This window comes from Pseudomonas sp. 22189 (genome assembly GCF_052045635.1).
GTDB lineage: Bacteria > Pseudomonadota > Gammaproteobacteria > Pseudomonadales > Pseudomonadaceae > Aquipseudomonas > Aquipseudomonas parakoreensis.
On the sequence record NZ_JBQEPG010000013.1, the window covers coordinates 55053 to 164045 of the forward strand.

The 108993-nt window shown below is 58.9% G+C and carries 111 protein-coding genes and 2 tRNA genes (2 of these 113 running past the window's edge); 64 read left to right on the top strand and 49 right to left on the bottom strand.

All coding sequences use genetic code 11. From position 1 onward, the window contains the following. The 3 genes from ACTJKS_RS15880 to ACTJKS_RS15890 form a co-directional block, all read left to right on the top strand. Positions 1-670, top strand: partial view of a sensor domain-containing protein gene (locus tag ACTJKS_RS15880; RefSeq protein WP_108181930.1) — the end only. The gene continues 680 nt to the left of window position 1, outside the view; only the last 670 of its 1350 coding nucleotides appear in the window; its start codon lies off the left edge, out of view; the stop codon is at positions 668-670. A gap of 118 nt (positions 671-788) precedes the next feature. Beyond that, the gene (locus ACTJKS_RS15885) at positions 789-947 is read left to right on the top strand and encodes a KGG domain-containing protein (RefSeq protein WP_080963245.1); all 159 of its coding nucleotides are present in this window, start codon (positions 789-791) and stop codon (positions 945-947) included. A 75-nt stretch (positions 948-1022) separates the two neighbouring features. Further along, a complete protein-coding gene (locus tag ACTJKS_RS15890; protein ID WP_047292232.1) occupies positions 1023-1526 on the top strand; it encodes a DUF4142 domain-containing protein in 504 nt (167 codons plus the stop codon). Between the two features lie 117 nt (positions 1527-1643). Here ACTJKS_RS15890 and ACTJKS_RS15895 read toward each other — a convergent pair whose 3' ends face one another. Next, the gene (locus tag ACTJKS_RS15895) at positions 1644-2054 is read right to left on the bottom strand and encodes a low affinity iron permease family protein (RefSeq protein ID WP_027614440.1); all 411 of its coding nucleotides are present in this window, start codon (positions 2052-2054) and stop codon (positions 1644-1646) included. A 187-nt stretch (positions 2055-2241) separates the two neighbouring features. Between ACTJKS_RS15895 and tam the strand changes: the two genes are divergently transcribed. Further along, the gene (gene tam, locus ACTJKS_RS15900; protein WP_108181931.1) at positions 2242-3012 is read left to right on the top strand and encodes a trans-aconitate 2-methyltransferase; all 771 of its coding nucleotides are present in this window, start codon (positions 2242-2244) and stop codon (positions 3010-3012) included. Between the two features lie 128 nt (positions 3013-3140). Here tam and ACTJKS_RS15905 read toward each other — a convergent pair whose 3' ends face one another. From ACTJKS_RS15905 to ACTJKS_RS15935, 7 genes are all read right to left on the bottom strand, one after another. Beyond that, positions 3141-3869 carry a class I SAM-dependent methyltransferase gene (locus ACTJKS_RS15905; protein ID WP_108181932.1) on the bottom strand — a complete coding sequence of 243 codons (729 nt, stop codon included), beginning with the start codon at positions 3867-3869 and terminating at the stop codon, positions 3141-3143. Positions 3870-4096: 227 nt separating this feature from the next. Further along, complete coding sequence (locus ACTJKS_RS15910) at positions 4097-5356, bottom strand: type II toxin-antitoxin system HipA family toxin (protein ID WP_108181933.1); 1260 nt, start codon at positions 5354-5356, stop codon at positions 4097-4099. Next, entirely contained in the window at positions 5349-5666 is a 318-nt protein-coding gene (locus tag ACTJKS_RS15915; protein WP_027614444.1) for a helix-turn-helix domain-containing protein, read from the bottom strand. The genes ACTJKS_RS15910 and ACTJKS_RS15915 overlap by 8 nt, the downstream gene beginning before the upstream one ends. Before the next feature lie 289 nt (positions 5667-5955). Beyond that, positions 5956-6029: transfer RNA gene (locus ACTJKS_RS15920), tRNA-Gly, on the bottom strand. Between the two features lie 159 nt (positions 6030-6188). Next, positions 6189-7073, bottom strand: a complete 885-nt coding sequence (locus tag ACTJKS_RS15925) for an alpha/beta fold hydrolase (RefSeq protein ID WP_108181934.1) — start codon at positions 7071-7073, stop codon at positions 6189-6191. A 316-nt stretch (positions 7074-7389) separates the two neighbouring features. After that, entirely contained in the window at positions 7390-8082 is a 693-nt protein-coding gene (locus tag ACTJKS_RS15930; RefSeq protein ID WP_262948915.1) for a pseudouridine synthase, read from the bottom strand. A gap of 33 nt (positions 8083-8115) precedes the next feature. Next, positions 8116-8346 (bottom strand): cysteine-rich CWC family protein, encoded by a 231-nt coding sequence (locus ACTJKS_RS15935; protein WP_041070414.1) that lies wholly within the window; start codon positions 8344-8346, stop codon positions 8116-8118. Positions 8347-8723: 377 nt separating this feature from the next. Here ACTJKS_RS15935 and ACTJKS_RS15940 point away from each other — a divergent pair, with 377 nt between their 5' ends. The 5 genes from ACTJKS_RS15940 to ACTJKS_RS15960 all read left to right on the top strand — a co-directional run bounded on the left by ACTJKS_RS15940 (position 8724) and on the right by ACTJKS_RS15960 (position 17392). Next, positions 8724-8987 carry a hypothetical protein gene (locus ACTJKS_RS15940; RefSeq protein ID WP_041070412.1) on the top strand — a complete coding sequence of 88 codons (264 nt, stop codon included), beginning with the start codon at positions 8724-8726 and terminating at the stop codon, positions 8985-8987. Positions 8988-9166: 179 nt separating this feature from the next. Next, complete coding sequence (locus ACTJKS_RS15945) at positions 9167-9562, top strand: hypothetical protein (RefSeq protein ID WP_108181936.1); 396 nt, start codon at positions 9167-9169, stop codon at positions 9560-9562. Positions 9563-9764: 202 nt separating this feature from the next. After that, positions 9765-10973, top strand: a complete 1209-nt coding sequence (locus tag ACTJKS_RS15950) for a glycosyltransferase family 4 protein (protein ID WP_108181937.1) — start codon at positions 9765-9767, stop codon at positions 10971-10973. Between the two features lie 36 nt (positions 10974-11009). After that, complete coding sequence (locus tag ACTJKS_RS15955; RefSeq protein WP_262948911.1) at positions 11010-11870, top strand: hypothetical protein; 861 nt, start codon at positions 11010-11012, stop codon at positions 11868-11870. Between the two features lie 2 nt (positions 11871-11872). Beyond that, positions 11873-17392 carry a calcium-binding protein gene (locus ACTJKS_RS15960; RefSeq protein ID WP_262948909.1) on the top strand — a complete coding sequence of 1840 codons (5520 nt, stop codon included), beginning with the start codon at positions 11873-11875 and terminating at the stop codon, positions 17390-17392. Between the two features lie 68 nt (positions 17393-17460). On the opposite strand, the gene ACTJKS_RS15965 is transcribed toward ACTJKS_RS15960, so the two are convergent. Continuing rightward, positions 17461-18573 carry an enoyl-CoA hydratase/isomerase family protein gene (locus ACTJKS_RS15965; protein WP_198758608.1) on the bottom strand — a complete coding sequence of 371 codons (1113 nt, stop codon included), beginning with the start codon at positions 18571-18573 and terminating at the stop codon, positions 17461-17463. Positions 18574-18705: 132 nt separating this feature from the next. Between ACTJKS_RS15965 and ung the strand changes: the two genes are divergently transcribed. Beyond that, positions 18706-19398, top strand: a complete 693-nt coding sequence (ung, locus tag ACTJKS_RS15970) for a uracil-DNA glycosylase (protein ID WP_108184367.1) — start codon at positions 18706-18708, stop codon at positions 19396-19398. A 126-nt stretch (positions 19399-19524) separates the two neighbouring features. Here the strand turns inward: ung and ACTJKS_RS15975 are convergent, their stop codons facing one another. The 5 genes from ACTJKS_RS15975 to ACTJKS_RS15995 all read right to left on the bottom strand — a co-directional run bounded on the left by ACTJKS_RS15975 (position 19525) and on the right by ACTJKS_RS15995 (position 24949). Then, positions 19525-20559: an AbrB family transcriptional regulator gene (locus ACTJKS_RS15975; RefSeq protein ID WP_108181941.1), complete on the bottom strand. Its 1035-nt coding sequence runs from the start codon at positions 20557-20559 to the stop codon at positions 19525-19527. Next, positions 20552-22066: a tripartite tricarboxylate transporter permease gene (locus ACTJKS_RS15980; protein WP_041070400.1), complete on the bottom strand. Its 1515-nt coding sequence runs from the start codon at positions 22064-22066 to the stop codon at positions 20552-20554. Before ACTJKS_RS15980 ends, ACTJKS_RS15975 begins: the two co-directional genes overlap by 8 nt. Before the next feature lies 1 nt (position 22067). Beyond that, the gene (locus ACTJKS_RS15985) at positions 22068-22526 is read right to left on the bottom strand and encodes a tripartite tricarboxylate transporter TctB family protein (protein ID WP_041070398.1); all 459 of its coding nucleotides are present in this window, start codon (positions 22524-22526) and stop codon (positions 22068-22070) included. Positions 22527-22584: 58 nt separating this feature from the next. Next, positions 22585-23562 (bottom strand): Bug family tripartite tricarboxylate transporter substrate binding protein, encoded by a 978-nt coding sequence (locus ACTJKS_RS15990; RefSeq protein ID WP_041070529.1) that lies wholly within the window; start codon positions 23560-23562, stop codon positions 22585-22587. A gap of 94 nt (positions 23563-23656) precedes the next feature. After that, the gene (locus ACTJKS_RS15995) at positions 23657-24949 is read right to left on the bottom strand and encodes an OprD family porin (protein ID WP_108181942.1); all 1293 of its coding nucleotides are present in this window, start codon (positions 24947-24949) and stop codon (positions 23657-23659) included. A gap of 237 nt (positions 24950-25186) precedes the next feature. Here ACTJKS_RS15995 and ACTJKS_RS16000 point away from each other — a divergent pair, with 237 nt between their 5' ends. Next, positions 25187-25858, top strand: coding sequence for a response regulator (locus tag ACTJKS_RS16000; RefSeq protein ID WP_041070394.1), 672 nt, complete (start codon positions 25187-25189; stop codon positions 25856-25858). Further along, complete coding sequence (locus ACTJKS_RS16005) at positions 25851-27236, top strand: sensor histidine kinase (RefSeq protein WP_086792025.1); 1386 nt, start codon at positions 25851-25853, stop codon at positions 27234-27236. The genes ACTJKS_RS16000 and ACTJKS_RS16005 overlap by 8 nt, the downstream gene beginning before the upstream one ends. Before the next feature lie 50 nt (positions 27237-27286). Here ACTJKS_RS16005 and ACTJKS_RS16010 read toward each other — a convergent pair whose 3' ends face one another. Continuing rightward, positions 27287-28108 carry an HDOD domain-containing protein gene (locus tag ACTJKS_RS16010; protein ID WP_262948902.1) on the bottom strand — a complete coding sequence of 274 codons (822 nt, stop codon included), beginning with the start codon at positions 28106-28108 and terminating at the stop codon, positions 27287-27289. 35 nt (positions 28109-28143) lie between these two features. Further along, positions 28144-29085 (bottom strand): CAF17-like 4Fe-4S cluster assembly/insertion protein YgfZ, encoded by a 942-nt coding sequence (gene ygfZ / locus ACTJKS_RS16015; protein ID WP_262948900.1) that lies wholly within the window; start codon positions 29083-29085, stop codon positions 28144-28146. Positions 29086-29234: 149 nt separating this feature from the next. Here ygfZ and ACTJKS_RS16020 point away from each other — a divergent pair, with 149 nt between their 5' ends. Next, a complete protein-coding gene (locus ACTJKS_RS16020; protein WP_007963266.1) occupies positions 29235-29489 on the top strand; it encodes an FAD assembly factor SdhE in 255 nt (84 codons plus the stop codon). Beyond that, positions 29473-29925, top strand: coding sequence for a protein YgfX (locus ACTJKS_RS16025; RefSeq protein WP_108181944.1), 453 nt, complete (start codon positions 29473-29475; stop codon positions 29923-29925). Before ACTJKS_RS16020 ends, ACTJKS_RS16025 begins: the two co-directional genes overlap by 17 nt. On the opposite strand, the gene nadB is transcribed toward ACTJKS_RS16025, so the two are convergent. Next, positions 29894-31510: an L-aspartate oxidase gene (nadB, locus tag ACTJKS_RS16030; protein WP_086792017.1), complete on the bottom strand. Its 1617-nt coding sequence runs from the start codon at positions 31508-31510 to the stop codon at positions 29894-29896. The genes ACTJKS_RS16025 and nadB overlap by 32 nt on opposite strands. Before the next feature lie 558 nt (positions 31511-32068). On the opposite strand from nadB, the gene rpoE reads away from it, so the two are divergent. From rpoE to ACTJKS_RS16050, 4 genes are all read left to right on the top strand, one after another. Continuing rightward, positions 32069-32650: an RNA polymerase sigma factor RpoE gene (rpoE, locus tag ACTJKS_RS16035; RefSeq protein ID WP_003172477.1), complete on the top strand. Its 582-nt coding sequence runs from the start codon at positions 32069-32071 to the stop codon at positions 32648-32650. Positions 32651-32680: 30 nt separating this feature from the next. Next, the gene (locus ACTJKS_RS16040; protein ID WP_041070379.1) at positions 32681-33268 is read left to right on the top strand and encodes a sigma-E factor negative regulatory protein; all 588 of its coding nucleotides are present in this window, start codon (positions 32681-32683) and stop codon (positions 33266-33268) included. 8 nt (positions 33269-33276) lie between these two features. Then, on the top strand, positions 33277-34239 hold the full coding sequence (locus ACTJKS_RS16045; RefSeq protein ID WP_198758615.1) for a MucB/RseB C-terminal domain-containing protein: 963 nt from the start codon (positions 33277-33279) through the stop codon (positions 34237-34239). Positions 34240-34449: 210 nt separating this feature from the next. Further along, a complete protein-coding gene (locus ACTJKS_RS16050) occupies positions 34450-35880 on the top strand; it encodes a DegQ family serine endoprotease (protein WP_047598084.1) in 1431 nt (476 codons plus the stop codon). Between the two features lie 80 nt (positions 35881-35960). Here ACTJKS_RS16050 and ACTJKS_RS16055 read toward each other — a convergent pair whose 3' ends face one another. Further along, entirely contained in the window at positions 35961-37394 is a 1434-nt protein-coding gene (locus ACTJKS_RS16055; RefSeq protein ID WP_041070373.1) for a M48 family metalloprotease, read from the bottom strand. A gap of 98 nt (positions 37395-37492) precedes the next feature. Between ACTJKS_RS16055 and ACTJKS_RS16060 the strand changes: the two genes are divergently transcribed. Both ACTJKS_RS16060 and ACTJKS_RS16065 read left to right on the top strand, forming a co-directional pair. Beyond that, positions 37493-37732 carry a sulfurtransferase TusA family protein gene (locus ACTJKS_RS16060; protein WP_007963279.1) on the top strand — a complete coding sequence of 80 codons (240 nt, stop codon included), beginning with the start codon at positions 37493-37495 and terminating at the stop codon, positions 37730-37732. Positions 37733-37764: 32 nt separating this feature from the next. Further along, on the top strand, positions 37765-38835 hold the full coding sequence (locus ACTJKS_RS16065; RefSeq protein WP_027614463.1) for an AI-2E family transporter: 1071 nt from the start codon (positions 37765-37767) through the stop codon (positions 38833-38835). A 93-nt stretch (positions 38836-38928) separates the two neighbouring features. On the opposite strand, the gene ACTJKS_RS16070 is transcribed toward ACTJKS_RS16065, so the two are convergent. Continuing rightward, complete coding sequence (locus ACTJKS_RS16070) at positions 38929-39402, bottom strand: peroxiredoxin (protein WP_108181946.1); 474 nt, start codon at positions 39400-39402, stop codon at positions 38929-38931. A 10-nt stretch (positions 39403-39412) separates the two neighbouring features. Continuing rightward, entirely contained in the window at positions 39413-39973 is a 561-nt protein-coding gene (locus ACTJKS_RS16075; protein WP_007963284.1) for a glycine cleavage system protein R, read from the bottom strand. A gap of 325 nt (positions 39974-40298) precedes the next feature. On the opposite strand from ACTJKS_RS16075, the gene dapA reads away from it, so the two are divergent. The 7 genes from dapA to ACTJKS_RS16110 all read left to right on the top strand — a co-directional run bounded on the left by dapA (position 40299) and on the right by ACTJKS_RS16110 (position 44927). Then, a complete protein-coding gene (gene dapA / locus ACTJKS_RS16080; protein ID WP_047292292.1) occupies positions 40299-41177 on the top strand; it encodes a 4-hydroxy-tetrahydrodipicolinate synthase in 879 nt (292 codons plus the stop codon). A 17-nt stretch (positions 41178-41194) separates the two neighbouring features. Beyond that, positions 41195-42310 carry an outer membrane protein assembly factor BamC gene (gene bamC, locus ACTJKS_RS16085; RefSeq protein ID WP_041070366.1) on the top strand — a complete coding sequence of 372 codons (1116 nt, stop codon included), beginning with the start codon at positions 41195-41197 and terminating at the stop codon, positions 42308-42310. A 4-nt stretch (positions 42311-42314) separates the two neighbouring features. Next, complete coding sequence (locus ACTJKS_RS16090) at positions 42315-43076, top strand: MBL fold metallo-hydrolase (protein ID WP_102354439.1); 762 nt, start codon at positions 42315-42317, stop codon at positions 43074-43076. 28 nt (positions 43077-43104) lie between these two features. After that, positions 43105-43818 (top strand): phosphoribosylaminoimidazolesuccinocarboxamide synthase, encoded by a 714-nt coding sequence (purC, locus tag ACTJKS_RS16095; protein ID WP_007963288.1) that lies wholly within the window; start codon positions 43105-43107, stop codon positions 43816-43818. An 84-nt stretch (positions 43819-43902) separates the two neighbouring features. Further along, a tRNA-Ser gene (locus ACTJKS_RS16100) sits at positions 43903-43992 on the top strand. 351 nt (positions 43993-44343) lie between these two features. Next, on the top strand, positions 44344-44598 hold the full coding sequence (locus ACTJKS_RS16105) for a type II toxin-antitoxin system HicA family toxin (RefSeq protein ID WP_108181956.1): 255 nt from the start codon (positions 44344-44346) through the stop codon (positions 44596-44598). Continuing rightward, positions 44595-44927 carry a type II toxin-antitoxin system HicB family antitoxin gene (locus ACTJKS_RS16110; protein ID WP_047598089.1) on the top strand — a complete coding sequence of 111 codons (333 nt, stop codon included), beginning with the start codon at positions 44595-44597 and terminating at the stop codon, positions 44925-44927. The genes ACTJKS_RS16105 and ACTJKS_RS16110 overlap by 4 nt, the downstream gene beginning before the upstream one ends. Before the next feature lie 117 nt (positions 44928-45044). On the opposite strand, the gene ACTJKS_RS16115 is transcribed toward ACTJKS_RS16110, so the two are convergent. Continuing rightward, positions 45045-45251, bottom strand: coding sequence for a hypothetical protein (locus ACTJKS_RS16115; RefSeq protein WP_047598090.1), 207 nt, complete (start codon positions 45249-45251; stop codon positions 45045-45047). 154 nt (positions 45252-45405) lie between these two features. Continuing rightward, positions 45406-45597, bottom strand: coding sequence for a YegP family protein (locus ACTJKS_RS16120; protein ID WP_108181957.1), 192 nt, complete (start codon positions 45595-45597; stop codon positions 45406-45408). A 276-nt stretch (positions 45598-45873) separates the two neighbouring features. On the opposite strand from ACTJKS_RS16120, the gene ACTJKS_RS16125 reads away from it, so the two are divergent. The 6 genes from ACTJKS_RS16125 to ACTJKS_RS16150 all read left to right on the top strand — a co-directional run bounded on the left by ACTJKS_RS16125 (position 45874) and on the right by ACTJKS_RS16150 (position 51562). Continuing rightward, a complete protein-coding gene (locus ACTJKS_RS16125; protein WP_108181958.1) occupies positions 45874-46839 on the top strand; it encodes a glycosyltransferase family 2 protein in 966 nt (321 codons plus the stop codon). A gap of 3 nt (positions 46840-46842) precedes the next feature. After that, complete coding sequence (locus ACTJKS_RS16130; protein ID WP_108181959.1) at positions 46843-47553, top strand: class I SAM-dependent methyltransferase; 711 nt, start codon at positions 46843-46845, stop codon at positions 47551-47553. Beyond that, positions 47550-47936 carry a GtrA family protein gene (locus ACTJKS_RS16135; RefSeq protein ID WP_108184368.1) on the top strand — a complete coding sequence of 129 codons (387 nt, stop codon included), beginning with the start codon at positions 47550-47552 and terminating at the stop codon, positions 47934-47936. The genes ACTJKS_RS16130 and ACTJKS_RS16135 overlap by 4 nt, the downstream gene beginning before the upstream one ends. Beyond that, positions 47933-50017 carry a DUF6311 domain-containing protein gene (locus ACTJKS_RS16140; RefSeq protein WP_108181960.1) on the top strand — a complete coding sequence of 695 codons (2085 nt, stop codon included), beginning with the start codon at positions 47933-47935 and terminating at the stop codon, positions 50015-50017. Before ACTJKS_RS16135 ends, ACTJKS_RS16140 begins: the two co-directional genes overlap by 4 nt. A gap of 88 nt (positions 50018-50105) precedes the next feature. Then, entirely contained in the window at positions 50106-51026 is a 921-nt protein-coding gene (locus ACTJKS_RS16145; protein WP_041070352.1) for a LysR substrate-binding domain-containing protein, read from the top strand. Positions 51027-51196: 170 nt separating this feature from the next. Beyond that, on the top strand, positions 51197-51562 hold the full coding sequence (locus ACTJKS_RS16150) for a 5-carboxymethyl-2-hydroxymuconate Delta-isomerase (RefSeq protein ID WP_041070350.1): 366 nt from the start codon (positions 51197-51199) through the stop codon (positions 51560-51562). Positions 51563-51565: 3 nt separating this feature from the next. On the opposite strand, the gene ACTJKS_RS16155 is transcribed toward ACTJKS_RS16150, so the two are convergent. Both ACTJKS_RS16155 and ACTJKS_RS16160 read right to left on the bottom strand, forming a co-directional pair. Further along, complete coding sequence (locus ACTJKS_RS16155; protein WP_108181961.1) at positions 51566-52501, bottom strand: LysR family transcriptional regulator; 936 nt, start codon at positions 52499-52501, stop codon at positions 51566-51568. 200 nt (positions 52502-52701) lie between these two features. Then, positions 52702-53883, bottom strand: coding sequence for a cyanate transporter (locus ACTJKS_RS16160; RefSeq protein WP_108181962.1), 1182 nt, complete (start codon positions 53881-53883; stop codon positions 52702-52704). Between the two features lie 269 nt (positions 53884-54152). Between ACTJKS_RS16160 and rnd the strand changes: the two genes are divergently transcribed. The 3 genes from rnd (at position 54153) to ACTJKS_RS16175 (ending at position 56627) form a co-directional block, all read left to right on the top strand. Then, positions 54153-55286 (top strand): ribonuclease D, encoded by a 1134-nt coding sequence (gene rnd / locus ACTJKS_RS16165; RefSeq protein WP_041070344.1) that lies wholly within the window; start codon positions 54153-54155, stop codon positions 55284-55286. Further along, entirely contained in the window at positions 55283-55576 is a 294-nt protein-coding gene (locus ACTJKS_RS16170; protein ID WP_003222599.1) for a YcgL domain-containing protein, read from the top strand. The genes rnd and ACTJKS_RS16170 overlap by 4 nt, the downstream gene beginning before the upstream one ends. Positions 55577-55694: 118 nt before the next feature. Beyond that, positions 55695-56627, top strand: coding sequence for a D-2-hydroxyacid dehydrogenase (locus ACTJKS_RS16175; RefSeq protein WP_041070342.1), 933 nt, complete (start codon positions 55695-55697; stop codon positions 56625-56627). 81 nt (positions 56628-56708) lie between these two features. Here ACTJKS_RS16175 and ACTJKS_RS16180 read toward each other — a convergent pair whose 3' ends face one another. Next, a complete protein-coding gene (locus tag ACTJKS_RS16180) occupies positions 56709-57302 on the bottom strand; it encodes a nitroreductase family protein (RefSeq protein ID WP_047292309.1) in 594 nt (197 codons plus the stop codon). A gap of 165 nt (positions 57303-57467) precedes the next feature. Here ACTJKS_RS16180 and ACTJKS_RS16185 point away from each other — a divergent pair, with 165 nt between their 5' ends. Beyond that, a complete protein-coding gene (locus tag ACTJKS_RS16185; protein WP_086792005.1) occupies positions 57468-57917 on the top strand; it encodes a YcgN family cysteine cluster protein in 450 nt (149 codons plus the stop codon). Between the two features lie 36 nt (positions 57918-57953). Further along, positions 57954-59183, top strand: a complete 1230-nt coding sequence (locus tag ACTJKS_RS16190; RefSeq protein ID WP_108181963.1) for a hypothetical protein — start codon at positions 57954-57956, stop codon at positions 59181-59183. 68 nt (positions 59184-59251) lie between these two features. On the opposite strand, the gene ACTJKS_RS16195 is transcribed toward ACTJKS_RS16190, so the two are convergent. The 4 genes from ACTJKS_RS16195 to ACTJKS_RS16210 all read right to left on the bottom strand — a co-directional run bounded on the left by ACTJKS_RS16195 (position 59252) and on the right by ACTJKS_RS16210 (position 61495). Further along, entirely contained in the window at positions 59252-59629 is a 378-nt protein-coding gene (locus ACTJKS_RS16195; RefSeq protein WP_108181964.1) for a YgaP family membrane protein, read from the bottom strand. Between the two features lie 82 nt (positions 59630-59711). Continuing rightward, on the bottom strand, positions 59712-60182 hold the full coding sequence (locus ACTJKS_RS16200; RefSeq protein ID WP_007911337.1) for an RNA methyltransferase: 471 nt from the start codon (positions 60180-60182) through the stop codon (positions 59712-59714). Between the two features lie 205 nt (positions 60183-60387). Further along, a complete protein-coding gene (locus ACTJKS_RS16205) occupies positions 60388-60759 on the bottom strand; it encodes a YajD family HNH nuclease (RefSeq protein WP_007944009.1) in 372 nt (123 codons plus the stop codon). Between the two features lie 49 nt (positions 60760-60808). Then, positions 60809-61495, bottom strand: a complete 687-nt coding sequence (locus ACTJKS_RS16210) for a spermidine synthase (RefSeq protein WP_041070327.1) — start codon at positions 61493-61495, stop codon at positions 60809-60811. A gap of 81 nt (positions 61496-61576) precedes the next feature. On the opposite strand from ACTJKS_RS16210, the gene ACTJKS_RS16215 reads away from it, so the two are divergent. Continuing rightward, positions 61577-61861, top strand: coding sequence for a hypothetical protein (locus ACTJKS_RS16215; RefSeq protein ID WP_108181965.1), 285 nt, complete (start codon positions 61577-61579; stop codon positions 61859-61861). Here the strand turns inward: ACTJKS_RS16215 and ACTJKS_RS16220 are convergent. Next, positions 61858-62331: a cyclic nucleotide-binding domain-containing protein gene (locus ACTJKS_RS16220; protein WP_041070525.1), complete on the bottom strand. Its 474-nt coding sequence runs from the start codon at positions 62329-62331 to the stop codon at positions 61858-61860. The genes ACTJKS_RS16215 and ACTJKS_RS16220 overlap by 4 nt on opposite strands. 192 nt (positions 62332-62523) lie before the next feature. Beyond that, positions 62524-64578, bottom strand: coding sequence for a S9 family peptidase (locus ACTJKS_RS16225; RefSeq protein ID WP_108181966.1), 2055 nt, complete (start codon positions 64576-64578; stop codon positions 62524-62526). A 237-nt stretch (positions 64579-64815) separates the two neighbouring features. Between ACTJKS_RS16225 and ACTJKS_RS16230 the strand changes: the two genes are divergently transcribed. The 3 genes from ACTJKS_RS16230 to ACTJKS_RS16240 are packed head-to-tail and all read left to right on the top strand — an operon-like array spanning position 64816 to position 66662. After that, positions 64816-65313, top strand: a complete 498-nt coding sequence (locus tag ACTJKS_RS16230; RefSeq protein WP_262948857.1) for an MFS transporter — start codon at positions 64816-64818, stop codon at positions 65311-65313. A 15-nt stretch (positions 65314-65328) separates the two neighbouring features. Next, positions 65329-66105 (top strand): class II glutamine amidotransferase, encoded by a 777-nt coding sequence (locus tag ACTJKS_RS16235; protein ID WP_007969599.1) that lies wholly within the window; start codon positions 65329-65331, stop codon positions 66103-66105. 14 nt (positions 66106-66119) lie between these two features. Next, the gene (locus ACTJKS_RS16240) at positions 66120-66662 is read left to right on the top strand and encodes a DUF2937 family protein (RefSeq protein ID WP_108181967.1); all 543 of its coding nucleotides are present in this window, start codon (positions 66120-66122) and stop codon (positions 66660-66662) included. Between the two features lie 95 nt (positions 66663-66757). Here the strand turns inward: ACTJKS_RS16240 and ACTJKS_RS16245 are convergent, their stop codons facing one another. After that, positions 66758-67672 (bottom strand): LysR family transcriptional regulator, encoded by a 915-nt coding sequence (locus ACTJKS_RS16245; protein ID WP_108181968.1) that lies wholly within the window; start codon positions 67670-67672, stop codon positions 66758-66760. 158 nt (positions 67673-67830) lie between these two features. Here ACTJKS_RS16245 and ACTJKS_RS16250 point away from each other — a divergent pair, with 158 nt between their 5' ends. From ACTJKS_RS16250 to ACTJKS_RS16265, 4 genes are all read left to right on the top strand, one after another. Beyond that, a complete protein-coding gene (locus tag ACTJKS_RS16250) occupies positions 67831-69117 on the top strand; it encodes an MFS transporter (RefSeq protein ID WP_041070314.1) in 1287 nt (428 codons plus the stop codon). Between the two features lie 63 nt (positions 69118-69180). Next, on the top strand, positions 69181-69933 hold the full coding sequence (locus ACTJKS_RS16255; protein ID WP_108181969.1) for a 5-oxoprolinase subunit PxpA: 753 nt from the start codon (positions 69181-69183) through the stop codon (positions 69931-69933). Beyond that, on the top strand, positions 69930-70634 hold the full coding sequence (gene pxpB / locus ACTJKS_RS16260; protein WP_108181970.1) for a 5-oxoprolinase subunit PxpB: 705 nt from the start codon (positions 69930-69932) through the stop codon (positions 70632-70634). The genes ACTJKS_RS16255 and pxpB overlap by 4 nt, the downstream gene beginning before the upstream one ends. Further along, positions 70631-71548 (top strand): biotin-dependent carboxyltransferase family protein, encoded by a 918-nt coding sequence (locus tag ACTJKS_RS16265; protein WP_108181971.1) that lies wholly within the window; start codon positions 70631-70633, stop codon positions 71546-71548. The genes pxpB and ACTJKS_RS16265 overlap by 4 nt, the downstream gene beginning before the upstream one ends. An 88-nt stretch (positions 71549-71636) precedes the next feature. On the opposite strand, the gene ACTJKS_RS16270 is transcribed toward ACTJKS_RS16265, so the two are convergent. After that, positions 71637-72815 (bottom strand): vWA domain-containing protein, encoded by a 1179-nt coding sequence (locus ACTJKS_RS16270; protein ID WP_027614532.1) that lies wholly within the window; start codon positions 72813-72815, stop codon positions 71637-71639. A gap of 12 nt (positions 72816-72827) precedes the next feature. Continuing rightward, complete coding sequence (locus ACTJKS_RS16275) at positions 72828-73673, bottom strand: AAA family ATPase (RefSeq protein WP_003222636.1); 846 nt, start codon at positions 73671-73673, stop codon at positions 72828-72830. 202 nt (positions 73674-73875) lie between these two features. Between ACTJKS_RS16275 and ACTJKS_RS16280 the strand changes: the two genes are divergently transcribed. Next, on the top strand, positions 73876-74106 hold the full coding sequence (locus ACTJKS_RS16280) for a DUF4160 domain-containing protein (RefSeq protein ID WP_097086717.1): 231 nt from the start codon (positions 73876-73878) through the stop codon (positions 74104-74106). Continuing rightward, positions 74094-74591, top strand: coding sequence for a DUF2442 domain-containing protein (locus ACTJKS_RS16285; RefSeq protein ID WP_086791990.1), 498 nt, complete (start codon positions 74094-74096; stop codon positions 74589-74591). Before ACTJKS_RS16280 ends, ACTJKS_RS16285 begins: the two co-directional genes overlap by 13 nt. Here ACTJKS_RS16285 and ACTJKS_RS16290 read toward each other — a convergent pair. Continuing rightward, positions 74588-75664 carry a DUF748 domain-containing protein gene (locus tag ACTJKS_RS16290; RefSeq protein WP_108181972.1) on the bottom strand — a complete coding sequence of 359 codons (1077 nt, stop codon included), beginning with the start codon at positions 75662-75664 and terminating at the stop codon, positions 74588-74590. The genes ACTJKS_RS16285 and ACTJKS_RS16290 overlap by 4 nt on opposite strands. A gap of 127 nt (positions 75665-75791) precedes the next feature. Between ACTJKS_RS16290 and cysK the strand changes: the two genes are divergently transcribed. The 3 genes from cysK (at position 75792) to ACTJKS_RS16305 (ending at position 80015) form a co-directional block, all read left to right on the top strand. Next, entirely contained in the window at positions 75792-76766 is a 975-nt protein-coding gene (gene cysK, locus ACTJKS_RS16295) for a cysteine synthase A (RefSeq protein WP_041070300.1), read from the top strand. Between the two features lie 184 nt (positions 76767-76950). Further along, a complete protein-coding gene (locus ACTJKS_RS16300; RefSeq protein WP_047292347.1) occupies positions 76951-77889 on the top strand; it encodes an aspartyl/asparaginyl beta-hydroxylase domain-containing protein in 939 nt (312 codons plus the stop codon). A gap of 1262 nt (positions 77890-79151) precedes the next feature. Then, on the top strand, positions 79152-80015 hold the full coding sequence (locus ACTJKS_RS16305) for a DMT family transporter (RefSeq protein ID WP_041070292.1): 864 nt from the start codon (positions 79152-79154) through the stop codon (positions 80013-80015). Between the two features lie 135 nt (positions 80016-80150). Here the strand turns inward: ACTJKS_RS16305 and ACTJKS_RS16310 are convergent, their stop codons facing one another. After that, a complete protein-coding gene (locus tag ACTJKS_RS16310) occupies positions 80151-81044 on the bottom strand; it encodes a DMT family transporter (protein WP_086791982.1) in 894 nt (297 codons plus the stop codon). Positions 81045-81263: 219 nt separating this feature from the next. Here ACTJKS_RS16310 and aceK point away from each other — a divergent pair, with 219 nt between their 5' ends. The 5 genes from aceK (at position 81264) to ACTJKS_RS16335 (ending at position 89459) form a co-directional block, all read left to right on the top strand. After that, a complete protein-coding gene (aceK, locus tag ACTJKS_RS16315; RefSeq protein ID WP_135295161.1) occupies positions 81264-82985 on the top strand; it encodes a bifunctional isocitrate dehydrogenase kinase/phosphatase in 1722 nt (573 codons plus the stop codon). Positions 82986-83165: 180 nt separating this feature from the next. Further along, positions 83166-87077, top strand: coding sequence for an ATP-dependent RNA helicase HrpA (hrpA, locus tag ACTJKS_RS16320; protein WP_440828897.1), 3912 nt, complete (start codon positions 83166-83168; stop codon positions 87075-87077). 319 nt (positions 87078-87396) lie between these two features. After that, positions 87397-88518 (top strand): beta-ketoacyl-ACP synthase III, encoded by a 1122-nt coding sequence (locus ACTJKS_RS16325; RefSeq protein ID WP_041070278.1) that lies wholly within the window; start codon positions 87397-87399, stop codon positions 88516-88518. Positions 88519-88611: 93 nt separating this feature from the next. Next, positions 88612-89226: an RNA polymerase sigma factor gene (locus tag ACTJKS_RS16330; RefSeq protein WP_086791978.1), complete on the top strand. Its 615-nt coding sequence runs from the start codon at positions 88612-88614 to the stop codon at positions 89224-89226. After that, on the top strand, positions 89220-89459 hold the full coding sequence (locus ACTJKS_RS16335; protein WP_198758633.1) for an anti-sigma factor family protein: 240 nt from the start codon (positions 89220-89222) through the stop codon (positions 89457-89459). The genes ACTJKS_RS16330 and ACTJKS_RS16335 overlap by 7 nt, the downstream gene beginning before the upstream one ends. Before the next feature lie 167 nt (positions 89460-89626). Here the strand turns inward: ACTJKS_RS16335 and ACTJKS_RS16340 are convergent, their stop codons facing one another. Next, positions 89627-90949 (bottom strand): putative porin, encoded by a 1323-nt coding sequence (locus ACTJKS_RS16340; protein WP_007966005.1) that lies wholly within the window; start codon positions 90947-90949, stop codon positions 89627-89629. Positions 90950-91227: 278 nt separating this feature from the next. On the opposite strand from ACTJKS_RS16340, the gene ACTJKS_RS16345 reads away from it, so the two are divergent. Then, on the top strand, positions 91228-92352 hold the full coding sequence (locus tag ACTJKS_RS16345) for a GNAT family N-acetyltransferase (protein WP_198758634.1): 1125 nt from the start codon (positions 91228-91230) through the stop codon (positions 92350-92352). A gap of 94 nt (positions 92353-92446) precedes the next feature. Here ACTJKS_RS16345 and aqpZ read toward each other — a convergent pair whose 3' ends face one another. The 5 genes from aqpZ to ACTJKS_RS16370 all read right to left on the bottom strand — a co-directional run bounded on the left by aqpZ (position 92447) and on the right by ACTJKS_RS16370 (position 97581). Continuing rightward, positions 92447-93142, bottom strand: coding sequence for an aquaporin Z (aqpZ, locus tag ACTJKS_RS16350; RefSeq protein ID WP_041070268.1), 696 nt, complete (start codon positions 93140-93142; stop codon positions 92447-92449). Between the two features lie 215 nt (positions 93143-93357). Continuing rightward, positions 93358-95190 carry an ABC transporter ATP-binding protein gene (locus ACTJKS_RS16355; protein ID WP_047292369.1) on the bottom strand — a complete coding sequence of 611 codons (1833 nt, stop codon included), beginning with the start codon at positions 95188-95190 and terminating at the stop codon, positions 93358-93360. Between the two features lie 88 nt (positions 95191-95278). After that, entirely contained in the window at positions 95279-95836 is a 558-nt protein-coding gene (locus ACTJKS_RS16360; protein WP_041070262.1) for a peptidylprolyl isomerase, read from the bottom strand. 3 nt (positions 95837-95839) lie between these two features. After that, positions 95840-96643 (bottom strand): alpha/beta fold hydrolase, encoded by an 804-nt coding sequence (locus ACTJKS_RS16365; protein ID WP_108181979.1) that lies wholly within the window; start codon positions 96641-96643, stop codon positions 95840-95842. A gap of 14 nt (positions 96644-96657) precedes the next feature. Further along, on the bottom strand, positions 96658-97581 hold the full coding sequence (locus tag ACTJKS_RS16370) for a LysR family transcriptional regulator (RefSeq protein WP_041070257.1): 924 nt from the start codon (positions 97579-97581) through the stop codon (positions 96658-96660). A 49-nt stretch (positions 97582-97630) separates the two neighbouring features. Here ACTJKS_RS16370 and ACTJKS_RS16375 point away from each other — a divergent pair, with 49 nt between their 5' ends. The 3 genes from ACTJKS_RS16375 to ACTJKS_RS16385 all read left to right on the top strand — a co-directional run bounded on the left by ACTJKS_RS16375 (position 97631) and on the right by ACTJKS_RS16385 (position 99956). Continuing rightward, positions 97631-97945, top strand: a complete 315-nt coding sequence (locus ACTJKS_RS16375) for a 3-phosphoglycerate kinase (RefSeq protein ID WP_086791968.1) — start codon at positions 97631-97633, stop codon at positions 97943-97945. Between the two features lie 228 nt (positions 97946-98173). Then, entirely contained in the window at positions 98174-98773 is a 600-nt protein-coding gene (locus ACTJKS_RS16380) for an FMN-dependent NADH-azoreductase (RefSeq protein WP_262948086.1), read from the top strand. A 325-nt stretch (positions 98774-99098) separates the two neighbouring features. Next, on the top strand, positions 99099-99956 hold the full coding sequence (locus ACTJKS_RS16385) for a carboxylate/amino acid/amine transporter (protein WP_262948085.1): 858 nt from the start codon (positions 99099-99101) through the stop codon (positions 99954-99956). 86 nt (positions 99957-100042) lie between these two features. Here ACTJKS_RS16385 and ACTJKS_RS16390 read toward each other — a convergent pair whose 3' ends face one another. Beyond that, positions 100043-101341: a mechanosensitive ion channel family protein gene (locus ACTJKS_RS16390; protein WP_262948084.1), complete on the bottom strand. Its 1299-nt coding sequence runs from the start codon at positions 101339-101341 to the stop codon at positions 100043-100045. 191 nt (positions 101342-101532) lie between these two features. On the opposite strand from ACTJKS_RS16390, the gene ACTJKS_RS16395 reads away from it, so the two are divergent. Further along, positions 101533-102873: a DEAD/DEAH box helicase gene (locus ACTJKS_RS16395; RefSeq protein WP_041070247.1), complete on the top strand. Its 1341-nt coding sequence runs from the start codon at positions 101533-101535 to the stop codon at positions 102871-102873. A gap of 62 nt (positions 102874-102935) precedes the next feature. On the opposite strand, the gene ACTJKS_RS16400 is transcribed toward ACTJKS_RS16395, so the two are convergent. The 3 genes from ACTJKS_RS16400 to ACTJKS_RS16410 form a co-directional block, all read right to left on the bottom strand. Beyond that, positions 102936-103535 (bottom strand): hypothetical protein, encoded by a 600-nt coding sequence (locus ACTJKS_RS16400; RefSeq protein WP_262948083.1) that lies wholly within the window; start codon positions 103533-103535, stop codon positions 102936-102938. A 12-nt stretch (positions 103536-103547) separates the two neighbouring features. Then, on the bottom strand, positions 103548-104132 hold the full coding sequence (locus ACTJKS_RS16405) for a papain-like cysteine protease family protein (RefSeq protein ID WP_041070244.1): 585 nt from the start codon (positions 104130-104132) through the stop codon (positions 103548-103550). Positions 104133-104396: 264 nt separating this feature from the next. Beyond that, positions 104397-104672, bottom strand: coding sequence for a hypothetical protein (locus ACTJKS_RS16410; protein WP_262948082.1), 276 nt, complete (start codon positions 104670-104672; stop codon positions 104397-104399). A gap of 187 nt (positions 104673-104859) precedes the next feature. On the opposite strand from ACTJKS_RS16410, the gene ACTJKS_RS16415 reads away from it, so the two are divergent. Continuing rightward, positions 104860-105252 carry a transcriptional regulator gene (locus tag ACTJKS_RS16415; RefSeq protein ID WP_145593304.1) on the top strand — a complete coding sequence of 131 codons (393 nt, stop codon included), beginning with the start codon at positions 104860-104862 and terminating at the stop codon, positions 105250-105252. Positions 105253-105330: 78 nt separating this feature from the next. On the opposite strand, the gene ACTJKS_RS16420 is transcribed toward ACTJKS_RS16415, so the two are convergent. From ACTJKS_RS16420 to ACTJKS_RS16430, 3 genes are all read right to left on the bottom strand, one after another. Continuing rightward, positions 105331-106200, bottom strand: coding sequence for a DUF6279 family lipoprotein (locus ACTJKS_RS16420; RefSeq protein ID WP_262948081.1), 870 nt, complete (start codon positions 106198-106200; stop codon positions 105331-105333). A gap of 71 nt (positions 106201-106271) precedes the next feature. After that, entirely contained in the window at positions 106272-106991 is a 720-nt protein-coding gene (locus ACTJKS_RS16425; protein ID WP_262948080.1) for a TorF family putative porin, read from the bottom strand. A gap of 206 nt (positions 106992-107197) precedes the next feature. After that, positions 107198-107386: a hypothetical protein gene (locus tag ACTJKS_RS16430; RefSeq protein WP_016985943.1), complete on the bottom strand. Its 189-nt coding sequence runs from the start codon at positions 107384-107386 to the stop codon at positions 107198-107200. A 350-nt stretch (positions 107387-107736) separates the two neighbouring features. Here ACTJKS_RS16430 and ACTJKS_RS16435 point away from each other — a divergent pair, with 350 nt between their 5' ends. Together ACTJKS_RS16435 and ACTJKS_RS16440 are read left to right on the top strand one after the other, a co-directional pair. Further along, the gene (locus tag ACTJKS_RS16435) at positions 107737-108573 is read left to right on the top strand and encodes a CvfB family protein (RefSeq protein ID WP_262948079.1); all 837 of its coding nucleotides are present in this window, start codon (positions 107737-107739) and stop codon (positions 108571-108573) included. Positions 108574-108675: 102 nt separating this feature from the next. Next, positions 108676-108993, top strand: the 5' portion of a protein-coding gene (locus tag ACTJKS_RS16440; protein WP_108181988.1) for a DUF2177 family protein. It continues 87 nt past the right edge of the window; only the first 318 of its 405 coding nucleotides appear in the window; its start codon is at positions 108676-108678; its stop codon lies off the right edge, out of view.

The following is a 108993-nucleotide window of genomic DNA, read 5'->3' on the forward strand; positions in this document are numbered from 1 at the left end:
TTCACCGTGCTGGCTCGGTGTGCCGCTGAATTCGAAAAACGGCACCATCGGTGCGTTGATCGTCAAAAGCCTGCCCGGCGGCGAACGTTACACCGAACAGGACAAGGAACTGCTGCAATACGTCTGCGCCCAGGTCGCCACTGCCATCGAGCGCCAGCAACTGTACGCGCGGCTCAAGCGCATGGCGCAGTACGATCAATTGACCCAGTTGCCCAATCGCGGATTACTCAAAGACCGTCTCAAGGCCGCACTGGCCGGCGCCCGGGACGCGTCGGGAAACATGGCGTTGCTGTACGTTGATCTGGATCGCTTCAAACAGGTCAACGACACCTTCGGCCACGCGGTCGGCGACATGCTGTTGCAAACCGTGGCGAGTCGGCTCAAGGGCTGCGTACGCGATACCGATACCGTGGCGCGTATTGGTGGCGACGAATTCGTGGTGCTGCTGCACAGTATCCACGCCGCTGAAGACGCCGATAGCGTGGCCGAAAAAATCCGCCAGGTGCTTGTGCAACCCATGCGGCTGGACGGTCACAACCTGCACATCGAGCCTAGCATTGGCGTGGCTCGTTATCCCGAACATGGCAGCGAGGAGCAGCAACTGTTCCGGCATGCCGACCAGGCGATGTACGCCGCCAAACGCCTCAATCATCGGCTGGTTGATATCTGAACCGGTGCGCGCCGTTCGTCGCGGCGCGGGCAACTTTTCTAAACCTTTGGCAGCCTGGCAATTCTCAATCTAGGCGGGCACCTGCTCGTCAACGATCAACACCAAGAGGAAGAGAATCATGCCTAATTCAAGAAACTCCAACTCGGGAAACTTCGCCAACGATCGAACGAAGGCCTCTGAAGCCGGTCGCAAAGGTGGGAAAACCACCACCACGACAGTCGATAAAGAGCCTGCGAAAGCCGAAATGGGCCGCAAGCCAGCTCAGAAGTCGAAGTAGTCGGCGAGGTTGTTTTGATTGAGAGGCGGGGGCGCAAGCCCCCGCTTGAATTTGCAGAGATAGGAGGGCGCGACCATGAGCCGGATGGCCACGCAGATACGTCATTTAAGTGTTGCCACCCTGTTGGGTTTGTTCGCTGGCACGGCATTCGCCCAGTCGCCTGCCGACTTCATCAACGATGCTTCTGCCAAAGGCATGGCCGACATCGAAGCCAGCCGTCTGGCGCACCAGAAATCCGAATCCAAAGAGGTCAAGGATTACACCATCGTGGTGATCAATGACCGCACCACGGCCAACCAGCATCTGGCGAAGATCGCCAAGAAACTCGATCTGCCGGTTGCACCCCGTGAAGAAATCGCCGACAAGGCCAAGAGCATGATCCCGCAGGTCAAGGACGGTGAAACCTTCGACCAGGCCTACGCCGCCAGCCAAGTGAAAGCGACCGAAGAGGCCATCCAGCAGATCCAGCAGGAAGCGCAGTCGACCGATGTGCCGGAAATCAAGGCGTTTGCCGACGAGACACTGCCAAAACTGCAAAGCCATCTGCAAATGGCCCGGGCGCTGCAAGCCAGCCGCTGAGTTCGGATTTAACCAATGTCTGTGGCGAGGGAGCTTGCTCCCGCCGGGCTGCGTAGCAGACCTCTTCAGGGCTACTGAAACTCTCTCGCCGCAAAATTTGACCTGCCAGCAACGGTTTCAGCAGTCATTCAAATCCTGCTTCGGCTTGCTCTTCTCCCCCAGACCCTCAAGATCGAACACCTCGCTTTCCCCCAGGCTGCGGTAATGCTTGCGCAGCGCCTCCAGTTGTTTGAGATCCAGCGATTCCAACCCGAGCATCGCGTTCTGTGCTTCCTTGTTCACCCGCAGCAACTCATCAAGTTTCAGGTGCAGGATGTCGGTATCGCGGTTTTGCGTGTTCTGGATCAGGAATACCATCAGAAAGGTGATGATCGTGGTCGAGGTGTTGATGATCAGTTGCCAGGTGTCATTGAAATCAAAAATCGGCCCACTCAACCCCCACAGAAAAATCAGGATCAACGCGCCCATGAACGTTTTCGGGCTGCCGGCCCAAAGGGCCAGGGTCTGGGAGATTTTGGCGAATTTCATTGCGGTGTTCCTTATTGGGAGAGCATGAAATTCAGACATCCGGGATGCGATGAAAATTCTACTTACAACTGAAACCTGCCAATCATTGCGAGCAACCAGACACTCTTGGCAATAAGCCTCTCTGGAACTGCCCGCAGCGCTGCCTGTATGGTGACGAACCGCTGGAATGTCCCGACAGGAGAACGCAATGAGTTGGTCCGCCAGACAATACGTCGCTTTTGAAGATGAACGCACCCGCCCGGCCCGTGATCTGCTGGCGGCGATTCCCACGGTTCAGGCGCGATCGGTGGTCGATATCGGTTGCGGCCCGGGTAACTCCACCGAGCTGCTGGTGCAGCGTTTTGCGCAGGCGCAGGTCAGTGCTCTGGACAGCTCGGCGGACATGATTGACGCGGCGCGCAAGCGCTTGCCTGACGTGCGGTTCGAAGTCGCGGAAATCGATAGCTGGGCGGATCAAGGGCCGTTCGATGTGATCTTCGCCAATGCCGTTCTGCAATGGGTGCCGGATCACGCGACGTTGCTGCCGGCGTTGGCGGGTAAGCTGTCGGACGGAGGCAGCCTGGCGATCCAGATGCCGGACAACCTCAACGAGCCTTCCCATCGGCTGATGCGCGAAGTCGCCGCCAATGGCCCATGGGCCGCCAAACTGGCTGGCGCCGCCGGGCAACGCACCGACATGGCGAGTGCCAGCGATTACTTCTCGATGTTGCGTCCACACTGTTCGCGGGTAGATGTGTGGCGCACCACCTATCACCATCAACTCGCAGACGGCGCGGCGGGTGTGGTGGAGTGGTTCAAGGGCAGCGGCTTGATTCCGTTCTTGAACCCGCTGACTGAAGAGGAGCGGGCGCAATACCTGCAGCAGTATCTGGCGGCGGTGGCCAAGGCCTATCCGGCGTTGCCGGATGGCTCGGTGCTGTTGCCATTTCCGCGGTTGTTTATCGTCGCGACTCGCTGAAGCCAGCCTTCAGCCACCTGTAGTGAGGGGATTTATCCCCGATGGACTGCGCAGCAGACCCTTTAAGCGGGTGCTGCGCACCCATCGGGGATAAATCCCCTCGCCGCATATTGTTTGTTCAGATCAGATCAGCGCTGCACCGCCACCAGCATCATCATCGGCCGCTCCCGCTCTTCAGCCAGCGCCGGTTGCGCGGCCACCTCTGCATCGCTCGGCCCCCATTCGTTGACATGGCGGATGGCAAAACCTGCCGCGATCAACGCATTCAACAGCGTGCCCATCGTGCGGTGCTGCTTGATCACCCCGTCCGCCAGCCAGTGGGTCACCCGCTCGCCTTCCATCTGATAACTGTCCAGCGGCCAGCGCTTGTGGCCATCGCCGTCGACCAGCCAGCCCGGATTGCGTGGGGCCATGAAGATCGGATGCTCGATGGAGAACACAAAATGCGAACCCGGTTTCAACGCCGCGTACAGATGAGCGAACAGCCCTGGCAGATCCTTGATGTAGTGCAGTGCCAGCGAACTGTAGGCCAGATCGAAACGGCAGACCGGCAGGTCGAGATGCTCAAGGTCGGCGCGCTCATAGCGGATGTTCGCCGCCGTAGTGGTTTCGCGCGCACGCTCGAGCATTTTTTCCGAGACATCCAGCCCCAGCACCTGAGCGGCGCCGTGCTCACTGGCCCAGCGGCTGAACCAGCCATAGCCGCAGCCGAGGTCGACCACATTCAAGTCGTGCATCGATGGCAGCAACGCCATGAGTGCCGGCCATTCCGGCGCGGCATCGAGACCACCGATGGAGCGGTTCATCTGGCTGTAGCTGTGGAAAAATTCGGGGTCGTCGTAGATGTTTTGCGTCATGGGGAAGTGCTCTTTTAAGTTCGCTCGCCAGCGGCACAGTGGCCGCGCCATGGAGTCCCTCGAAAGTGAGAACGCGTATTCGTCGATGGCCGCGCAGGGGAGGGTGGTGGGTGATGGGGAAATGCTAGCGGGTCGTGGGGATGGTGAGAACCGTCGGTGTGTTGTGGATCTGTAATGTCGGAAAAATCTTCAGGGTTTCAAAAAGTGTGATTTGCAAGGATATGCAGTCATCGCAACAACTTGATGTTGTGATCAATTCGGCTTTGAATGGTACGCAGGGTTTCCTGAGTGATCACGTCAGGATAAAGATCATTTGCCACAGTCGAGAATTGACTGGATACGTCGCAAAAGCGGTCAATGATTATTCCGGCATCATGGGCGCCCACTTCCGCTTCTTCTGCAAGACCGAGCATGGCTTTTCGGTCGATTTCCAACGCTTCGCCCATCACATCCATCTGGTGATAACCACCCGGCCCCTCGCAAAAGGTCACATCGTAGGCCGGCGCTAATTTCCAGTCGCCAGTTCGTGACATGGTGTAGGCAAAATTTTTGGGGTGATCGTCTCGATTGTGGAACGCAACGTTGAATACAGCTCGCTCGAACGCTCGAGCTTTTTCTCGTACATCATTGGTGCATCTGTGCGTCGCGCGCAGGAAGTTGACGTAGTCCAATGCTCCAGGGGATCGAAAATCTGCTCCGGTGAAAGCTGCGAGACTTTGCATGGGGACGCGCAGCCCGTCCTGTCGATCAAAGCGTTTGCTGGCGAAGGCAGCCATTTCGTCTGACAGACTGAAGTATTGCGTGTCTGGTGTTTGAATGCCGCAGAGGCGCAAGCACTCGGCATAGACCATTTCGATAGCGCACACTTCGGGGTGTTCGTGCCGGGCCGGGAACTTCACCAGCCATGCTTCAAAATCCGGAGTGGCGGCAGTGGTGAACGTCCCGGTATCAGGATCGCGATAGACCAGAGCTTTTGGTCTGGCACCTTGCGGAAATCCTCCCACCAGCAACAACTTCTGAAGAAGCTCACCCCCTTCACCTTTGAGCACTTGCTGCACTTCGGATGCAAGCAATTCAATGGGAACATGCATCTGCGGTTCCTGCACCTCAGGCGCCACAGGCTTGAACGACATGGCTCCCATGGCATTGTTGCCAATGTAGGCCAGTCGCTCCAAGGGGCCGATGCGTGCAGGATTCAGGCCGCGACGTTTGAATAGACGATCCATCAGCAGCATGCCCCAACCGTCGGGCAGCGAGTCATAGACGGGGCCTGGCAATCCCAGCTGATGTTGCGGGAAATCCCGGCTTAATTTTGCGCCTTGTAAAGGAAGTTTCAGGGACGAAAGTTCGAGTCCTCTTTTTTTCGCTTCGTCGCTGTACTCAAACACCACCAGCGGCCGGCCGGTCAGAGCTGTGGTGGAAGCCAGCGTGCCCCACTGCCAATGTTCACCCCAGCCCTCGTAGTAGACGTCCACTCGCTCAAGCATTTTCGGATTTCCTTTTGATGCGTTGACGCTTGGCGCTGTTTTCGTAGCGCAGGATGTCATCCAGAGTTTCAAGCTTTGGCAGGAACAGATTTTCGAGTTCCTTGCTGCGTCCCAGTACCATGGCGACGCGCACCAGATTTTCGAAACCTACATTACGCCCGGCTTCCAGATTGGACACCGTGTTGGTTCCGATGCCGGCACGTGCAGCCACATCCGCCTGTGTCATTTCCAGAGCGAGCCGGTCAGTGCGTAGACGTTCACAGATCCGCTTGACGATCTCACTTGGCTTGCTAAGGCTTAAATCCAACATAATGGGTCTTACACCTCAAAAGCTACTTTAAATCCGGTAATTCTGGATTTATCCAGGAATTTGTCATCCATTCACTATTCCTGATTATTGTGGCTTATCTTTTGAAAATCGCAATAACCCACAGAAAAATGGAATTATTCAAATTTGGTTGAGGAGAGGTTCGAGTCAGGAGGAATCATCATTCCTGGTGCGTTCCCACAAATCCCGGACACAAAAAAACCGGCCTTGTAGGCCGGTTTTTTCTGTTCCTGCATCCCCCGTCATAACCACGACGTGAGACCTGATTGAGTGGAGCGGGTAGAGGGAATCGAACCCTCAACTAAAGCTTGGGAAGCTTTCGTTTTGCCACTAAACTATACCCGCTCAGAGCGGCTGACTTTGTACCAGAGTCGGGCGCGAATTTGAAGTTTTTCTTTTCCTCGCAGCGCGTTACAGCATTGAAAACGGTCATTCGCGGGCAAATCTGCAGGGCCATCGATACTGGTTTTTCAGCCCCACAGACCCGCTCGCGACGACACTTTTTCAAATGGCCAGTGCATGGTGATCCTGAACGAACGCATAACGCGTTCGGCTCGTTTGCTGTGACGGTTTCAGGAAGCCAAGCAGGGCGTTCTGGCTATCGCGGCACGCAGCCTTGTGCTCCATGTCGAGGAAGTGCCCAGTAGCCTGCAGCGTGGTGAAGGTGCTGTGCGCCACGTGGTTGCCGAATATCCGGGCGTCTTCGGCGGCGGTGTATTCATCCCATTCGCCGTTGAGGAACAGCACCGGCACATTGATCTTCTTCGCCGCATTCAAATAGCACTGACGATCGCTGTGCAACACGTCGTTGATGTGAAAGTGCATCTGCCCGTATTCGTGCTCGGCCAGGCTGCTGACGTGGCGATAGTTGAAGCGCTTGAACAGTGACGGCAGGTGTTTGCCAATCGTGTTGTTGACCAGGTGCCCGACCCGATCGCCATCGCGCTGGCCAAGGTAGTCGACACCGCGCTCCAGGTAATCAAGCATGTGTGCGTTGATCACTGGCGAGAACGAGCTGATCACGGCTTTTTCAATGCGCCGGGGCTGGTGGGCCAAGGCGACCAGGGTCGCCGCGCCGCCCCAGGAAAATGACAGCACATGTTCTGCGCTGAAGTGATCGATCAGCTCCAGCAGGATCTGCCCTTCGACTTCCTTGGTCAGATGTTTCTCGTGACGGTTGTGAATTTTCGACCTGCCCGCGTAGGGCTGGTCATAGCAAACCACGTTGAATTGCGGGTGCAGATTTTTCACGGTTTGAGCAAATGACGCAGTCGTGGCCATCGAGCCGTTGACCAGGATGATGGTCTTTTCTGCGGCGTCTGCGCGATAGAACTCCGTGTAAACCCGATACTGACCCTGTATATCCAGCACAGCGATTTCTGGCCTCATGTCATAAGACTCCTGGCAAGCAAGCGGGTATGCGCGCAATTAGAGATTGCACGAGCTTTGTGACAGGTAGGCATACGCCTGGAATTTACTTGGCCCATGTCGATCCATGACTGCGGTCGACGGGTGTTGTTATTGGCGGGCAGTCTGCCGGCTGAGGCGCAACCCAGAGGGCTGACGACCGGCAAAAAGTTTCTTGGATGTATGTTGTGACTAATCGGTCACAATTTGGCCGACGTCCTGATTCAAGCAGTGGGATGGGGATCGCGCAAGTGCCGTTGGTAAATTGTTCGACAACTTCTGCTGAGCGGTCGCCGGCTTAGAACAAATGAATCTCTTCGGTGCACAAAGCGCGGTACTCGCCCGGTTTCAGCGCGTTATCCAGCGACAGCGCGCCCATGGATTCGCGGTGCAGGCGCATGACTTTGTTGTTGAAGTGACCAAACATGCGTTTTACCTGATGGTAGCGACCCTCGACGATACTGAGGCGCGCCGCTCTCGGGCCCAGCACTTCGAGTTGCGCCGGTTGCGTGGTCAGGTTTTCGAAGGCGAAGTAGAGGCCCTCGGCAAACGTGACCGCGTATTGCGGCCCGATCTCCTGTTCGGTTTCGACGTAATAGACTTTTGGCAGTTTGGTCTGTGGCTGGGTCAGACGCCGTGACCAGCTGCCATCGTTGGTGATCAGCATCAGCCCGGTGGTGTTGAAGTCCAGACGCCCGGCGATGTGCAGGTCGTCCTTGTCCGGTTCATGGATCAGATCGAGCACGGTCGGGTGCTGCGGATCGCGGGTCGCACTGACGCAGCCAAGCGGTTTGTGCAGCATGAAGTAGCGCGCCGGTTTACCGACTTGCAGTACCTGCTCATCGACTTCGACGCGGCTGAACTCCAGCACTTCGCTGTGCGGGTCGCTGACGACTTTTCCGTCGATCCGCACGCGCTTTTCCACCAGCAACAGGCGAACCTGCTGACGGTTATAGCGGGGCAGGTTGCTGAGGAAACGGTCGACGCGCATGGTCAGAAATCGGCGGACAAAGGGCCGCGCATCTTACGTGATCGGCCGCGCTGCTGCTTGCAGTTGCGCTTCGACCTGAGCGCAGCGCGGGCACAGACAGGATTTGTCGCGCAGCGCCGCTGGCAGCGCCTCGAGGACTGCAGGATCAATGCTCACGCCGTAGCACCAGCAGGCTCGGTCAGCGGTTCGCGGGTCGGCAAGGCTGCAATCATTGCGTGCGCCGCAGGCCGGGCAGAGGTCGGGTTTAGTGTCGGAATCAGGCATAAGTCGGGTGAGGCATTTCCACGCAGGTGCGGTTACGGCCGGTTTGCTTGGCCCGTTACATCGCATGATCGGCCCGAGACAGCAGGGTATGCAAGGTGTCATGAGCATGTACGGTGGTGGCACCGATGTATTCCCGGACATTACTTAGGCTAACTGTGGGAGCGAGCCTGCTCGCGAAAGCGGTGGGTCAGCCAACGTAAATGTCGTCTGACGCTNCCTTCTTCCTTCGCGAGCAGGCTCGCTCCCACAGGTGGGCAGTGTGACTGGCGCCGCTGATCTGAAGCCTTTCCGCGCCCGGCACTTGCCCCGGACCTGACAGTCAAAACTGTGTCGGCTGCGCTGTCTTGCTGTGGCCGCTGGTCTTTCAGGAGGCCGTCATGAGTACTTCAAAACTGTTGCGCCGGGTGCTGCTGGGAGCGGTGCTCGGCTTGGGGCTGTCCGGGTGTTATTACTACGCCGGTCCTTACGATGCTTACCCTGCCACTTACTACTATCCCGGCTATTACTCACCGTATTACTACGGCGGTTATTACGGCCCGCGCTACTACGGTGGCGGGCACTATTACTACGGCGGTCACGGCTATCGCGGCGGTTATGGACGCGGTTACCACGGCGGCGGCTATCACGGTGGGCACCACTGATCGGCGGCTGAATGACAGCGTTTTCCAAATGAACAGGATTTCATCAATCACATGTTTCAACTTGTTACGAAAGCGCACCAGATTCGGAAAACGCTGTCAGATAATTCGTCAGTCATCGAATAAACGACTGATGCCTGCCAGCGTCGCTGGTGCGGCTACCCGCGGTCCAGGAGGCCGCCATGTATCGACGAATTCTTCTACTTGCTGCGATGATGTTTTCCGTTGCCGGTTGCGCTCCTTACTCCTACGCAGACAGTTACTACAGCTCGGAGGTCTACACGTCACCCGCTCCCGCGTACTACAACACTGGCGGCACGTATTACAGCGGTGGCAGCACCTACTACTCGGCCCCTCGCTATTACCAGGCGGCCCCGCGTTACTACCAACCGGCTCCGCGTTACTACTCGGCGCCGCGCTACTACCAGCCAGCGCCACGCTACTACGAAAGCCGTCGCTGGCACGACAATGATCGTGGCCATTGGGACGGTCACCGTGGTGGTTGGGATCGTGACCGTGGTGGACGCGATCATCACGGTAACCGCGGCGACCACGACGGGCGAGGCGGTCGCTGGTAATCATCCGCAAACCAAAAAGCGGCGCATTGAGCGCCGCTTTTTTTGTGCCTGCTGAAAAGTGCATGGATAGCTACATCTCCTAGGAAGCTCTCGGAAGGTTCCTACAGTTTTATTTCTTAATGTTTGATAGCGTTTATTAAAACCCATTGATGTTGGAGGAACTCAATTTTGCGGAGTTGTATAAACATGGAAGTCTTCACGTATGAATTTACTTGTTATTCATCAGAATTTCCCCGGTCAATTTCGTCACGTCGTATTGGAAGCGCTTCGCAGGCGGATAAAAGTACTTGCGATTGGGCGTGATACGGCACCGGGTGTCGTTGGTATAGAACTGCGTCAGTATCGGTCTTCAAGAATTGACTTCAATATTGGTCATCCATACTTGCGTGGTTATGAAGTGGCTGTGCGAGATGGGCAAAGTGTTTTCGAACTGCTGAAGAAGCTTAAGCGTGAGGGATATCGACCCGATATTATTCTTGCTCATCCAGGATGGGGTGAATCGCTATTCGTCAAAGACGTGTACCCGAATGTGCCCCTGATTCATTTCTGTGAATATTATTATCGTGCACAGGGAGCGGACTCTGGTTTTGATCGAGAATTTGCCGGTGCGTGGGATGCATCATCACGATTAAGAGTCTTGAACTCCATGCATCTTCTGAATATTGAACAGTGTGATGTTGGAATTGCGCCTACACAGTGGCAGCGTAGTCTTTTTCCTCAAGCCTATCAGCCCAAAATTCGTGTCATTCATGAGGGAGTGATTCAAACACTGCATGCAGAAAAAGTTGAGGCAGTAACACTGCCCAATGGCGTGGTGATTAAAACGTGTCAACCCATCGTGACGTACGTCGCCAGAAACCTCGAACCCTATCGTGGATTTCATGTATTCATGAGATCCATTCCCCATATTCAAGCCCAATGTCCAACCGCACAAATAGTCATCGTCGGCGGAGATGACGTCAGCTATGGAAGCAGGCCTGTCGGTTTCAAGAATTGGCGAGAGCGAATGTTGTCGGAGGTGGATTGCGATACTTCAAAAGTGCATTTTGCCGGGAGGCTGCCTTACCAGAAATATAGAGCGGTCCTGGAGCTTTCGAAGGTGCATGTATACCTGACTTATCCGTTTGTTCTGTCTTGGTCGTTGTTGGAGGCCATGGCGTCTAACTGTGTGGTGATCGGCTCTGACACAGCCCCGGTCACTGAAGTTGTTGTCGATGGGGTTAATGGTTTTATTGTCGATTTTTTTGATGGTGAAGCTATAGCGGCCAAAGTGTGTGGGGGATTAAGGTGTTTCAAAGAACTCGATGATCTCAGAAACGCGGCGAAGAGAACAGCAAACCGGTTCTCTATAGATAATGGCTTGAAAGGTTACTTTCAGATTTTTGAAGATGCAGTGGCGGGTCGGTTTTAATTGGCGTGTTTCGTTATTTTGAAATGGAGATTTGAAATGTTCAAAGTTTCACGCAAGGATGCTTTAAAAAAAATCAAGGTCTTGGTGAAGTACGGTCTGATTCTGCTGATGTGTTATTGGGTTGTGAATTTTTATATCGAATGGGAGGAAGCAGCAGAGCGCAGGGCGATTTACCAAAAGGAGCAAGGGGACTGCAGCAAAAAGCTCGCCGGTATGGAGCGGGTTCCTATCAAGGGCGGGAGTTTGCTCGATCGGACCCGGATACCCGGGTTCCACTTCGGATCGACATTGAAGAGTGACGGATTGTGCATTGCCGATATTCTTGAAGGTTCGTTTTGGTGGACGGGAACGGAACTTCGTACGGAGTATGAGATGAGCGGGATAGAACCACCTGCCGGGTGGGGATACTTTCAGGTCGCGGCCATTCTTTCTACCCGGACGGGACGCACTGAGCCGCACAGGATGGGGTATCGACATACAGACTGGCCGGATGATCTGATTGTGGTACTGAAAAATTATCCAGGATTAGAACTTTGGCTTAATGCTCCCCCGCCTCATTTCAAGAATGCCTTTTCCGTTACCACATTTGTTATGCGTGATTGGCGTCGGCATGACGGAACACCTAGGACGATAGATTGTGATGGATTGAATTATCCTGGCGACAAGATTAAGGCGGCTGGTTTGGGCAGGCTGGACTTGTTGAAGTTTAATAAAGAACAATTGGAAAATCTGGATTTTGGAGAGTTACAGACCTACTGCACAGTCGAGCTCTACAGTTTTGATTTTGCAGGTGGGATCGGACGTATCGGGCTGGACACAAGTTCGTTACGAGGTGCGCCTGAGGCGATTAAATTTGTTAGTGACTATCTTTCACGCGCCATAATTACAGGGAAGTAACTATGAGTTATGTTTTTGATGACTTACAAAAGTCAATGGTGCTACAGGCTGCTAGTATTTCTGAGGGGATGTGGTTTGATCAGGATGCTCAAAGGTATAAAGCCTCTGCGGAGCAGGGGCGAAATTGTGCTAATTTTTATCGGGTTTTATCCAAAATCATTGGCGAAAAAATTTCTGAGGATATTTTCTCCGAAAAAGATGTGGTTGATGTTTTGAAAAGCGCGAGGCTTTGGCTTGATGTGGCAATTGATGCCAATGGTGGGCAGGGTGCTTACTCTGCTTTGATTCGTGCCTATACCATGCGCCAAGGAGAGCTTAGATCAAGTAAAAGGTTTACTGATTCGGAAATGCAGAAGTCCTCTAATCAGGTCGCTGTAAATTTCATGAATACTCTGGCTAATGGATCAGTTGAGTATGATTTGGCTCCATGGACCGTACCTTCAATAAGCCAGATTGCCGCCATCGATGCGAGTGCTATTGGACGGGTTTTATTTGATGATATTGGAACGGACGATACCGCTACAAGCCGTAATGCAGGTTGGTCTGGAACCATCGGTTTCAGCCTGTTAGGTGGCAAACCCCCGTATGAAACCTGGAGACTGATTTCCGCAGGCGACCCCAGTTCAGAAATCAAAGGTAATCATGAACTGGCTAAAGTTAATAGACTCGATGATTTCAAGAATATTCTATTTGCCATTGACTCATACAGTGTCGGCCTTCGCGCGGCGGTCAATAACTTTGGCCTCAATGTGCTTGAGAGCGTGTTTTCCGTAGTGCCCGAGCAAATAAAAATTGCAATGGCCAGTGGAAACACCAACCCATTAATCCAGTATGTGGTGAAAGGCACACCCATTTCTCCCATCGTTGATCTGATATTGCGATATGGCAAAAATGCATTTTTTGACATGTTCAGACGAACATACGACGGCGGCTCTGATACCACGCCTACAACCGATCAAACGTTCGCGGCCAACGCCTACACATTTTTCTCAGGGTTTGCCCCGACGCAATCCCAAAGCATTGTTACCAAAACCATTGGCGAATATGGCAGCGCCACAGGATGGGCACGCCTCGCCATTCAGGACACGCCGCTTGGTATGGCTTTGCGCAATTCCCTGAAACAGCTCAGTGAAATAGTCATGGAGCGAGAGGACGGTTTCCCGGGTCGCGAACTGGAGCTTTATGACCCAGCAACTGGCAAAGGCTTTATTACCGAACAGTGGATTTTGGATCGTGCAGACATGTTGGCCCGGTTGATATCCAGAACCCATGGTTCGTTCGGAGAAAACACACTGCAGAAATTTTCTTTCACGGATATCGCATCGGGCAAACAGGCGTCCATGACCACTGGCGTATCCAACCCACTGGTGATGTTCGGTGACGACGGAGGGCGATCTTTCGGTGGCGCGACAAATGCCGATCATCTGTATGGCGGTGCGGGCAATGACTCGATCAGTGGACTGGCAGGTAATGACGTTATCGAAGGTGCTCGCGGTAACGACTGGATAAGCGGTGGCGACGGCAATGACGCGCTATACGGGATGGCGGGTGATGATGTTTTGATCGGCGGCAAGGGTAACGATTCTCTGACCGGTGGCGAGGGTAATGACCGATACACGTTTTACAGTGGTGATGGAATCGATGAAATTTTCGATGCAAATGCTGATGGGCAGTTATTGATAAATGACCGTCCGATTCCCGCCGTCAAACGCAGTGCTCTTCTGAGCAACACATGGTTCACGCAAGACCGATTCATAACGTTGACGCTCATTGAAGAACTCATGGAAAACACACTGAACATCCGCTACGGCCAGAGCGATCTGATCGTAATCAAGCACTACAGGCCGGGAATGCTGGGTATTCAGCTCCCGGACTTCGATGGCCACACCTTTTCAACACCCGATCTGGTTATCCAGGGTGACTGGAGAGCCGCCGATACGGACCCCAATGTTCCCGGTGATCAGCTTTCCTACGATGACTTGGGTAACGTTGTGCTGTTGCCAAATGTAAAACAGAGGAATAAGGCCGACGCACTTTACGGATCGCCCAAAGACGACGTCCTCCTTGGGCTTGGCGGCTCCGATCGACTGTTCGGACAAGCTGGAAACGATCGATTGTTTGGAGACAAACAGTCAACCCTGGAAAAAGCTCTGGCTGATGGTGTCGCCAAGGGGAAGGTCGGTCGTGGCGATTGGCTGGATGGTGGGCAGGGCGATGATCTGCTGGTGGGGACTGCCTCTGGAGACGTGCTGCTCGGTGGCAACGGTCGAGACACACTGGCTGGGGGGGCGGGTGATGACTTCTTGCACGGCGACGATACGACTGGGGTACTGGAGCAAAACTGGAAATATAAACGACATGAAGCCGTTCTTGCCCAAGGCGTCATCAGCTTGCGCACCACCTTCGACAAATCCTCCGTGACAGATGCATTGGAAGGAGGCAACGACGTTCTGTACGGCCAAGGCGGGAGAGATGTTCTCACGGGCGGTTGGGGCGAGGACGTGTTGGATGGCGGAACTGAAGATGATCAGCTGGGCGGCGACGGAGGCGATGACACCCTGACGGGTGGCAGTGGCAATGACACATTGTTCGGAGACAACCTTGATTGGGGCGGAGGACTCCAAAGCAAGCACCATGGCAACGATCTGCTGGAGGGAGGCAGTGGCGACGACGCTCTCGCTGGCAACGGCGGTAGCGACGTCTTGTATGGCGGCCCCGGCAATGATGTCCTGAAGGGGGATGACGAGGTATTGGATGGTGTGGCGGGTGACGCTAGCCATTTCTTCGGACGTGACTTTCTGGACGGTGGTGCGGGCGATGACACCCTTTGGGGCGGCGGTGCTGATGATTTGCTGTTTGGTGGGGCAGGAAATGACGAGCTGGTTGGCGATTACTACGACCATCCGATTCGCCACCACGGTGATGATTTCCTTGATGGCGGTATGGGTGACGACACGCTTCAAGGCTTGGGTGGCTCCGACACACTCATAGGCGGGCCGGGCGCTGATGCTCTGGATGGCGACCAGCCAAACCTGCCATCCGGCGGCACCAACGATGACCTCGTTCGAGGCGATGCCGGAAACGACACCCTTTGGGGGGGCTTGGGCGCCGACACGCTTTACGGCGGTGCTGACGATGACTTGATGTCTGGCGACTACGAGCAGACGCCTGAAGGCGAACAGGGTGCAGATTATCTGGACGGTGGTTCAGGCAATGACACGTTGCTGGGCGGCGGTGGAAACGACACGTTATTTGGCGGGGAGGGTGTGGACTACCTGCGCGGTGACTCAGGAAATAATGTGTTTGAGGGCGGAGCCGGTAACGACTACCTGGAAGCGAGGGACGGGGATGATATTTACTATTTCGGAGCCGGTGATGGGCTTGATGTAGTTGTAGACGCCGGTGGCAACAATGTCATGAAGTTTGGAGCCGGTTTTTTTGCGGATAATCTGAAAGTTGAAATTATCGATATTGAAATGGGTTTGGTATTGCGGCTGGCTAACGGAGTAGGTGACGCCGTTCTGATAAAAAATCACGAGACGTGGCGAGACTCAACTTTCAGTTTCAGTGATGGAGTGGTCTTGAGCTACCAGGATGTCATCAAGAAAATGCTTGCTCCGGTAGTTGTGATGGAACCGCCGGTAATGGAAGTGGTGGACAAGGCAGACATAGAAGAAACAGAAGACACGGGTGAAGACAGCGGTATCGCAAGCGTTCCCGTCCTGTCAGCCATTGATGTTTCGAGCGAAGGAAATGAGGCGGAATCGGGCAATGGCATTGAAGGGGTGGAAAAATTCCTCGGGGAAATTCAAGGAAGGCGTTCGAAAAACAGGCAAGCCACGGGTTTCACCCTCAATGATCAAGGTGTCTGGGTCAGAAATCAGATTGTCACGACTGATACGGGTTACATCACTTATACCGACTTGATTGATGAAAGCATCGAAAACGGATCCTTGTCTGACACCCCGCAGTGGATGAACGCTCCATCTGGCAGAGCTGTGTACAGCGACAGGAAGGCGAGCTCTGCATCCCACTCCTATTTCAAAAATACAAAGGCTGAGGGGGCAGCAAACCCATCGAACCACAAACCTCAATATTATCGATCTGGTTCGGGTGGCGGGTTTTCGTTTAAAGCAGGAGACGTGCTGGTAGAGGATAGAAACAAGTCAGGGACTATCGAAGGTTGGCACATCTATCCTGCAGCAAGCTTCAACGCTGGCGAAACTGTTCGTAAAGAATTTCGCCGAGATGTAAAGACCGAAACCATCAAGCACAAGACTGTGCAAGGTGACGCCGGCGGCGGACGAGTGAACCTGGAAGTCGGAAATACCTTTCATGGGGGTAAGGGTGATGACCTGATAGTCACTTATGCACGCTCACTGCTTGACTATGGCTCAGTGAATGACCGGATTCCTGGTGCTGTTTTATCGGCTGGGGCAGGCAACGATACGCTGCTCGGATCCGAGGGGGCCGATTATTTAATCAGCGGTTCAGGGATTGATTGGCTCTACGGTGAAAATGGTGCCGACACCTACACTGTCCAAGCACACGCTGGCGCAACGACCATTATTGCGGATGTACTGAGTCCTGTTTTTCACCGCCCGGAAGTGGGTGTGACGGGGTGGAAAGACGAGTATGGGCTGATCGATCAAGATGTTGTCATTCTTCCAGACGGGGCAAGGCTGGACGAGCTGCAATTAAGTTGGGGGGCGGCGTTGATTGAAACAGTCAATATAGAATTGGCCCCCAATCCGTCACGTGACAACTATCGCTATCCACCTCGGGCGAAGATGCTCTATTCGACCCTCGATATTAAATGGGGGACTCAGCAGGTTCGTATCGTTTTACCCAATGCAGGGGATCTCCAGGGCTCCGGGATCGAAGTCATAAGGTTTGCCGACGGCACAAGCATCAGCCTTAAGACTCTTCTGGAGTCTAGTCAACTGGGCCCTGCCCCGGATACTTACCACAATGCCGTCGTCATTGATGATGCAACTACCGCCCAATCTCTTCGAGATGCTCAAATGCTGCCATTGGTGGGCGGTCACGGTAATGATTTGCTAACGGGTAGCTCTGGCGAGGATGTGCTGCTGGGTGGCCCAGGTAATGACACGTTGTCCGGCGGTGCGGGCGATGATGTATATAAATATGATGGTCTTGGCAGGGACGTGATTGATAACTCGGGCGGCGGTATTGATGGAATCGATTTTTCAGATGTTGACTTGAATATCGGGCAATTGAAATTCCACCGCGAAGGTGATGATCTGGTAATCGTTGTGAATTACGGTGTTTCACCGAAGGTGCGGGTTTCCAATCATTTTTCTGGAGGGGAAAGCGCCATCGGCTATATAAGAGTTAGAAGCGGAGGTAAAGCGACTCAGGACTATACTGCCACTGAAATTGCTGAACGTTTGCATCCTCTTCCTCCGTTAAGGGATGTGGAGGATATCTTGATTAAGAATAACGAGGAATCGTCAATCGCTATTGCGGAAATAGTAAAGTTTTACGAGTTGAATAGTTAGGTTTAATAAGGTCAGTTAAAGCTCGCCCGCGACAGGCGACAAGCGGGGCTATCGCGGGCAGTTGCCAATTAATACTGCGACAGATCCGCCAACGGATGCCGACCTTCCCACACCTTGTGAAAATGCGCCTCGACCACCGCCTCCGGGACGTTATTGATGTCCGGCCAATGCCAGTGCGGCTTCTGATCCTTGTCGATCAGTCGCGCGCGAACCCCTTCGCTGAACTCCGGATGCCGGCAGCAATTGAGGCTCAGGGTGTATTCCATCTGAAAGACTTCCGCCAGTGACAGGTAGCGGGCGCGGAGGATCTGTTCCCAGACCAGATGCGCGGTCAGCGGCGAGCCTTCGCTCAGGGTTTTCGCGGCGCGGGCGATCAGCGGGTCGTTGCTGTCGCGTTGCAGGCTGATGGCTTTCCAGGCGCAGGTGACGTTGCTGACGTCGAGCAGTTCGTCGATCTGCTGGCGGCGCGGCAACCACTGCGCCTCGGGCATCTGCCCGACGGCTTCCTGTTGCAGGGCTTTGAGCAGACTGTTGAGTTGCATGTCGGTTTGCTCCTGCCAGTTGAGTTGCAGCAGGCCTTCGATCAGTTGCGGTTGCTGCTCTTCAAGCAGAAAGCGGTCGGCCAGATCCAGATCGATCGCATCACGCCCGTTCATGTGCGCACCGGTCAGACCGAGGAACAAGCCGAGCTTGCCCGGCAACCGGGAGAGAAACCAACTGGCCCCGACGTCCGGATACAGACCGATGGTGATCTCCGGCATCGCCAGGCGACTGCTCGGCGTGACGATCCGCGTACTGGCGCCTTGCAACAGGCCCATGCCGCCGCCGAGCACGTAACCGTGGCCCCAGCAGATCAGCGGTTTGGGGTAGGTGTGCAGGCTGTAGTCCAGGCGGTATTCGGCGGCGAAAAACTGCGCGGCCAGTGGCGGCACTTCGCCGGGATGGGCGCGGCAGGCTTCCACCAGGCTGCGTACTTCGCCGCCAGCGCAGAATGCCTTGACGCCATTGCCGCGCAATAGCACGCAGACGATTTGTGGATCCTTGGCCCAGGCGTTCAGTTTGTCGCTCAGGGCGTTGATCATCGGCAGGGACAGCGCGTTGAGCGACTTTTCAGCATCCAGGCTGGCGATCCCGAGGCGGGCGCCGTCGCTGCCGGTGAGTTCTTCGAAGTGCAGATTCATCGTGACCTCGATCGGGAATTTGAACGATCAGTATGATCGCTGTGTGGGAAAGTGCCGGATCTGCGTCAGATCAATTGACAAGCGTGGTCGGCTTTCCTAGGGTTCGCCCCATTGTTTTTGCCGGGTATGACCATGACTGCTGACGACCGTATCAAACTCGAACCGAGCTGGAAGGAGGCATTGCGTGCTGAATTCGACCAGCCTTACATGGCAGAGTTGCGCAATTTTCTGCAGCAGGAGCGGGCGGCCGGCAAGGAGATCTATCCGCCGGGACCGCTGATTTTCAACGCGCTGAATTCGACGCCGCTGGATAAAGTCAAAGTGGTGATCCTCGGCCAGGACCCGTACCACGGCCCGGGCCAAGCCCATGGCTTGTGCTTCTCGGTGCAGCCGGGCGTGCCGGCGCCGCCATCGCTGGTCAACATCTACAAGGAGTTGAAGCGCGACCTGAACATCGACATCCCCAATCACGGCTACCTGCAGAGCTGGGCCGATCAGGGCGTGTTGATGCTCAACACTACCATGACCGTCGAGCGCGCCAATGCCAACGCGCACAAGGACAAGGGCTGGCAGTTCTTCACCGACCGGATCATCGAACTGGTCAGCGAACGCCAGCCGCACCTGGTGTTCATGCTGTGGGGCGCGCATGCGCAGAGCAAACAGAAGCTGATTGATGCGACCAAGCACCTGGTACTGACCTCGGTGCACCCGTCGCCGTTATCGGCGTATCGTGGCTTCCTGGGCTGTGGGCATTTCAGCCGGACCAACAAGTTTCTTGAGCAGAATGGTGAAGCGCCAATTGAGTGGCGTCTGCCGCCGATTTGATGGGTTGAATGGGCGGGCCCTATCGCTGGCAAGCCAGCTCCCACAAGGTTTCAGGGGTGTACACACGATTTGTGCCACCCACAATCCTGTGGGAGCTGGCTCGCCGGCGATGAAGTCGACTCGGTATCACTCGGGATTACGATTCCAATACTTGAACAACGGCTCCGCCAGAAACAGCACAAACAACAGCCGCATCACTTGCATCGCCGTCACCAGCGGCACCGACAGTTGCAGGGTTTCCGCCGTCAGACTCATTTCGGCAATGCCGCCGGGCATCATGCCCAACGTCAGCGAACGCAGATCCAGATGGGTCAGCGCACTCAAGCCCAGTGCCGCCAGGGTGGCGATCAACATGGTCAACGCCGTGCCGATCAACGTACGCCCCATGAATGACGGCGCGCGCCGGAAGAACTGCCGATTGAAGTGACAGCCCAGTCCGCTGCCGATCAGCCACTGGCCGATCTGGCTGCCTCCGTCCGGCAGGCCAATGTGCAAATCCCAGGCAATGCTCACCGTGGCACTGACCAGCAACGGGCCGAACAGCCACGGATTGGGTTGACGCAAACGCTGCCAGAGCCAGGCGAGCAGGGCGCCTGTGGGAAACAGAATCGCCAGCCAACGCCAATCGACGTTGCCGGCGTGGGAAATTGGCGTGCCGTCGCCCAGCAGATACTTGAACGCAGCCGGCACGCACAGCACCACCACCAGCACCCGCAGACTCTGCCCGGCCGCGACATGGCTGAGCAACGCACCATTGCGCGCGCCGAGATTGACCATCTCCCCGGAGCCGCCGGGCATGCTCGAGAAAAACGCCGTGGCGCGATCTTCGCCGGTGCGGCGCATCAGCCACACGCCGACCACCGCCGACAGGCTGGTGACCAGCGCACCGAAGAAGATCAAACCGAAATGACTCAGCACCTGCTCCATCACCAGCGGGGTGAAGTGCAGGCCGATGCCGATGCCGACAATCCATTGGCCGCATTTGCGCCCGCCGGGGATTTCAGTAAGTTGCCACGGGGTCAGGCAGCGCACCAGGATGATCGCCAGCAACGAGCCGACCATCCACGGTAGTGGCCAGCCGATCTGGCTGGCGATAAAACCGCCAAGCAGACCGACCAGCGGGGTGGCCCACCAGCTTCTGAGGGACGTGCGATCAGACATCGGCGATGGCGCGTTGCGCTGCCGCACGTTTGCGCCAGATGCGGATGATCGGCATCAGCAGCATGATCCCTGTCAGTACCCAGACGCCGAGCGTGATCGGGCTCGACCAGAGGATTTCCAGCGCACCGTTGGAGATCGACAGGGCGCGACGCAGGTTCTGCTCCATCAGTTCGCCAAGAATGAAGCCCAGCAACAGCGGCGACAGCGGGAAGTCCAGCTTGCGCAGGATGTAGCCGAAGATGCCGATACCGATCATCAGGAACAGGTCGAACGTGGTGGCATGCACGGCATACACGCCAATCCCGGTGATGATGGCGATGACGGGCACCAACGCCCAGTTCGGCACGGCGAGGATGCGGGTGAAGATGCGGATCATCGGGATGTTGAGGATCACCAGCATGACGTTGGCGATGAACAACGAAGCGATCAGGCCCCAGACGATGTCCGGTTGCTGTTGGAACAGCAGCGGCCCCGGAGTGATGTTGTACAGCGACAGGGCGCCGATCATCACCGCCGTGGTGCCCGAGCCGGGAACACCGAGGGTCAGCATCGGCACCAGCGCACCGCAGGCCGCACCGCCAATAGCCGTTTCCGGCGCGGCGAGGCCTCGGGCATCACCTTCACCAAACTTGCCGCTGGTGCCGGCGATGCGTTTCTCGGTCATGTAGGCCACGGCACTGGCGAGGGTCGCGCCGGCACCCGGCAACACGCCCATGATGAAACCCAGCACGCCGCAGCGGACGTTGACCACGAATACCGAAGCCGCCTCCTTGAAGTTGAACATCATCCGGCCGGTGGCTTTCACCGCTTCCTGGCCGTGGTGGGTTTTTTCCAGCAGCAGGAGAATTTCGCTGATGGAAAACAGGCCCAGCACCAGCACCACGAACTGAATGCCGTCGGTCAGGTGAATGTTGTCGCCAGTGAAACGGTACACACCGCTGTTGGCGTCGATGCCCACGGTCGACAGGAACAGGCCGATCAGCGCCGCGATAAACGTCTTCAGCGGACGATCACCGGCCATGCCGCCAAGGCAGACAATCGCGAACACCATCAGTACGAAGTATTCCGCCGGGCCGAAGGCAATCGCCCATTTCGCCAGCAGCGGGGCGAACAGCACCATGCCGCAGGTGGCAATGAATGCACCGATGAATGAGCTCCATGCCGACAGCGACAGCGCCACACCGGCCAGACCTTTGCGGGCCATCGGGTAACCGTCGAGAGTGGTCATCACGGTGGAGGCTTCGCCTGGAATGTTCAGCAGGATCGAGCTGATCCGCCCGCCGTATTCGCAGCCCAGATACACTGCCGCCAACAGAATCAGCGCCGACTCCGGCGGCAGGCCGAGGGCGAATGCGATCGGGATCAGCAGTGCCACACCGTTGATCGGACCCAGGCCCGGCAACAGGCCGACAACAGTGCCGATCAGTGTGCCGCACAGCGCGGTCACCAGGTTGTAGGGGCTCAGCGCAACGCCAAAACCCTGACCCAAATAGCCAAGAGTATCCATATCAGTTCTCCAGAACGCTGAGCAGGCCAAGGGGCAGCGGAACGTCCATCAAACGGTCGAACAGCAGGTAAAGACCGATGGCCATCAGGCTGATGATCGCCACGCTGGGCAACCAGCGACCGCCGTACAGGCGTGCCATCGGGATGCCGGTGATGACGCTGGCGATGATGAAACCCAGCGATTCAAATGTGCCGGCGAACACCAGCAGCAGGACGACGCAGATGCCGATCTTGATCAGGGTTTCGCGATCCAGCGGCGGTTCGTCCGCGCTGTGTTTGATGGGGGCCGGGCGGAACACCATGTACAGCAGCGCCAGGCCCATCAGGCCGAGCATCAGCAAGGGAAAGGCACGCGGGCCGACCGGTTCATAAGAAAAAGCCGCTTGATACGGCCACGCCATCAGCGCCAGGCCGACGCAGGCCAGCAACAGCACCGAGGCGAAAATGCGTTGTAAGAGCATGGGGAACTCCTGTGCCGAGGCCTCGATGCACGAGGCCGCAGCCGCTAGAAAGAGACGATCACTGAATCAGGCCGAACTCTTTGGCCAGCACCTTGTAATCCGCCACCTGCTTCTTCACGTAGGTGTCCAGCTCCGGGCCGGTCATGGCGAACGGGAACAGTTCACGCTGATCGCGCAGCTTGGCGAAATCGTCCGAGGCCAGCAGTTTGTCAAAAGCGTCTTTCCACCAGGCGTAGTCTTCGTCGCTGACTTTTGGCCCGAGGTAGAAACCGCGAACCACTGGCCAGACGATGTCGTAACCCTGCTCGCGGGCGGTCGGGATGTCTTTCATTTCCGGCTCGTCGAGGCGTTTGTCGGCGAATACTGCCAACAGGCGCATGTCACCGCTCTGGATGTGCGGCATGGAGTCGGAAATGTCGGTGCTGCCGACCTGGATGTGCCCGCCAAGCAGCGCGGTGGCAATTTCGCCGCCACCTTCGAGGGCGACATAACGCAGGTCACGCGGGTTGATCCCGGCAGCCTTGGCGATCAGGGCGGTTTGCATCCAGTCCTGGCTGCCGACGGTGCCGCCGGAGCCGATGACCACCGAGCTCGGATCTTTCTTCAAGGCTTTGACTAGATCGTCGAGGGTCTTGTAGGGCGAATCGCTTTTCACCGCGATGGCGCCGTAGCTGGTGCCGACGGCCGCGAGCCAGCGCACATTGGTCTCGTCGAAACGACCGAACTTGCCTTGCGCCAGGTTCAGCAGCGAACCGCTGGACCACGCCACCAGCGTGCCCGCATCGGCCGGACGCTGAGCGACGACCGCGTTGTACGCCACCGCGCCGACACCGCCGGGCATGTAGGTCACACGCATCGGCTTGGTCAGCAGTTTTTCATTGACCAGCGCGCTCTGCGCCAGTTTGCAGGTCAGGTCGAAACCGCCGCCGGGGGAGGCCGGGGCGATGCATTCCGGGCGCTTCGGTTCGGCCATCAGTTGGCCGGCGAACAGCATGACGCCAGCGGCCAGAGCAACTTTACGCAGTGATAAGTTCATTGGTTTCTCCACGGTCTTCTTGTTGTAGGGCTTTTTGCAGGAGCTGCCGCAGGCTGCGATCTTTTGATCTTCCAACCCGCAGCATTTCAATCAATTACCAAAGGGCAACGCTATAGCTCACCAGCAGACGCACTTCATCGGCATCGCGAGCGGAGTAGTTGGAACGGTAGGTGGCATTACGCAGGCGTACGGCAACGTCCTTCAAGGCGCCGCTTTGTACTACATATTTGATCTCGGTGTTGCGCTCCCACTCTTTGCCTTCATCGCCGTTCTTGAGCTTGATGTTGTCACCGCTCAGGTAACGACTCATGAACGACAGGCCGGGGATGCCGAGGCGCGCAAAGTCGAAGTCGTAACGCGCCTGCCAGGAGCGTTCCTCGGCGCCGGCGAAGTCGTTGATCTGCACGAAGTTGACCAGGTACGGGTCGCTGCCATCGACATACGGGAAGGCGCTGTCGCCGGACATGTGCTGATAACCGGCGGTGAACTTGTGGCCGCTCAGGGCATAGCTGACCAGGCCATTGAGCGAGCGGTTGTCGATCTCGCCACCACGGGCCGCGCCCTGATCGTCACTGACCGCAAAACGCAGGTCGGTTGCGAATGTGCCCGGGCCCATCGGCCGCGAGGCGACCAGGCCGAAGAAATGCTGGTTGTAGACTTCGTCGAGTTGGGCGAAATGGTAGCTGCCGGTGATCTTGTCGGTGAACTTGTAGTCCACGCCGGCAAAATCGAAATGCTTGCCGGCCACGGTGCCAGCGAAACGGCTGTTCTTGTTATTGAGGGCAATGTCCTCGAAATCGGTGCTGTCGCGATCCTTGGCTTTCTCCAGACGCCCGCCGGTGAAGGTCAGGTTCTTGATCTCTTTGGAGGTCAGCAAACCGCCCTCGAAGGTCTGCGGCAGGATGCGCCCGTCGTTCGGTTTGAGGATCGGCAATTCAGGCATCAGGCTGCCGATTTTCAGTTCGGTGGCAGAGATTTTCACTTTGCCGGTCAGGCCGACCTTGGAATATTCGTCAGCGGCGCGCCCGTCATCGTGGGTCGGCAGCAGGCCGGTGCCGGTGCGATCCGGACTCGAATCAAGTTTGACCCCCAACATGCCCAGCGCATCGACACCGAACCCCACGGTGCCGTCGGTGTAACCCGATTGCAGGTTGAGCATGAACCCTTGGGCCCATTCATCCCGCTTGCTTTGCTGGGCACTGGTGCCGTCGCGAAAGTCGCGGTTGAAGTACATGTTGCGGGTTTCGAAGGTGGCGGAACTGTCTTTGATGAAGTCGGCGTAGCTCAGCGGTGAAAAACCGGCGAGGGCGGCGGCACTGGCGAGGGCGGTGTGGCTGAAACGCAAAGGGCGAGCGGGCGTGAAAGCCCTGGTCTGCAAGGACGGCATGCGCGGTGTACTCCGTTTATTGTTCTTATTGGTCGAAAACGCTTCGTGGCGTTTTTCGTAGCGCTGTGTGGCAGCAGCGACGGCAGTCGAAACTGTCCGTGACCGGACTCTAACGGCCTAACCTTTCGCTAACCTTTCAGCTGGATTTCGCGGTTTTCGGGCTTCACAGTGGCGGTTGCGGCTGTAAACTCCGCGGCAAAGAATGGCGTCGGCCATCCCTGAATGAGGTAAGGATCCATGCGTGTTCTGCTCGTCGAAGACCATTTGCAGCTGGCCGAAAGCGTCGCCCAGGCGCTCAAGAGCACCGGTCTGACTGTGGACGTGTTGCACGATGGCGTGGCCGCCGACCTGGCGCTGGGCAGCGAGGAGTACGCGATGGCAATCCTCGATGTCGGCCTGCCGCGCATGGACGGTTTCGAGGTGCTGGCGCGTCTGCGCGCACGTGGCAAGAATCTGCCGGTGTTGATGCTGACGGCGCGCAGCGATGTGAAGGACCGTGTACACGGCTTGAATCTCGGCGCTGACGATTACCTCGCCAAACCGTTCGAACTGAGCGAGCTCGAAGCGCGGGTCAAAGCCCTGCTGCGACGCAGTGTGCTCGGCGGCGAACGCCAGCAGCGTTGCGGCGTGCTGGCCTATGATCTCGACACCCGACGTTTCAGCCTTGGCGAAGAATTGCTGACCCTGACCTCTCGCGAACAGGCCGTGCTCGAAGCATTGATCGCCCGCCCGGGACGGGTGATGAGCAAGGAGCAACTCGCCGCGCAAGTGTTCGGTCTCGACGAAGAAGCCAGCCCCGACGCCATCGAAATCTACGTGCATCGCCTGCGCAAGAAACTCGACGGCCAGCCTGTGGCGATCGTGACTTTCCGTGGCCTCGGTTACCTGCTGGAAAGCCGCGATGCATAAGCCCAGCAGCCTGCGCTGGCGGTTGCTGTGGAACCTCGCGTTGCTGCTGGTGGTGTTGATGCTCGCCAGTGGTCTGAGCGCGTACTGGAATGGTCGCGAAGCCGCCGACACGGCTTACGACCGAACCCTGCTGGCCTCGGCGCGAACCATCGCCGCCGGCCTCTCGCAGCGCGACGGCACGCTCAGCGCCGACGTGCCCTACGTGGCCCTCGATACTTTCGCCTACGACAGTGCCGGGCGGATCTATTACCAGGTCAACGACATCCACCAGAAGCTGATTTCCGGCTACGAAAACCTGCCCGGGCCGCCACCCGGTACGCCAAGAACCGACGATTACCCGGCGCTCGCGCGCTTTTACAACGCGACCTATCGCGGGCAGAACGTGCGTGTGGTCAGCCTGCTCAAAGCGGTCACCGAACCGAACATGAACGGCATGGCGGAAATCCGCGTCGCCGAAACCGATGAGGCGCGCGTCGCCATGGCGCGCAGTCTGGCGGCCGATACGCTGTTGCGTCTGGGCATGCTCGCCATCGGCGCGTTGTTGCTGGTGTGGTTCGCGGTGAGTGCTGCGCTGCGCCCGCTGGAGCGTCTGCGCACGGCGGTGGAGGAGCGCCAGCCCGATGATTTGCGGCCGCTGCCGCTGGTGGAGGTGCAACATGAATTGTGGCCGCTGGTGCGCGCGCTCAATCACTTCACCGAGCGTCTACGTGGACAGTTCGAGCGGCAGGCGCAGTTCATCGCCGATGCCGCTCACGAACTGCGCACGCCACTGGCGGCGTTGAAGGCGCGGCTGGAGTTGGGGCTGCGTTCCAGCGAGCCGGAAACCTGGCGCACAACCCTGGAGTCATCGGCGCAAAGCACCGATCGCCTGACCCATCTGGCCAATCAACTGCTGTCGCTGGCACGGGTGGAAAACGGTGCCCGGGCGATTGCCGAGGGCGGCGCGCAATTATTGGATCTGAGTCAGTTGGCCCGCGAACTGGGCATGGCCATGGCGCCTCTGGCCCACGCGCGCGGCGTCGCACTGGCGCTGGAGGCGGATGAACCGGTATGGCTGCGCGGCGAGCCGACGTTGCTCAATGAACTGTTGAGCAATCTGGTGGACAACGCCCTGGCGCATACGCCACCGGGCGGCAACGTGATTCTGCGGGTCGCGGCACCGGCGGTGCTTGAGGTTGAAGATGACGGGCCGGGGATTCCGCTGGAGGAGCGTGATCGGGTGTTTGAACGCTTTTATCGGCGCAATCAGCAGGTCGCGGGTTCAGGGTTGGGGCTGGCGATTGTCGGAGAGATCTGCCGGGCGCATCTGGCGCAGATCACCTTGCATGATGGCGAGCAGGCCGGTTTGAAGGTTCGGGTGAGTTTTATTGCCGGATAGCAGCCGAGAGGGCTTTTGTGGCGAGGGAGGAAGCTCCCTCGCCACGAGTATCAGTAAAACATCGTCCGCGACTCTTCCAGATCTACACACAATTGTTCGTTCTCCGGATCGATCCCAAGCTTTCTGAATGCCGGCACACTGAGCGGGTCAATCCGTGAAATCGGATGATCGCTGTCTTTGTGGCAGTACAGGCTCGCGACCTGAACCAGATCGACGTAATCGATCTGTGCCGAGTCGCGCTTGAAATCCAGGTACAGCCCAGGCAGCTCCACCAGTTGCTCGGGAAATTCCCAGACCCGCAACAGCTTGTCGCCCAGCAGCGGGTGAATGTGGTCGATCACATGATTGAGGCTGACCGGATCCGACAGCAGTTCGTAGTGATCTTCGGCGTAAGTCAGGATCGGCAGCACGCCGATCTGATGCACCAGTCCGCCCAGCGCTGCCTGATCAGGTTTGAGTTGGGTGTGGCGGCGGCACAGGGCATAGCTGACGCCGGCGATTTCCAGGCTCTTGCGCCAGACTTCGCGCATCTTCTGTTCGACCACGTCGGAGCGGGCGTGGAAGATCTGTTCCATCACCAGCCCGATCGCCAGGTTGCTGCTGTAGTTCACCCCCAGCCGAGTGATCGCGGTGTGCAGGTCGGTGACTTCCTGGGTCGCACGCAGCAACGGGCTGTTGACCACTTTGATCAGGCGCGCCGACAGCGCCGTGTCGCGGCCAATGACTTTGCTCAGATCGCTGACGCTGATCTCCGGATCTTCGGCGGCCTTGCGAATTTGCAGGGCCACTTCCGGTAACGTTGGCAGAACCAGGTCATCGTTATCGATGGCCTCAACCAAATCCTGTTGGACCTTATCCGCCAGCTCGCTCATGTAGATTCTCTAGGGTGTTGCAACAAAAGCTGCGATCAGCGCTGGATTTCGCGGTCGCGATCCAGTTCGTAGGGCAGGTCGAGCAAATGCAGGGCTGGCCCTTCGAGGGTGCCCAGGTGCAGATCACCCGCTTCGGCAGCTTCGGCCTGCAACACCGCCAGCAGTTCAATCTTTTCTGCGGCGCGGGCGGCAATCACCACTTCGCCGATGGCGCTGCTGTGGCTTGGGGCGAACAGCGGGGTGCCCGGCTCTGGCAATTCGCTCGCGTCCAGTTGCACGCGATAGAGGCGACGCTTGAGCTTGCCCAGGTACTGCATGCGCGCGACGATTTCCTGTCCGGTGTAGCAACCTTTCTTGAAACTCACGCCGCCGATGGCCTGCAGGTTGAGCATCTGCGGGATGAACAGCTCGCGGGTGGTCGGCATGACCTGACCGATCCCGGCGCGAATCTGCCCCAGCAGCCATTGGTTCAGCTCGCCTTCCGGCAGGGCGGCGACGAGTTTGGCCTTGATGGCATTGGCTTGATCGGCCGGTGTCCAGAGCTCGGCGCGATCCGCCGAGACGCGAATCGCGATCAGGCCTGCGTTGCGCACCACGGCATCGGTCTCGCGCGGCAGGTCCAGACCCAGGCTGGCCAATGCGGCGTCGCCGTGTTCCAGGCCAAAACGCACCCAGGCGGCGCTTTCGTCGGTCAACTTGGATTTGGAGAATACGGCGTACTTTTTCAGATCTGCCAGTTGCGGCTCCAGCAGTTCGCTGGCCATCGCCAGCAGCACGCCATCACCTTCGAGCAGAATGCGGAAGCTTGACTGCATCCGGCCTTTTTGCGTACAGCGTGCGCCAAGGCTGGCCTGGCTGTCGCTGAGGTAATTGATGTTGCAGGTCAATTGGCCTTGCAGGAATTTGCCGGCATCCGCGCCGCGAACCGCGAGTACGCCTTCATGAGACAGGGTGCAGAAAAAAGCAGAATCGGCCATGGTTCATCGCAGGGTAAAAAGTCTGGGGCACATCATAAGGGCGCGTTGTTGAAATGGGTAGTTGATAAAGGATCGGTGGTGCCCGACCAAAGCCGACTGTGCGACCCGCGCCGGGGCTGTATACTGCGCGCCTATTTGAGGAGGGCTCCATGGTCGAACAAGTTGAACTCAATCGCCTCTTCTGGCACAGCCGCCGCGGCATGCTGGAACTTGACGTGCTGCTGGTGCCGTTCGTGCAGGAGGTCTATCCGCACCTCAACCAGGTCGATCGCGACTTGTATGTCCGACTGCTGACCTGTGAAGACCAGGACATGTTCGGCTGGTTCATGGAGCGCAGCGAATCCGAAGACCCGGAACTACAGCGCATGGTCCGGATGATCCTGGACCGTGTTCAGCCCAAGTAACACCTTCGAATGCCGCTGGCATGCCTCACGGCAGTTGCTGGCGGCGTATCTGTTGGCCCAGGCGTTCGCACTGGGCGTGTTGTTTCTCCTGTCGATTCCACTCTGGGCCAGTCTGCTCGGAGCTTTCGCCTGTCTGCTGCACGCCGCGTGGGTGCTGCCACGGCAGATTCTGCTGAAGCATCCGCAGGCCTTTTGCCGATTACGCCGCGACGCCGATGGCTGGCAGTTGTGGAATCAGGCAGTGGGGTGGCAAGCCGTACAGCTGTGCCCTGACAGCCTGGCGTTGCCCTTGATTGTGGTGCTGCGCTTTCGTCTGCGCGGCGAGCGGCGGGTGCGTTCGATCTGCGTACCGCGAGACTCGCAGGCGGCGGATGTGCACCGACGCCTGCGAGTGCGGCTCAAGTTCAGCCGGCGTAGGTGGGCGGCACCAGAATAGTGTCGAGCGCCTCGGGCAGCAGGTTCGGATAGTCGAGTGTGTAATGCAGGCCGCGACTTTCCTTGCGCTCCATGGCTGAGCAGATCATCAGCTCGGCGACTTGCGCGAGATTGCGCAGCTCGATCAGGTCGCGACTGACTTTATAGTTGCTGTAGAACTCGTCGATCTCGTCCAGCAGCAGGCGCACGCGGTGCTGCGCCCGTTGCAGGCGCTTGTTGGTGCGCACGATCCCCACGTAGTCCCACATGAAGCGGCGCAGCTCATCCCAGTTGTGGGCGATGATCACGTCTTCGTCGGAATCGGTTACCTGGCTGGCGTCCCACTCGGGCAGGGCGTTTGGCGCGGTGACGGCATCCAGTTGCGCAAGAATGTCCGCTGCCGCCGAGCGGGCATAAACGAAGCATTCGAGCAGCGAGTTGCTGGCCATGCGATTGGCCCCGTGCAAACCCGTGAAGCTGGTTTCGCCAATGGCGTACAGCCCCGGCACGTCGGTGCGACCGTGTTGATCGACCATCACGCCACCACAGGTGTAGTGCGCCGCGGGTACGACCGGGATCGGTTGCCTGGTGATGTCGATGCCGAAACCCAGGCAGCGCTCATAAACTGTCGGGAAGTGGCTTTTGATGAAGGCTTCGGGCTTGTGGCTGATATCGAGATAGACGCAGTCGACACCCAGGCGCTTCATTTCATGGTCGATGGCACGGGCGACGATGTCGCGTGGCGCCAGTTCGGCACGTTTGTCGAAACGCGGCATGAACCGTTCGCCATTGGGCAGCTTCAGGTGCGCACCTTCGCCACGCAAGGCTTCAGTGATCAGGAAACTCTTGGCTTGTGGGTGATACAGGCAAGTGGGGTGGAACTGGTTGAATTCCAGGTTTGCCACCCGGCAGCCCGAGCGCCAAGCCATGGCAATGCCATCACCGCAGGCGCCATCGGGGTTGCTGGTATAGAGGTAAACCTTGGCGGCGCCGCCGGACGCGAGGATCACGAAACGCGCGCCGTAGGTATCGACTTCGCCGGTCGCGCGATTCAGCACGTAGGCACCGAGGCAGCGCTCGCCGTCCAGGCCCAGACGACGCTCGGTGATCAGATCAACGGCAACCCGTTGTTCCAGCAGCTCTATATTGCTGCGCTCTCTGGCTTGGGCGAGCAGGGTGGTGAAAATCGCTGCGCCGGTTGCGTCGGCGGCGTGGATGATGCGCCGATGACTGTGACCGCCCTCGCGGGTCAGGTGGAATTCGAAGCCGCCGTCTTCGGTGCCGGACTGTTCGTCGCGGGTGAACGGCACGCCCTGGTCGATCAACCACTGGATGGCTTCCCGACTGTGCTCGACAGTGAAACGCACCGCGTCTTCATGGCACAGACCGCCGCCGGCGTTCAGGGTGTCATCGACGTGGGATTCGACAGTATCGGTATCGTCCAGCACGGCAGCGACGCCGCCCTGGGCCCAATAGGTCGAACCGTTGGCCAGATCACCTTTGCTCAATACGGCAATGCGCAAATGACCCGGCAGGGTCAGCGCGAGACTCAAACCGGCAGCGCCGCTGCCAATCACCAGAACATCGTGTTGAAACTGTTGGCTCATTTCAGGATTCCGCTCAAAGCGACCCGGATCGGGGTTGGCGCAAGACAGCTGGATCGGCGAGTCAAGACAGCCACACAGCCCACTAGTATATAGAGGGGTGGAGCGGCACAATAGCCGGGCTTGTATGGCATTGTGAAACTACTGTGACGACAAAAGCCTGACGTTTCGTCGGACGTTTTTTTCGGTCGTTTTGGGAAAAGGCGACTGTATCGAGGATGAAACAGGCTTTTTCAGCGCACGGTCGTTCAATGTCGCGCCAGCATGGCTATAAATAATTGGAACTTTTGCCAGAGGCCCAAGATCAATAGACAGTTGCCAGAAACACGGGACAGTGTCGGCTTCAATGCAGAACCTGCGATTGGGTTTTTGCCGGCGAACCGATGACAAGATTATTCGCGCAGCCGGTTTATCCCGCGCTGCGTTTTTCGTGCGTGCCAAATCAGAGCCCGCAGGAAACTTGCCTGGAGGGGGAGAACTTTTGCGAAAAGCCCGAGTCTATGTTTGCAAGTCTGGTCGTTTAGTTATGCAAGCCTCCTCCATGCTTATCGAGGAGTGTTCATGCTAACCCAGGAAGAGGATCAGCAGCTGGTCGAGCGCGTTCAGCGTGGCGACAAGCGAGCTTTCGATCTGCTGGTGCTGAAATATCAGCACAAAATTCTCGGGTTGATCGTGCGTTTCGTGCACGACACCCATGAAGCCCAGGATGTGGCTCAGGAAGCCTTTATCAAGGCGTACCGAGCATTAGGAAACTTTCGCGGAGACAGCGCGTTCTATACGTGGCTTTACCGCATTGCCATCAACACGGCAAAAAACTATCTGGTTTCACGCGGCCGCCGGCCGCCGGATAGCGATGTAAGTTCTGAAGACGCAGAGTTCTACGACGGCGATCATGGCCTCAAGGATCTCGAATCACCGGAACGCGCGTTGCTGAGGGATGAGATCGAAGGCACCGTCCATCGAACCATTCAGCAACTGCCAGAGGATTTGCGTACGGCGTTAACTTTACGTGAATTCGATGGTCTGAGTTACGAGGACATTGCGAGCGTCATGCAGTGTCCGGTGGGTACCGTGCGCTCCCGGATTTTCCGCGCTCGGGAGGCCATCGATAAAGCCCTGCAGCCGTTGTTGCAGGAAAACTGAGACAGCGGCGACAGCCAAGAGAGGAACGCCATGAGTCGTGAAGCCCTGCAGGAATCGCTGTCCGCAGTGATGGATAACGAAGCGGACGAATTGGAATTGCGTCGAGTGATCAATGCACTGGACGATGTTGAAACCCGTGAGACCTGGGCTCGTTACCAGATCGCCCGGGCAGCCATGCACAAGGACCTGCTGCTTCCGCGTCTGGACATCGCTGCGGCAGTCTCTGCTGCGCTGGAAGACGAAACGGCTCCAGCCAAAGTATCCCGTGGTCCATGGCGTAACCTCGGTCGTCTGGCCGTTGCCGCTTCGGTGACCGTTGCCGTACTGGCCGGTGTTCGTCTGTACAACCAGGACGAAATCGCGGGTGTCGAGTTGGCTCAGCAGTCCAATCAGCCTTCGCTGGTAGCGCCACAAGCCAAAGGCCCGGCAGTGCTGGCAGGCTATAAGGAAAGCTCGGAAACCACCGGTCCGATGGCCAATGGCGTTCTGCAAGGTCAGCCAGGCTGGCATGATCAGCGTCTGCCAGGTTATCTCCGCCAGCATGCCCAGCAGGCTGCGCTGAAAGGTACTGAAAGCGCCTTGCCTTATGCGCGTGCAGCAAGCATGGAAAACCGTTAAGGAGGATCATGCGCGCCATACCTTTACTTTCGCTTCTGCTCAGTGGCTGGTTCGTTGTTCCAGCCCACGCTGATGAGGCCCAGGACTGGTTGAACCGTCTGGGCCAGGCCGAACAGCAGCAAAGCTTTCAAGGCACCTTCGTTTACGAGCGTAACGGTAGTTTTTCTACCCATAACATCTGGCATCGTGTCCAGAACGGTCAGGTTCGCGAGCGTCTTGTTCAACTGGACGGCTCGGCGCAGGAAGTGGTGCGCATTGATGGGCATACTCAATGTGTCAGTGGCACTCTGATTGCGGGGTTGGGAGACTCTTCCAACTCGACCGCTCGTGCGTTTGATCCCCAAAAGCTAAAAAATTGGTATGAGCTTGCCGTCATCGGCAAGTCGCGCGTGGCCGGGCGTGATGCGGTTATCGTATCGCTGACGCCGCGAGACCAGCATCGCTATGGTTTCGAGCTTCATCTGGACAAACAGACCGCCCTGCCGCTTAAGTCATTACTGCTCAATGACAAGGGGCAGTTGCTCGAGCGTTTCCAGTTCACCAGTCTTGATACCGCTGATGTCCCGTCGGACAAAGACCTTCAAGCTGGCGCCGAGTGCAAGGCCGTTACTATTGATAGTGACAAGGCCTCTGCCGTGAAGGCGGCTCAGGTCTGGCATTCCGACTGGCTCCCTCCGGGTTTCGTGCTAACCAGCAGCACCTCGCACAAAGATCCGGAAACCAAGACTCAAGTCAGCAGCCTGATGTATGACGACGGTCTGGCGCGTTTTTCGGTATTTCTTGAGCCGTTGAACGGTGCAACAGTGACCGATACCCGCACGCAGTTGGGGCCGACTGTTGCCGTTTCTCGCCGCCTCACCACGCCCGAGGGTGAGATGATGGTCACGGTGGTCGGAGAAATTCCAATCGGCACAGCTGAACGCATTGCTTTGTCGATGCGCAACGATGGCACTGCAACCAGCAAGCAGTGAGCTGATTTCAGTCATTTCCACCTCTTCGTCGAGACGTAGATGAAATGTTTGCTCAGCATTTTCATTTGCAAATCACCCGAAAGTTTTTTATAGGTCAGAGCCTCACGGCTCTGGCCTTGTCTGTTGTTCCCGGAACAAAAATACCGGCCCGCGGTTCCCGGTGTTCCTTGCTCCATATCGCTTAACCCTGCTCGTCGTAACGGGAGCTGTATGTCGATACTTAGCTTGAAGTCTTATCTCTCCATTTTCGCCACCGTGCTGGTGCTGGGTCAGGCTGTCCCCGCTGTCCAGGCGGCCGACCTGCCGGATTTCACCCAACTGGTTGAACAGGCCTCGCCTGCAGTGGTGAACATCAGTACCACGCAGAAACTGCCGGACCGCAAGGTGAATCAGCAGATGCCTGACCTGGAAGGCTTGCCGCCGATGTTGCGCGAGTTCTTCGAGCGCGGCATGCCGCCTCAGCAGCGTTCGCCGCGCGGCGACCGTCAGCGTGAAGCACAATCGCTGGGTTCGGGCTTCATCATTTCTTCGGATGGCTACATCCTGACCAACAACCATGTGATTGCCGATGCCGACGAAATCCTCGTGCGTCTTGCAGATCGCAGTGAAATGAAAGCCAAGCTGATCGGCACCGATCCGCGCTCCGACGTGGCCCTGCTGAAAATCGATGGCAAGGATCTGCCGGTGCTCAAACTCGGCAAGTCCCAGGACCTGAAAGCCGGTCAGTGGGTGGTGGCGATCGGGTCGCCGTTCGGCTTTGACCACACCGTGACCCAAGGCATTGTCAGTGCCGTCGGCCGTAGCCTGCCGAACGAAAACTACGTGCCGTTCATTCAGACCGACGTCCCCATCAACCCGGGTAACTCCGGTGGCCCGCTGTTCAACCTGAACGGTGAAGTGGTCGGGATCAACTCGCAGATCTACACCCGGTCCGGTGGCTTCATGGGTGTGTCGTTCGCCATTCCGATCGATGTGGCGATGGACGTTTCCAATCAGTTGAAAAGCGGTGGCAAGGTCAGCCGTGGCTGGCTGGGTGTGGTCATCCAGGAAGTGAACAAGGATCTGGCCGAGTCGTTCGGTCTTGATAAGCCGGCCGGTGCGCTGGTTGCGCAGATTCAGGATGACGGTCCGGCAGCCAAGGGTGGCCTGCAAGTGGGTGACGTGATCCTGAGCATGAACGGTCAGCCGATCGTCATGTCCGCTGACTTGCCACATCTGGTCGGTGCGCTGAAAGCGGGCGCCAAAGCCAACCTTGAAGTGATTCGTGACGGCAAGCGCAAGAATGTCGAGCTGACTGTCGGCGCGATTCCGGACGAGGACAAAGAGCTGGCAGCGCTGCCGAAATCCGGCGCGGAAAGCAGCAGCAATCGCCTCGGTGTTTCGGTGGTCGAGTTGACCGCCGAGCAGAAGAAAACCTACGACCTCAAGGGCGGAGTGGTGATCAAGGAAGTTCAGGACGGTCCTGCGGCCCTGATCGGTCTGCAGCCGGGTGACGTGATCACTCACCTGAACAACCAGGCCATCGGCTCCACCAAGGAGTTCACCGAGATCGCCAAGGCACTGCCGAAGAATCGTTCGGTGTCGATGCGCGTACTGCGTCAAGGTCGCGCGAGCTTCATCACCTTCAAACTGGCTGAATAACCCGGTTGCGGTGAAATAAAAAACCGCCTCGAAAGAGGCGGTTTTTTTATGCCTGAAATTTTTATGTCGCTGATGAGAACTCAGCCCATCATGTCCTTGATCATGCGTTCCTGCTCCATCAGCTCGCGCTGGCGCGCATCGATCCGCGAGGACAGCGGGAAGTTGCTGCCCGCCTTGCGTTTGGCAAAATCGAGCTGCTGGATCGCCTGACGATAGTCCCCCACCAGCGCAAAGTATTCGGCGCGAGCCTGATGCAGACCGATGATATTGCCGGACAGGCCACGAGTTTCAGCGACCTGATACCACACGTCCGGATCGTTCGGACGAGATTTGAGCAAGCTGTCGAGGGCTTTTTCCGCGTCAGCGGTGCGATTCTGTTTCAGCAACAGATCGACACGAACCTGATTCAACGGGTAGTTGCCCGGATATTGCGTGAGCATCCGGTCCACTCGGGTTTGCGCATCCGGCAGGCGGTTGTTGGTGATGTCCAGGTCGATCTGCGCGAGGTTGTAGATGATCTCGTTAGGCGACTTGGCCAGCAATTGCTTGAGGTTCTCCCGCGCTTCATTGAGCTGACCACCCTTGATCTGGGCGATTGCCAGGCCATAGCGCGCCACGTCATTCTTCGGGTTCTCATCCAGTTGTGCGCGGAAGCGCTTGGCGCCCAGCCCCGGGGTTTCTTCGTAGATCAGCTGTACGCGGGCGCGGATCAGCTGATAGCGCATGCTGTCTTCGATGCCGCCCGCTGGCGCCTGTTCTGCGCGGTTACGGGTGTCGGCGATACGCGATTCGGTCACCGGGTGAGTCAGCAGAAATTCCGGCGGCTTGGCGTCGAAGCGGTATTGGCGCATCAGACGTTCGAACATGGTCGGCATCGAGCGCGGGTCGTATCCGGCCTTTTCCAGGTTGAGGATGCCAATACGGTCGGCTTCCTGTTCGTTCTGGCGCGAGAAGGTACGTTGCGATTGAATGGCTGCTGCTTGACTGCCGGCAATGGTCGCGATCCCGGCATCACCACCACCGGCAGCGGCAATCACGATGCCAGCCAGCAGCGCCGCCATCATCGGTACCTGCATCCGTTGCGAAGCTTCGACGCCACGAGCAAAGTGACGTTGCGACAAGTGAGCCAGTTCGTGAGCCAGTACCGAGGCATATTCGCCTTCGGTCTGCGCATTGAGGAACAGCCCGCCGTTGACCCCGACCACGCCACCTGGCGCCGCGAAGGCGTTGAGCTGCGGGCTGTTGATCAGGATAAATTCGAGGCGGCGGTCAGTTACCTGGCTGGTTTCCACCAGCTTGTAGACGCTGGACTCGACGTAGTCCTTGAGTTGCGGATCGTTGAGTTGTGCAACCTGACTGCGCAACATAGCCAGCCAGGCGCGGCCCAGCTGATATTCCTGTTGCGGTGAGACAATGGCAGAACTGGCGTCGCCAAGTGACGGCAGATCGTCGGCAAAGCCCGGTGAGGCGAGCAGGCAAGCGAGCGTCAACAGGGTAGGGCGCAGAAATGTCATGCACAAAGCCTTAGAAGACAAAGACCTTACTGTAGCCGGACACCGGGCCCGCGACCAGATATTCTAGGCCGCTCGACCATCTGAACCGGAGTGACGCAATGACTGACGCTGTAGCCCATGATTGTGAACTGGACGCCAGTGGCCTGAATTGCCCGTTGCCGTTGCTCAAGGCCAAAATGGAACTCAACAAGCTGCCCAGCGGCGCCGTACTCAAGGTGATCGCCACGGACGCGGGCTCGCAGCGTGACTTCCGCACCTTTGCCCGTTTGGCCGGTCATACGCTGCTGCGCGAAGAAGACGAAGCAGGCGTTTACCGTTACTGGTTGAAGAAAGCCTGAAACCCACCGCGTAAAAGACCCAGGGATTATTGATGTTCAAAGTGTTACGCGACTGGATTCAGCGCTACTTTTCCGACGAAGAAGCGGTGGTGCTGGCAGTGCTGCTGTTTCTCGCCTTCACCGCAGTGCTCACGCTCGGTGGCATGCTCGCGCCGGTACTGGCGGGGATGGTGCTGGCGTACCTGATGCAGGGGCTGGTGCTTGCTCTTGAGCGTATGCGCGTGCCTGGTGCGGCGGCGGTGGGCCTGGTGTTTGCGCTGTTCATGGGCGTGTTGCTGGTGTTTATCGTGGTGGTGTTGCCGCTGCTCTGGCATCAGTTGATCACCTTGTTCAACGAGCTGCCGGGCATGCTCGCCAAGTGGCAGTCGCTGCTGCTGTTGCTGCCCGAGCGCTATCCGCATCTGGTTTCTGACGAGCAGGTGCTGCAAGCCATCGAAGCCGCGCGTGGCGAAATCGGCAAATTCGGGCAGTGGGCGCTGACCTTCTCGCTGTCGAGCCTGCCCCTGCTGGTCAACATCATGATCTATCTGGTGCTGGTGCCGATCCTGGTGTTTTTCTTTCTCAAGGATCGGGCCATGATCGGCGAGTGGGTGCGCGGCTATCTGCCTCGCGAGCGGGCGCTGATTACCCGGGTCGCGCAGGAAATGAACCGGCAGATTGCCAATTACATTCGTGGCAAGGTCATCGAAATCGTGATCTGCGGCGGCGTGACCTATATCGCCTTCGTCGCCCTCGGCCTCAACTATGCGGCGCTGCTGGCGTTGCTGGTCGGGGTGTCGGTGGTCGTGCCGTACGTCGGTGCGGTGGTGGTGACCGTACCGGTGCTGCTGATCGCGCTATTCCAATGGGGCTGGAGCGATCAGTTCATTTATCTGATGGCGGTCTACGGAATCATTCAGACGCTGGATGGCAACGTGCTGGTGCCTTTGCTGTTTTCCGAGGCGGTCAACCTGCACCCGGTGGCCATCATCTGCGCGGTGCTGTTGTTTGGCGGGTTGTGGGGCTTCTGGGGCGTGTTCTTTGCGATTCCGCTGGCGACGCTGTTCAAGGCAGTGCTGGATGCCTGGCCGCGCAAGGAGCCTGTGGTGGCTCCGTTACTATAAAAGCAAAAAGATCGCAGCCTGCGGCAGCTCCTACAGGGAAACNATTCCAATGTAGGAGCTGCCGCAGGCTGCGATCTTTTGATCTTTTGATCTTCAGGCTTTATTCAGCGCCTGAGCCGCAGCCAGCACCGCATCCACATGCCCCGGCACTTTCACGCCGCGCCATTCCTGACGCAGCACACCGTCCTTGTCGATCAGGAATGTGCTGCGATCGACGCCCAGGTATTCCTTGCCGTACAGCTTCTTCAGCTTGATCACGTCGAACAGCTGGCAGACGGCTTCGTCCTTGTCGCTGATCAGCTCGAACGGAAATTCCTGCTTGCACTTGAAGTTCTCGTGGGACTTCAGGCTGTCGCGGGAAATCCCGAAGATTTCCGTGTTGGCAGCCTGAAACGCCGCGTACTGGTCACGAAAACCCTGGCCTTCGGTGGTGCAGCCCGGGGTGCTGTCCTTCGGATAGAAGTAGATCACCACTTGCTTGCCCTTCAAGGCAGACAGACTGATGGTCTGCCCGCTGGTGGCAGGTGCTTCGAAATCCGCAACGGGTTGGTCGATGACAACGGCCATGAAAGCTTCCTTACATTGGGTTTTGTGGGCGCCAAGGCTCGATGAGGGCATCCAGGTTCATCGCGTCGGCGAAATCCAGGAACTGGTCGCGCAGCCAGCTGATCTGGGTGCCGGCCGGCAGAGTCACGGTAAAGGTGGCGTTGAGCATGGTGCCGCCGGTCTGCGGGGCCTGATAGGTATCGCAGGTCAGGTTTTCCAGCTCGACGTTGTGGTCCATGAAGAACTGGCACAGCTCATTGATGATGTCCGGGCGATACGCCGAGCTGACATAAGCTACATAAGGCAGCGCCTGCGGGCGATTTTCCAGCGCCGCACTGCGTACCACGTTGACGGTGAAGGCGTGGCGCTTGGCCAGGGTTGGCAGGCTGCCTTCGAGGCGGGCCAAGGCGTCCCAGCTACCGGAAATTTCCAGTACCAGGGCACTGCACTCGCCGTGGCGGGTCAGGCGGGAAGTGACGACGGCGCAGCGATTTTCATGGCTGGCGCGGCACAGGACGTTAGTCAGCTCCATGGGGTTGGCGCCAAGGGCACTGATGACAAGGAATTGTTCGCGAACTGTGGGGGTGGACATGCAGCATTCCTAAAGCGATGAGCGGTCGGTAGGTCGATGGGCGTTGGCCGTCGGGATGCGTCTGCGCGTGCCCGTTCAGAAAGCCCCGGACCCTGGCTCGCGATTCGCTCCAATAAAGGCGGAACGTACAGCTGCGACACTGGAACGGGGCCTGGGAGGCCGAAAGGGGAGGCTGGAACCCGGCTTACAAGCTGATCTGTACCGATCAAAGTCTGAAGGGTAGCGAAAACCGACGCCAAGGGGAATGGCGGCGCAGTACTTCGCTTGTGCAAGCATCTTGGCGCCAGTACCATTACCGCTCTCTTTTTCCGGCAGGAGCGGTTTCATGATTGCGGGCAGTATGGTGGCACTGGTCACTCCCATGGATGCACAAGGGCGTCTTGACTGGGACAGCCTCAGCAAACTCGTGGACTTCCATCTCAAGAACGGCACCCATGCCATTGTCGCGGTCGGTACTACCGGCGAGTCGGCAACCCTTGATGTAGAAGAACACATCGCCGTCATCAAAGCCGTGGTCAAACAGGTCGCAGGCCGCATCCCGGTGATCGCCGGTACCGGTGCGAATTCGACCCGCGAAGCCGTCGAGCTGACCCGCAACGCCAAGGAAGCCGGCGCCGACGCCTGCCTGCTGGTCGTGCCGTACTACAACAAGCCGACCCAGGAAGGCCTGTACCAGCACTTCAAGCACATTGCCGAAGCCGTCGACATTCCACAGATTCTCTACAACGTTCCCGGCCGCACCTCCTGCGACATGCAGGCCGAGACGGTGATTCGCCTGTCCACCGTGCCGAACATCATCGGCATCAAGGAAGCCACCGGCGACCTGAAACGCGCCAAAGCCATCATCGACGGCGTGAGCAAGGACTTCATCGTGCTGTCCGGCGATGATCCGACCGCGGTCGAGCTGATCCTGCTGGGTGGCAAAGGCAACATATCCGTAACAGCGAACGTCGCCCCGCGCGAAATGGCTGACCTGTGCGAGGCCGCGTTGAAAGGCGACGCCGATACCGCACGGGCAATCAATGAAAAACTGATGCCGTTGCACAAGGACCTGTTCATCGAAGCCAACCCGATTCCGGTGAAGTGGGCTCTGGTTGAAATGGGCTTGATGCACGAAGGCATCCGCCTGCCGCTGACCTGGCTGAGCGCTCCTTGTCATGAAACGCTTCGCACGGCCCTGCGCCAGTGCAGCGTCCTGGTTTAATTGAGGAAGTACAACGCATGAAGCGAATGGCCGGACTTTCCGCACTTGCCTTGATTATCTCCAGCACCAGTGGCTGCGGATGGGTCTGGGGCCCGGAAGGTTATTTCCGTGACCGTGGTAGCGATTACCTGGAAGCGCAACAGACTGCACCGATGCAATTGCCACCGAATGTCAGCACCTCCAAGCGCCTCGACCCGCTGTTGCCGATCCCGCGCAACGTGGCCGATGACACTGCCAAAGGCGAATACGTGGTGCCGCGTCCACAACCGCTGACCGCGATTGCCGATGCAACCGACTACTCGCTGCAGAAGAGCGGTGACTCGCGTTGGGTCGTGGCCCAGCACCCACCGGCCGAAGTCTGGCCAGTGGCGGTGCAGTTTTTCCAGGACAACGGTTTCCGTCTGGATGAACAGCGTCCGCAAACCGGTGAATTCACCACCACCTGGCAGCATTCTGACGAGCTGTCCGCCGCCATGGCCAAGCGCCTGAGCGCAGCGGGTGTCGGCGCCGACAGCGAAACCCGCGTGCGGGTGCGCATCGAGCCGGGCGTGCAGCGCAACACCAGTGAAATCTACGTGGTCAGCGCCGAGCGTCCTGCCGGCAGCACCGCTGACGTCGATTTCACCAACCGTTCGGTCAACACTGGCCTGGACGCTGCGCTGGTCGACGACATGCTGGCGAGCATGAGCCGGACCTCCGAAAAGGGTGGTTCGGTGTCGATGCTGGCTTCGCGTGATTTCGATACCCCAAGCCGTGTCAGCCTCAGCGAAGACGGTAGCGGCAACCCAGTGTTGAACGTCGGTCCGGATCTGGATCGTGCCTGGTCGAGCGTCGGTCGTGCGCTGGAGCAAGGTCAGTGGCGCGTTGAAGACATCAACCGCAGCCTGGGCCTGTACTACATCAACCTGGCCGAAAAAGCCGAGAAGAAAGACGAGAAGCCTGGTTTCTTCAGCAGCCTGTTCGGCAGTGCGCCGACCAAAGAGGAAGTTGAAGCCCGCGCCGAGCGTTATCAGGTTCGCCTGAGCAAGGTCGGTGAAAACGTTCAGGTAACCGTCGAGAAGAACATCAACACCGTTGCGCCGGCCGATGTGGCCCGCAAAGTGTTGAGCGTGATTCAGGACAACCTGGGCTGATCACATGCGCTTTGCCGTTCTCGGCAGCGGTAGCCAAGGGAACGGCACGCTGATCGCCAGCGCTGATACGTATGTGCTGGTGGATTGTGGTTTTTCCCTGCGGGAAACCGAAAAACGCCTGTTGCGCCTGGGTGTGAACCCGGCGCAATTGAGCGCGATACTCGTAACCCACGAACATGCCGACCACGTGCATGGCGTGGGTTTGCTGTCTCGGCGCTACAATTTGCCGGTCTACCTCAGTCGCGGCACACTGCGCGGGATGCGCAAACCGATCGAACCCGCAGGCTTTCTGGCCGGCGGCGAGCAGTTGCAGATCGGCGCACTGAACATCGGGGTCATTGCCGTGGCCCATGATGCGCAAGAGCCGACTCAGTATGTATTCAGTGACAACGAGCAGCGGCGCTTCGGCCTGCTGACCGACCTGGGTTCCTACTGCGAGCGGGTGCTGGACGGCTATCGGGATCTCGATGCATTGATGATCGAGTCCAACCATTGTCGCGACATGCTGGCACGTGGTCATTACCCGTACTTTCTCAAGCAGCGGGTGGGCGGCGAGCTGGGACATTTGAACAACCATCAGGCGGCATTCCTGGTGGCCGAGTTGGGGTGGCAGGGCTTGCAGCATCTGGTTCTCGCCCACCTGAGCAGCAAGAACAACCTGCCGCAGCTGGCCCGGCAATGTTTCGTCGACACCCTCGGGTGCGACCCGGACTGGCTGCAACTGGCCGATCAAGATTCAGGGCTCGACTGGCGCCATATCGCCTAGCCCATCTACTTAGCAAGCGGAGCCCATCATGGAAAAACGTGAAGAACTCTACCGCGGCAAAGCCAAATCGGTTTACAAGACCGATGACGCTGACCGCTTGATCCTGCTGTTTCGCAACGACACCTCGGCGTTCGACGGCAAGCGCATCGAGCAGCTCGACCGCAAAGGCATGGTGAACAACAAGTTCAACGCTTTCATCATGCAGAAACTCGAAGCGGCCGGCATCCCGACCCAATTCGACAAACTGCTGGGCGACAATGAGTGCCTGGTGAAGAAGCTGGACATGATTCCCGTCGAGTGCGTCGTGCGTAACTACGCCGCCGGCAGCCTGGTAAAACGTCTGGGTGTCGAAGAGGGCATGAAGCTCAATCCTTACACCTTCGAACTGTTCCTGAAGGACGACGCCAAGGGCGACCCGTTCATCAACGAATCCCACGTCGTGGCATTCGGCTGGGGCACCGCCGAGCAACTGGCGCGCATGAAAGAACTGTCGCTCAAGGTCAACGAAGTCCTGAGCAAACTGTTCGACGACGCAGGCCTCTTGCTGGTGGACTTCAAACTTGAATTCGGCGTGTTCAGCGACGGCTCGATCGTCCTGGGCGACGAGTTCAGCCCGGACGGCTGCCGTCTCTGGGACAAGGACACCAAGAAGAAGATGGACAAAGACCGCTTCCGCCAGGGCCTCGGTGACGTCATCGAAGCTTACGAAGAAGTCGCCAATCGTCTGGGTGTACCGCTTTAATCGACGCAAGCATCTGATAGCACGGAGAAAATTTTCGAAAGAGGGTTTGCTTTCGGCAGAAGTGTTGTTATGATGCGCGCCGTTGGAGAGATGCCAGAGTGGCCGAATGGGACGGATTCGAAATCCGTTGTACCTTCACCGGTACCTAGGGTTCGAATCCCTATCTCTCCGCCATTACATAGAAAAAGCCCCGTAGCTGAAGAGTTACGGGGCTTTTTTGTTTCTGCTCGCTTGAGTAATCAGAAAATCCTGTCGTCGGAACCCGAGGTTGAAAAGTCGATAATCGGATGTGACTCGATTGATGCCGGTTCGTACGTAACTCTCGGAGTCTACCTACAGCTCTGTTTCAAATCACTCCTTATCCTGACCTGCGTGCCCAATATTGACCGAAATTCGGAGAAAAAGACGCCGCTTTTCAAGCCTGGAGGGTGGCGTTGTCCGCTTGTTCAAAGGGGGGCGCTTCATCGATCAGCGATATGAATCGCGATTGGCAATTTTTCCTGCGCGGTATCATGGTGTAATACTATGAACAACAAACAGCTCGGTACGCTCGCAGCTATATTTTCACGACCCACACCCGCCACGTTGGAATGGGCGCGCATCGAGTCTCTTTTCAATGCGGTCGGGGCCAGAACCTTGGAAGGCAATGGCTCGCGAGTTCGGTTTGAATTAAGAGGTGTGGTCGCTACGTTCCACCGACCTCACCCGGATAAAGAAGCAAAGCCCTATCAGGTTCGTGATGCTCGGGCTTTTCTTGAACAAGCAGGAGTCACTCCATGAACGTGATGAATTACAACGGGTATGCCGCCCGAATTGAATACAGTGATGAAGATGGTCTTTTTGTTGGTCATATCGCTGGGATCAAGGACGTTGTAGGTTTTCATGGCGAATCTGTAAAAGAGCTTCGGTCAGCGTTCGAAGAGGCTGTTACTGACTATCTGGAGACTTGCGCAAAACTGGGCCGTGCTCCTCAAAAGCCTTATTCGGGCAATCTCAGTCTGCGTTTGGCGCCAGCTCTTCATGCGACTGTTGCCGTAAAAGCGCAATTGGCTCAAAAAAGCATTAATCAGTGGGTTGCGGATGTTCTTGACCGAGAGGCCCATGCCTAGCTTGATTCTGGTCTGTCGGTTGTACGTCGTTCCCGAACAGAGCAAATAGCCCCGTAGCTGAGAAGCTACAGGGCTTTTTTGTATCTGCGGGCTTTACCAAACACCCGCCTCAGCCACTTACGGCTGTGAATGCCCCAGCTTCTGCTTGATCAAGTCATACACTTCCTTATGCGTAGAGTTACGCAGGGTGTTGTCCTTGCAAGCCGAGGCCAGGAAGGTCTTCACTTCATCCTTGGCGTGCGGGTAGAGGCTGGCGACGTAGTCGGCTTCGTGTGTTTGGGTGCAGTTGAAGTGTTTGTCGTCTTTTGCTTTGTCTCTAGCCATGGTGCGGCTCCTTTTTTGAGTTGAACGTCATATGGCTTAACAGGGCTGGATCGCCCCATACGCTGAAGAGCGTAGGGGCGCAGAAGTGCTTCGCCAGTGGTGCAGGCAAAAAAGGAAGAGGCTGTAGGACGCAGCGCTGTGCTGCCCGGTGCGGTCAGATCTCCTTCACCGGCGTATCGCTCTGCACACCCTTGATCAAATCGATCACGTGTAAACAGTCAGCCTTGTTCACATAGGACTCGCCACTGGCAACCGTCTCGTGGTTTCCCGCCCGCAGCCGCCAGCGCCATTGGCCTTTGCCGGTGCTCGAGGTGCCTCGGGATTGCCTGTAGATCTCGAAATACATTCAGTTCGCTCCTTGCGATGGTGTTTGCGACAACCTGTGTGTCGCATCGACGCAAGCCTAGCGGAGCGAGTTTTTTTCGCTATCGAACATTTGTTTCCAATCGTTGGCAGATGTTTCTGAGGAGTGCGGGCTAGAGCGTGCGCAATGGCGTCTGGATTGGCCGGAATGTCGCCATTTGCGCCTTGCAAGGCTAACAGCGCTACTGCTTAATACGGGACGGCTCATGGTGTCGAAAATGCTTCGACGACCGACAAACACTATAAAAAGAGCATTCCCTTGACTGAGCATGGAACAGCACAGGCCACACGGGTCACGTTATCGCTGGTTATCCCGGTTTTTAACGAGGAGGACAGTCTCGACGCGTTCATTCTGCGCATCGACGAAGTCTTCCGGCAGCAGACCTCGATTGCTCTGGAACTGGTGTTCGTCAATGACGGCAGTACCGATGCCACGCTTGAGGGGCTGCTGGAGCGGCAACGGCACGACTCGCGGCTGCGCATCGTCGATCTGAGCCGTAACTTCGGGAAAGAGGCCGCCTTGTCCGCTGGCCTGCAGATTGCCACCGGGCAGATCGTTGTCCCCATCGATGCCGACCTGCAGGACCCGCCCGAAGTCATTCTGCAAATGATCGAGCGCTGGCGCGAAGGCTATGAAGTCGTGCTCGGCCACCGCATCAGTCGCCGCAGCGACACCTGGGCCAAGCAGACTTCCGCCCACTGGTTCTATCGCCTGCACAACAAGATCGCCGAACAACCACTGCCGGAAAACGTCGGTGATTTCCGCCTGATGGACCGTTGCGTGGTCGACGCCTTGCTGACTTTGCCCGAGTCTCGGCGCTTCATGAAGGGCCTGTTTGCCTGGGTCGGGTTTCGCACCACCCATGTGGATTACGAGCGGCCCGAACGCGTGGCCGGGCAGAGCAAGTTCAACGGCTGGCGGCTGTGGAATTTTGCCCTGGAGGGCATCACCAGTTTCAGTACCGAACCGCTGCGAATCTGGACTTACATCGGCGCGGCGGTGTCGCTGGTCTCGTTTGCCTTCGCCATTTTTATTGTGGTGCGCACGCTGATCCACGGCGTCGACATGCCCGGTTATGCCTCGTTGATGGTGGCTGTGACGTTCCTCGGTGGCCTGCAGTTGATCGGCATCGGCGTACTCGGCGAGTACTTGGGGCGTACTTACATCGAATCCAAACGCCGGCCGGTTTTTCTGGTGCGTCGCGTCTATGACCCCAAGGACTGATACATGGATCTCAAGGAAACCGACATCCTCGGCGACAGCATTGGCGAGCATTGGTATTACTGCTCCAAAGCGGCGGCAACGCGGCGCCTGCTCGGTGAGGCACCGATCACGCGGATTCTCGACGTGGGCGCCGGGTCGGGTTTTTTTTCGCATCATCTGTTGACCCAAACCTCGGCGCAGGAGGCGTGGTGCGTCGATATCAGCTACCCTGCCGATTCTGATGCAAGCACTGCCGGCAAACCGGTGCATTATCGTCGCGATATCGAAGCCGTCGACGCGGATCTGGTGCTGCTGATGGACGTGCTGGAGCATGTCGACGACGACCTCGGCCTGCTCAAGGCTTACGTCGATAAAGTGCCGTCCGGCAGCCGTTTTCTGATGACCGTGCCGGCGTTTCAGTTTCTGTGGAGCGGGCATGACGACTTCCTCGAACACAAACGCCGCTACACCCTGGCGCAGTTTGAAGCCCTGGCCCGTGACGCCGGCTTGACTGTGCAGCGCGGTGCCTACTTTTTCGGTGCGGTGTTTCCGATCGCGGCGGTCTTGCGTTTGCTGCCCCAAGGCCCGCAGGCCGCCGCGCCGCAGTCTCAACTCAAGCGTCATCATCCGTTGGTCAACGGCGTGCTCAAGACCCTCTGCCGCCTTGAACTGCCGCTGATGGGCATGAACCGTCTGGCCGGTCTGAGCGTGTTTGTGCTGGCGTGCAAACCGTGACTTCAGCCGATAGATCGGCGTTGATCCAGCGCGGCTTGCGCTTTGCCGTGACCGGGCTGTTCGTCACCGCTCTGCATGCGCTGGTGGCGGTGCTGTTCATCAACTTCGTGGCCCCGCATCCGCCGTTGGCCAACGGTGTGGCATTCGCTGTGGCGACGGTGGTGTCCTACGTGATCAACACCACCTGGAGTTTCTCCGCGCGGCTGCATGGCAGAACATTGGTGCGGTTCATGCTGGTGTCCTTCGGCGGGTTCTTGCTGGCGATGTTCGTTGCGTGGGCAGCGCAATTGGCTGGACTGCACTATTTGCTGGGCATCGGTGCCGTGGCACTGATCATTCCGGCGTTCACCTTTGTGCTGCACAATTTCTGGACGTACCGATGAAAGGCTTGAACAAGCATCCGGCCTTGGCGCTGTTGCCGCTCCTGCTCGGAGCGCTGGCGTTTTTCCTGGTGATCGGCCCGCGTGCCCTTGATCCGCAAAACATTGCCTGGCTCAAGGACGGCGACCCGGCGACGCATTACCTGGGCTGGGCGTTCTTTCGCCACTCGCCCTGGACCTTTCCGCTCGGGCTGAATCCGTCCTATGGAATGGAGTTGGGCAGTGCGATCATTTTTTCCGATTCCAATCCGTTGCTGGCGTTGCTGTTCAAGCCGTTCAGTGCGTGGCTGCCGGAAACATTCCAGTACTTCGGCATGTGGTTGTTGCTGTGTTTCGTTCTGCAGGCCTGGTTTGCCTGGAAGCTGCTCGGACTGATCACCGACAATCCCGAGTTGCGCTTGCTCGGCACCGGGCTGCTGGTATTTTCGCCGCCGATGTTTCTGCGCACCGGTGGTCATCTTTCGCTGGCCGGGCACTTTCTGATTCTTGCGGCGCTGTACCTGGCGTTGTATCCGGCACTGCAGCGGCGGCGTCTGGCATGGGGCATGTTGCTGGCCGCGACAGCGCTGGTGCATGCCTACCTGTTGGGGATGGTGGCGCTGATCTGGGTGGCTGATCTGCTTGGCAAGCTGCGGGGCGGCAAGCTGATCCGCCGTCAGGTCCTGATCGAGCTGGGCAGTTTGTTCGCACTGGTGAGCGTGTGCTGTTGGCAGGCGGGTTATTTCAGTATTTCCGGTGGCGCGGTGAGCGGTGGTTTCGGCTTTTATCGAATGAACCTGCTGTCGCTGGTGGATGCGGACGGTTGGTCTTACATTTTGACTAACATTCCCACGGCCGGCGGCGATTACGAAGGCTTCAATTATCTGGGGCTTGGCGTGCTGTTGCTGGTGCCCTTGGCCTTGATTGGCGGGTACCGCAGCGGCATTTCGCTGAAGGCACTGGTGAGCCGTCGTCCGTTGCTGTTCTGGGCGTTGATCGGGTTGACCTTGTTCGCGCTGTCGAACCATATCGGCGTCGGCCTGCAGACTTTCAGTTATCCGTTACCGAAGTTTGTGGTGAAGCTTTCGAATATTTTTCGTGCCTCGGGTCGGATGTTCTGGCCGGTGTTTTACGTCATCGTGATATTGCTGACTTATCTGGTGGTGCGCGGCTATCGAACGCGAGTCGCCATGGGGCTGCTGGCGCTGGCGTTAATGGTGCAAGTCACCGACACCCGGATTGCCTGGGCAGGTTTGAGAGCAGCGAAAATGCTGCCCGAAGCGTCGGCCTGGGCCAGCCCGATGCATGATCCGTTCTGGGCCAGTGCGGCGGCGCACTACAAGAGCATCCGTGCCGTGATGCCGAAAAATCAACCGGACCAGTGGCAGGCGATTGCCGATTTCGCCGCCACCCATGGGCTGAAAACCGATGCCGCCTACCTGGGGCGTACGAGCCCCCAAGCCCTGGAAAAGCTGCAGCGCACGACGCAAAGCCAACTTGCCAATGGCCAGTACGACCCCGACTCGCTGTACATCCTTGATGACGATGCGCTGATGCTGGCGGTAAAAAGCATTCGCAGCGACAGCGATCTGTTGACCCGGGTCGACGACTTTGTCGTGCTGGCTCCTGGCTGGAAACACTGTGATCAATGCCTGGCGATGGTCGATCAGGGGCGAGCGCTGTCGCCGATACCCTTGAGCCAGCCGGGGCTGGTGCAGACGTTCAACCGCAGTACTCGACAACTGGTCAAAGGCTGGTCCACACCGGAAGCCTGGGGCACCTGGAGTGACGGACAGGATGCGCAACTACTGCTGCGCGTCGCTCCCGGCTCGCATGCGCTGGTGATTGATGCCCTGGCCTTTGCCATGCCGCCGAACCTCAGCCAGCGGGTGATCGTCAGCATCAATGGCGTCGAGGCGTTGTCGACGCGTCTGACCCAGGTGCAGGGTAATCGGCTGGAAATTCCGCTCAGCGCGGCGCAGGTCGCCGAGGAGTATCTGAATGTCCAGCTGCATCTGCCAGATGCGGTCAGCCCGAAAAAACTCGGCTTCAATGACGATGCGCGAGTCATGGGGCTGGGATTGCAAACCCTGACGGTGCAGTGAAATTGTCGAACAAACCGCCAATCGTCTGATAGACGCCGATCCCAAGGACTTCATACACTGCCAGCAGTCTGGGGATCGGGGGCAATGGATGAATCGAAATGAACTACGCAAGGCCGACATCAACCTGATGGTGGTGTTCGAGACCTTGATGCTCGAGCGCAACGTGACCCGGGCGGCGGAGAAGCTGTTTCTCGGCCAGCCGACCATCAGTTCGGCGCTCAATCGCTTGCGCGCGATGTTCAATGACCCGCTGTTCATCCGCGTCGGCCATCGCATGGAACCGACCGCCCGCGCCGAAGAGTTGTTCAGGTATCTGTCGCCGGCGCTCGACTCGCTGTCGGTGGCGCTGAGCCTGACCCACGACTTCGACCCCGCCGTGAGCAACATGACGTTCCGGATCGGCCTGTCCGATGATGTCGAGTTCGGCCTGTTGCCGCCGCTGTTGCGGGCACTGCGCCAGGAGGCGCCGAGCGTGGTGTTCGTGGTGCAACACGTCGACTACTGGCGCATTCCCGATCTGCTGGCTGCCGGCGATATTACCGTCGGCATCAGCCAGACCCGTGGCTTGCCGGCCAATGCCAAACGCAAGCTGCTGCGGCATATCCAGCCGAGCATCCTGCGTGCCGATGCTTCGGACTCACCGCTGACCCTCGACGAATACTGTTCACGCCCACACGTACTGGTGTCGCACACGGCCAACATCAGCGGCTATGCCGATGAGTGGCTGGCGGAAATCGGTCGCACCCGGCATGTGGTGTTGTCGGTGCCGCAATACAGTGCGCTGCCGGCGTTGCTCGCCGGTACCGACCTGATCGCCAGCCTGCCGGACTACACCGCCGAAGCCATGGCGGCTTCAGGTCGATTGTTCAAAGAACCGTTCCCGTTCAAGACCCCGATGCTGGATCTGTCGATGGTCTGGCTCAGCCATGTCGACAGCGATCCGGCCGAACGCTGGCTGCGTTCGCGGCTTGAGGCATTCATGAGCGAACGGCCACTGACCGCGCCCTGAATTCCACCACAAATCTCCCCTGTGGGAGCGAGCCTGCTCGCGAAAGCGCAGTATCAGACAATATTGATTTGACTGAGACGTCCTCATCGCGAGCAGGCAAAAACCCGCACGGGAGCAGGGCAATGCTGTGGTATATGTACGACCTTTCTGCCGACTGACTGGAGCACCCCATGCCACATCTGCACATGGAATACACCGCCAACCTGCCGCAATTGAACGCGGATGTGGCGTTGATCCGGCTCAACAACACGCTGGTGGGGTCCGGTCAGTTCGCGGCGGAGTTCGATATCAAAAGCCGGGCGGTGAAGGTCGAGACTTTCAAGGTGGGCACCGGCATGGGCGAACGCGCCTTTGTCCACGTGAAGCTGGCGCTGCTCAGCGGTCGTTCGCCGCAAATCAAGAAGCAGCTCTCGGAAAGTCTGTTGGCGGTGCTCCAGGATCTGTGCGAGTGGCCGGCTGGGGTTGAAGTGCAGCTCTGTGTGGAGTTGCTCGATATCGACCGCGATTCCTACACCAAGACCGCCATCGGCGTGTAGGACTCAGGCCGCTTCCAGCTCACTGCAGACCTTGATCACCTGCTCGCGCAGCCAGACGTTGGCGCTGTCCTGATCGGCGTTCTGGCTCCATTGCATGTCGAGGGTGAACCCCGGCAGGCCGTTCGGCGCTTCGCAATGATTGAACACCGCGTCGTTGGTCAGCAGACGCTGGATGCGCCGGGGCAGGGTGAGGATGAAGTCGGTGCCGGTGATCATTTTCAGCGCCGCGCTGTAGCTGTTGGAGCGGGCGACTATCTGCCGTTTCTGCGCCTGGCGCGCCAGCCAGCCATCAACCATGTTAGTGGAGGACGTCCACGGTGTCGGGAACACGTGTCGGCGCTCGGTGAACGCCTGCAGGCTCAGACGCGGTTCCAGTGGTGTGGCGCGTTTGTCGAAGACGCAGACCAGATCGTCTTCCAGCAGCATTCGCGACTTGAGGTCGGTGTGGCTGCGGTGGAAGTTGGGGCCGAAACAGATGACCAGATCGAGGCTGCCTTCGCGCAGTTCGTCGGCGGGTACGTCGGTCTCGAACTTGTGCATGTTGACCACCACCGGCAAATCGTCGAAGTCGAAACGCTTCAACAGGCGCGGCAACACCAGTTGCTCGAAGTATTCCGGCGCACAGATGTTGAAGGTTTTCGCTTGGTGGGTCGGGTCGAAGGCCGGGGCACCGGCGTGGCACAGGTTGATGCTTTCGAGAATTTTCTGCACATGGCCGTACATGGTGCCGGCCTTGTAGGTGGGGCGCATGCCTGTGCGGGTGTTGATGAACAGATCGTCTTCGAAACTGGTGCGCAATTTTTTCAGGCAGTAGCTGACAGTGGACTGGCTGACGCACAGCGTCTCCGAGACATCCGTGACGCTGCTTTGCTCATACACCGCGATAAACACCATGAGGTCCTGCATGTCGAGCTTTCGAAGCAAGTTACTGTTCAGCATCCGTTCCGTCTCGCTGTGCTCCTTGCGCTGAATCCGCGCAAACGTGTGCGCATGATCGTAACGGAACGATGGTGCCAGGACAAAGCTTTGTAGGACGATTCAATGTCAGTTGTGGGACAGAAAGTTTTAGCAACACGACGTCGCCAGATAAACCGCAAAAAGATGGCAAGAAGCCTCTAGCCCGGCGATGGTATCTGGCTTTAACGGATGTGTCGGGCGTACTGCCGAGGGTCGAAACGCAGCACCATCAGCAACATCACCGTCATTACTGCAGTCAGCGACCACCAGGCCCATTCGAAGCTGCCGAGCCGGTCGCGGATCATTCCGGCCAGCAGCGGCGAAAGCCCGGCGATCAAGTAGCCGACACCTTGCACGAATGCGGTCAGGCTGCCGGCGCGCTGCGGGTTGTCGAGGTGATCGAGTGAGACGATCAGGCTCATCGGGAACAAGCCGCCGATGCCCAGCCCCAACAGGCACGGCCACAGCAGGCTGAGGTGTTGCGGACTGAGGACCAGCCCGCAGAAGCCTGTGATGATCAGCAGCAGTAAGGCTGCCAGGACCGCGCGACGATCACGGCTGCGGTTGGCGATGGCTGGCGTCAGCAGTCCGGAAATCACCTCCATGGCGGTCAGAAAACCCAGCAGTAGCCCGGCATCCTGTTCGTTCCAGCCTTGTTCCACGTAATACGGCGCCAGCCACGCGAGTACGCAGGTGTAGGACGCCGTGCCGAGGCCGAAAAAGATGGCAAGCAGCCAGGCACGGGTATTACGCGCGAAGGATTCTTTTCCTGCAGCGGTGTTCTGGATGGATGACGAGGGCGACTGTGTCCGCCAGACCAGCAACGCGAGCAAAGAAAGTGCCGCCCAGATCGCCAGCCCGATACGCCAACTGCCGGACTGCACCAGCACCAGCGGCGACAACGAGGCGGCCAGTGCGGCGCCGCCCATGATCGACGTGACATACAGGCCCATGCACAGCGCTACATGATCGGGGAAGCGTGACTTGATCAGCGCCGGCATCAACGCCTGAATCAAAGCAATGCCAATCCCCGCCAGCACCGCGCTGCCAATCAACGGCGGCGCCGAATCGAGCCACAGCCGCGACAGCGTCGCCAGTCCGATAATCAGCAGCGACAGGATCACCGCGCGTTGCTCGCCCAAACGTCGACTGATGCCAATACCGAAAAACATCGCCAGTCCCATCGCCATCACCGGCAGCATGGTCAGCAGCGAAGCCAGGCTGAAACTCAGTGCAATGTCGCCGCGTATGGCCGACAGCAAGGGACCGACGGCGGCCATGGACGGGCGCAGATTCAGCGCGACGAGGATGATCCCGAACATCAGCCAGACAGCGGGGCGGGCGGTGGTGCGGACGTTTTCCATCGGCAGATTCTGGATTGCGGAGGCTGCTGATTAGGCGGTGTGGCGCACTTATCGGCAAATCAGATTTCCCCGGTACTATTTAAAAACTAAATATCACTCTCCCCGTGTAGGAGCTGCCGCAGGGTGAGGTTCGGATTCATCTTGTTGCTCACGCTGTCAGACTATTCTTTATCTCTGGCAGGATATTTCGTTACAGCTCTGGTCCTGCGCAGGCGCGTAAAACGCCGGCGGCGATATATACTGCGCGCCATTCTTCAAGGGAGAGCCGTGTGGCCATCGATATTCACTGGATTCGCGACAACGAAAGCCTCGCGCAGCTTTGCGCCGAGTGGCAGCAACTGCCGTTCGTTGCCCTCGACACCGAATTCATGCGGGTCGACACCTTCTACCCGATTGCCGGTTTGCTGCAGGTCGGTGACGGCAAACGCGCCTACCTGATCGATCCGCTGACCATCGACGCCTGGCAACCGCTGGCAGCGCTGCTGGAAAACCCGGCGGTGCTCAAAGTCCTGCATGCCTGCAGCGAAGACCTCGAAGTGCTGTTGCGTCTGACCGGCAGCTTGCCGGCGCCGTTGTTCGACACTCAATTGGCCGCAGCCTATCTGAACCTCGGGTTCTCGATGGGCTATTCGCGGCTGGTGCAGGAGGTGCTCGGTATCGAGCTGCCCAAGGGCGAAACCCGTTCCGACTGGTTACAGCGTCCGCTGTCCGACACGCAGATCAGCTACGCCGCCGAAGACGCGGTGCATCTGGCGGAAGTTTTCGTACAACTGCGGCCGAAACTGTCTGACGATAAGTTCGCTTGGGTGCTGGAGGACGGCGCCGAACTGGTGGCCAACCTGCGCCGTGAAACCGACCCGTACGAGGTCTATCGCGAAGCCAAGTTGGCGTGGAAACTGTCTCGTGCGCAATTGGCGGTGCTGCGTGAGTTGTGCGCCTGGCGTGAAAAAGAAGCCCGCGCCCGTGATCTGCCGCGCAACCGTATCGTCCGTGAACACTCGCTGTGGCCGCTGGCCCGCACGCAACCGGACAACCTCGCGGCGTTGGGCAAGATCGAAGACATGCACCCGCGTACCGTGCGTCAGGACGGCCAGTTTCTGCTTGATCTGATCAAGCGCTCTGGCAGTGTGGGGCCTGATCAATGGCCGCCGGCGGTGCCGGAGCCGTTGCCGGTCGAAGCCGCTGCGCTGATCAAGCAACTGCGCGCCCTCGGCCAGGTCGAAGCCGAGCGTCTGGGCATCGCGCCGGAACTGATGCTGCGCAAGAAAACCCTCGAAGCGCTGGTTAAAAGCGGCTTCCCCGAGGGTCCTTATCAATTGCCTGAGTCGCTGCGTGGCTGGCGCCGCGAACTCATGGGCCAGAAGCTGCTCGACAGCCTGGCCACCGCCGGAGAACAGCCTTGAAACGTATTTGCTCCATTTACCAAAGTTCGAAGAAACCCGGGATGTATCTTTATGTGCTCAAGAGCGATGCGCTTGAGCGCGTGCCCGAGGCGCTGATGGCGGCCTTCGGCAAGGCGAAGCATTCCTTTGACCTGGTACTGACCCCCGAGCGCACACTGGCGCGCGAGGACATCACCGTGGTCCTGGAAAACCTCGACAAGCAGGGCTATCACCTGCAGATGCCACCGGCCGAGGACGAGTACATCGAGCACCTGCCCGAAGAGTTGCTGCGACGCAACGACCCGGTCTGATCTGCGAGGCCCTGTTCTGGGCCTCTTGCCACCCTGGAACTGATTTTACGGCGACGACCGCCACGAAGGAGCACGGCTCTTTCGGCGGTTGCCTGCACGGTTTGCGAAAGGTTTGAAGATGCGCGTTCTGATTGCTGAACACGACCACGCGGTGTACGCCCGGCTACTGCGCCAGATGGCCCCCGAACTTGAAGTCCTGACCAGTGGCGACTCTGCCGAACTGGCGCGTCAGGCTGCCGATTGCCCGGTGTGGCTGGGGCAGCCGGACCTGTTGGCGACCCTGCTGCGTCAGGGCCACCAGCCGCAATGGCTGCAATCGACCTGGGCCGGCATCACGCCGCTGCTCGCTGATGGTCTGCGCCGCGATTACCGCCTGACCCGCGCGGTGGGGATCTTCGGTCAGGTGATGGCCGAATACGTACTGACCTACATGCTCGGTCACGAACGGGAAGTGCTGGCGCGGCTGGTCAGCCAGGTCGAGCGCAAGTGGGATAACCGCACCGGCCAGAGTCTGGTCGGGCGCAAGGTGCTGATCGTCGGGACCGGCGATATCGGTCAGAGTGTGGCGCAGTTCCTGCTGCCGTTTGGCGTCGAGTTGTACGGCATTGCCAGCAGCGCGCGTGAGCAGGCGCCGTTCATCGAAGTCGGTTCGATGGCCGATCTGCCACGGCTGGTGGGCGCGGTCGATTACGTGGTCAACCTGCTGCCGAACACTGCGCACACCCACGATATCTACGATGCGGCGCTGTTCAAGCAGTTCAAGCCGACCGGGTTGTTCATCAACGTCGGACGCGGCGTGGCGGTGGTGGATGCGGATCTGGTGGAAGCCTTGAAGGAAGGGCATCTGGCCGGTGCGGTGATCGACGTTTGCCGTCAGGAGCCGTTGCCGCAACGCCATCCGTTCTGGACTGCCTGGGGCCTGCTGCTGACTGGACACAGCTCGGCGCCGACGTCGCCGGCGTTGATGGTGCAGTTGTTCGTCGAGAACCTGAAGGCGTATCAGGCGGGAGAAGCGTTGCGCGGGGAAGTGGATTTCAACCGCGGTTACTGAGGTGTAATCAAAAGATCGCAGCCTTCGGCAGCTCCTGCATTGATCCCAGTAGGAGCTGCCGAAGGCTGCGATCTTTTGCGTTTAAAGGGTGAAGTTGCCTTCCGCCGCCAGCTCGCTCAGCGGACGACGCGGGCTCGGCTCCTCACGGGCCTGCAGGTACTCGGCCAGGGTCGCCTTGTCACCCAGCTTGCCGACAGCGACCGCCGCATGCAGCGCATAACCTTGCGGAATATTCAGCTCCTTGCGGGTCAGCTCCTGATCGAAACCGGCCATGCCGTGGGTGTGCCAGCCGCTGATGCTCGCCTGCAGCGCCAGGTGGCCCCAAGCGGAGCCGGTATCGAAGGTGTGCCACAGCGCCGGGGTCTCTTCGCTGGCACCGGGTGCGGTGAAGGTGGTTTTCGAAATCACGATCACCAGCGCCGAAGCGTGTTGCGCCCAGCTGCGGTTGAATTCATTCAGCAGCCCCAGGAAGCGTTCCCAGTTCGGCGTGTCACGGCGCGCATACAGAAAACGCCACGGCTGCGAGTTGTACGCCGAAGGCGCCCAGCGTGCGGCTTCGAAAAAACTCAGCAGGGTTTCTTCCGGGATCGCTTCGCCGGTGAAGGCACGAGGCGACCAGCGATCGGTGAACTGCGGGTGAATGGCGTAATCGGCAACGCGAGGGTTGGCACTCATCAAAAGATTCCTTGCTGTGTTTGCGTCATGAATTCGTGGCAAAACCCTACTGGGCGGCGATTCGGCTGACAAGCGCGATTTACCGACAGTCGCCAGCGCTTGGCCCGCAGGGCCTTGGGCACTAGACTGGCGGCCTTTTCACCACCTGATGTTGATGCTTGAGCCATGGCCGCCAAAGTCGAACCGTTCTGGAAACGCAAAACCCTCGAGCAACTGGATCACGAGGAATGGGAATCGCTGTGCGACGGCTGCGGTCTGTGCTGCCTGCAGAAACTCGAAGATGAAGAAGACAACAGCGTCTACTACACGCGCATCGCCTGCAAACTGCTGGACCTGAAGACCTGCCAGTGCAGCGACTATCCGAATCGCATCAAGTTTGTCCCGGACTGCATTCAGCTCACTCCGGGCCAGGCCGAATCATTTAAATGGCTGCCGCCGACTTGCGGTTATCGCCTGGTCAGCGAAGGCAAGGATCTGCCGCTGTGGCACCACTTGGTGTGTGGCGATCGTGACGCTGTGCACCACGAACGGATTTCCCAGTCCGGACGCATGCTCGCCGAAGGCAGCGTGCCGGAGGATGACTGGGAAGATCACCTGATTTTCCGCGCCGGTTAAGCACCAAGGGTTTCCAGGATTCAACAAGGAGTGTGTATGGCTGGGGGATTGCTGCGGGCATTGCTGATCGCCCCGCTGGCGCTAAGCGCACCGGTGTGGGCGGCAAAGAAAGTCGATCTGGATTACCACGTGCGCCTGCTGCCGCAAAGCGATCAGGCCGAAGTGCGCCTGACCCTGGCCAAGGGCGAAGCGGTACGCAGCCTCGATTTTGACCTAGGCGATGGCAGCCACTACAGCGACTTCAAGGCCGATGGTCAGTGGCAATTGTCTCCGGGCAAGCACGCTCGGGGCCTCTGGCGTCCGAGCGGCGACAAGCCCAGCCTGACTTACCGCGTCAGCATCAGCCACGGCCGCAAGAGCGGCAGCTTCGACACGTGCATGACCCCGACCTGGGCGCTGCTGCGCGGTGATGATCTGGTGCCGCCGGCCCGGCTCGATCAGCAGGATGGCGTCGAGCTGGTGTCACGTCTGCAATTCGAACTGCCCAACGGCTGGCAAAGCGTCGAAACCGCCTGGCCGCGCATCGGCAAAAACACATTTCGCATCGACAACCCTTCACACCTGTTCGACCGCCCGACCGGCTGGATGCTCGCCGGTCACCTCGGCAGCCGCCGCACGCGCCTGGGCGAAACCGAAGTCACCGTGGCTTCGCCGCAAGGGCAGGGCATGCGCCGCATGGATGTGCTGACCTTGCTGACGTTCATCTGGCCGCAGGTGCAAGCGGTCTATCCCCGGCATCCGAAAAAATTGCTGATTGTCGGCGCCAACGACCCGATGTGGCGCGGCAGCCTCGGCGCGCATGAATCGATCTATCTGAATACGCGCTTGCCGCTGGTCAGCGAGAGCGGCAGCAGTGCGCTGGTGCGTGAGCTGGCGCAGGTGTTCGGGCGCATCAACGATGAACATCGCAGTGACTGGATCAGCGAAGGCTTTGCCGAGTATTACGCGATCGAGCTGGTGCGCCGTGCCGGCGGCATGAGCGATGAGCGCTATCAGGCGTTGCAGGCGAAGTTGACCCGGGACAGTCAGAAGGTGACGACGTTACGCGGCGAACAGATCAGTGCGGCGCAGCTTGCAAAAGCGGTGATGGTGTTGCAGGAACTGGATCGCGAGATTCGCTTGAAGACGCGCAACAAGCGTTCGCTGGATGATGTGTTGCGCGGGGCGATGCATCTGGGGGCGGTGAGTACTAAAGAGTTTGTGCAACTGGCTGAGAGCGTGCTCGGCGAGACCTCTAAAGTCCTTGATACCGCATTGTTGCAGTAAAGATCAAAAGATCGCAGCCTGCGGCAGCTCCNTCTGTAGGAGCTGCCGCAGGCTGCGATCTTTTGCTTTTAAACCCCGGCTTTCGGTGATTTCACCGAATCATTACCGGTAACGGTGGCGGTCTTGGTCGCCGCCTCGGCATTGGCCTTGAGCTGGCTCAGTTCTTCACCGGCGCGCTCGATCTTCGCCCGCACGTTGTTCATGTCCTGACGGCTTTTCTCCAGCAGGCTCTTCACCGAGCTGTGCCCGGTGATGCCACGGGCCATCGCCACGCCGCCAATCGCCACTTGAATCAGACCGAACACGCCGCCACGGCGCAGGCCCTTGCCAACCATGATCACGCCACCGGCCAGCGAGCCGATGCGCTCCCAGCCCTGGACGTTCTGCTCGGTGGGGCTCTGGAACGGGGTGGAATCGATACGTTGGACGCGTTTGAGTTCGGTCATGATCTGTCTCCCAGGCAATGTGCAATAGATAGATAAGCTGACTGCCGCAGCGCCCGGCTCGTTCCATCGGATGTGCGACGTTTCAGCGGAATTTCGGTCCCGAGCGGGTGTTCAGGCCTTTGGCCATGCGGTCGTAGAGCACCACGTTGACCGTCGCCGCCAGGTTCATGCAGCCGGTGGTCGGGATGTACACAACGTCTTCGCACCAGTCGCGGATCTCTTTATCCAGCGAGCCGTCTTCCGGGCCAAAGATGTATAGCGCGCGATCCGGGTGGGTGTATTCCGGCAGCGGGCGGGCGCCCTCGACCAGTTCCACGGCGACCGGGACGCAGTTGAGCGGGAGGATCTTTTTCAGGTCGTCGATGCCGATCAGCGGGATGTCGTAGTGCACACGCTTGGTGTCGGTGACGAAGTCGGCGGCGCGTTCATAACGCTTCCCGGTGTAGAACACCGACGCCACGCCGTAACAGCCTGCGGCGCGCATCACCGAACCGACGTTCTCCGGTGATTTGGGGTTGTACAAACCAATGCAGCTGTAACGTTTGTCTGCCACGAGCGGGGTGCCTTCGGGAAAAAGAGGGCGATTATACGGGGATTGGGGGAGGGCGGGCAGATTCGAGATCTGTGGTGTCTGGTCTGGCCTCATCGCTGGCAAGCCAGCTCCCACAGGTATCTCGGGTGTTCACAAAATTTGTGAGCGACCAAAATCATTGTGGGAGCTGGCTTGCCAGCGATGGGGCCAGTAATGGCAATGAAGATCAGTCTTCTTTTTTCATCAGGCCGGCGAGGGCGGCAAACGGGTTATGCGTGGCCTTGGCGATTTTCGGTGTGCTCAGCGAGCCTTCGCCGAAATACTGCTGGTCGGTGTAGCGCGAGTGCTCATTGTCGTGGCAATACAGGCACAACAGTTCCCAGTTCGAGCCGTCCTGCGGGTTGTTGTCGTGGTTGTGATCGCGGTGGTGTACGGTCAGTTCGCTCAGGCGCTTGCCGGAAAACTCACGGGCGCAGCGGCCGCAGACGTGCGGGTACATCTTCAGGGCCTTGTCGCGGTAGCCCATTTCCTTGTCGCGCTGGTTGTCGGCAAGGATGCGATCGAGCTTCGACGTGTTGGTCGGGGTGGACGAACTCATGGGTTCACCTTAGTAAAAAGACTAATGACGGTTATGTGCAGAGTTTAGCTCAGCCCTTGAGCTTCTCGGCAATCCAGATCGTGTGGCGGGTGCCCTTGTTGCCGTGGGCGAACACCTGGACTTCCTCGGCCTTGAAACCGGCCTTCTTCAATTTGTCGGAAAACTGCCGGTCGGCGCTGGCCGACCACACCGCCAGCACGCCCTTGGGCCGCAGGGCCTTGGCGCAGGCGTTCAGACCGGCGGCGGAATACAGCCAGCTGTTGGCCTTCTGGGTCAGGCCTTCGGGACCGTTGTCGACGTCGAGCATGATTGCGTCGAAGCCGTTCGGCTCGCTTTGCAGGACCTTGGCGACGTCGTCCTGGCGGATCACCGTGCGCGGATCGAGCAGCGGGCGCCCGGACTTTTCCCCGAGCGGGCCGCGGTTCCACTCGACCACGCCGGGCACCAGCTCGGCGACCACCACTTCGGCGCTCTTGCCCAGATGCTTGAGTGCCGAGGCGAGGGTGAAGCCCATGCCCAGACCGCCAATCAACACCCGTGAATTCGGCCGTCCGGCCACCTTGCGGCAAGGAATCTCGGCTAGCGCATCTTCCGAACCGTGCATGCGCGTGTTCATCAATTGCCCGCCGTCGCCGCCCTGGATCTTGATGACGAAATCCTCGCCATACTCGAACAGGCACAGGGCGCCGCCGCTGTCAGGGATCGGCGTGGTGTCGAGCAGAACGAAACGTTTCATGGAAATCTCTACAAGGGGGGAAGGCAAGCAGGCCCGTTGGGAGTAGCCTGAACGCAGACTAGAGGCCAAACGGAGCCCTTGATGAAGCGCATCATTCTAACGGCCATTGCCCTGGCCGCGCTCGCGATTACTGCAGTGCAGGCGCAGCAGACCATTCCGGTCAGCCCGACGCCGCAACCCGGCTCGCCGGGTACCGCTACGCCAACACCGTATCCGCAAATCACCCCGATCAGCGCACCGAAGGCCGGCGCCGGCAGTGGCAGCCCGCCACTGGTGCCAATCGAAATGCCCAGCCCGCCAAGCAAGGATCAACCGGTGCCGGGCATCGAACCGAACAGCACCAAGGCCAAATCCCCCGGCGGTTAAACCTGTTGCGCCGCCAGTTGGCCGTCGGCCATGCGCAGGCGTTTGGAAAGGGACACGGCGAGGGCGCGAATGATCTTGGCGGCGATCTTCGGCGCGTCGTTGAGCATTTTTTCCAGCGAGTCCTTGCCCAGGTTGAGCAGTTGGCAGTTGCTCGCCGCAACGCAGGTCGCCGAACGGCGCTCACCATCGAGCACCGCCATTTCGCCGAACGCCCGACCGCTGCGCAGGGTGGCCATGGTGATGACCTGGCCGTCAGGGCCAGTTTTCTGCACCGCGACCTGACCGGTGTGGAGGATGCACATGAAACTGCCGGCATCGCCCTCACGGAAAATCGCTTCACCTTCAGCCACGGTGCTAATGCTGAAGTAGCCCGAGGCCGCGGCGAAGTCCGCCAGTTGCAATTGATCGAACAGGCCACAGTCCATCAGCCAGTCGCGGATTTCGTTGTTCAGTAAGGTCGGTTCTGACATGTCGTTGCGGTCTTTATTGTTTTCACATTTTCAAGGCACTACACGATCCCCTGTAGGAGCTGCCGAAGGCTGCGATCTTTTGATTTTGAAAGGCAAGATCAAAAGATCGCAGCCTTCGGCAGCTCCTACACGGGTTCATGAGTATCGGCCTCTTGGGTCTGGAGTTAAGACCCAAGTGACCGATGGAGTTCCTCAGGCCAGGCCCAAAACCTTGAACACAAATGCATATTCGAGCGCTACGTCACGTAATCCCTGGTAACGCCCGCTCATGCCGCCATGCCCGGCGCCGTGTTCGGTCTTGAGCAGTAGCACGTTGTCGTCGGTCTTGGTCGCGCGCAGTTTTGCCACCCACTTGGCGGCTTCCCAGTACTGCACGCGGCTGTCGTTGTAGCCGGCGATCACCAGCATTGCCGGATAAGCCTGCGCGGTGACGTTTTCGTATGGCGCGTACGCCTTGATCCGCTCGTAGACGTCCGGCTCTGCGGGGTTGCCCCACTCGTCGTACTCAGTGACGGTCAGCGGCAAATCGGGGTCGAGCATGGTGTTGAGCACGTCGACGAACGGCACTTCGGCAATCGCCACGCGGAACAGGTCCGGACGCTGATTGAGCACCGCACCAATCAACAAACCGCCAGCGCTGCCACCGCTGATCGCCAGTTTTTCAGCGGTGGTGATGCCGTTGAGGATCAGAAATTCGGCGCAGGCAATGAAGTCGCTGAAGGTGTTGTGCTTGTGCTCCTGTTTGCCGGCGCGGTACCACGCTTCGCCCAGCTCACCGCCGCCACGCACGTGGGCGATGGCGAACGCCATGCCGCGATCCAGCAGGCTCAGGCGCGCGTGGGAGAACCACGGGTCGAGACTGGAGCCGTAGGCGCCATAACCGTACAGATACAGCGGCACCGGTTTGCCGACCATTTCGCGTTTCATCACCAGACTGATCGGCACCTGCGTGCCGTCCGGCGCGGTGGCCCACAGGCGTTGGCTGACGTAGGCGTCGGCGTCGAACGGGCCGAGCACCGGGGTTTCTTTCAGGACGGTTTGTTCGCCGCTGTCCAGCCGTAACTGCCGCACCTGCGCCGGACGATTCAATGCCTCGTAGCGCAGACGGATGCGGTCGCTTTCGAACTCCAGGCTGTTCTGCACATAAAGGCTGTAAGCCGCGTCCGGCAATTGCACGCGATACGGCGTCTGGCCCTGTGGGTGAACTTCGATGATCGGCAGACCGCCTTCGCGCAGGCTCAGGGTCATGGCCGCCGTGTTCAGTGTCACGCCGTCGAGCATCACTGTGTCGCTGTGCGGGATCAGGTTCTGCCAGTCGGCCTCGCTCGGCACCACACCGGTGTCCGGCGCCTGATACAGGGCGAAGTTGATGCCGTCGCGGTTGGTGCGGATGAACCAGGTCCACGCGCCATCCAGCGCGCCGTGGTCGACATCGTATTCGTGATCCTCGACCCGGGGCGCCAGGCAGGTGAAGGGCAGGTGCGGCTGATGCGCGTCCAAGGCCCAGACTTCGCTGGTGGTCTTGCTGCCCAGGGTCAGCAGCAATTGCTGCTCGGAGCTGGAGCGGTAGCAATGCAGGAAGAAACGTCCGTCCGGCTCGTGGAACACTTCTTCGGCAGCGGTGCCGTCGAGGCGATAGCGAAACAGCTTGTGCGGGCGATGGGTGTCGTCGAGCACGCCGAAGAACAAGGTCAGGCTGTCGTTGGCCCAGGTCATGCTGCCGTCGCAGTCCTGGAATTCCAGCTCGCTGACCTTGTCGCTGGCCAGTTCCTTGACGAACAGCGTGTAGATCTCGTCGCCCGAAGCATCGACGCTGTAGGCCAGGCGCTGGTGATCCGGGCTGATGCTGAACGCGCCGAGCGAGAAGAAGCCGCCGTTGGCCAGCACGTTGGGGTCGAGCAGCAGTTGCTCGCGGCTCTCGTCGAGGGTCAGGCTGTCGTCGGCCGGACGCGGGCAACGGTAATGGCGGGCGTACTCGTCACCCGCCGTGGTGCGCGTGTAATACAGATACGGGCCCCAGGGCGAGGGCAGGGACAGGTCGGTTTCGAGGATCCGGCCCTTGATCTCTTCGAACAGGCTTTCGCGCAGGCCGGCCTGATCGGCGGTCTGTGCTTCCTGATAGGCGTTTTCAGCCTTGAGGTAGTCGAGCACCGCGTCGGCGTCGCGTTCCTGCAGCCAGGCATACGGGTCGGCACCAGCAGCCTTGTGGGCGATCGGGGCGCGGATGACGTGGGCGGATTCGGGCATGGAAGGCTCTCGGACAATATTCGGAATAAAGGTTTTCGCAGCTCTTGAAACCATCGCACTCTCCTGTGGGAGCGAGCTTGCTCGCGAAGGCGTTCTGTCAGATGACATTTGTTTCACTGACCCGACGCTTTCGCGAGCAAGCTCGCTCCCACAAGGTTTGCTGTTGGCCGTCTGGCATTGGGACAAGCCTGACAGGCGAAAAGTCGTTACTATAAGCGCCTCTTTGCCTGCCTTGCCATGGACACCATGACCGAGAACGACTATCTGATCGCCTGGGGCCTCTACGCCTTCGCCGCTGTGGGCTGCCTGTTGGTATGGATGCGCCTGACCCGCTGGATGTGGCGCTGGCTGCGCGAGCCGCTGCGGGTGCTGATGGCGGTGTTGCTGTTCAGCCCGACCATCATTGATCCGGTGAAAGCCAAGGTTGCACCGTCGATCGCCATTACTGCGCTGGATCTGGCCTTCAAGGTCGGCAACAACGCCTGGCGGGCGATTTCCGACCTGTTCATGTACGGCATGATTGCGTTCGGCATCTACCTGATTTTCGTGCTGATCCGCTTCCCGATCGAACGCGCCTCACGCGCCCGTCGCGAGCAGGCCGAAGCCGCCAAGGCCGCGGCGCGTGCCGATGATCGCGACGGCGATCAGCCGTTCGGCGCTGCCGGTGATGACCGCTACGGTCGCCCGCCATTGCCGAACAATCCGCAGCGCATGCGCGTCGAGCCGCGTCTGTAATCACGAGGTCAGCACATGTGTGAACTACTGGGCATGAGTGCCAACGTGCCGACCGATATCGTGTTCAGCTTCACCGGCTTGATGCAGCGCGGCGGGCGTACCGGCCCGCACCGCGACGGCTGGGGCATCGCCTTCTATGAAGGGCGCGGTCTGCGCCTGTTTCAGGACCCGGCCGCCAGCAGCGAGTCGGAAGTCGCCAATCTGGTGCAGCGCTATCCGATCAAGAGCGAAGTGGTCATCGGCCACATTCGTCAGGCCAACGTCGGCAAGGTCTGCCTGTCCAACACCCACCCGTTCGTCCGCGAACTGTGGGGCCGTAACTGGTGTTTCGCGCACAACGGCCAGCTCGCCGATTTCACCCCGATCAAGAGCTTCTACCGCCCGGTGGGCGACACCGACAGCGAAGCGGCGTTCTGCGATTTGCTCAACCGCGTGCGTGCAGCCTTCCCGGAACCGGTCGATATAGAAGTGCTGCTGCCGGATCTGGTTGCTGCCTGCGCCGAATACCGCAGCAAAGGCGTGTTCAACTGCCTGCTCAGCGACGGCGACTGGCTGTTCTGCTATTGCTCGACCAAACTGGCACAGATCACCCGGCGCGCACCGTTCGGCCCGGCGCGGCTCAAGGATGTCGATGTGATCGTCGATTTCCAGGCGGAAACCACGCCCAATGACGTGGTTACGGTGATCGCCACCGAGCCTTTGACCGAAAACGAAACCTGGACCCGTTACCAACCGGGCCAATGGAGCCTGTGGCGACGCGGCGAATGCGTCAGCCAGGGCACGACCGAATAAAGGATCTCTCCTCGATGTTGCTCAGTTATCTACGGCTGGTGTTGTTTGCGGCGGGCCTGTTGATCGGTGTCCAGGTGCCGGGGTTCATCAACGATTACGCCAAACGCGTCGAAGCCCATCTGATCGAAGCGCAGACCGCTCTGCGCGGTTTTCAGGGCACCGCCGAGCAGTTTTTCAAGGGCGACTTGCAAGCGCTGGTCGCGCACTACCGCGCCAGTGACGACCCGGTATTTCGCAGCGATGCCGACAGCCTGAGCACCTTGCTCAACCGCCAGACAGCGCTGGATAAACAGTTCCAGGCGATGCAGGGCCCGTGGTACATCCGCTTCCTGCAAGTGGTGCTGGCCGCCGACCCGGACATTCGCAAGGAAACCTGGAACGGCTACAGCTACCAGATCCTGCTGACCCCGGAAGCGATGATCTGGGGCATGAGCGGCGCGTTGCTGCTGTCGTTCGGCATCGAGTGCCTGATTCGTCTGATTGACTGGGTGGTGCTGGGTGGCCGGCGTTTGCGCCAGAGCCGGCCGATAGAAGATCGCGACGTGCGCGGCTTGTAAAAGGTCTAGAGCAAAAGATCGCAGCCTGCGGCAGCTCCTACAGGGAAACGCATATTCCTGTGTAGGAGCTGCCGAAGGCTGCGATCTTTTGCTTTTCAGCTACTCAAAACAATGTACTTTTCACCGACCTTGCGCGCATACCCCGCCAGCACCTGCTGACACAACGTCACCATCTCCTCGACCCACTCCACGCCAACTCGCCACGACACCACCACCTGCAAATCCGACGGTCGCAGATCGATATCGAGCAAGGTCAATTCCCCCCGCGCCAATTCCTCGGCCACCAGCACCGGCGGCAGTACGCCAATACCAAAACCGTCACGCAACAGCCGGGTGATCGCCGACACCGAATTCACGCAGTTCAGGCGCGGAGCCAACACACCGTTGGCCTGCATCAATGCCAGCAGATCCTGATGCGGTCGGGAGTTTTTCGAGTAGGTGATGATCCGTTCCTGCGCCAATTCACCGAGGTCGGCGTAGTCACGGTTGTAGATTGAGTTGCTCGCGACGATCCAGCCCAGCGGATGGCTGGCCAGCTCGAGGCTGCGCACGCTTTCGTGGCGCACCAGATCGGTTTGCAGAACGATGTCGAGAAAGCCTTTTTGCAGCTGATCGCAGAGATTCAGCGAGGTATCCGCCACCAGCTCGATTTCCACCCGCGGATACCGTTCGGTCATCTGCGCCACCAACGGGCTGAGCCAGGTGTGGATTACCGTGTCCATCACGCCGATGCGCACCCGGCCGACCTTGCTCGAGCGGGTCTCGATTGATTGCTTGAGCGCCGACATCGTATCGAGCATCTGCTCGGCGTAATCCAGCACTTTCAGGCCTTCGGGCGTCAGGCTGACGCCGCGTGAGTCGCGCAGAAACAGCTTCACCCCCAGCTCGCCTTCGAGCACCGCGATGCGGCTGGAAATCGACGCCTGGGTGGTGAACAGCTTGTCGGCGGTCAGGCGAAAACTCTTCAGCCGGGCGACCCAGACAAAGGTCTCGAGAAACTTCAGGTTCATGGCAACGGCTCGGGTGACAAATTTTTCTTATGCCTAAGGCGGGTTTTTATTCGTTGGACGCAGCAGGGCCGGGCGACGAAAAATCGGCGCATCCGGTTCCCACGATAGGCGTCGTCGGAACTTCGAACAAGACCAATAAAAGCCTGCGGAGACTTGCCATGCGTGCGCCCGACACCCTCGACCTCCCCAAGAGCACGGCCCGTCCAGGACCGTTCGACTGGTATCGCAATATCAATCAGCAAGAGCGTCGCACCTTCTGGAGCTGCAAGATCGGCTATGGCCTGGACGGCATGGACACGCAGATGCTCAGCTTCGTGGTGCCGACCCTGATTGCCATGTGGGGCATCACCACCGGGCAGGCCGGGCTGATTCACACCAGCACCTTGATTGCCTCGGCCATCGGCGGCTGGGTCGCGGGGATTCTCTCCGACCGCATCGGCCGCGTGCGCACCCTGCAACTGACGGTGCTGTGGTTCGCTTTTTTCACCTTCCTTTGCGGTTTCGCGCAGAACTACGAACAGCTGCTGATCGCCCGCACCCTGATGGGCTTCGGTTTCGGTGGCGAATGGACCGCCGGCGCGGTGCTGATCGGTGAAGTGATCCGCGCCAAGGATCGCGGCAAAGCGGTGGGCATGGTGCAATCCGGATGGGCGCTGGGGTGGGGGCTGACGGCGATTCTGTATGCGTTGCTGTTCTCGGTGTTGCCGCCGGAAGAGGCCTGGCGGGCGCTGTTCATTCTCGGCATCGTCCCGGCGATTTTTGTGATTTTCGTCCGTCGGCTGGTGAAAGACCCGGAAATCTACCGCGAAGCCAAGGCGGCGCAAACCCCGGAAAACCCGGCGAAGTTCTACGAGATCTTTGCCCCGGGCATGCTGTTCACCACGTTCCGCGCCTCCTTGCTGACCACCGGTGCACTCGGCGGTTACTACGCGATCACTTCGTGGCTGCCGACCTTCCTCAAGAACGAGCGCGGTTTGAGCGTGCTCGGCACTGGCGGGTATCTGGCGATGGTGATTGTCGGCTCCTACGTCGGCTATGTGATCAGCGCTTATCTGACTGATCTGCTCGGGCGAAAAAAGAACTTCATCCTGTTCGCGGTCGGCTCGTTCACCATCGTCTTGCTGTACACGCAAATGCCGGTCAGCAATGGCGTGATGCTGTGGTTGGGCTTTCCACTGGGCTTCTTCGCCTCGGGGATTTTCAGCGGCATGGGCGCGTTTCTCACCGAGTTGTTTCCGACGCGGATTCGCGGTTCGGGGCAGGGTTTCTGCTACAACATCGGCCGGGCGCTGGCGGCTCTGTTCCCGCTGCTGATTGGCCTGCTCAGCCAGAAGGTGCCGCTGAGCGTGGGGATCGGTGCGTTTGCGGCGGTGTCCTACGGCGTGGTGATTCTGGCCGCGTTGAGCCTGCCGGAAACCCGTGGCAAGCAACTGGATGCGCAGTAACTGATAACCTGCCGGGCAAGTGTCCTACAGATAAAAAGACCAGAAGCTACAGGAGTGTTCACCGTGAGCCGCCTGCTATTGAACTGTGACATCGGCGAGAGTTTCGGCAGCTGGACCATGGGTCTGGACGCCGAAGTCATGCCCTTCATCGACTGCGCCAACGTGGCCTGCGGCTTCCATGCCGGTGACCCGGGCATCATGCGCAAGACCGTCAGTCTGGCCCTGAGCCACGGCGTGCAGATCGGCGCACATCCGGCCTATCAGGATCTGGTTGGCTTCGGTCGGCGTTCCATGGCTTATTCCGCGCAAGAGCTGCAAGACATCCTGCATTACCAGATCGGCGCGCTCGACGGCATTTGCCGCGCGCAGGGCGGGCGAGTCAGTTACGTCAAACCCCACGGCGCGATGTACAACGACATGATGGCCAACCTGGCACAGTTGCGTGCGGTGATTCAGGCCGTCGCTGCTTACGATCGCAGTTTGCCGCTGATGTTAATGGCCACCCGCGACAACGCGGCGGCGCAACAGCTCGGCGACGAATATGGCGTGACCCTGTGGTTCGAAGCCTTCGCCGACCGCGCCTACGACAGCGCCGGCCGACTGGTGTCGCGGCAACTGGCGGGCGCGGTGCATCACGAACCAGAAACAATCATCGAACAGGCCCTGACCATCGCCCGTGGCGGTGAACTCGTCGCCAGCGACGGCAGTGCGCTGCATCTGCAGGCCAACACCTTGTGCGTGCATGGCGACAACGCCAGTTCGGTGGCCGCCGTGCAGCGCATTCGCGAGGCCCTGAATCAGCAGAGCGCGCCATGAGCCCACGGATTGAAGTGGTGGCCCTCGACTGCCTGATGTTGCGCCTGTTCGATGAAATTGCCGAAACCAACATGCCGTGGATGCTCGCCGCCAGTGAGCGTCTGCGCGCGGTATTTGGCGCGCAGTTGATCGACTTGGTGCCGTCCTACACCACGTTGATGGTGCATTACGACCTGACTGCGTTGAGCCCGAGTCAGGCCCGGGAACTGATCGCTGAAGCCTTGATCGACCTGTCGCCGAATGCGCGTACCAGCGGCCAGTGCCATGTGTTGCCGGTCTGGTACGACCTGAGTGTCGGCCCCGAACTGAGCCTGCTGGCGCAGCGCAGCGGGTTGGCGGTGGAGGAGGTGATCCGCCGTCACAGCGCTCGTGAATATCAGGTGTTTGCCCTCGGCTTCGCACCGGGATTCGCCTTCATGGGGCTGGTGGAAGAAATTCTCGCGGCGCCACGCCTGGACACCCCGCGCAAGAAAGTCGCGGCCGGCAGCGTCGGTATTGCCGAGCGGCAGACCGCGGCTTATCCGGTGGTGTCCCCCGGCGGCTGGAACCTGATCGGCCGCACCCCGGCGAAACTGTTCGACCGCCATCGCGACGGCTACAGCCTGATGCAACCCGGCGACACCGTGCGTTTCGAAGGGGTGAGCCACGCCGAGTTCGTCAACCTGGGCGGCGATGATACGCCACTGGAGGCGCTGGCATGAGCCGATTGACGATTGAGGCCAGCACGCCGCTGTGTTTGTTGCAGGACGCCGGGCGTTTTGGCGTGCGCCATTTGGGCGTGACTCAGGGCGGCGCGGCAGATTGGTGTTCGATGAACTGGGCCAACTGGCTGCTGGGTAACCGGCTGGATCTGCCTGCGATCGAAATCACCCTCGGCGGATTTGCCGTGGTGGCGCAGGACGACTGCTTGCTGGCGCTGGCCGGCGCTGATCTCGGTGCGCAGATTGATGGGCAGGCGCTGGCGCCGTGGCGCAGTTTCAAACTGGGCCAAGGGCAAACATTGAGGTTCACCCAACCGCTGCTCGGCGCCCGGGCTTATCTGGCGGCGCCCGGTGGTTTCGACGCGCCGCAGGTGCTGGGCAGCAGTGCCACGGTGGTGCGCGAAGAACTCGGTGGATTGGATGGTATGGGGTTACCGCTGACCAAGGGCGCGACATTGAGTTATTGCGGTGCGGCGCTGCAGGTGCGTGAAGTGCCGCTGGCGCATCGACCTGATTTGCGCCTCAATGCACCGCTGGATCTGGTGCTCGGCGCACAGATCGGCCAGTTCAGCGGGCAGAGTCTGTTTGATGTGTTCAACAGTCCGTGGACGCTCGACAGTCGCGCCGACCGCATGGGCATTCGACTGTTGGGCAAGGCGTTGCAGTACCAGGGCCGGCCGATGATTTCCGAGGGCATTCCGCTGGGCGCGGTGCAGGTGCCGCCGGACGGGCAGCCGATTGTCTTGCTCAATGATCGGCAGACGATTGGCGGGTATCCACGGTTGGGAGCGTTGACGCCGTTGGCGCTGGCGCGACTGGCGCAATGTCTGCCAGGGGCGCAGGTGCGGTTTAGGCCGGTGGTGCAGGACGTCGCACACCGCGAGCATGTCGAGTATTTGCAGCGCTTTGGTTGAAGATCAAAAGATCGCAGCCTTCGGCAGCTCCTACATGGAAACGCGAATTTTTCTGTAGGAGCTGCCGAAGGCTGCGATCTTTGGCTTTTTATTTGGACAAAAACCGCATCCCTTCCTCAAGCCCACGCAACGTCAGCGGATACATCTGATCCTCGATCAAATCGCGCACGATATTGGTCGACGAGGTATAGCCCCACGTGTCCTTCGGATACGGATTGATCCAGATGAGCTTCTTGTACTTTTCCATGAAACGCTGCATCCACAGGTATCCCGGCTCTTCGTTCCAGTGCTCGACGCTGCCGCCGGCCTGGGTGATTTCGTAGGGCGCCATGGCGGCGTCACCGATGAAGATCACTTTGTAGTCGGCGCCGTACTTGTGCAGCAGATCCTGCGTCGAGAAGCGTTCGGACGTGCGGCGCATGTTGTTCTTCCACACCGATTCATAAATGAAGTTGTGGAAGTAGAAGTACTCCAGATGCTTGAACTCGGTCTTGCACGCCGAGAACAACTCCTCGCAGATCTTCACGTGGGCGTCCATCGAGCCGCCGATGTCGAACAGCAGCAACAGCTTCACCGTGTTGCGCCGCTCCGGGCGCATTTGGATGTTCAGCAGGCCGGCGTCTTTGGCGGTGTGGTCGATGGTGCCGTCGATGTCCAGCTCTTCCGCCGCACCTTGCCGGGCGAATTTGCGCAGACGCCGCAGAGCAACCTTGATGTTGCGCGTGCCCAGTTCCACCGAATCGTCGAGGTTCTTGTATTCGCGCTGATCCCAGACCTTGACCGCTTTGCCCTGACGCTTGCCGGCATCGCCGACCCGAATGCCTTCCGGGTTGAAGCCGCCGGAGCCAAACGGGCTGGTGCCGCCGGTGCCGATCCATTTGTTGCCGCCGGCGTGGCGTTCCTTTTGTTCTTCGAGGCGCTTCTTGAACTCTTCGATCAGCTTGTCGAGGCCACCGAGGGACTGGATCTGCGCGCGTTCCTCATCGGTCAGCGAACGCTCGAATTCCTTGCGCAACCAGTCTTCGGGAATCAGCGCCTGCAAGTGATCGTCGAGCTTTTCCAGGCCATTGAAGTAGGCGCCGAACGCACGGTCGAACTTGTCGAAATGCCGTTCGTCCTTGACCAGAATCGCCCGCGACAAGTAGTAGAACTCGTCCATGTCGGCGAAGGTTACGCGCTGCTTCAGCGCGTTGATCAGGTCGAGCAGCTCGCGCACCGACACCGGCACCTTGGCGGCACGCATTTCATTGAACAGGTTGAGCAACATGGCATCAGCCTCTTAGCGAGAACCGCGACGGCTCATGAACGCCAGGCGCTCAAGCAACTGCACGTCCTGCTCGTTCTTCACCAGCGCACCGGCCAGTGGCGGAATGGCTTTGGTCGGATCGCGCTCGCGCAGCACCGCTTCGCCGATGTTGTCAGCCATCAGCAGCTTCAGCCAATCGACCAGCTCGGAGGTCGACGGCTTCTTCTTCAGGCCCGGCACCTTGCGCACGTCGAAGAACACGTCCAGTGCTTCACTGACCAGATCCTTCTTGATGTCCGGGTAGTGCACGTCGACGATTTTCTGCAGGGTGCTACGGTCGGGGAAGGCGATGTAATGGAAGAAGCAGCGGCGCAGGAAGGCGTCCGGCAGCTCTTTCTCGTTGTTCGAGGTAATGATGATGATCGGGCGCTTCTTGGCCTTGATGGTCTCGTCGATCTCGTAAACGTAGAACTCCATCTTATCGAGTTCTTGCAGCAGGTCGTTGGGGAACTCGATGTCAGCCTTGTCGATTTCGTCGATCAGCAGAATGACGCGTTCTTCGGACTCGAACGCCTCCCACAACTTGCCCTTCTTCAGGTAGTTGCGCACGTCGTGGACTTTTTCGTTGCCCAGTTGCGAGTCGCGCAGACGGCTGACCGCGTCGTACTCGTACAGGCCCTGATGGGCCTTGGTGGTGGACTTGATGTGCCAGGTGATCAGCTTGGCGCCGAACGATTCGGCCAGTTGCTCGGCGAGCATGGTCTTGCCGGTGCCCGGTTCGCCCTTGACCAGCAGCGGCCGCTCCAGGGTGATGGCGGCGTTGACCGCCAGCTTCAGGTCATCGGTGGCGACGTAGGCCTGGGTGCCTTCGAACTTCATCTGCTAATCCTCGAACGGTAACGCCGACCTGCACGGGCAGGGCGGGGGCGAAAAAATCGGATGCCCCGACTATAACGCGCAGCCCGGTCGACTGTGAACGCAGACGGCTTATTCAGTCTCTGAATGGGGCGTCACATGTTGACTCGGTTTCGGCCAGAGGCCAGTATTCAGGTATCGCCGATTTGGCGATAGTCTGTCGGGCATGACGACTAAATACCGATTTCGCGACAAATACCGCATTCAGTTACGTGAGAAGGATCACCCGCCACCCCATGTCCACTTGATCGGTGGCGGTGTGGACGTGATGCTGAGCCTTGAAACCGTCGAAGTCATGACGGGCAAGGCACCGCCGCTGATTATCAAGGAAGCGCTGGCTTGGGTTGCGGCTCATCAAGTGCAACTGCTGGAGGACTGGAAACGATGTTACCCATGAAAAGGCCTCGTCTGACGGCTGTGCAGGCACTGTCAGGTTATCGATTGAAACTGACCTTTATTGATGGTCAGGATCTGACCCTTGACCTGAGCCGAGATATCCACGCTTATCCAGGTCTGCAACCATTGCTTGATCCCGAAGTGTTTGCGGCTGCGACCCTTGACGACAATGGCTGGACGGTCGAATGGCTTGAGCCCGATATACAGATCGGCGCAGACACGCTTTATATGGATGCGCTGGCCCAAAACACTGTCGATGAAAACACTCGGATTTTCATCGATTGGCGTGCACGTACCGGACTCTCACTGAATCAGGCAGCCGAGGCGCTGGGTGTCAGTGCCCGCAGCATCAGCCGATACAGTAATGGGCGGGAGGCGGTGCCAAGGTCATTAGCCTTGGCTTGTCTTGGTTGGGACTCATTGCAGCAAAAGTCCACGCTGGCGGCTGAAGAGTCTGGTCGATATGTCGTTAATCGTAAGAATTAGCCCGCATCCGGCTTCGGCCGCTCATACCGCGCATTGAAAGCCTGAATGAAGCCATTACGCAAAATCTGCAAAAACGCTTCGAACGCACTGATGTTTTGCTGATGCACGTTGCCACTGAGTTCGACCTTGGTGGCGAACTGGTTTTTGGCCTGGTTCTTCAGCACGGTTTCCGTGCCGCCGACGATGGCCTCCCAGACGGAGCGGAAGATGCTCTTGTCCTTGTTTTCCACGTCCTGCTGCCAGTTGAACACTTCGACGTCGCGCAGCAAGGGTTTGATGTAGCCGCTGACCTGGGCTTTTTTCGCCTGGGCTTCGATGACCACGTCGCCGTGGCCGGCGTTGAAGTCGAACTTGCCGTAGGCCGAGGCAAAGTCGTTCATGCTTTTGAGTTCGATGTCGCGGGCGCGCAGGCGGAACTGGAAGTCTTCGAAGTTGCTCAGCGGATCGAAGGTGGCGCTGGTCTCCAGCGGTGCATGGCCGAGCAGTTTTGCCTTGCCTTCGAAACGGGCGTCGCGTTTGCCCTGTTTGTCGACCACGTTGGTCAGGTTGTAGATGCTCGCCTCGACGTTGCTGGCGTTCATGTTGACCGGCGGTTTGGAGTTGAAATTGCGGAAAGTGATCTTGCCGTCGTGGATCTGCACCTCGTCGAGAGTGATCGGCAGCAACTTGCCCAGTTGCGCCCGCCAGTCGGTGCCTTTACCAGTCTGCGAGTTCTGCTTGTTGGGGCCGCCATCGACGAAGTTGATCTCGGGATTGAAGAACTGCACCTGCGCCACCACGGCATGGTCGTACCACAGCGAATGCCAGCTGACCGCCAGATCGATCACGGGCGCATTGACGAACGGCACCGGCACCTTGCCGTCGACCTTGACGATTTTCAGGCCGTTGATCTTATAAGCGCCGCGCCAAAGGGCCAGATCGACATCGGTGATCTGACCGCGGTAATCGCCCATGTCGGCGAGCTTGCCGTTCAAGTAATCGCGTACCACGTAGGGCAGGGCGATGTGCAGGGCGATCAGCAGCACGACGATGATGGCGAAAATTCCGATGGGCCAGCTGTAGCGACGCTTCATGGCGGTAGTTCCCGAACGATGTAAGCGATTGACTGTTGCGCGTCGCAGACGTTCGACCCGACTGGACTGCATCAGGCAACAGGCATACCTTGAAAGGCTGAATTCAACGCTGCATAAGGACCCAGCCATGAGCCGCATTTTCGCTGACAACGCCCATTCCATCGGCAATACGCCGCTGGTGCAGATCAACCGCATCGCGCCGCGTGGCGTGACCATTCTGGCCAAGATCGAGGGACGCAACCCCGGTTATTCGGTCAAATGCCGAATCGGCGCGAACATGATCTGGGACGCCGAGAGCAGCGGCAAACTCAAGCCGGGCATGACCATCGTCGAGCCGACGTCGGGCAATACCGGCATCGGTCTGGCCTTCGTTGCCGCCGCCCGTGGTTACAAATTGATGCTGACCATGCCGGCCTCGATGAGCATCGAGCGGCGCAAGGTGCTCAAGGCCCTCGGCGCAGAACTGGTCCTGACCGAACCGGCCAAGGGCATGAAAGGCGCAATCGAGAAGGCTGCCGAGATCGTTGCCAGTGATACCGGCAAATACTTCATGCCGTCGCAATTCGATAACCCGGCCAACCCCGCGATCCACGAAAAAACCACCGGCCCGGAAATCTGGAACGACACCGATGGCGCCGTCGATGTGCTGGTGGCTGGCGTCGGGACCGGCGGAACCATCACCGGCGTTTCGCGGTATATCAAGAATACCCAGGGCAAACCGATTCTGTCGGTCGCGGTAGAACCCGTCTCTTCGCCGGTGATCAGCCAGGCCCTGGCAGGAGAAGAGATCAAGCCAAGCCCGCACAAGATTCAGGGAATTGGCGCCGGTTTCGTGCCGAAGAACCTCGATTTGTCGATGGTTGACCGGGTGGAGCAGGTCACCGATGACGAGTCCAAGGCCATGGCGCTGCGCCTGATGCAGGAAGAAGGGATCCTGTGCGGGATCTCATGCGGCGCGGCCATGGCCGTGGCGGTGCGTCTGGCCGAAAAGCCGGAAATGCAGGGCAAGACCATCGTGGTGATTTTGCCGGACTCCGGTGAGCGGTATCTGTCGAGCATGTTGTTCAGCGATCTGTTCACCGAGCAGGAGAATCAGCAATAGTCGAATTGACTCAGATCAGCCGGGGTTCAGGATCGTTATGCTAATAAATGCTTTGTTGCGCAATTCTTAACACTGAATCTTGGGTTCAGCGGGTTTTTCCCGAGGCCGGTAGTGTTTATCATGGCCGGCTGCCATGCCGGCTAAAGGGCATTGCGCAGCGTTGTCTTTATTCAAGGAGTCGTTGATGACCTTTTCGTTAGCCGCCAAGGTGTTGGTGTTGCTGCTGTTTGTGGGCAGCATCCTCTATGTGCATTTGCGCGGCAAGGCGCGTTTGCCGGTCCTGCGTCAGTTCGTCAACCACTCGGCGCTGTTCGCCCCGTACAACGCGCTGATGTACCTGTTCTCCGGCGTGCCGTCCAAACCGTATCTGGATCGCAGCAAGTTTCCGGAACTGGATGTGCTGCGCGATAACTGGGAAACCATTCGCGACGAGGCCATGCATCTGTTCGATGAGGGCTACATCCGTGCGGCCGAGAAAAACAATGACGCTGGTTTCGGCTCGTTCTTCAAGAAGGGCTGGAAGCGTTTCTACCTCAAGTGGTACGACAAACCGCTGCCGTCGGCCGAAACCCTGTGCCCGAAAACCGTGGCGCTGGTCAGTGCGATCCCTAACGTCAAAGGCGCGATGTTCGCGCTGTTGCCCGGTGGCAGCCACCTGAACCCGCACCGTGATCCGTTTGCCGGCTCGCTGCGTTATCACTTGGGCCTGTCGACGCCGAACTCCGACGACTGCCGGATCTTCGTCGACGGTCAGGTCTACGCCTGGCGCGACGGTGAAGACGTGATGTTCGACGAGACCTACGTGCACTGGGTGAAGAACGAAACCGAACAGACTCGCGTCATTCTGTTCTGCGACGTCGAACGCCCATTGAGCAACCGTCTGATGACCCGCATCAACCGCGCCATCAGCGCCTGGCTGGGACGTGCCACCGCCCCGCAGAACCTTGATGACGAACGTGTCGGCGGCATTAACCAGGCTTATGCCTGGAGCAAGAGCTTCAGCGACAAGTTCAGTGGCGTGGTCAAACAGTGGAAACGCCGCAATCCCAAGGCTTACCGCATCCTGCGTCCGGTATTGGCGGTGCTGGTGTTGACGTTGCTGGGGTATTGGCTGTTTGGTTGAGGCTGGGTGTTGAAATAAAAAAACCGCTCCTTGTGAGCGGTTTTTCGTCTGCTGATAAATCTACAGTCGGCCAGCGGCGAGTACATTCGGCTCTTCGCTTTCAGTGCCCTTTATCAGTAACTGCAGCAGACGCCTCTGACTCGCAGTGAGCGTTATCTCACCGGATTTTTTGCCGAGAGGAGGTATCTCTTTTCTGGAGGACGGCTTCTTTGTTGATTTGCTCATTTCTCCTCCTGTGTTGATCGTTAATTGAACAGTTTTCACGATACTAGGTTCTCCAGGGTTTTGACAAGGCGGCCACCAGTGTCGAAGCCGAAGCCAAGCTCTTGATAGTGTGAAATCGCGCCCTTCAAAGGTTCTTGGATCTCGAGAACCTTGCTGCCTATGAGTTGGGCGTATTGTTCAATCACAATCATCGCCAGTGCCCCGATACGTCTTTTTAACGGATGGGATGGGATTCGTAGGGGCGTCCCTCCAGGCGCACAATTCGTATTCTGTTTTTGCTGGCATTTGGATTTGCGAAACACAGCCCGCACAGTTCCTCTTCAAACCAGATAGCGATGTCCAGAGATAAAGGCTCTCGACCTTTCCACTCAATGACCTCATTCCAGCAAAAGTGCTGGTCTCTCCAGAGGGTTGATGCCTGAAGTGCTTGTTGGTCGATAGGTTCGAAACGTACTTTCGACAAATCGATGGCAGTCGGACCATGGCGTTCCAACTGAAGCTGTAGTTGAAGGGTAACGATAGCAGCCTGCTTCCGCGCCTCTGACCGATAGACCTGATACCGCAAATATGTCCGTTCCCTTGGCATGTGATCCCGAGCATTCCCTGTCTCCCCATCAATGGGCCTATCCGTTGCTCATCAGCCTATTCACCTCGCCGCCAACTGTCCCTGCTGGCCCTTTGTCCAAATCGTTGCAATCCATGTCCCACGCTGGTTATAGTCGGCGCTCGTGAATCAGCTGATTCACTCTCCAAACCCTTCAAAAAAGATCAGCCCAATGCCTGCATCCCTCATCAACGCGGTAGTCGATTCAGCGGTCAACGCTGGCGTCGTGCCGTGCGGGAATCAGCAGCCTGGGCAGATCAGTCATTACCCTCCACCTGTCAGTAGCACGCCGGTGTGCGTTGTCGTATCACCGCCGGGCGTTGGCGTTGCGGGCTGATCGGCATTCTCCGCTGACCCCCTGCGCCCGCCAGAAACACCTACTGAATTTCAGCCTCGGCTGAGTTGGCTATTTGCCTGACTACAGGTGGTATTCATGTTTGTCCTTTCGAAAAAATCCGCGCTCGCGGCGATGTCCACGAGCCTGTTCGTTCTGCTGTGGAGCAGTGGTGCGATCTTCTCCAAATGGGGCCTGGCCCATGCCTCGCCCTTTGCCTTTCTGCTGATTCGCTTTGTGATCGCCCTGTGCGGGCTGCTGCTGTTGACGCCGCTGCTCAAGTTGAAGCTGCCCAAGGGCGGCAAACCGATGCTGTTCGCGATTGCAACGGGCCTGGTGTTGTTGGGGGCGTATCAGATTTTCTATCTGCTGGCGCTCAACACCAAGGTCACGCCGGGGGTGATGGCGACCATCATGGGTGTACAGCCGATCCTCACCGTGGTGTTGATGGAGCGGCAGCGCTCGGCGAGCCGGATGTTCGGTCTGGCGCTGGGCTTGGCGGGGCTGATCATGGTGGTTTACCAGGGGATCGGTCTGGCGGGGATGTCTTGGGCCGGCATGCTGTTTGGCCTGCTTGCACTGGCGAGCATGACTCTGGGTTCGATCATGCAGAAACGCATCACCGACAATCCCCTCGGCACGCTGCCAGTACAATATCTGGCCGGACTGCTGTTGTGCGGGATATTTGTGCCGTTTCAACCGTTCCACTTTGAGCACAGCGCCGGTTTCATCGTGCCGGTGTTGTGGATGGGACTGGTGGTGTCGGTGCTGGCGACGCTGTTGCTTTACCGCCTGATCGCTCGGGGCAATCTGGTGAACGTCACCAGTCTGTTCTATCTGGTGCCAGCGGTGACGGCGCTGATGGACTATCTGATTTTCGGCAATCGTCTGGCGGCGCTGAGTGTGCTGGGGATGCTGTTGATCATTGTCGGTCTGGCGTTTGTGTTCCGTAGAACTGCTTGAAAACCTTCAGGCCGCCCCGGGCATTTTCAGTGTCTGGGCCGGCCTCTTCGCGGGCAAGCCCGCTCCCACAATTGGAATGCATTCCTCCTGTGGGAGCGGGCTTGCTCGCGAAGACTGACTTATCAACGCCGCAAATCAGCGGGCTGTAGCTACCGCCGGCTTCAACACCAACCACAACGCCAGCGCAATCAACACCCCGCCGTACAAGTGAGCCATCGACAGCGGCTCATCCAGCAGCAACGCACCCCACAACACGCCGAACGCCGGGATCATGAAGGTCACGGTCATCGATTTGACCGGGCCGATGGAACTGAGCAAGCGGAAATAGATGATGTAGGCGAACGCCGTGCAACCCAGACCCAGGCCCAGCAGCGACAGCCAGACGTTCCACCCACCCCAGCTTGCCGGAGGGGCGGTGATCACGCTGTAGCCGAACAGCGGCAACAGAAACAGCGAAGCGCCGAGCATGCTGCCCACCGCCGAGAGACGACTGTCGAGCCCGCCGCTGTGATCCAGCCAGCGTCGCGTGAGAAATCCGGCGAAGCCGTAGCAGGTGGTGGCAAGCAGGCAGGCGAGGGCGCCCATCAGCAATGGCAGATCGAAAGCCACCGGCCCTGCACGCGTCAGCACACCGACACCGAACAAGCCGAGAAACACCCCAGTCAGCTTCGCGGCAGTGAGTTTTTCACTGAAAAACAGCCCGCCAATCAATACGCCCATCAACGGCGTGGTGGCGTTAAAGATTGCCGAGTAACCGGCGGGCAACACCTGCGCCGCGACCGAATACAGCGTTGCCGGAATCCCCGAATTGATCACGCCCAGCAACATCACGGTTTTAAGCTTGCCTTTGAAGTCCCAGCTGATGCGCATCAACCCGAGAATCACCAGCAGCCCGACGGCCGCTATCGACACCCGAAAGAACGCAGTCGGAATGGTGCCGATGACCGGCGCAATAATGCGCATGAACAGGAAACTCGCGCCCCAGATGGCTGCCAGCGACAGCATGCGGAAAATATCGACAGCGCTCACGATGGCACTCCTTCCTTGATCGGGACGAGAGTGTTGCCGAGCGCCCCGGCGATGGCAACCGCTAATCGGGCATTTAATTCGCTGCAGCGGGTTGCCTGGTGAAAAATGCCCGCGATGTGCGCTGGCGTTCCGGTTTTGGCAGAAATTGCACTTCACCTGCACCCGGTTCCGTGGCTAAGCTCAGGCACAGATTTCCACTTGCACGCCGAGGTCTCATCTATGCCGCAGCAATGGCCAGCCACCGACATCGCCCGCATGATCCTCGATGGCTTTGACGATTACCGCGAGCATTTTCGGCGGATCACCGACGGTGCGCGCGAGCGCTTCGAGCAGGCGCGCTGGCAGGAAACGCAGACCGCCTCGGCGGCGCGGATCAATCTTTACGAGGAAAAGGTCGGCGAAACCATCGCCCGCCTGCGCGAGCATTTCGACGACGAGACGTTGATGAATGTCGGCAGCTGGCCGTTGGTGAAAAGCGCCTACATCAGCGTGATCGACCTGCGCTTCGACGATGAGCTGTCCGAGACCTGGTACAACTCGATCTTCTGCGGGCTGTTCAGCCACGACCTGATCAGCGACGGCTGCATGTTCATCCACACCACCCGGCCAAGCCTGCGCCGCGCCCGGGCTGCGCAAACCCGCACCTACAAGCCGCAGGGCCAGTTGTCGTCGATGCTTGCAAGCATCTTTGCCGACTACCGTTTCAGCGAGGATTACGCCGATCTGCCCGGCGATCTGCAGCGCCTCGAAGCGCAACTGCGCGAGAATTTGCCGGACTGGGTGTGCAAGGATCCGGAGCTGAGCGTCGAGCTGTTTTCCTCGGTGCTGTACCGCAACAAAGGCGCGTATCTGGTCGGGCGCATCTACACCCGCGACGAGCAGTGGCCGCTGGTGATTCCGCTGCTGCACCGCGAAGGCCGCGGGATTCAGATTGACGCGCTGATCACCGACGAAGCCGATGTGTCGATCATCTTCTCCTTCACCCGTTCGTATTTCATGGTCGATGTGCCGGTGCCGGCCGAGTTCATCGGTTTCCTGCGGCGCATTTTGCCGGGCAAGCACATCGCCGAGCTGTACACCTCGATCGGCTTCTACAAACACGGCAAGTCCGAGTTCTACCGCGCGCTGATCAATCACCTGGCCAACACCGACGATCAGTTCATCATGGCGCCGGGCGTGCGTGGCATGGTCATGAGCGTGTTCACCCTGCCGGGCTTCAACACCGTGTTCAAGATCATCAAGGACCGTTTCTCACCGTCGAAAAACGTCGACCGGGCGACGGTGATCGAAAAATATCGTCTGGTGAAAAGCGTCGACCGCGTCGGGCGCATGGCCGATACCCAGGAATTCGCCGACTTCCGTTTTCCACTGAGCAAGTTCGATCCGGCGTGTCTGGAAGAACTGCTGGAAGTCGCGCCGTCGACGGTCTCGGTCGAAGGCGACACGGTGCTGATCCGTCACTGCTGGACCGAGCGCCGCATGACCCCGCTCAACCTCTATCTGGACAATGCCAACGAAGCGCAGGTGCGCGAGGCGCTGGAGGATTACGGACTGGCGATCAAGCAACTGGCGGCGGCCAACATCTTCCCCGGCGACATGTTGCTGAAGAACTTCGGCGTCACCCGTCACGGGCGGGTGGTGTTTTACGATTACGACGAGATTTGTTTCCTGACCGAAGCCAACTTTCGCCACATCCCCGCGCCGCGCACCCCCGAGGACGAAATGGCTTCCGAGCCGTGGTATTCGATCGGGCCGCTGGACGTGTTCCCGGAAGAGTTTCCGCCGTTCCTGTTCGCCGATGCCGGGCAGCGCAAACTGTTCGATCAACTGCATGGTGAGTTGTACAACGCCGATTACTGGAAGGGTCTGCAGGAGGCGATTCGCGCCGGGAAAGTCATCGACGTGTTCCCATACCGTCGCAAAGGCCTCGACAACGAATAACCCGTTGTCACCTCAACCCTGTAGGAGCTGCCGCAGGCTGCGATCTTTTGACTTTGATTTTAAAAAACAAGATCAAAAGATCGCAGCCTGCGGCAGCTCCTACAGGGGAAGCAGGTCAATCGAGAGCAAATCTGCGACAATCCGCCCCCTGCACATATAGACGACCGAATTGCGTACCCGATGACCGACGAATCGCCCTCCATCGACAAACTGCTGAAAAACCTTGATCACGCCATGCTCGCCGACCGTCACCGGCTGCGGCGGCAGTTGCTCGAGCTGCGCAAGAAACCCGACGAGGCCAAACTGGCCCAGTGGGTGGCGCGCATGCAGGCGTCCTGTGATCAGGTGTTGGCGCGCCGTGCCAGCCTGCCGGTGATTCGTTACGACGACAGCCTGCCAATCGCCGCCAAGCGCGATGAGATCAAGGCTGCGCTGGAGAAGCATCAGGTCCTGATCATCGCCGGCGAAACCGGTTCGGGTAAAACCACCCAGTTGCCGAAAATCTGTCTTGAAATCGGTCGCGGCCAGCATGGCTTGATCGGCCACACCCAGCCACGCCGAATCGCGGCGCGCAGTGTGGCCAGCCGGGTCGCCGAAGAGCTCGGTACGCCACTGGGCGCGCTGGTCGGTTATCAGGTGCGCTTCGAAGATCAGAGCGATGCCAACACCCTGATCAAACTGATGACCGACGGCATCCTGCTGGCGGAAACCCAGAACGACCGTTATCTGGAACGCTACGACACGATTATCGTCGACGAAGCCCACGAACGCAGCCTGAACATCGACTTCCTGCTCGGTTACCTGAAAACCCTGCTGCCGCGTCGTCCGGACCTGAAAGTCATCATCACCTCGGCGACCATCGATCTGGAGCGCTTCTCCAAGCATTTCGATGACGCGCCGATTGTCGAGGTGTCCGGCCGCACCTTCCCGGTTGAAACCTGGTATCGCCCGCTGACGCTTGAGCAGGATGAAGAAGGCAACCGCGTCGAAGACGACCTGACCGTGGATCAGGCGATCCTCGCCACCCTCGACGAGATCGCCGCCTACGAACGCAGCGAACGCCGCAGTCCCGGCGATGTGCTGGTGTTCCTGCCCGGCGAGCGCGAGATTCGCGACGCCGCCGACATGCTGCGCAAGGCCCAGCTCAAACACACGGAAATCCTGCCGCTGTACGCGCGCCTGTCGCCGGCTGAACAGCAGCGGATTTTCCAGTCGCATCCGGGGCGGCGCGTGGTGCTGGCGACCAACGTCGCCGAGACCTCGTTGACCGTGCCGGGCATCCGGTACGTGATTGACAGCGGCACCGCACGCATCAGCCGCTACAGCTATCGCGCCAAGGTGCAGCGCCTGCCGATCGAAGCGATTTCCCAGGCCAGTGCCAATCAGCGTAAAGGTCGTTGCGGCCGGGTTGAACCAGGGATTTGCGTGCGGCTGTACAGCGAGGAAGATTTCCTCGGTCGCCCGGAATTCACTGACCCGGAAATTCTGCGCACCAACCTTGCCGCCGTGATCCTGCAGATGCTGCACCTGCGCCTCGGTGATATCACCGCGTTCCCGTTCATCGAGCCGCCGGACGGCAAGGCGATCAGCGACGGTTTCAACCTGCTGCAAGAACTCTCGGCGGTGGATCGCAACAGTCAGCTGACCCCGCTCGGGCGCCAGTTGGCACGCCTGCCGGTGGACCCGCGCATGGGCCGCATGCTGCTCGAAGCGGCCAGGCTCGGCAGCTTGCAGGAAGTGCTGATCGTCGCCAGTGCGATGTCGATTCAGGACCCGCGCGAGCGTCCGCCGGAGCGTCAGCAAGCGGCGGATCAGGCCCACGCGCAGTGGAAGGACAGCGATTCGGACTTCGCCGGTCTGGTCAATCTGTGGCGTGGTTTTGAAGAACAGCGCCAAGCGCTGACGGCCAGCCCACTGCGTAACTGGTGCCGGAAGAATTTCCTCAATTATCTGCGTCTGCGCGAGTGGCGTGACTCTCATCGCCAGTTGAGCCTGATCTGCCGCGACATGCAGTTGAGCCTGAATAAAGAGCCGGCGGATTACCCGAAACTGCACAAAGCGGTGCTGGTCGGATTGCTCAGCCAGATCGGCCAGAAAACCGAAGACGGCGATTACCTCGGTGCCCGGCAACGGCGCTTCTGGACTCACCCGTCGTCGGGCATCGGCAAGAAGCGCCCGCAGTGGCTGATGACCGCCGAACTGGTGGAAACCACCAAGCTCTATGCGCGCATGGTCGCCAAGATCGACGCCGACTGGATCGAGCCGCTGGCCGGGCACCTGATCAAGAAAAACCACTTCGAACCGCACTGGGAGAAGAAGCGCGGCCAGGTCGTGGCCTACGAGCAGATCACCCTGTTCGGGCTGATCGTGGTCGGTCGCCGCCCGGTGCATTACGGCCCGGTGGATCCGGTGGTGTCGCGTGAGCTGTTTATCCGCGAGGGGTTGGTGCGTGGCGAGATTCAGTCGAAAGCCAAATGCCTGAGCGCCAACAAACAGTTGCTCGAACAGCTCGACGAACTGGAAGCCAAGGCACGGCGCCGCGACATCCTCGCTGACGAAGAAACCCTGTACGCGTTCTACGATGCGCGGTTGCCGGCGGAGATTCACCAGACCGCGACCTTCGACAGTTGGTATCGGGTCAACAGCCAGAAGAACCCGCAGCTGCTGATCATGCGCGAAGAGGACGTGCTGGCCCGCGAGGCCAGTGAGGTCACCGCGCGCGACTACCCGGACACGCTGCACATCGGCGATCTGGAGCTGGCGCTCAGTTATCACTTCGAACCCAATCACCCGCGCGACGGCGTGACCCTGCGCGTGCCGGCACCGCTGCTGCCGATGCTGCCGCCGGAGCGTCTGGAATGGCTGGTGCCGGGGCTGATCGAGGCCAAGTGCATTGCGCTGGTGCGCAATCTGCCGAAAGCCTTGCGCAAGAACTTCGTGCCGGTGCCGGATTTCATCAAGGCGGCGTTGCAGCGCATGACCTTCGCTGAAGGCTCATTGCCGCAAGCGCTCGGTCGCGAGTTGCTGCGCATGACCGGCGCCCGAGTCAGCGATGAGGCTTGGGCGGAAGCGGCGCAGCAGGTCGAAAGCCATCTGCGGATGAACCTGGAAATCGTCGACGGCCAGGGCAAGTTCCTCGGCGAGGGCCGCGATCTGGCCGAGCTCACCGCGCGCTTCGCCGAAGCCAGCCAAGCGGCTTTGGCCGTGCCGCAAAGTGCGAAAAGTCAGCAACCGGTGGAAGCCAAAGTGTTTGCTCCGGTGGCGGAAAAGACTCAGCAGAAGATTGCCGGCCTGTCGATGACGGTCTATCCGGCGCTGGTGGAAGAGGGCGGCACGGTCAAGGAAGGGCGGTTTTCGACCCCGGCCGAAGCCGAATTCCAGCATCGCCGCGCCTTGCAGCGGCTGCTGATGCAGCAACTGGCGGAACCGGCGAAGTTCCTGCGCAGCAAACTGCCGGGCATCACCGAGCTGGGCCTGCTGTATCGCGAGTTGGGCCGAGTGGACGCACTGGTCGAAGACATTCTGCTGGCCAGTCTCGACAGCTGCATTCTGGAAGGCGAAGACCCGTTGCCGCGTGACGGCGCCGGGCTCGCCGCATTGGCTGAGCGCAAACGCGGCAGCTGGACCGAACACGCCGAGCGCGTGGCACGGTTGACGCTGGAGATCCTCAAGCTGTGGCACGGCCTGCAAAAACGCTTCAAGGGCAAGATCGATCTGGCTCAGGCTGTGGCGCTGAATGACATCAAGCAGCAAATCAGCCATCTGGTGTATCCGGGGTTTGTCCGGGAAACGCCGATGCAATGGCTCAAGGAGCTGCCGCGCTATCTGAAGGCGGTCGAGCAGCGTTTCGAGAAACTCGGTGCGCAAGTACAGAAGGATCGTGTCTGGAGCGGTGAACTGGCCGGCCTCTGGGCGCAATACCAGACCCGCGCGGCGAAACATGCCCAGGAAGGCAAGCGCGATCCGCAGCTTGAACTGTACCGTTGGTGGCTGGAGGAATACCGCGTGTCGCTGTTCGCCCAGCAGTTGGGGACGAAAGCGCCGATCTCGGACAAACGGCTGAGCAAGCAATGGAGTCAGGTCGAGGCCTGATCCCGCGACTGGCAAGGACTTTGTAGGAGCTGCCGAAGGCTGCGATCTTTTGATTTTGCTTTTTAAAGGATCAAGATCAAAAGATCGCAGCCTTCGGCAGCTCCTACAGGGAGTGCGTTTAGCGGGAGAGGCGCCAAAACCTTGGGTTTATGGCAAACTTCGCGACCATAAACGCCGGTTTCGTGACCCAGAGCCTTCGGCCGGGTCACGTGGCGGAATAAAGCGATGCCAGGTCAGCGTCCCCGGACGGGAACAGACCCTTTGTGTGTTGGTACGTCGGTGCCAGCGCTTTCTGCCTGAACAGATTAGAGAAACGACCATGCATAACGTCGTCATCAGCGGCACCGGCCTGTACACCCCGGCCAACAGCATTTCCAACGAAGAGCTGGTGCAGTCTTTCAATACCTACGTCGCGCAGTTCAACGCCGACAACGCCGATGCCATCGCCCGCGGTGAAGTCCAGGCGCTGACCGAATCCAGCGCCGCGTTCATCGAAAAGGCCTCTGGCATCAAGAGCCGCTTTGTCATGGACAAGGATGGCATTCTCGATCCGCGACGCATGGCCCCGCGTCTGCCGGAGCGTTCCAACGACGAATGGTCGGTCCTCTGCCAGATGGCCATCGGCGCCGCTGAACAGGCGCTGCAACGTGCCGGCAAGACCGCCGCCGACATCGACGGCGTGATCGTCGCCTGCTCCAATCTGCAGCGCGCCTACCCGGCCATCGCCATCGAAGTCCAGGAAGCACTGGGCATTCAGGGCTTCGGTTTCGACATGAACGTGGCCTGCTCCTCGGCGACCTTCGGCATTCAGGCTGCGGCCAACAGCGTGCAACTGGGTCAGGCCCGGGCGATCCTGATGGTCAACCCTGAAGTCTGCACCGGTCACCTGAACTTCCGTGACCGTGACAGCCACTTCATCTTCGGCGACGCCGCGACGGCAGTCATCATTGAGCGCGCCGACCTGGCGACCTCCAAGTACCAGTTCGATGTGGTCAGCACCAAACTGCTGACCAAGTTCTCCAACAACATTCGCAACAACTTCGGTTTCCTCAATCGCGCCGCGGAAGAGGGCATCGGTGCCCGTGACAAACTGTTCGTGCAGGAAGGCCGCAAGGTGTTCAAGGATGTCTGCCCGATGGTTGCCGAGCTGATCGGTGAGCATCTGGAAGAGAACAAACTCAACGTCGGCGACGTCAAGCGCTTCTGGCTGCACCAGGCCAACCTGAGCATGAACCACCTGATCGTGCGCAAGCTGCTGGGTCGTGAAGCCACCGAAGAAGAAGCCCCGGTGATTCTCGACACCTACGCCAACACCAGCTCTGCCGGCTCGGTGATTGCCTTCCACAAATATCAGGACGATCTGGCTGCCGGTTCGCTGGCCGTGCTGAGCTCGTTCGGCGCCGGTTACTCGATCGGCAGCGTGATTCTGCGCAAGCGCTGAGTGCGCCTGAAAAGATCGCAGCCTGCGGCAGCTCCTACACTGATCTNGCAGGCTGCGATCTTTTGCTTTCGACCATCTGAAAACGAGGCGCGCATGGCCGCAACGGACGACACCCAACTGCTCGAACGCCTGTTGGCCGGTGAGCAAAGAGCTTTCAAGGAACTGGTCAGTACCTACCAGAGCGCCATGCGCGCCGTGGCTTACGCGATTGTCGGCCAGCGCCATGTCGAAGAAGTGGTGCAGGACGCCTGGCTTTCGGTGGTGCGCCACATCGGTAGCTTCGAGGGCCGTTCCAGTCTCAAGACTTGGCTGCTGACCATCACTGCCAACTCGGCCAAGAGCCGCTACAAACAAAACCGCCGCGAAGTCTTGATGGATGATCTACCGTCACCCCACGGCACCATCGACGATGATCGCTTTTCTCCCGGTGACGGTCATTGGCTGGTGGCGCCGTTCGCCTGGCATCAGGACACGCCGGAAGCCTTGCTGACGGAAAGCGAATTGCGCGACTGCCTGGAGCACACCTTGCTCAGCCTGTCGGAACTGCAAAGCAGTGTTTTGCTGCTGCGCGAGCGTCAGGGCCTGGAGCTGGAGGAGATCTGTAATCTTCTGGAGATCTCGCTCTCCAATGTCCGTGTGCTGCTGCATCGTGCGCGGCTGAAAGTCTTCGCCACGGTGGAGCATTTTGAGGAGACCGGCGAATGCTGACCTGCAAGGAACAAGTAGCGCGCTCCAGCGATTACCTCGATGGCCAGTTGAGCTTTCGCGAGAGACTGTTGGTGCGCCATCACCTGATGTTCTGCCCTAACTGCCGGCGTTTCATTCGCCAGATGCGTTTGATGCAGGCCACGTTGAAGGCGATGCCGGAGAAGCCGCAAGAGGGTGTGGATGCGCTGGCTGAGCGTCTGGCCGAGCAACGTCGAAAAGATAATCTCCTGTAGGAGCTGCCGAAGGCTGCGATCTTTTGATCTTGTTTTCAAGGATCAAAAGATCGCAGCCTTCGGCAGCTCCTACATGTTTTTTGCATCTTGAAGAAATAGCCCGACGCGGATGAAACGAACGGATGATGGGGATCGTCCCGCCCGCGTCAGGCTACAGGTGACGCTTTTTAGAACTTCGCTTCCGCGTCCAGCTGCAGGGTGTTGGTGTCTGCGTCACGCTGGGTACGGCTGGAGAAGTCGGCCTTGGTCAGGAAGTAGGTGGCGCCGATGGCGAAGTTCTTGTCGATGTCGTAACCGACCTTGAACTTGTGGCCACGGGAACCGGTGGTGCCGTTGGCGAAGTCGGAGTCGGTGAATGCGCCGACCACGGCGTCACGCTGTACGTCACGATAGTTGTAGTCCAGGTTCAGGCCGAAGACTTTCGACTTGGCGCCGACCAGCCACGCAGTGTCGGCATCGGTCACCGCATCGTTGTTCTTCACGTACTGGCCGTAGAACGACAGCGGCATTGGCAAACCACCGATATCGATCTGGCTGAAACCCTCGTACAGACGGAATTCGTTGTTGGCCGAGTTGCCGTTGACCGACAGTGCGCACGGTGTGGACGTCCCGGTGCAACGGCTGTCCTCATCGTTCTGGTAGGCGTAGACGCTGCCGCCCAGGGTCAGTTTCAGGTTGTCGGTGATCGCGAAGCGGCTGCCCAACTGGCCAGCGGTCAGGCGCAGGTCGTGGCGAAATTGCACGCCTTCGCCGTCGACGTTGTCCTTGAGGGTGTAGTTACCCAGGCTGCCGAACAGTTCGGCGCTGCTGCCCAGCGGGTATTTGTAGGTCACGGCCAGACCTTCCGGGTTGATGTCGCTGTCCCAGATCACATCGCCCATGCTGACCCACGGTTGCAGCATCTTGCCGCCGATCACGTGCAGGTTCTTGATGGCATCGGGGTGGTAGTCGATGTAACCCAGATCGAGCCAGATCTGCTTCTTGTCGAAGTAGTTGTCCATGTCCTGGTTGGTCGAACGGGCATCGTCACCGCCGCCGGTGGCAATACGGATACCGGTGTCGACTTGCGGGTTGATCTCGGTGTAGGCGCCGAGGCGGGCACGGATACGCTGGCGATCCTTGTCGCGACCACCGTTGTTGGATTCACCGTCGATCTTGACGGTCTCCTGACGGATACGCACATCACCCTTGAACTGGGTCTTGGCGGCCCAGGCAAGTTTCTGGTCGAAGGAGCTCAGCTCATTGGTTTTCTTCGCGGTTGCCGCGATTTGCTCGTTGGTCTCTTGCTGCGCCTGCTGCGCGATTTGCTGAGCCTTCTGATCCTTGGCCAGTTCAGTTTGCAGTTCAATGTACTGCGCCTGGGAAATGGAACCGTTAGCCTTGAGCATGTCGAGCAGTTTGGCGTCGACTGCAGCACTGGCCGGAACGCTCATGGCCAGCAACAGGCCACCGCACAGGGCCGCCGCAGTTTTCGTGGAAGCAAGACGCATAGCAATCTCCGAAGATGAGAGGGATGGCTGAACCATCCTGGGCACACCGACGCGCACGTCGGAAAACAGTGTCCGGGTAGAACCCGGCGCTCTAAAAACAGGAGCGAGTATCGCGATGGTTTATGACAGAGCAGTGGCTAAGTGATGTCATGTCGATGACGATGCAAAGTCTTCGTGAACTATCGAGCCAGAGCACTGTCGCCCGAATGAGCGTGTGCAATGGAAGCTGATCAGCGATACTCGCGGGGCTTTGACGCCAAGATGTGGAGAGCCAGTTGATGCCGTTGCAACGTGTGCAAAACCTGTCAGAAATCGCCCCCGCGACCTGGGATGCGCTGGTGCCCGAGAACCAGCCGTTTCTGCGCCATGCGTTCCTCGGCGCACTGGAAGACAGTGGCAGCGTCGGCCCGCACACCGGCTGGCAACCCGAGCATCTGCTGCATGTTGAAGGCGATCGGTTGATCGCCGCGCTGCCCAGTTATCGCAAATGGCATTCCTACGGCGAGTACGTCTTTGATCACGGTTGGGCCGATGCCTGCGCCCGCGCCGGGATCGATTACTACCCAAAGCTGCTGACAGCGGTGCCGTTCAGTCCAGTCAGTGGCCCGCGCTTGCTGGCGGCGAATGTCGAGGACGGATTCGAACTGCTCAAGAGCCTGCCGGGTTATCTGGAAATCGAAGAACTTTCCAGCGCCCACATCAATTTCACCGACCCGTTCACCGACGCCGCCATGGCCGAGCAACCTGGCTGGTTGCAACGCATCGGCTGTCAGTACCACTGGCAGAATCGCGGTTACCGGGACTTTCAGGATTTTCTCGACGTGCTCAGCTCGCGCAAGCGCAAGCAGATGCGCAAGGAGCGCGAGCAAGTGGCGGGGCAGGGCTTCGAGTTCGAATGGCTGGAAGGGCGTGAGCTGGACGAGGCGCAATGGGATTTTGTCTACGCCTGCTATGCCAACACTTATGCCGTGCGCCGACAGGCGCCGTACCTGACGCGCGAGTTCTTCAGTCTGCTGGCTGCGCGGATGCCGGAGGCGATTCGGGTGGTCTTCGCCAGACAGGGTTCACGGCCGGTGGCGATGGCCTTCAGTCTGGTCGGGGGCGACAGCTTCTACGGACGCTATTGGGGCTGTCTGGCCGAGTTTGACCGGCTGCATTTCGAGACGTGTTTCTATCAGGGCATGGATTACGCGATCGCCCAGGGGTATCAGCGCTTTGATGCGGGTGCTCAGGGGGAACATAAACTGATTCGCGGTTTTGAACCGGTGATCACGCATTCGTGGCACTACCTGCGCCATCCCGGGTTGAAAGCGGCGGTGAAGGATTTTCTGCAGCAAGAGCGCGCTGGCGTCCTTGCGTACGCCGAGGAAGCCAGAACAGCCTTGCCTTACCGCCAAGCCTAGATCCCTGTAGGAGCTGCCGGAGGCTGCGATCTTTTGCTCTATAAAAGTCAAAAGATCGCAGCCTTCGGCAGCTCCTACAGGGGAGGTAGTGGTTTCAGGATTCCTCTTTACCCAGCCAGCGATAGATTCCGCCGCCCACCACCGCGCCCAGCAGCGGCGCGACCCAGAACATCCACAACTGCGCGATTGCCCAGCCGCCGACCATCAGCGCCGGCCCGGTGCTGCGCGCCGGGTTGACCGAGGTGTTGGTGACCGGGATCGAGATCAGGTGAATCAATGTCAGACCCAGGCCGATGGCGATCGGTGCAAGGCCCGCCGGAGCGCGTTTGTCGGTAGCGCCGAGGATGATGATCACGAACATGGCGGTCATCACCAGTTCGGTGACAAAGCCTGCGGCCATCGAGTATTTGCCCGGTGAGTGCTCGCCATACCCATTGGAGGCCAGACCTGCGGCAATATCGAAACCCTCCTTGCCGCTGGCAATATGCGCAATCAGCGCCGCGGCGAGAATCGCGCCGAGCACCTGCGCGATGATATAGGCGGGCAACTCTTTGGCCGGAAACCGGCCGCCAACGAACAGACCGACCGAGACGGCCGGGTTGAGATGACATCCGCTGATGTGGCCAATGGCGAACGCCATGGTCAGCACCGTCAGACCAAACGCCAGGGCCACCCCCAGCACTCCAATGCCCAAGGGCGAAGACGCAGCGAGCACTGCACTGCCGCATCCACCCAGAACCAGCCAGAACGTACCCAACAACTCAGTGACTGAACGTTTGAACAGAGACATGAGAGAGTCCTTGATAGGCGTGCTATCGAGACTGAATCGAGTTGTGCTTCCTTGCAGATTTACGACAGGCTCCCTGCTGGAACCTTGGCTGAGTACAGCAGGCTTTGGATGGATTGCCAGCAGACATGAAAAAACCGCCAGAGCCCGTGGTTGGCGGGCTGGGGCGGTTTTTTGGCGGACAAACATTGTGTGGCGAGGGAGCTTGCTCCCGCTGATCAATCGATCCCGACAAATCCTCCGGTCTGGTGCGCCCACAACCGCGCATACAAGCCGCGATGCGCGAGCAATTCGGCGTGGGTGCCGCTCTCGGCGATCTTGCCGTTTTCCAGCACCACCAGCCGATCCATGCGGGCGATGGTCGAGAGGCGGTGAGCGATGGCGATCACGGTTTTGCCTTGCATCAGGGTTTCCAGGCTTTCCTGGATCGCTGCTTCGACTTCCGAATCCAGTGCCGAGGTCGCTTCGTCCATGATCAGGATCGGCGCGTCCTTGAGCAGCACGCGAGCAATCGCGATGCGCTGGCGCTGGCCGCCGGACAGCTTCACCCCGCGCTCGCCGACGTGCGCATCGAAACCGGTGCGGCCCTCGGCGTCCGACAGCAACGGAATGAACTCGTCGGCGCGAGCCTTGTGCACCGCATCCCAGAGTTCGGCGTCGGTGGCGTCAGGCTTGCCGTACAGCAAGTTGTCGCGGATCGAGCGGTGCAGCAGGGAGGTGTCCTGCGTGATCATGCCGATCCGTGCGCGCAGGCTTTCCTGGCCGACTTCGGCGATGTTCTGCCCATCGATCAGGATCCGTCCGCCCTCGACGTCGTACAGGCGCAGCAGCAGGTTGACCAATGTCGATTTGCCGGCGCCGGACGGCCCGATCAAGCCGATTTTCTCGCCGGGTTTGATGGTCAGGTTGAGGTCGCCGATGATGCCTTTCTTCTTGCCATAGTGAAAATCCACATGCTCGAAACGCACTTCGCCACGGGCCACCGCCAGTGGTTTGGCCTGTTCGCGATCAGTGACGCTGACTGGTTGCGAGATGGTCTGCAGACCGTCCTGCACCATGCCGATGTTTTCGAAGATGCCGGTGACCACCCACATGATCCAGCCGGACATGTTGACGATGCGAATCACCAGACCCGTAGCCAGCGCGATAGCGCCGACCGTGATCAACGACTGCGTCCACAGCCACAGCGCCAGCGCGGTGGTGCCGACGATCAGCAGGCCGTTCATGGCGGTGATTGCCACGTCCATGCTGGTCACCACGCGGCCGGCCATCTGCGCCTTGACCGTCTGTTCCTCAATGGCTTCCCTGGCGTAATGCTGTTCAAAGTTGGTGTGGGCGAACAGCTTCAGCGTGGCGATGTTGGTGTAGCCGTCGACGATCCGCCCCATCAGTTTCGAGCGCGCATCGGAGGCCTCCACCGAGCGATCCTTGACCCGTGGCACGAAGTAATACAAGGCGCCGATGTAGGCGGCGATCCACGTCAGCAGCGGGATCATCAGGCGCCAGTCGGCTTCGGCGAACAGCACCAGCGAACTGATCGCGTAGATCACCACATGCCACAACGCGTCGACCGCTTGCACGGCGGAGTCACGCAGCGAGTTGCCGGTCTGCATGATGCGTTGGGCGATGCGCCCGGCGAAGTCGTTCTGGAAGAAATTCAGGCTCTGTTTGAGCACATAGCTGTGATTCTGCCAGCGGATCATGCTGGTCATCCCCGGGCTCAGGGTCTGGTGCACCAGCAGGTCGTGCAGGCCGAAAAAGATCGGCCGCAGTACCAGCGCAACCACCACCATCCACGTCAGTTCGAGGGCGTGGTCGCTGAAGAAATTCGGGTTGGGCGTGCCTTGGGCCAGGTCGATGATGCGGCTCAGGTAACTGAACAGCGCCACTTCGATCAACGCAGCAAACAGACCGACCACCAACAGAGCGGCAAAGCTCGGCCAGACTTGTTTCAGGTAATAGGTATAGAAGGGCAGCACGCGATTGGGCGGAGCCGCCGTCGGAGCGTCGCGGAATATGTCGATCAGTTGTTCGAAACGGCGATAGAGCATCAGATAATCGCCCGGAGGCCGGGCTCTCCTTTTATCGGTGTGAGCGGCGTGGTTTCAGGCCAGCGCCGCTCGAAACGCCCTGTACAGCTTAGTCGATGACTTTGGCCGACTTGATGATCACAGGGTCGGAAGGCACGTTTTGCATGCCCTGTTTGGTGGTGGTTGGCGAGTTGACGATGATGTCGACCACGTCCATGCCTTTGACCACTTTGCCGAATACGGCGTAGCCATCACCCTGGTCGAGGAAGTCGTTGTCCTTGACGTTGATGAAGAACTGGCTGGTCGCCGAATCGGGTACGGAGGTGCGCGCCATGGACAAGGTGCCGCGAACGTTGGCCAGACCGTTTTTGTGTTCGTTCTTGATCGGCGCCTTGGTTTCTTTCTGCTGCATCTGTGGCGTGAAACCGCCGCCCTGAGCCATGAAGCCCGGGATCACGCGGTGGAAAATGGTGTTGGTGTAAAAGCCGCTGTTGACGTAATCCAGAAAGTTTTTGGTACTGATCGGCGCCTTGACCGGGTCCAGTTCGATTTCGATCTGGCCGTTGGTGGTGTCCAGCAGCACGTGCGGCGCTTTGGCCGGGGTGGCAGCCATCAGGTTGGCAGCGAACAGCACGGTGCCGGCGGCGAGGGCGAGTTTTTTCAGCATGGGTCAGTGATCCTGAGATTGAATGTCGGCTGCGGCGAGAAACTCCAGCAGCGTTTGATTGAAGCGGTCGGGTTGATCAAGCGGGGTGGCGTGGCGCGAATCGGCGATGACCACCAGCCGCGCATCGGGCAGCAGTTTTACATAGGTTTCTTTCAGCGCCACCGGTGTGTAGTCACGGTCGGCAGTGACGATGAGGGTTGGACAGGTCACCCGGGAAAGTCGTTCCTGAACGCCCCAGCCAACAATCGCATCGAAGCTGGCGAGATAAGCACGTTTGTCGTTTTTTGCCCAGCGTTCGGACATTTTCTGCCGCAAATCAGCCTGTTCCGGTTTCGGAAAAAGTTTGCCGCCCAGCGCCTTGCCGATGGTTGCCAGGCTTAGCACACGCATCAGGCTCCAGCGTTTGAACCACTGCCAGTAATCGTCGCGGCTGCGGAGTTTGACTTCGGGGGCGCTGTTGACGATGGTCAGGCTTTTGAGTCTTTGCGGCTGATCGACGCCAAACTGAAAGCCGATCATCCCGCCCATCGACAGGCCGACGTAATGCACCGGACCGAGGTGCAAGTGGTCGAGCAACGCCAGCAGGTCAGCGCTGAAACCGGCGATGCTGTAGCGCTCGCGGGGTTTGTCCGAGCGACCGTGACCGCGTATGTCCGGGACGATCACCCGGTAATGCGCCGACAGTGCCGGAATCTGCATTTCCCAGTCCAGGGTGCTTGAGCCGAGCCCGTGAACCAGCAGCAACGGCGTACCGTGGCCATATTCCTCGTAGTGCAGGCTGCAACCTTCGTGCTCGAAATACGCCATCGGTGAACTCCGTGTCAGGCTTGTTCGGGGGCAGCGAACGGTGCGTCCAGCGGCAAGGTGTCGAAGGTACGCAGCAGTTCGATGAGGATTTGTGTCGCCGGGCCCAGCGGTTTGTCCTTGTTCGAGTAGAGATAGAAACTCGGGTTGCGGCTGCCGCCCTGAACCAACGGTAGCAGCTTGAGCGTGCCTTCCTTCAATTCACGTTCGATCATGTGTCGGGGCAACCAGGCGAAACCCAGGCCGCTGCTGACGAACGTAGCGGCAGTGGCAAGGCTGCCGACCGTCCAGCGCTGTTCGGCACCCAGCCAGCCGACGTCGCGTGGCTGCTGGCGCCCGGAGTCGCGAATCACCACCTGCATCTGGGTTTCCAGATCCTGGAAGCTCAGTTCGCGATTGAGCCGATGCAAGGCGTGGTCCGGGTGGGCGACGGCAACAAACTCGACATCGCTCAATTCCGCACCGAGGTAGCCGGGAATGCTCAGACCGGTGATCGCCAGATCGGCCACGCCTTCCAGCAGCACTTCTTCGACCCCCGACAACACCTCCTCGCGCAGCCGCACGCGGCAGCCACGACTTTGCGGCATGAACGCGGTCAGCGCCCGGACGATACGTGCGCTCGGGTAGGCCGCATCGACCACCAGCCGCACCTCGGCCTCCCAACCTTGCTCCATGTGGTGGGCAAGGTCTTCCAGTTGGCTGGCCTGTTTCACCAGTTGCCGCGAGCGGCGCAACAATACGCCACCGGCTTCGGTGAGCACCGCCTTACGCCCGTCAATGCGCAGCAAGGGCACGCCGAGCTGGTCCTGCATGCGGGCGACGGTGTAACTCACCGACGATTGCGAACGGTGCAGTGCCTCGGCGGCTTGGGCGAAGCCGCCGTGATCGACCACGGCCTGCAATGTTCGCCATTGATCAAGGGTCACGCGGGGCGCTTTCATCAATAGCTCCTCTTGTCCTAAGCTGGCCGTCCCTCATGGAGACTGGCGAATGAAAAAATTCTGTTGTGTGGTGCTCGCGTTGCTGCCGCTGACTGCGTTTGCTTACCCGATCGATGTGCAGAAAAATCTCAATGGCTTGAAGATCGACTACGAAACCTATGACACCGACAAGGACATCGGCTCCATAAAAGTGGTCAACTTCGGTGATGTCGATGCCGTCTGCAAAGCCGTTTTCAACAATGGCCCGGAAGCGCCACGTACGCGCAACATCGAAGTCCCGGCCCGCAAGCATACGAACGCCACGGCCAAGTTCTCTCGCGAGATCATCAGGCTGCGCATTGAACTGAGTTGCAGCCCGAAATAACGGCGATCCCTGTGGGAGCGAGCCTACTCGCGAAGGCGTAGTGTCAGTCGACACCTTCTCTGGCTGACCCGCCGCCTTCGCGAGCAGGCTCGCTCCCACAGGGTACAAACTGCATCTAAACGAATTATTCGATGCTTTGCAGCAATTATTTGCGCTTTTTCATCGATACAACCCTGTTTAACCTTCACTCCATCGACCTACAACATTCTCGGATGGAGACTACACACCATGTCCCGCGTTCTGATCATCGAAAGCAGCGCCCGCCAGCAAGACTCGGTTTCCCGTCAACTGACCCAGACCTTCATCGGTCAGTGGAAAGCGGCGCACCCCAACGATCAGATCACCGTGCGTGACCTCGCCGTGAACCCTGTACCCCACCTGGACGCCAACCTGCTGGGTGGCTGGATGAAGTCTGCCGAACAGCGCAACGCCGACGAACAAACGTCGCTGGATCGCTCCAACGAATTGACCGAAGAGTTGCTGGCCGCCGACGTATTGGTGATGGCAGCGCCGATGTACAACTTCGCGATCCCGAGCACTCTGAAAGCCTGGCTCGACCACGTGCTGCGTGCCGGTGTGACCTTCAAGTACACCGAAACCGGCCCGCAAGGCCTGCTCAGCGGCAAACGTGCCTACGTGCTCACCGCTCGCGGCGGGATCTACGCCGGCGGCCCGGCCGACCATCAGGAACCGTACCTGCGCCAGGTCATGGGTTTCATCGGCATCCACGACGTGACCTTCATTCACGCCGAAGGCATGAACCTGGGCGGCGACTTCCAGGAGAAGGGCTTGAATCAGGCCAACGCCAAACTGTCCCAGGTCGCTTGATGGGTTAATCGCCAGATAATCGCCGCTTGTTTAAGTGACCTGGCGCAACCCCTTCAAGGCTCTACGCGCATCGAACCTCCCTTTGCACTTGTTGCTCCTGAGTGCTGTAGCCCGATTGAACGCTTTAGCGAGATCGGGCTTTTTTTTGCCTGGGATTTCTCTGATTCACTGCTCTCCCTGTAGGAGCTGCCGCAGGCTGCGATCTTTTGATGTTGTTTTTTACAATCAAAAGATCGCAGCCTGCGGCAGCTCCTACAGGGGATTTTGTGTTGGTTGCGGAATGTAAAACCGGCTATCGTCGCCGCCATTCGAAACAGAGGCGACCATGGGCTATCTACTTTTTGTCACGCTGATCCAGGCGTTTTCCTTCAGTCTGATCGGCGAATACCTCGCCGGGCACGTCGACAGCTACTTCGCGGTACTGGTGCGTGTGGTGCTGGCCGGGCTGGTGTTCATTCCGTTGACCCGCTGGCGTTCGGTGGAACCTTCGTTCATGCGCGGCATGCTGCTGATCGGCGCGTTGCAGTTCGGCATCACCTACGTTTGCCTGTACCTGAGCTTCCGCGTGCTGACGGTGCCGGAGGTGCTGCTGTTCACCATCCTCACACCGTTGCATGTGACGTTGATCGAAGATGCGTTGAACCGACGCTTCAATCCATGGGCGCTGGTCGCTGCATTGGTAGCGGTGGGCGGTGCGGCAGTGATTCGTTTTGATCGGATCAACTCGGATTTCTTCATGGGTTTCCTGTTGCTGCAACTGGCCAACTTCACCTACGCCGCCGGCCAGGTGCTGTACAAGCATCTGGTGGCGAAACACCCGAGCGACCTGCCGCATTACCGGCGTTTCGGCTTCTTCTACCTCGGCGCACTGGCGGTGGTGTTGCCGGCGTTTCTGCTGTTCGGCAAAGCCAACTTCCTGCCCGAAGCACCGCTGCAGTGGGGTGTGTTGCTGTTTCTCGGCCTGGTCTCCACCGCGCTGGGCATGTACTGGTGGAACAAGGGCGCGTGCATGGTCAACGGTGGCACGCTGGCGGTGATGAACAATTTGCATGTGCCGGTGGGGCTGCTGCTGAATCTGCTGATCTGGAATCAGCACGAAGAGCTGGGGCGATTGTTGCTCGGCGGCAGCGTCATCCTCGCCGCAGTATGGATCAGCCGCCTCGGTATCCGCCGCACCGCATAACTGAATGTAGGAGCTGCCGCAGGCTGCGATCTTTTGATTTTAAAGATCAAAGNCAGCCTGCGGCAGCTCCTACATTGGGGATGGTGTTACATGAGATGTTTTTGCGGTTCCGGAATATGCGCCGAACCCAGCACCGCCGGCAATAACCCCGAACGCAAATCCCCGCCACTCGGCTGCTGATACAGGCTCAAGCCAAACTCCGGTAGCACCGCCAGCAGATAATCGAAAATATCCCCCTGAATCCGCTCGTAATCGGCCCACACTGTGGTAGTCGTGAAGCAGTAGATTTCCAGCGGAATGCCCTGCGCCGTGGTCTGCATCTGGCGCACCATGCAGGTCATGTTCGGCTGGATCTCGGGATGGCTTTTCAGGTAGGCCAGTGCATAAGCGCGGAAGGTGCCGATGTTGGTCATGCGCCGACGGTTGGCCGCCATTGCCGCTACATTACCCTGCGCCTCGTTCCACGCTTTGAGTTCGGCTTTCTTGCGGCCCATGTAGGCGGTCAGCAGGTGCACCTGGGAGAGCTTTTCTTCTTCATCGTCGCGGATGAAGCGCACGCCGCTGGCGTCGATGAACAGGCTGCGCTTGATCCGTCGTCCACCGGACTGCTGCATGCCGCGCCAGTTGCGGAACGATTCGGACATCAGGCGCCAGGTCGGGATCGAGACGATGGTCTTGTCGAAATTCTGCACCTTGACCGTGTGCAAGGTAATGTCGACCACGTCGCCATCGGCGCCGACTTGCGGCATTTCGATCCAGTCGCCGACCCGCAGCATGTCGTTGCTGGTCAGCTGTACGCTGGCGACGAACGACAGCAGGGTGTCCTTGTAGACCAACAGAATCACCGCCGACATCGCACCCAGACCGGACAGCAGCAACAACGGCGAACGGTCGATCAGGGTGGCGACGATGATGATCGCGCCAAACACGTACAAGACCATTTTCGCCAGTTGCACATAGCCCTTGATCGAGCGGGTGCGCGCGTGTTCGGTGCGCGCATAGATGTCCAGCAACGCATTGAGCAGGGCGCTGACCGACAGCAGCAGGAACAGGATGGTGAAGGACAGCGCCACGTTGCCGAGGAAGGTCATCGCGGTTTTGCTCAGTTCCGGCACCAGGTGCAGACCGAACTGGATTACCAGCGATGGCGTCATCTGCGCCAGACGCTGAAACACCTTGTTGTGGCGAAAGTCGTTGATCCAGTGCAGCGCCGGCTGGCGCCCGAGCATGCGGCTGGCGTGCAGGATCAGATAGCGCGCCACTCGTCCGAGGATCAGCGCGATCACCAATAGCAGCATCAGCGCCAGGCCGGATTGCAGGAACGGGTGCTTTTCGAGGGCACCCCAGAGGTCTTGGGCGTTGAGCCAGAGCTGTTTGAAATCCATGTGAGCAACGATTCTTCTGTAAGACGCGATGGGCGATTAGAGCATTTAAGACGCTGTGTATTACCGTTGGAGACAAATCGAGCAACAAAAAAGCCACTGATTACGCCCGTTTGTATAAAGAAACTCGGCCTGAGCGCTCGAAACCGGTAACCTATGCAGCTGTTTTTTTGCATATCTTCGAGGTAGCACCCGTGTTTTCCCAATTCGCCCTGCACGAACGCCTGCTCAAAGCCGTGGCCGAGCTGAAATTTGTCGAGCCAACGCCTGTGCAAGCAGCGGCCATTCCGCTGGCGCTCCAGGGGCGTGACCTGCGGGTGACGGCGCAAACCGGTAGCGGCAAGACCGCCGCTTTTGTCCTGCCGATCCTCAACCGCCTGATCGGCCCGGCGAAGATTCGCGTCAGCATCAAGACCCTGATCCTGCTGCCGACCCGCGAACTGGCCCAGCAGACCCTGAAAGAAGTTGAACGCTTCTCGCAGTTCACCTTCATCAAGTCCGGCCTGATCACCGGCGGTGAAGACTTCAAGGTGCAAGCGGCGATGCTGCGCAAGGTGCCGGACATCCTGATCGGTACCCCGGGCCGGATGATCGAGCAACTCAACGCCGGCAACCTCGACCTCAAAGAAGTCGAAGTGCTGGTGCTCGACGAAGCCGACCGCATGCTCGACATGGGCTTCGCCGAAGACGTACAGCGTCTGGTCGACGAATGCCCTAACCGTCAGCAGACCATGCTGTTCTCCGCCACCACCGGCGGTTCCGGCCTGCGCGAGATGATCGCCAAGGTGCTGAACAACCCTGAGCACCTGCAGCTCAACGCGGTCAGCCAACTGAACTCGACCACCCGTCAGCAGATCATCACAGCCGATCACAACCAGCACAAAGAACAGATCGTCAACTGGCTGCTGGCCAACGAGACCTACCAGAAGGCCATCGTCTTCACCAACACCCGGGCCATGGCCGACCGCATCTACGGCCGCCTCGTGGCTCAGGAATACAAAGCGTTCGTGCTGCACGGCGAGAAAGACCAGAAGGATCGCAAACTGGCGATCGACCGTCTGAAGCAGGGCGGCGTGAAGATTCTGGTCGCTACCGACGTCGCGGCCCGTGGTCTGGACGTTGATGGCCTGGATCTGGTGATCAACTTCGACATGCCACGCAGCGGCGACGAATACGTGCACCGCATCGGTCGTACCGGCCGCGCAGGCAACGACGGTCTGGCGATCTCGCTGATCTGCCACGGTGACTGGAACCTGATGTCGAGCATCGAGCGCTACCTGAAGCAGAGCTTCGAGCGCCGCACCATCAAGGAAGTCAAAGGCACCTACGGTGGGCCGAAAAAGGTCAAGGCCTCGGGCAAAGCCGTCGGCGTGAAGAAGAAAAAGACCGACGCCAAGGGCGACAAGAAGAAAACCGCCGCCAAGACCCCGACCAAGCGCAAGAGCGCCAATCGGCCGAAGCCGGATTCGCTGGTGAGCAGCGACGGCATGGCCCCGCTCAAGCGCCGCAAGCCGGCCGAGCCTGCGGCTGAATAAGTCGCCACAAATGGCCAATAAAAAACCCGGACAGTGTCCGGGTTTTTTATGCGCAGGGTCTGTCAGTTCCCCAACTGTCCGCTGGTGTCCGCGTCAAAGCGCTGTCTGGCGCGATCTGCCGCCGGTTTGAGCAGCGCGAGCAGCGCGGCTTCGCTGTACAGCCGCGAGTCGCCCAGCTCTTTTGGCGTCGGCTCAATCGGGATCAGCACATCCTCACCGTCCGCATGCAGCCAGATCGCCACGACGTGCAGCGCCGAGACAAACAGCACGCGCAGTTCAACGCTTTTGCCTTGCAATTGCGGCGCCTGTTCCGCCAGTTTCAACGCGCCCACGGTGTCGGCGGCCCGGGTGCCGTGGTTCAGCGAAGCGAACTCGACATGGCCACGCACCTCGGCCAGTTGCGCATCGGCAATGCTGACGCCGTCGGCAAACACCAGGTAATGCCAGTCACCGATGCGTGCGTCTTTCAAACCCTTGCCCTGGCTCAGATCGTCGAGTGTCAGCGAGTAGCCACGATAGGCTTCGCTGAGGCTGACTTTGGCCGGTGTCGCGTTGGCGAACTGGCGGTTGATGCCGAAGCCCTGGTTTTGCAGCGCGGCTTGCAGCACCGGACGCAACGTCTGTACGCCGTTGGAAGGCGCCTTTGGATAAGTCAGTTGCATGATGTTGCCCTCCTAGTTTTTTGCGGTGAAGTAAGTGTGAGTCCAGTTGCCGCCGCCGTTGTACGAACCCGGGAATGAGTTCAGCGCGCGGGTCGAATAACCGTAGATCGAGTCGGCAACCAGCACATAGTTGCCGTTGGTGCCGTAGATCGCCAGGAAGTGCGCACCGCCACCGTACCAGGCACAGCGCAGGCCGACCGGGCGGCCCATGTTGATCTGGTTCTGAATGGCCGACATCTGCAGCGAACCCTGATTCATCCCGTTATAGCTGCGGGTGGTCTGCAGGGCCGAATCCAGATAGCCGTAGACGTTGCACGGCCCCGGCTGGCTGCAGCAGTTGCGGTCCAGTTGGGTGCTGGCGACGCCGCACTGGGTCCAGTTTCCAGTGCCGTAATAATTGCCGACCGAAGCGGAAACAGCGGCCCAGCACCAGTTGGTCTGAGTCTGTTTCTGCATGCTGAAGTTGAGACTGGCAGCGGCCAGTGCGGCGGTTTGTGCAGTGGCTTGAACCTCGACCAGTTGCGGGTCGAGCAGATGGCCGACAAGGCACCTTGGCAGGCTCTCGCCGGTGAATGATGTGGCTTGAGTGGTTAACATTTTTTCAGTCCTCCATGAATGAAAACAAGCGTCCAGCTTGTGGTGGTGTTGCGGTATTGCCGAGCGATCGGTGGTTAACGGTTTTCATCTGCGATGAACGGTGCCGATCTCCTTGCTCGAGGTAACCTTAGTCTGTATATGCGTTTGTGCAATAAAATAAATGCACAAATGCATTTTTAAGATCAAAAGATCGCAGCCTTCGGCAGCTTCTACAGGGTCTGGTGTAGGAGCTGCCGAAGGCTGCGATCTTTTGATCTTGTGCTTTTAGCTTTCGGTTTTTTTCTCAGCCGAGTCCAGTTCCTTCAACCGCTGATCAATCAACTGGCACTTGTCCGGCAAATCTGCACTGGCCGTGCCCAAGTCCATCTTCTGCAACTCGGCATTGATTTCCTTGGCCTTGGCCGGATTCTGTTCGGTGAGCTTGGCCACTTCCTTGGCCAGTTGTTCACGTTTGGCGGTGGCTTCTTCTGGGGTACAGGCCCAGACCGGCAGGGCGCAGGCGAGGGTGGCGGCGAGGGTGAGTTTGAGCAGGGTTTTCATGGGGCAGGCCTCCGTTCCGGTTAAGGCGGGTTATTGGGTGGAGGCCTGGATGCGACGAAAAGTTCAGAGTTGTCGCAAACAGCATGTCGGTCGCTCGCTGCGGAAAATGCAGCTGAACGGCTGCGGTGTGTCCGGGTCACAACCTATGACAGTGCCCCAAATCACGCGCACCGGAGGTTGAATCAGGATGACGACTTATAACTGGGATTTGATTGAACGCTTGCTGCATGAAGTGCAGAACAGTGCAGGCGAAAGTTTCGCGCCGCGAAAATATGCCGAGGACTACGCAGCAGAGAAAGCCAGTGCGGGCGAGCCGATCGAGAATCTGGATCACCTGAAAACGGTGGCCTGCGAGTACGAGAAGTTACTGCTGGACCGTGGGTTCATCGAACCGCGTCCGGATCATGAGGGCAGCACCGGTAACAATTTCATACTGACCCCGCGGGGTTCCAGCTTGTTGAGCCTGATCGACAGCAGCATTCCCGGCAATGATCATCCGCGGCAAGTGCTGGATGAGCAGGTGGATGCGCTGGATGAGGCGACGTTTGATGAGGTGGCTTCTAAAGCGCAAATTGCCTGAAAACAAAAGATCGCAGCCTTCGGCAGCTCCTACACATAACCCTGTAGGAGCTGCCGAAGGCTGCGATCTTTTGATCTTCTATTCCTGCTTTACTGCTTTCAGACACTTCAAATCATTGAAGTCCTTACGCACACCCTCGATCTTCTTCAACAACCGCTGACGCTGCTGCGGCGTACTCTCGGCCATCAGATCCACCGCCAGCGAACGCGCCTGCGCTTCGGTGTTGGCGTAGGCTTTTTGGTAATCCGCTGTCCATAAACGCTCGCGATTGACCAGAAGTGTCTCGATCCGTTGTGGGAATTCGGCACTTTTACGCTGGGCAACGGCGTTACTGAACTGCTGCTGCCAATGTGCGCGGTTGGCGATCCATTGGGTATTCTGATCGCCCAGGGCGGTCGACCAAGCCATTACCCGTTGTTCCTGAGTCACGCTCAACGGACCCAGCCAGTCGGTCAGGCGCTTGTCCATGCGTGCGCCGCGTTCGGCAATCTGTTGCGCCAGCGGCGGTTTAACGTATTCCTTTTCACGTTTGCGCAGATCCTTGGCGAACGCGTCGTTCATTTCCGCCACTTGTTTGTCGTCCAGCCCTTGCAGTAACTCGATGGCCGACGGTGTGATCTGCCGTGCGGTTTCGGCAATGGCTTTTTTCGCTTCCTCGGTTCGTGCTTGCAGTGCAGCGTCGGTCACTTGATTGCTTTCGACCATTGCCTGCAAACGGTCCAGCCAGTCGAGGTAGCCCGGCAATTGCGTGGTGCAGTGCCAGTTCAGGTGCTCCTTGAGGCGTTCGTTGAACCAGTCTTTTTGCTCGCCGTTCATGTCCAGGTAGTCGCCGAGCGTCCACGGGATGATCACGTCGAGGTTGCGGTAGGCCAGGCCGACACGGCTGCAGGCGCCGAGGGCAAGGGTGAAGATCAGCAGGGTGGCGAGGTGTTTGAACCAGCGAGACATGAGCGAATCCTTGCGAGAGCCTGACGTCTGATTCTCATGTGAACGCAGGAAGCTCCCGGCAGTTCAGCCCATCAATAGAATGCGCGCTCGGCCTTGAGCGTCACCAGTCCGTCGCACTGACTGTTGTGCCCGGAATACGCCGAGCAATCGCTGCCACTGAGGTTGGAATTGCTGTAGATCAGGTCGAGATCGACGCCCATGAACGGCCGGGAAAATTTCACTGACCAATCGGTAAAACTGCTGACATAACCACCGTCCACTGACACCGGCGTGTTCAATTGATGGGTGGTGTATTTCATGCTGATCCCGATGCCGAACGGCTGATTGCCACCCAGATCGGCGAACAGCGTGTTGTTCTGTTTGTCCGGGTCGTTGCTGACGGCTATACCGAAACGGCTGCCGAGCAGGGTCAGGCCGCCGAACAGCTCCTGGCTATCGAGGGTATCGACCTTGGGATAGCTGTAGTGGATCATCCCGACTTCGTAGCCGAGGGTCTGATCGAAAGGTTGTTTGAAGCCGACGTAGGAGTCGATTTCCAGGTTCTTGCCCGGGGTCAGGCCCATGCTCGGCGCGTATTGGCCGACATACAGGCCGCTGTCGTGGCTCAGATCGAGGCCGCCGTGGAACGAGCCGACGGCTGCCGGCTTGACCAGACCTTGGGCCATGCTGCGGCTGGGCGTGGTGCCGAGTTTGAGGTCGAAGTCGCCGAGCTCGCGCTGGAAAATCTGCGCGTGCGCCGATGACCAGGCCAGTAGGCCCACAAGCAATAAACAGGAATTTGATTTGAGCATGCGTCACTCCATGAACAGCGAGTGCAGGGCTGAGCCTGCTGAAACGCTTGATCCAGACGCGTGCAAGGATACCGGCGAATGCTCGGCAATGATGGCCGTTCGTCGATTTTCAAAAGATTGATTAAACAGAAGTGAGGGTGTTGCGCGGGTGCCTGTCCAGACGCTTCGAAGCTCAAAGCGTCTCAGGACGGGTGTTTTACCGGGTGTTACTTCTTGCCCAGGCTGATCTGCTTGGACGGGCCGAACGTCTGGCCGCTGACGCCTTTGGCAATTTGCTGGATTTCGCCGCCGGACTTGAGGAACGCTGCGATTTGATCATTGATCGATTCGCTGGTTTCGACGGCTGGAGCTGGCTTTGCTTTGCTGGTGGATGCTTTTACACGCATGGCGGCCATTAACCTGTAGAAAAGTAACTCGGCCAGGCATCGTACAGGAATAACTTGACAATTGCTTGATAAATATCCCCGGGAATAACTGAGTGTGCGGGTGGATTATTCTCGCTTAATTATTCGAAATATCCGCCTAAGCCACTGTTTTAAATAACAACATTTATTGCTCGTTACTGAAAATGTAAGCCGTGAAACGCTGCGTCAGGTGCCGCACTGGCCTGACGAATGGCGAGTCGCTTGCGCCAAACCAAGGAAAATCAAGGTGCCCAGAGGATTTTCTTCGCCCGGCTGCTCGCTCGGCGAACGAGACCGGCAAAACCGGGTAGAATGCCGCCACGCAATGAGGGTTTTGGAAAATGGCTTTAGTCGGGCGTTACAACAGTTTGCAAGTGGTTAAACACACTAACTTCGGTTTATATCTGGACGGCGGTGCCGACGGCGAAATTCTTTTGCCCAACCGTTATATCCCTAAAGATATTCCCAGCGAAGATGAAGACTGGCTCAATGTATTTATTTATCTGGACAGCGAAGACAAACTTCTCGCTACCACTGAAAAACCAAAAGTTCAGGTCGGCGAATTTGCCAGTCTGAAAGTGGTTGAAGTCAACAGCATTGGCGTGTTTCTCGATTGGGGCCTGCCAAAAGATCTGTTGCTGCCGTATTCCGAAGAAAAGCGGCAGATGACCGCTGGCGAGTACTGCGTGGTGCACGTCTATCTCGATAAACACACGCGCCGCATCACCGCGACCGCGCGTCTGGATCGCTACCTCGACAAGACAGCGGCCAACTACAGCGCCGGTCAGGAAGTTGATCTGCTGGTGGCTGAAGCCACCGACATGGGCTTCAAGGCGATCATCAACAACAAGCATTGGGGCTTGATCCACAAGAATGAAATCTTCAAGTTCATGCGCTCCGGCATGCGCGAGAAGGGTTTCATCAAGGAAGTGCGCGCCGACGGCAAGATTAGCCTCAGCCTGCAACCGGTAGGTCAGGAAGCAGCGAGCAGCCTCAGCTCGAAAATCCTCGCCAAGTTGCGCGAAAACAACGGCACGCTGGCCGTCAGCGACAAGAGCGATCCGGCGCTGATCAGCAGTCTGTTCGGCGTCAGCAAGGGTAACTTCAAGAAGGCCATCGGTTCGCTGTACAAGGAAGGCAAGATCGTCATTCATGCTGATCGCGTTGAACTAACCTGAGTGACCGTCGGCCCCATGTAGAAGCTGCCGCAGGCTGCGATCTTTCGATCTTCAAAGGCAAAAGATCGCAGCCTGCGGCAGCTCCTACATGAGGGTTTGCAGATGAAGAAAGCGTTGATTGCCTATGGCGCCACACTGCTGGCGTTTCTGTTGCTCGACGGTATCTGGCTCGGCGTATTGATGGCGCCCACCTACCGCGAGCTGCTCGGTTCGCTGATGCTCGAAAAACCGCTGCTGGTTCCGGCAGCGGTTTTTTATTGCCTGTACGTTGTTGGTTGCGTGCAGTTTGTGGTGTTGCCGGCGCTGAACTGGCAACGGGCGGCACGAATGGGCGCGTTGTTGGGGCTGGTGGCGTATGGCACGTATGACCTGACCAATTGGGCAACGTTGCGTGGGTGGTCGGTTCAGGTGAGTTTGATG

What these genes read in the sequence shown, in the direction of transcription:
- ACTJKS_RS16410 (WP_262948082.1), bottom strand. Translation starts at nt 104,672, where the DNA reads ATGAAAACCCTGCTCAAACTCACCCTCGCCGCCACCCTCGCCTGCGCC.
- ACTJKS_RS16020 (WP_007963266.1), top strand. Translation starts at nt 29,235, where the DNA reads ATGGTCGAACAAGTTGAACTCAATCGCCTCTTCTGGCACAGCCGCCGC.
- ACTJKS_RS16060 (WP_007963279.1), top strand. Translation starts at nt 37,493, where the DNA reads ATGACTGACGCTGTAGCCCATGATTGTGAACTGGACGCCAGTGGCCTG.
- ygfZ (WP_262948900.1), bottom strand. Translation starts at nt 29,085, where the DNA reads ATGGCCGATTCTGCTTTTTTCTGCACCCTGTCTCATGAAGGCGTACTC.
- ACTJKS_RS16300 (WP_047292347.1), top strand. Translation starts at nt 76,951, where the DNA reads ATGACCTTTTCGTTAGCCGCCAAGGTGTTGGTGTTGCTGCTGTTTGTG.
- ACTJKS_RS16275 (WP_003222636.1), bottom strand. Translation starts at nt 73,673, where the DNA reads ATGAAGTTCGAAGGCACCCAGGCCTACGTCGCCACCGATGACCTGAAG.
- ACTJKS_RS16155 (WP_108181961.1), bottom strand. Translation starts at nt 52,501, where the DNA reads ATGCTGAACAGTAACTTGCTTCGAAAGCTCGACATGCAGGACCTCATG.
- ACTJKS_RS16140 (WP_108181960.1), top strand. Translation starts at nt 47,933, where the DNA reads ATGAAAGGCTTGAACAAGCATCCGGCCTTGGCGCTGTTGCCGCTCCTG.
- ACTJKS_RS16360 (WP_041070262.1), bottom strand. Translation starts at nt 95,836, where the DNA reads ATGCTGAAAAAACTCGCCCTCGCCGCCGGCACCGTGCTGTTCGCTGCC.
- ACTJKS_RS16115 (WP_047598090.1), bottom strand. Translation starts at nt 45,251, where the DNA reads ATGGCTAGAGACAAAGCAAAAGACGACAAACACTTCAACTGCACCCAA.
- ACTJKS_RS15945 (WP_108181936.1), top strand. Translation starts at nt 9,167, where the DNA reads ATGTATCGACGAATTCTTCTACTTGCTGCGATGATGTTTTCCGTTGCC.
- ACTJKS_RS15975 (WP_108181941.1), bottom strand. Translation starts at nt 20,559, where the DNA reads ATGTCTGATCGCACGTCCCTCAGAAGCTGGTGGGCCACCCCGCTGGTC.
- ACTJKS_RS16010 (WP_262948902.1), bottom strand. Translation starts at nt 28,108, where the DNA reads ATGAGCGAGCTGGCGGATAAGGTCCAACAGGATTTGGTTGAGGCCATC.
- ACTJKS_RS15950 (WP_108181937.1), top strand. Translation starts at nt 9,765, where the DNA reads ATGAATTTACTTGTTATTCATCAGAATTTCCCCGGTCAATTTCGTCAC.
- ACTJKS_RS16280 (WP_097086717.1), top strand. Translation starts at nt 73,876, where the DNA reads ATGACGACTAAATACCGATTTCGCGACAAATACCGCATTCAGTTACGT.
- ACTJKS_RS16375 (WP_086791968.1), top strand. Translation starts at nt 97,631, where the DNA reads ATGAAAAAATTCTGTTGTGTGGTGCTCGCGTTGCTGCCGCTGACTGCG.
- dapA (WP_047292292.1), top strand. Translation starts at nt 40,299, where the DNA reads ATGATTGCGGGCAGTATGGTGGCACTGGTCACTCCCATGGATGCACAA.
- ACTJKS_RS15990 (WP_041070529.1), bottom strand. Translation starts at nt 23,562, where the DNA reads ATGAACTTATCACTGCGTAAAGTTGCTCTGGCCGCTGGCGTCATGCTG.
- ACTJKS_RS16120 (WP_108181957.1), bottom strand. Translation starts at nt 45,597, where the DNA reads ATGTATTTCGAGATCTACAGGCAATCCCGAGGCACCTCGAGCACCGGC.
- ACTJKS_RS16145 (WP_041070352.1), top strand. Translation starts at nt 50,106, where the DNA reads ATGAATCGAAATGAACTACGCAAGGCCGACATCAACCTGATGGTGGTG.
- ACTJKS_RS16070 (WP_108181946.1), bottom strand. Translation starts at nt 39,402, where the DNA reads ATGGCCGTTGTCATCGACCAACCCGTTGCGGATTTCGAAGCACCTGCC.
- ACTJKS_RS16400 (WP_262948083.1), bottom strand. Translation starts at nt 103,535, where the DNA reads ATGCAACTGACTTATCCAAAGGCGCCTTCCAACGGCGTACAGACGTTG.
- ACTJKS_RS15940 (WP_041070412.1), top strand. Translation starts at nt 8,724, where the DNA reads ATGAGTACTTCAAAACTGTTGCGCCGGGTGCTGCTGGGAGCGGTGCTC.
- cysK (WP_041070300.1), top strand. Translation starts at nt 75,792, where the DNA reads ATGAGCCGCATTTTCGCTGACAACGCCCATTCCATCGGCAATACGCCG.
- ACTJKS_RS16285 (WP_086791990.1), top strand. Translation starts at nt 74,094, where the DNA reads ATGTTACCCATGAAAAGGCCTCGTCTGACGGCTGTGCAGGCACTGTCA.
- ACTJKS_RS15905 (WP_108181932.1), bottom strand. Translation starts at nt 3,869, where the DNA reads ATGACGCAAAACATCTACGACGACCCCGAATTTTTCCACAGCTACAGC.
- ACTJKS_RS16075 (WP_007963284.1), bottom strand. Translation starts at nt 39,973, where the DNA reads ATGTCCACCCCCACAGTTCGCGAACAATTCCTTGTCATCAGTGCCCTT.
- ACTJKS_RS16000 (WP_041070394.1), top strand. Translation starts at nt 25,187, where the DNA reads ATGCGTGTTCTGCTCGTCGAAGACCATTTGCAGCTGGCCGAAAGCGTC.
- ACTJKS_RS16430 (WP_016985943.1), bottom strand. Translation starts at nt 107,386, where the DNA reads ATGGCCGCCATGCGTGTAAAAGCATCCACCAGCAAAGCAAAGCCAGCT.
- ACTJKS_RS16365 (WP_108181979.1), bottom strand. Translation starts at nt 96,643, where the DNA reads ATGGCGTATTTCGAGCACGAAGGTTGCAGCCTGCACTACGAGGAATAT.
- ACTJKS_RS16435 (WP_262948079.1), top strand. Translation starts at nt 107,737, where the DNA reads ATGGCTTTAGTCGGGCGTTACAACAGTTTGCAAGTGGTTAAACACACT.
- ACTJKS_RS16225 (WP_108181966.1), bottom strand. Translation starts at nt 64,578, where the DNA reads ATGCCCGAATCCGCCCACGTCATCCGCGCCCCGATCGCCCACAAGGCT.
- ACTJKS_RS15985 (WP_041070398.1), bottom strand. Translation starts at nt 22,526, where the DNA reads ATGCTCTTACAACGCATTTTCGCCTCGGTGCTGTTGCTGGCCTGCGTC.
- ACTJKS_RS16105 (WP_108181956.1), top strand. Translation starts at nt 44,344, where the DNA reads ATGAACAACAAACAGCTCGGTACGCTCGCAGCTATATTTTCACGACCC.
- ACTJKS_RS16110 (WP_047598089.1), top strand. Translation starts at nt 44,595, where the DNA reads ATGAACGTGATGAATTACAACGGGTATGCCGCCCGAATTGAATACAGT.
- ACTJKS_RS16290 (WP_108181972.1), bottom strand. Translation starts at nt 75,664, where the DNA reads ATGAAGCGTCGCTACAGCTGGCCCATCGGAATTTTCGCCATCATCGTC.
- ACTJKS_RS16355 (WP_047292369.1), bottom strand. Translation starts at nt 95,190, where the DNA reads ATGCTCTATCGCCGTTTCGAACAACTGATCGACATATTCCGCGACGCT.
- hrpA (WP_440828897.1), top strand. Translation starts at nt 83,166, where the DNA reads ATGACCGACGAATCGCCCTCCATCGACAAACTGCTGAAAAACCTTGAT.
- ACTJKS_RS15980 (WP_041070400.1), bottom strand. Translation starts at nt 22,066, where the DNA reads ATGGATACTCTTGGCTATTTGGGTCAGGGTTTTGGCGTTGCGCTGAGC.
- ACTJKS_RS16380 (WP_262948086.1), top strand. Translation starts at nt 98,174, where the DNA reads ATGTCCCGCGTTCTGATCATCGAAAGCAGCGCCCGCCAGCAAGACTCG.
- ACTJKS_RS16425 (WP_262948080.1), bottom strand. Translation starts at nt 106,991, where the DNA reads ATGCTCAAATCAAATTCCTGTTTATTGCTTGTGGGCCTACTGGCCTGG.
- ACTJKS_RS16050 (WP_047598084.1), top strand. Translation starts at nt 34,450, where the DNA reads ATGTCGATACTTAGCTTGAAGTCTTATCTCTCCATTTTCGCCACCGTG.
- tam (WP_108181931.1), top strand. Translation starts at nt 2,242, where the DNA reads ATGAGTTGGTCCGCCAGACAATACGTCGCTTTTGAAGATGAACGCACC.
- ACTJKS_RS15890 (WP_047292232.1), top strand. Translation starts at nt 1,023, where the DNA reads ATGAGCCGGATGGCCACGCAGATACGTCATTTAAGTGTTGCCACCCTG.
- ACTJKS_RS16415 (WP_145593304.1), top strand. Translation starts at nt 104,860, where the DNA reads ATGACGACTTATAACTGGGATTTGATTGAACGCTTGCTGCATGAAGTG.
- aceK (WP_135295161.1), top strand. Translation starts at nt 81,264, where the DNA reads ATGCCGCAGCAATGGCCAGCCACCGACATCGCCCGCATGATCCTCGAT.
- ACTJKS_RS15960 (WP_262948909.1), top strand. Translation starts at nt 11,873, where the DNA reads ATGAGTTATGTTTTTGATGACTTACAAAAGTCAATGGTGCTACAGGCT.
- ACTJKS_RS16230 (WP_262948857.1), top strand. Translation starts at nt 64,816, where the DNA reads ATGGACACCATGACCGAGAACGACTATCTGATCGCCTGGGGCCTCTAC.
- ACTJKS_RS16215 (WP_108181965.1), top strand. Translation starts at nt 61,577, where the DNA reads ATGAAGCGCATCATTCTAACGGCCATTGCCCTGGCCGCGCTCGCGATT.
- ACTJKS_RS15915 (WP_027614444.1), bottom strand. Translation starts at nt 5,666, where the DNA reads ATGTTGGATTTAAGCCTTAGCAAGCCAAGTGAGATCGTCAAGCGGATC.
- ACTJKS_RS15995 (WP_108181942.1), bottom strand. Translation starts at nt 24,949, where the DNA reads ATGCCGTCCTTGCAGACCAGGGCTTTCACGCCCGCTCGCCCTTTGCGT.
- ACTJKS_RS16250 (WP_041070314.1), top strand. Translation starts at nt 67,831, where the DNA reads ATGCGTGCGCCCGACACCCTCGACCTCCCCAAGAGCACGGCCCGTCCA.
- ACTJKS_RS16220 (WP_041070525.1), bottom strand. Translation starts at nt 62,331, where the DNA reads ATGTCAGAACCGACCTTACTGAACAACGAAATCCGCGACTGGCTGATG.
- ACTJKS_RS16240 (WP_108181967.1), top strand. Translation starts at nt 66,120, where the DNA reads ATGTTGCTCAGTTATCTACGGCTGGTGTTGTTTGCGGCGGGCCTGTTG.
- ACTJKS_RS16130 (WP_108181959.1), top strand. Translation starts at nt 46,843, where the DNA reads ATGGATCTCAAGGAAACCGACATCCTCGGCGACAGCATTGGCGAGCAT.
- ACTJKS_RS16040 (WP_041070379.1), top strand. Translation starts at nt 32,681, where the DNA reads ATGAGTCGTGAAGCCCTGCAGGAATCGCTGTCCGCAGTGATGGATAAC.
- ACTJKS_RS15930 (WP_262948915.1), bottom strand. Translation starts at nt 8,082, where the DNA reads ATGCGCGTCGACCGTTTCCTCAGCAACCTGCCCCGCTATAACCGTCAG.
- ACTJKS_RS16045 (WP_198758615.1), top strand. Translation starts at nt 33,277, where the DNA reads ATGCGCGCCATACCTTTACTTTCGCTTCTGCTCAGTGGCTGGTTCGTT.
- ACTJKS_RS16390 (WP_262948084.1), bottom strand. Translation starts at nt 101,341, where the DNA reads ATGGATTTCAAACAGCTCTGGCTCAACGCCCAAGACCTCTGGGGTGCC.
- ACTJKS_RS16265 (WP_108181971.1), top strand. Translation starts at nt 70,631, where the DNA reads ATGAGCCGATTGACGATTGAGGCCAGCACGCCGCTGTGTTTGTTGCAG.
- nadB (WP_086792017.1), bottom strand. Translation starts at nt 31,510, where the DNA reads ATGAGCCAACAGTTTCAACACGATGTTCTGGTGATTGGCAGCGGCGCT.
- ACTJKS_RS16345 (WP_198758634.1), top strand. Translation starts at nt 91,228, where the DNA reads ATGCCGTTGCAACGTGTGCAAAACCTGTCAGAAATCGCCCCCGCGACC.
- ung (WP_108184367.1), top strand. Translation starts at nt 18,706, where the DNA reads ATGACTGCTGACGACCGTATCAAACTCGAACCGAGCTGGAAGGAGGCA.
- ACTJKS_RS16065 (WP_027614463.1), top strand. Translation starts at nt 37,765, where the DNA reads ATGTTCAAAGTGTTACGCGACTGGATTCAGCGCTACTTTTCCGACGAA.
- ACTJKS_RS16190 (WP_108181963.1), top strand. Translation starts at nt 57,954, where the DNA reads ATGGCTGGGGGATTGCTGCGGGCATTGCTGATCGCCCCGCTGGCGCTA.
- ACTJKS_RS16235 (WP_007969599.1), top strand. Translation starts at nt 65,329, where the DNA reads ATGTGTGAACTACTGGGCATGAGTGCCAACGTGCCGACCGATATCGTG.
- purC (WP_007963288.1), top strand. Translation starts at nt 43,105, where the DNA reads ATGGAAAAACGTGAAGAACTCTACCGCGGCAAAGCCAAATCGGTTTAC.
- ACTJKS_RS16305 (WP_041070292.1), top strand. Translation starts at nt 79,152, where the DNA reads ATGTTTGTCCTTTCGAAAAAATCCGCGCTCGCGGCGATGTCCACGAGC.
- ACTJKS_RS16340 (WP_007966005.1), bottom strand. Translation starts at nt 90,949, where the DNA reads ATGCGTCTTGCTTCCACGAAAACTGCGGCGGCCCTGTGCGGTGGCCTG.
- ACTJKS_RS15925 (WP_108181934.1), bottom strand. Translation starts at nt 7,073, where the DNA reads ATGAGGCCAGAAATCGCTGTGCTGGATATACAGGGTCAGTATCGGGTT.
- pxpB (WP_108181970.1), top strand. Translation starts at nt 69,930, where the DNA reads ATGAGCCCACGGATTGAAGTGGTGGCCCTCGACTGCCTGATGTTGCGC.
- ACTJKS_RS16175 (WP_041070342.1), top strand. Translation starts at nt 55,695, where the DNA reads ATGCGCGTTCTGATTGCTGAACACGACCACGCGGTGTACGCCCGGCTA.
- ACTJKS_RS15910 (WP_108181933.1), bottom strand. Translation starts at nt 5,356, where the DNA reads ATGCTTGAGCGAGTGGACGTCTACTACGAGGGCTGGGGTGAACATTGG.
- ACTJKS_RS15895 (WP_027614440.1), bottom strand. Translation starts at nt 2,054, where the DNA reads ATGAAATTCGCCAAAATCTCCCAGACCCTGGCCCTTTGGGCCGGCAGC.
- ACTJKS_RS16180 (WP_047292309.1), bottom strand. Translation starts at nt 57,302, where the DNA reads ATGAGTGCCAACCCTCGCGTTGCCGATTACGCCATTCACCCGCAGTTC.
- ACTJKS_RS15955 (WP_262948911.1), top strand. Translation starts at nt 11,010, where the DNA reads ATGTTCAAAGTTTCACGCAAGGATGCTTTAAAAAAAATCAAGGTCTTG.
- rpoE (WP_003172477.1), top strand. Translation starts at nt 32,069, where the DNA reads ATGCTAACCCAGGAAGAGGATCAGCAGCTGGTCGAGCGCGTTCAGCGT.
- ACTJKS_RS16160 (WP_108181962.1), bottom strand. Translation starts at nt 53,883, where the DNA reads ATGGAAAACGTCCGCACCACCGCCCGCCCCGCTGTCTGGCTGATGTTC.
- ACTJKS_RS16420 (WP_262948081.1), bottom strand. Translation starts at nt 106,200, where the DNA reads ATGTCTCGCTGGTTCAAACACCTCGCCACCCTGCTGATCTTCACCCTT.
- ACTJKS_RS16330 (WP_086791978.1), top strand. Translation starts at nt 88,612, where the DNA reads ATGGCCGCAACGGACGACACCCAACTGCTCGAACGCCTGTTGGCCGGT.
- ACTJKS_RS16185 (WP_086792005.1), top strand. Translation starts at nt 57,468, where the DNA reads ATGGCCGCCAAAGTCGAACCGTTCTGGAAACGCAAAACCCTCGAGCAA.
- aqpZ (WP_041070268.1), bottom strand. Translation starts at nt 93,142, where the DNA reads ATGTCTCTGTTCAAACGTTCAGTCACTGAGTTGTTGGGTACGTTCTGG.
- ACTJKS_RS16270 (WP_027614532.1), bottom strand. Translation starts at nt 72,815, where the DNA reads ATGTTGCTCAACCTGTTCAATGAAATGCGTGCCGCCAAGGTGCCGGTG.
- ACTJKS_RS16150 (WP_041070350.1), top strand. Translation starts at nt 51,197, where the DNA reads ATGCCACATCTGCACATGGAATACACCGCCAACCTGCCGCAATTGAAC.
- ACTJKS_RS15935 (WP_041070414.1), bottom strand. Translation starts at nt 8,346, where the DNA reads ATGCCTGATTCCGACACTAAACCCGACCTCTGCCCGGCCTGCGGCGCA.
- ACTJKS_RS16205 (WP_007944009.1), bottom strand. Translation starts at nt 60,759, where the DNA reads ATGAGTTCGTCCACCCCGACCAACACGTCGAAGCTCGATCGCATCCTT.
- ACTJKS_RS16055 (WP_041070373.1), bottom strand. Translation starts at nt 37,394, where the DNA reads ATGACATTTCTGCGCCCTACCCTGTTGACGCTCGCTTGCCTGCTCGCC.
- ACTJKS_RS16005 (WP_086792025.1), top strand. Translation starts at nt 25,851, where the DNA reads ATGCATAAGCCCAGCAGCCTGCGCTGGCGGTTGCTGTGGAACCTCGCG.
- ACTJKS_RS16385 (WP_262948085.1), top strand. Translation starts at nt 99,099, where the DNA reads ATGGGCTATCTACTTTTTGTCACGCTGATCCAGGCGTTTTCCTTCAGT.
- ACTJKS_RS15965 (WP_198758608.1), bottom strand. Translation starts at nt 18,573, where the DNA reads ATGAATCTGCACTTCGAAGAACTCACCGGCAGCGACGGCGCCCGCCTC.
- ACTJKS_RS16090 (WP_102354439.1), top strand. Translation starts at nt 42,315, where the DNA reads ATGCGCTTTGCCGTTCTCGGCAGCGGTAGCCAAGGGAACGGCACGCTG.
- ACTJKS_RS15885 (WP_080963245.1), top strand. Translation starts at nt 789, where the DNA reads ATGCCTAATTCAAGAAACTCCAACTCGGGAAACTTCGCCAACGATCGA.
- ACTJKS_RS16370 (WP_041070257.1), bottom strand. Translation starts at nt 97,581, where the DNA reads ATGAAAGCGCCCCGCGTGACCCTTGATCAATGGCGAACATTGCAGGCC.
- ACTJKS_RS16195 (WP_108181964.1), bottom strand. Translation starts at nt 59,629, where the DNA reads ATGACCGAACTCAAACGCGTCCAACGTATCGATTCCACCCCGTTCCAG.
- ACTJKS_RS16325 (WP_041070278.1), top strand. Translation starts at nt 87,397, where the DNA reads ATGCATAACGTCGTCATCAGCGGCACCGGCCTGTACACCCCGGCCAAC.
- ACTJKS_RS16405 (WP_041070244.1), bottom strand. Translation starts at nt 104,132, where the DNA reads ATGTTAACCACTCAAGCCACATCATTCACCGGCGAGAGCCTGCCAAGG.
- ACTJKS_RS16210 (WP_041070327.1), bottom strand. Translation starts at nt 61,495, where the DNA reads ATGAAACGTTTCGTTCTGCTCGACACCACGCCGATCCCTGACAGCGGC.
- ACTJKS_RS16335 (WP_198758633.1), top strand. Translation starts at nt 89,220, where the DNA reads ATGCTGACCTGCAAGGAACAAGTAGCGCGCTCCAGCGATTACCTCGAT.
- ACTJKS_RS16245 (WP_108181968.1), bottom strand. Translation starts at nt 67,672, where the DNA reads ATGAACCTGAAGTTTCTCGAGACCTTTGTCTGGGTCGCCCGGCTGAAG.
- bamC (WP_041070366.1), top strand. Translation starts at nt 41,195, where the DNA reads ATGAAGCGAATGGCCGGACTTTCCGCACTTGCCTTGATTATCTCCAGC.